The sequence below is a fragment of the Kitasatospora sp. NEAU-69 genome, from assembly GCF_057158765.1.
The window spans coordinates 1-92,364 of the sequence record NZ_JBWXUE010000032.1 but is presented as its reverse complement, the minus strand read 5'-3'; the positions used below and the strand labels follow the sequence as shown (position 1 = coordinate 92,364).

General features: G+C 74.5%; 38 protein-coding genes and 3 pseudogenes. 19 read left to right on the top strand and 22 right to left on the bottom strand.

Features of this window, described 5'->3' with window-relative positions:
- Positions 1-41 precede the first annotated feature (41 nt).
- Positions 42-437, top strand: coding sequence for an aggregation-promoting factor C-terminal-like domain-containing protein (locus AC060L_RS29750; protein ID WP_483798944.1), 396 nt, complete (start codon positions 42-44; stop codon positions 435-437).
- Between the two features lie 80 nt (positions 438-517).
- On the opposite strand, the gene AC060L_RS29745 is transcribed toward AC060L_RS29750, so the two are convergent.
- Positions 518-970 carry a hypothetical protein gene (locus AC060L_RS29745; protein WP_483802047.1) on the bottom strand — a complete coding sequence of 151 codons (453 nt, stop codon included), beginning with the start codon at positions 968-970 and terminating at the stop codon, positions 518-520.
- A 302-nt stretch (positions 971-1,272) separates the two neighbouring features.
- Between AC060L_RS29745 and AC060L_RS29740 the strand changes: the two genes are divergently transcribed.
- Positions 1,273-2,277, top strand: a complete 1,005-nt coding sequence (locus tag AC060L_RS29740; protein ID WP_483802046.1) for a class I SAM-dependent methyltransferase — start codon at positions 1,273-1,275, stop codon at positions 2,275-2,277.
- A 114-nt stretch (positions 2,278-2,391) separates the two neighbouring features.
- Here AC060L_RS29740 and AC060L_RS29735 read toward each other — a convergent pair whose 3' ends face one another.
- The 4 genes from AC060L_RS29735 to AC060L_RS29720 all read right to left on the bottom strand — a co-directional run bounded on the left by AC060L_RS29735 (position 2,392) and on the right by AC060L_RS29720 (position 5,566).
- Positions 2,392-2,610 carry a hypothetical protein gene (locus AC060L_RS29735; protein WP_483802045.1) on the bottom strand — a complete coding sequence of 73 codons (219 nt, stop codon included), beginning with the start codon at positions 2,608-2,610 and terminating at the stop codon, positions 2,392-2,394.
- Between the two features lie 191 nt (positions 2,611-2,801).
- Positions 2,802-4,007, bottom strand: coding sequence for an alpha/beta hydrolase family protein (locus AC060L_RS29730; protein WP_483802044.1), 1,206 nt, complete (start codon positions 4,005-4,007; stop codon positions 2,802-2,804).
- 267 nt (positions 4,008-4,274) lie between these two features.
- Positions 4,275-5,117, bottom strand: a complete 843-nt coding sequence (locus AC060L_RS29725) for an SDR family NAD(P)-dependent oxidoreductase (protein WP_483802043.1) — start codon at positions 5,115-5,117, stop codon at positions 4,275-4,277.
- Positions 5,118-5,182: 65 nt separating this feature from the next.
- A complete protein-coding gene (locus tag AC060L_RS29720) occupies positions 5,183-5,566 on the bottom strand; it encodes a nuclear transport factor 2 family protein (RefSeq protein WP_483802042.1) in 384 nt (127 codons plus the stop codon).
- A 94-nt stretch (positions 5,567-5,660) separates the two neighbouring features.
- Between AC060L_RS29720 and AC060L_RS29715 the strand changes: the two genes are divergently transcribed.
- From AC060L_RS29715 to AC060L_RS29705, 3 genes are all read left to right on the top strand, one after another.
- A complete protein-coding gene (locus tag AC060L_RS29715) occupies positions 5,661-6,248 on the top strand; it encodes a TetR/AcrR family transcriptional regulator (protein WP_483802041.1) in 588 nt (195 codons plus the stop codon).
- Positions 6,249-6,318: 70 nt separating this feature from the next.
- The gene (locus tag AC060L_RS29710) at positions 6,319-6,975 is read left to right on the top strand and encodes a TetR/AcrR family transcriptional regulator (RefSeq protein WP_483802040.1); all 657 of its coding nucleotides are present in this window, start codon (positions 6,319-6,321) and stop codon (positions 6,973-6,975) included.
- A gap of 115 nt (positions 6,976-7,090) precedes the next feature.
- Positions 7,091-8,116: an alcohol dehydrogenase catalytic domain-containing protein gene (locus tag AC060L_RS29705; RefSeq protein ID WP_483802039.1), complete on the top strand. Its 1,026-nt coding sequence runs from the start codon at positions 7,091-7,093 to the stop codon at positions 8,114-8,116.
- Positions 8,117-8,151: 35 nt separating this feature from the next.
- On the opposite strand, the gene AC060L_RS29700 is transcribed toward AC060L_RS29705, so the two are convergent.
- Positions 8,152-9,327 (bottom strand): GDSL-type esterase/lipase family protein, encoded by a 1,176-nt coding sequence (locus AC060L_RS29700; protein ID WP_483802038.1) that lies wholly within the window; start codon positions 9,325-9,327, stop codon positions 8,152-8,154.
- A gap of 119 nt (positions 9,328-9,446) precedes the next feature.
- Between AC060L_RS29700 and AC060L_RS29695 the strand changes: the two genes are divergently transcribed.
- Positions 9,447-10,214, top strand: coding sequence for a class I SAM-dependent methyltransferase (locus AC060L_RS29695; RefSeq protein ID WP_483802037.1), 768 nt, complete (start codon positions 9,447-9,449; stop codon positions 10,212-10,214).
- A gap of 70 nt (positions 10,215-10,284) precedes the next feature.
- Here AC060L_RS29695 and AC060L_RS29690 read toward each other — a convergent pair whose 3' ends face one another.
- Positions 10,285-11,643, bottom strand: a complete 1,359-nt coding sequence (locus AC060L_RS29690; protein WP_483802036.1) for a hypothetical protein — start codon at positions 11,641-11,643, stop codon at positions 10,285-10,287.
- Between the two features lie 781 nt (positions 11,644-12,424).
- Between AC060L_RS29690 and AC060L_RS29685 the strand changes: the two genes are divergently transcribed.
- The 9 genes and pseudogenes from AC060L_RS29685 (at position 12,425) to AC060L_RS29645 (ending at position 18,907) form a co-directional block, all read left to right on the top strand.
- On the top strand, positions 12,425-13,258 hold the full coding sequence (locus tag AC060L_RS29685; protein ID WP_483802035.1) for a hypothetical protein: 834 nt from the start codon (positions 12,425-12,427) through the stop codon (positions 13,256-13,258).
- Positions 13,259-13,310: 52 nt separating this feature from the next.
- Positions 13,311-14,051 (top strand): hypothetical protein, encoded by a 741-nt coding sequence (locus AC060L_RS29680; RefSeq protein ID WP_483802034.1) that lies wholly within the window; start codon positions 13,311-13,313, stop codon positions 14,049-14,051.
- Between the two features lie 177 nt (positions 14,052-14,228).
- The gene (locus AC060L_RS29675; protein WP_483802033.1) at positions 14,229-15,125 is read left to right on the top strand and encodes an SDR family oxidoreductase; all 897 of its coding nucleotides are present in this window, start codon (positions 14,229-14,231) and stop codon (positions 15,123-15,125) included.
- Positions 15,126-15,267: 142 nt separating this feature from the next.
- Positions 15,268-15,714 carry a nuclear transport factor 2 family protein gene (locus tag AC060L_RS29670; protein ID WP_483802032.1) on the top strand — a complete coding sequence of 149 codons (447 nt, stop codon included), beginning with the start codon at positions 15,268-15,270 and terminating at the stop codon, positions 15,712-15,714.
- 65 nt (positions 15,715-15,779) lie between these two features.
- Complete coding sequence (locus tag AC060L_RS29665; protein ID WP_483802031.1) at positions 15,780-17,195, top strand: NAD(P)/FAD-dependent oxidoreductase; 1,416 nt, start codon at positions 15,780-15,782, stop codon at positions 17,193-17,195.
- A gap of 67 nt (positions 17,196-17,262) precedes the next feature.
- Positions 17,263-17,709, top strand: coding sequence for a MarR family winged helix-turn-helix transcriptional regulator (locus tag AC060L_RS29660; protein ID WP_483802030.1), 447 nt, complete (start codon positions 17,263-17,265; stop codon positions 17,707-17,709).
- A gap of 52 nt (positions 17,710-17,761) precedes the next feature.
- The gene (locus tag AC060L_RS29655; protein WP_483802029.1) at positions 17,762-18,337 is read left to right on the top strand and encodes a cysteine hydrolase family protein; all 576 of its coding nucleotides are present in this window, start codon (positions 17,762-17,764) and stop codon (positions 18,335-18,337) included.
- Positions 18,334-18,543: pseudogene (locus tag AC060L_RS29650) on the top strand (YbhB/YbcL family Raf kinase inhibitor-like protein); the annotation flags it as partial. The gene AC060L_RS29655 and the pseudogene AC060L_RS29650, both read left to right, overlap by 4 nt.
- 58 nt (positions 18,544-18,601) lie before the next feature.
- Entirely contained in the window at positions 18,602-18,907 is a 306-nt protein-coding gene (locus AC060L_RS29645; RefSeq protein ID WP_483802028.1) for a hypothetical protein, read from the top strand.
- Between the two features lie 39 nt (positions 18,908-18,946).
- Here the strand turns inward: AC060L_RS29645 and AC060L_RS29640 are convergent, their stop codons facing one another.
- Positions 18,947-19,240, bottom strand: coding sequence for a DUF1330 domain-containing protein (locus AC060L_RS29640; protein ID WP_483802027.1), 294 nt, complete (start codon positions 19,238-19,240; stop codon positions 18,947-18,949).
- A 96-nt stretch (positions 19,241-19,336) separates the two neighbouring features.
- Here AC060L_RS29640 and AC060L_RS29635 point away from each other — a divergent pair, with 96 nt between their 5' ends.
- On the top strand, positions 19,337-20,314 hold the full coding sequence (locus tag AC060L_RS29635; protein ID WP_483802026.1) for a LysR family transcriptional regulator: 978 nt from the start codon (positions 19,337-19,339) through the stop codon (positions 20,312-20,314).
- A gap of 11 nt (positions 20,315-20,325) precedes the next feature.
- Here the strand turns inward: AC060L_RS29635 and AC060L_RS29630 are convergent, their stop codons facing one another.
- The 4 genes from AC060L_RS29630 to AC060L_RS29615 form a co-directional block, all read right to left on the bottom strand.
- Positions 20,326-21,054, bottom strand: coding sequence for a phosphatase PAP2 family protein (locus AC060L_RS29630; RefSeq protein ID WP_483802025.1), 729 nt, complete (start codon positions 21,052-21,054; stop codon positions 20,326-20,328).
- A 280-nt stretch (positions 21,055-21,334) separates the two neighbouring features.
- Positions 21,335-21,517 (bottom strand): hypothetical protein, encoded by a 183-nt coding sequence (locus tag AC060L_RS29625; protein WP_483802024.1) that lies wholly within the window; start codon positions 21,515-21,517, stop codon positions 21,335-21,337.
- Entirely contained in the window at positions 21,518-21,841 is a 324-nt protein-coding gene (locus AC060L_RS29620; RefSeq protein WP_483802023.1) for a hypothetical protein, read from the bottom strand. It lies immediately after the preceding gene.
- Positions 21,822-22,037, bottom strand: coding sequence for a hypothetical protein (locus AC060L_RS29615; protein WP_483802022.1), 216 nt, complete (start codon positions 22,035-22,037; stop codon positions 21,822-21,824). Before AC060L_RS29615 ends, AC060L_RS29620 begins: the two co-directional genes overlap by 20 nt.
- Before the next feature lie 191 nt (positions 22,038-22,228).
- Here AC060L_RS29615 and AC060L_RS29610 point away from each other — a divergent pair, with 191 nt between their 5' ends.
- Positions 22,229-23,056 (top strand): helix-turn-helix domain-containing protein, encoded by an 828-nt coding sequence (locus tag AC060L_RS29610; protein ID WP_483802021.1) that lies wholly within the window; start codon positions 22,229-22,231, stop codon positions 23,054-23,056.
- Complete coding sequence (locus tag AC060L_RS29605; protein WP_483802020.1) at positions 23,053-23,259, top strand: DUF397 domain-containing protein; 207 nt, start codon at positions 23,053-23,055, stop codon at positions 23,257-23,259. The genes AC060L_RS29610 and AC060L_RS29605 overlap by 4 nt, the downstream gene beginning before the upstream one ends.
- A gap of 100 nt (positions 23,260-23,359) precedes the next feature.
- Here AC060L_RS29605 and AC060L_RS29600 read toward each other — a convergent pair whose 3' ends face one another.
- Genes AC060L_RS29600 through AC060L_RS29590 form a run of 3 tightly spaced genes read right to left on the bottom strand, consistent with a single transcriptional unit; the run spans position 23,360 to position 25,583 of the window.
- Complete coding sequence (locus AC060L_RS29600) at positions 23,360-25,045, bottom strand: hypothetical protein (RefSeq protein WP_483802019.1); 1,686 nt, start codon at positions 25,043-25,045, stop codon at positions 23,360-23,362.
- 52 nt (positions 25,046-25,097) lie between these two features.
- On the bottom strand, positions 25,098-25,421 hold the full coding sequence (locus AC060L_RS29595) for a hypothetical protein (protein WP_483802018.1): 324 nt from the start codon (positions 25,419-25,421) through the stop codon (positions 25,098-25,100).
- A gap of 3 nt (positions 25,422-25,424) precedes the next feature.
- Entirely contained in the window at positions 25,425-25,583 is a 159-nt protein-coding gene (locus AC060L_RS29590) for a hypothetical protein (RefSeq protein ID WP_483802017.1), read from the bottom strand.
- Positions 25,584-25,865: 282 nt separating this feature from the next.
- Between AC060L_RS29590 and AC060L_RS29585 the strand changes: the two genes are divergently transcribed.
- Positions 25,866-26,846, top strand: a complete 981-nt coding sequence (locus tag AC060L_RS29585) for a helix-turn-helix transcriptional regulator (RefSeq protein WP_483802016.1) — start codon at positions 25,866-25,868, stop codon at positions 26,844-26,846.
- Positions 26,847-26,950: 104 nt separating this feature from the next.
- Here the strand turns inward: AC060L_RS29585 and AC060L_RS29580 are convergent.
- The 7 genes and pseudogenes from AC060L_RS29580 to AC060L_RS29550 all read right to left on the bottom strand — a co-directional run.
- Positions 26,951-31,594 (bottom strand): annotated as a pseudogene (locus tag AC060L_RS29580) (beta-ketoacyl synthase N-terminal-like domain-containing protein); the annotation flags it as partial.
- Between the two features lie 83 nt (positions 31,595-31,677).
- Positions 31,678-43,149, bottom strand: coding sequence for a type I polyketide synthase (locus AC060L_RS29575; protein ID WP_483802015.1), 11,472 nt, complete (start codon positions 43,147-43,149; stop codon positions 31,678-31,680).
- Entirely contained in the window at positions 43,146-53,405 is a 10,260-nt protein-coding gene (locus tag AC060L_RS29570) for an SDR family NAD(P)-dependent oxidoreductase (protein ID WP_483802014.1), read from the bottom strand. The genes AC060L_RS29575 and AC060L_RS29570 overlap by 4 nt, the downstream gene beginning before the upstream one ends.
- A 147-nt stretch (positions 53,406-53,552) precedes the next feature.
- Positions 53,553-60,287, bottom strand: a pseudogene (locus AC060L_RS29565) (type I polyketide synthase); the annotation flags it as partial.
- A gap of 96 nt (positions 60,288-60,383) precedes the next feature.
- Positions 60,384-76,163 (bottom strand): type I polyketide synthase, encoded by a 15,780-nt coding sequence (locus AC060L_RS29560; protein WP_483802013.1) that lies wholly within the window; start codon positions 76,161-76,163, stop codon positions 60,384-60,386.
- Positions 76,164-76,271: 108 nt separating this feature from the next.
- The gene (locus tag AC060L_RS29555) at positions 76,272-85,931 is read right to left on the bottom strand and encodes a type I polyketide synthase (protein WP_483802012.1); all 9,660 of its coding nucleotides are present in this window, start codon (positions 85,929-85,931) and stop codon (positions 76,272-76,274) included.
- A 98-nt stretch (positions 85,932-86,029) separates the two neighbouring features.
- On the bottom strand, positions 86,030-92,364 hold a 6,335-nt coding region (locus AC060L_RS29550), incomplete at its 5' end, for a type I polyketide synthase (RefSeq protein WP_483802011.1).

Below are 92,364 nucleotides of genomic sequence, written 5' to 3'. Positions count from 1 at the left end.
GGGGGGCCAGGTGCCCCACCTGATTGAGGTCGAACTCCCACATGCCCGTGATCTCCACCCGCATGCGCAAGTCCGCCGCCCTGCTCGCCTCCGGCATCGGCATCGTCGCGATCGGCGCCGCCGTCGTCCCCACCGCCGCCTCCGCCGCCCCGGCCACCCCCCAGGCCATCGCCGCGAGCATCGTGCCCGCCGACCAGCTCGCCTCCTTCGACCAGATCATCAGCCACGAAAGCGGCTGGAACGTCACCGCCACCAACCCCAGCTCCGGCGCCTACGGCCTGGGCCAGGCCCTGCCCGGCAACAAGATGGCCTCCGCCGGCGCCGACTGGCAGACCAACGCCACCACCCAGATCAAGTGGACCTACGACTACATGAACAGCCGCTACGGCAGCCCCAACCAGGCCTGGGCCTACTGGCAGATCCACCACAACTACTGACCCACCCCCTCAGTAGTCGTGCCCGAAGGGGCCCGGCACGCGCCAACCACGCGAGCCTGGCCCCTTCGACGTCGACACCGTCAGCAGCCGGGCCCGAAGGTGGTCGCCACCGCCGACTCGCGCCGGTGACAGCGTGGACACAGCACCCGCGAGTACACGACGTGCGGGCCCTGCACCAGGTCCTCGTGCCCGCCCTCGACGGACAGCGTCCCGGACGGCGTTTCGCAGCGCGCGCAGCGGCGGTGCTTGAGCTGGTCGTTCGCGCACGGGCGGCACCACCAGGCCGTCGGACGTTCGGCCAGGACGACGATCGGCTGCGGACCGCCCACCAGGTGCGGGCAGGACATGAGCGTGCCGTCGTCCAGCGCCGCCTGCATGGCACCGACGACGGCCTGGTGCCAGGCCACGGCCTTCGCCGGGACGGTCACGCCGGGGCCCCGGCCGGCGGCTTCCAGTCCGGCGGCGGCGTCGGCGGCGGCAGCGCGCATCTGGTCCCGCAGCGCGATCCCGGCAGGGGTATCGATTGGCTCCACGCGAGGAGCGTATCCAGGCGGACCGCCTGCCAGGGTGCAGTCCGCCGAAGCCGTCCGAGGAAGCAGTGCGACGGCAGTGGTTCGGCGGCGTACGAATACCCGTTCGAAGGCGGACGGCCCGGTGGCTGCGGGCGCCGCCGGTACGAACGCGACGATCCGGCCGAGAAGGCGCTAAATGGTAGGGACGATCTCCTTCTCAGATTGTCGGAAAGGTGACTAGGATCACGCCCACTTCGGGTCGGCACCGTTCCCCCCGGTCGGCACTCGCCGGCGGTGCCACCCGGCCGGCCGTAGGAGGCCCCGTGGTCACCACCATCGACCCCCGCATCGCAGCACCGCCCGCTCCGCGCGAGCTGGACGACGTTCCCGGCTGGTTCTGGCCGCTCGACCAGCAGCTGTTCGGCTGGCTGCTGGCACGCCAGACGACCACCGGAACCGACGGCGACCTGCTGGAGCTCGGCAGCTACCTGGGACGCAGCGCCATCGTGATGGGACGCCATCTCCAGGCAGAGGAGACGTTCACGATCTGTGACCTCTTCGACTCCGACGCGCCCGACGGCGAGAACGACGCCGAGATGGCCATGTCCTACCGCGAGACGCTCACCCGGACCGCGTTCGAACGCAACTACCTGGCGTTCCACCGCGCGCTGCCCACCATCGTCCAGGCCCCGACCTCGGTGCTCGCCGACGGCCGGATACCCGCCGGCAGCTGCCGGTTCATCCACATCGACGCCTCGCACCTGTACGAACACGTGGCCGGCGACATCGACACCGCCCGCAAGGCGCTGATCGAGCACGGCATCGTGGTCCTGGACGACTACCGCTCTCCCCACACCCCGGGCGTGGCCGCGGCCACCTGGGAGGCGGTCTTCCGGCACGCCCTGCACCCGATCTGCCTCACTCCGGAGAAGTTCTACGGCACCTGGGGCGATCCACAGCCGATCCAGGAGGCGCTGCTCCAGCTGCACGGCGACGCGACAGACTGCCACATGGACGTGGACGTCATCGCCGGCCAGCGCGTGATCCGCCTCTCCGGACGCGGCGTCGCCAAGCTCCTGCCCGCCGACCGACCCGCACCGCGCACCCCGGAGCACGAACACCAGGAGGAGCACCGGGAAGAGCAGCCTCGGGAGGAGCGCTCGGAGGAACCCCGGGAGCAGGAGCGGCAGGACGCCGCCCCGACCCCCCGCCCCAGACCGCGCTCGGCGGCCCGGCGGATCGCGCTCGACCTGCTGCCGCCGGTGGCCACCCGCGCGGTGCGCCGCCGCCTACAGGCGGCCAGGGACCGCCAGGGCGGGCAGGCCTAGCCTCTCTCCCGGTCCGTGTCCGATCCGCGATGCACTGCTCCCCCAGTGCGTCGCGGATCCGTCCCGCCCGGCGCCGGGCCCCTGGCGGGCCTTCGAGCGGCGGGCAGGGGTGGATCAGATCTGGCGGTCCGGGTCGGAGAAGGTCAGTTGGCCACCGACGCCGAGCGGGCGAGGCACCGGCGCGGGTTCGGTGGCCTCCTCCCCCGGCGGCTGGCGGAAGTCCGCGCCCTGTTGCAGCGGCAGCGGGCGGCGTCCGTCGTTCGGGACGGGGGTGGCCGCGTCGGTGGCGGGCTCGGAGAAGGCAGGCGGTCCCAGCGGACGATGATCAGTCATTCGGCCAGTGTCGCAGCCCGATCGGCCTCCGGCTGCCACAACCTCAGGGGATGGCCCCGGGAGAAGCGACAAATCGGTCGTGCCGGGGCCGCCCGGTTCAGGTCTTCGTAGCTCAACGGCAGCGTCCCGTGCCGGTGTGGAGTCACCTCCACACCGGCACGGGATCAGCGCGTGAGCGGCGGCGGTAACTCTCAGGAGTGGAAGGTGACCTCGGGGTCGGCCGCGGTGGGACCGTTCAGGATCGGCTGCGGGATGCCGCGCAGGTTCAGGTCGAAGAAGGCCGCGACGTAGGTGCGGGTGAGCTCGACCGAGCGCTGCGCGGAGAGCGTGGTGCCGGGAGGCTCGGGGATCCCCAACTTGTCCGCCAGCACCGGGACGTCGGTGAAGCTGGCGTGGTTGGAGCCGGAGAAGGTGATCCAGCGCTTCCAGCCGTCCAGGTTCGCCCAGCCGCTCGTCCAGGTGGGGTCGTCCTGGCCGCCCATGTCGTGGCTGACCAGCAGGAACGGGCGGCCGCCCAGGCCGGTGGCCGGGACCGGCGCGAACATGGTGCCGTCCAGGTTGACCCCGGCCAGCACCCGCTTGTCGGTGGCCATGGTGGTGACGGCGGCGTCGCCGCCCAGCGAGTGCCCGGCGATGCCGATCCGTCCGGCGTCGATCATGTGGGAGTACTGCCAGGCCGGGTGACGGTTCGTCAGTTCGTCGATCACGAACGACATGTCGGTGGCCCGGCTCTGCGCCACGGCGGCCGGACCGCCGGCGGGCAGCGTGTCACAGATGGTGCAGGTGAGCGTCTGCCCGTCGGGGAAGGTGGTGCCGGAGTTCTCGTAGGTGTGGTCGACGAGCGCGACGACGTAGCCGCGGCTGGCCAGATCCTCGGCGAGGCTGGTGAGTTCGGTGCGCGGCATGGTGAATCCCGGTGACAGCAACACCAACGGGAACCTGCCGTGCTCCGGAGCGGCGTCGGTGCGCGACCAGGTGCGGGTGTCGGCGACCTCGTCGGCCGGGATCGTGGTGCCGGGGACCTTCATCTGCAGCATCAGGCCGGCGGCTGCGTCGGTCATGTACGGAGCCGGGCCGCCGGTGCCGGGGCGGGCCGGGTAGTACATCGAGACCATCAGCTGCCGCGCCCCGGCCGACGGCACCCAGGGGTCGGTGCGGTCCTGGTCCGTGAGGTGCAGGACCTGCCGGCCGACCGCGTGCGGGCCGGTGGGGCGCGGCAGTTGGGGGTACTGGCCGTCCGGGTCGGCGGCACCGGCTGCTGCGGACGCGGCGGGCGCGGCCGGCGCGGAGGCGGACGCGGCGGGCGTCGCGGCGAATGCCGGGACCGCGGCGAGGACGGGCAGCGGCAGGACGAGCGCGAGGACCGTCGCGGCGGCGACGTGGCGGAGTCTGGTCATGTCGACGACGGTAGGGCGCCGACCGCCGGGCTGACGTCCACTCAGAGTCGGACTTCCGACTGCCCGTTGACTCCTCTCGGAGGATGATCGGACCCCCGGGAAGCACGGCCGCCGCGAGCGGCGGAGCGGGAGTGGTGAGGGTCTGCCAGGGGGCCGGCCAGCGACTCTGCGGTCGGGGGCGGATCAGGGACGCGATCAGGGTCGGCCCGGATCCCCGGATCCCCGGGCCGCATCGGGTCGGACATCGGGCCGGACATCAGGAAACTGTCACCGGGCGCCGGGGCCGACTCCCGTGAACGCGCCGAGCAGCCGGTCGGTCAGCTCGGCCAGGTCCCGCTGGAGGCCGGCGTCGTAGGTGTGGCCGGCGGCCCGGGAGGTCGCGGTGCCGTCGAAGAAGGCGCCGGTCGTGGTGCGGCCGGCATCGATCGCGTGCAGCACGGCCTCGGTGCCCTGCGCCACGGTGGTCCAGGGCCGGATACCGGCCTCGCGGACCATGCCGGTGTCCATGTAGGTGGCCGGGTGGGCGCAGTTGACCCGGATCCCCTCGCCCGCGTACTCCTTCGCAGCCGCGAAGGTGAAGGCGGCGAGGGCGAACTTGCTGCGCGTGTAGGCGCTCGTGCCGTCGTAGCCGCGGGTGTACTGCGGGTCGCGCAGGTTGATCGGGCTCTGTCCCACGGATCCGATGTTGAGGATCTGGGCGGGGGCACCCGCCGCCAGGCAGGGCCGTAGCAGCCGGGCCAGCAGCACCGGCGCCAGATAGTTGACGGCCAGGTGCAGCTCGTAGCCGTCCTGACTGGTCTCGCGGCCGCCGCCGGGCACGCCGGCCCCGATGCCGGCGTTGTTGACCAACAGGCCCAGGGCCGGGGCGTCCTGGCGGATCCGCTCGGCGAGGGCGGCGGTCTCGCGCAGTGAGGAGAGGTCCGCCAGGTAGGGGTGGACGGTGGCGCCGGCATCCCGGAGCTCGGCGACGGTGTCGTCGAGGCGGCGCTGGTCGCGGCCGTGCACCAGCAGGGTCCAGCCGCGCTGGGCGAGGGCGCGGACCACGTCGCGGCCCAGGCCCGAGGTGGCACCGGTGACCAGGGCGGTGGTGGGTGTCGTGATGGCGTTCATGCGAGGGGGCGTCCTTCGGAGTGGGGCGGAGTGCGCAGCGGCGCGGATCGGAAGGGCTGGGCCGGTCAGACGATCTCGCGGCCGCTGACGGTGGTCTGCGGGACGGGCTCGTTCACGTCCCAGTGTTCGACGATCACGCCGTCGGCGAGCCGGAACACGTCGATCACCGAGAGACCCGGCTGGCCGGGCGCGGGCACGAAGTGGCTGTGCGCGAAGACCAGGTCGCCCTCGGCAGCCGTGCGCCGCACGTCGAAGCGCAGTTCCGGCAGCTGGTGGCGGAGGCCGTCGATGAACTCGGTCAGCGCGGAGCGGCCGTCCGCCAGGTTCGCGTTGTGCTGGATCAGGTCCGCTGCGACGAAGCGCTCGGCCTGCTCGGTGCGGCCCTGGTTCCAGACGATCTCCAGGTAGTCACGGACGGTCTGGGTAGTGGTGGCGGCGGTGAGCGTCATGGCGCGGTCTCCTACTTTCAATACGGTGCGGTGCGGTTCGTATCTTCATTACAATACGAGACGGATCGGATGTCAATGACGTACGGTGGACCCCATGACCGGACGACCACGAGACCCCGCCGTTGACGACGCCATCCTGCGTGCCGCCTTCGAACTCGCCGCCGAGGAGGGCCCCCGCGCGGTGAGCATGGAGGGGATCGCCGCCCGCAGCGGCGTCTCCAAACAGACCGTCTACCGCCGCTACTCCAGCAAGGGCGAAGTCGTCCTGGACGCACTGGTCGCCTTCGTCGCCGAGAAACTGCCCACCCCCGACACCGGCACACTCGGCGGCGATCTGCTCGCACTGCTGACCGCGAGCTTCGCCGCCCAGCAGGGCGCCAGCGGCACCCTCAACCGCATCCTGGCCGCCGAGGCGCTGCAGGACCCGGCGTTCGCCGCGCTCCTCTGGCAGCGCCTGACCTCACTGCGGCGCGCGGAGGTCGGGCGAATCCTGCAACGCGCCCGCGAGCGCGGGGAGGTGGCCCGGCCGGATGACGACTTCCTGATCGACCTGGTCTTCGGCCAGATGTGGTACCGGCTGCTGTTCGGCCACACCGTCCTGGACGACGCGTACGCGCGAGCCGTGACCGAGACCGTTGTGGCGGCCGCCCGGATCGAGCCGGGCTCCGGCCCGACGAGCTGACGAGCCGACGAGTCGACGGCCGCACCGGAAGGGGTGAGCATTCACTCACCCCTTCCGCTATGGTGAGTGAATGCTCACCGCCGAGTCGGGCGCCCGGCCCAGGCCGAAGCCGCGCCCGAAGGCCGCGCCCACCCGGCAGCGGCTGCTGGACGCCGCCGAGAGGCTGCTGCGCACCATCGGACCGGACGCCGCCACCACCGCCGCAACCACCACTGCGAAGGCGATCGCGCGCGAGGCGGGCTGCTCGGAGGGCGCGCTCTACCAGCACTTCGCCAACAAGGAGGAGCTCTTCGTCACCGTGCTGATGGAGCGCTCGGCCAACGCCGCACCGCTGCTCGCCGAACTGGCCGCCGACCCCGGCGGGCGCAGCGTCGAGCAGCACCTGACGGCGATCGCGCGGCACGCGGCGCTGTTCTACGCCGAGGCGATGCCGGTGGCCGCCTCGCTCTTCGCCGATCCCCCGTTGCTGAACCGCCACCGCGACGGGCTGCACGAGATCGGGCGCGGGCCACACCTGGTGCTCGCCGCGCTCGCCGGCCACCTGGAACGAGAACTGGCCGACGGCCGGATCAGAGCCGACGCCGACCCCTACGCCGCAGCCGCACTGCTGCTCGGCGCCTGCTTCCAGCGCGCGTTCTTCCTGCACTTCTCCGGCGAACACGCCGTACGCCCCGTCGAGGAGTTCGCCCACGCCGTGGCCGGCACGACCTGGGTCGCCCTGCGCTGAACCGGTAGGGAGTAGGCGGCGACGCGTGGACGGTCGCACGCGGGCGGTGGCAGGTGGGCGGTGGGCGGCTCAGAGTGGAGAGGAGTGAGCCCCTCGCCACGGAAGGACGGACACCATGCCCCTCACCAGCACCCGGGCCATGCAGGTCGCCGAGTCCGGCGCCGACTTCGCCCTCGTCCAGGTCAGCACCCCCGAGCCCGGCCCCGGGCAGGTCCGGATCGTGGTGGAGGCCTGCGGCATCTGCCACTCCGACGCGATGATCACCGGCGGCTTCATCCCCGGCACCACGTTCCCGGTGACCACCGGCCACGAGATCGCGGGCCGGATCGAGTCGGTGGGCGCCCAGGTGGCGGGCTGGGAGGTCGGCGCGCGGGTCGCCGTCGGCTGGTACGGCGGCAGCTGCGGCTACTGCGACGCCTGCCGCGAGGGCGACGGGGTCAACTGCCCGCGCCTGCAGATCCCCGGCGTCGCCTACCCCGGCGGCTACGCCGACACGGTGCTCGTCCCCGCCGTCGCGCTCGCCCGCATCCCCGACGAGCTGACCGCCGTCGAAGCCGCCCCGCTGGCCTGCGCGGGCGTCACCACGTTCAACGCGCTGCGGCGCAGCGCGGCGCGCTCCGGCGACCTGGTGGCCGTGCTGGGCGTGGGTGGGCTCGGACACCTGGGCGTGCAGTTCGCGGCGGCGATGGGCCTGGACACCGTCGCGATCGCGCGCGGCGCGGACAAGGCGGAGCTGGCCCTGAAGCTGGGCGCGCGGCACTACATCGACAGCACCGGCCAGAACGTCGCGCAGGAGCTGCAGAAGCTCGGCGGCGCGAAGGTCGTGCTCGCCACCGTCACCAACGGCGCCGCGATGGCCGCGACCGTGGACGGTCTGGGCCGGCGCGGCGAGCTGATCGTGGTGGGCGCCACCGCCGACCCGCTGCCGATCAGCGGCTTGCAGCTGCTCGGCGGCACCCGCAGGATCTACGGCCACGCCTCGGGCATCGCCACCGACACCGAGCAGACGCTGCGCTTCGCCGCGCAGAGCGGGGTGCGCCCGTGGGTCGAGCAGGCGCCGCTGGAGCAGGCGGGGGCGGCGTTCGCCCGGATGCTGGAGGGAGCGGCCCGCTTCCGGATGGTCCTCACCACCGGTAACTGACCGCGCCCGAGTGAGCGACGCGCCGGCTCCTACTCCTACGCGGCGAACGGGCCGGTGCGGCCGAAGGCGAGGGCGGCGAAGCGCTCGCCGATGCGGCGGTGGCCGGCCGGGTCGGGGTGGAGGCGGTCGGGCAGCGGCAGCTCGGCGTGGTCCGCCTCGCCGTAGAGCTCGCGGCCGTCGAGGTAGTGCAGGTTCGGGTCCTCGGCGGCCCGCTGCGCGGTGAGACGCGCGAGCTGCTCCCTGATCACGTTGAGCGTCAGTCGCCCGGTGGCACGGTCCGCCGGGTCGCCGGTGGCGCGGAAACGCAGGGTCGGGCCGTCGAAGTCCGGCGCGCCGGGCCCGGGGGTGTCCTCGTGAATGGGGCACAGGACCGGCGAGACGACCAGCAGCGGTGTGTCCGGGTGGCCCTCGCGGATCGTGTCGAGGAAGCCGTGCACCGCCGGGACGAACCCGCGCACCCGCATCAGATCGGTGTTGACCAGGTTGATGCCGATCTTGACGCTGATCAGGTCGGCGGGCGTGTCGCGCATCGCGCGCGCGGTGAACGGGTCGAGCAGCGCGTTGCCGCCGAAGCCCAGGTTGACCAGCTCCACGCCACCCAGGGCGGCCGCCAGGGCCGGCCAGGTGCGGGTGGGGCTCTCGGCGGTGGAGCCGTGGCTGATCGAACTGCCGTGGTGCAGCCACACCTTGCGCCCGTGCGGCGCGGCGGGTTCGACGGGCGCGTCGGTGCGCAGCGCGACCAGCTCGGTGGTCTCCGCCTGCGGCAGCCAGATCTCGACGTCCTTGAGCCGGTCGGACGGTCCGGGCAGGTCGGCGAACCGGACGGTGCCGGCCGGGCCGGAGGTGAGGACCGTGCTGCCGGTGGTCCAGTCGACGGTGCGGACGTTGCCGCCGCTGACGCCGGCGCCGGCGGTCAGGCGTCCGTCCACGAGCAGGTCGTACACCCCGTCGGCCGGGCTCGTCAGGCCCGGGACGCCCTGGTAGAGCGTCTTCGTCGCCAGCACATCCAGTTCGATGACGGTCGCGCGGGTGCGGAAGGCCAGCCGCACGCCGGAGGGCTGCGCCTCGACCATGGCCAGGTACGCGTCCGGGAACTGCCGGCGGGCCCGGGCGGGCAGCCGGTGCGGCAGCAGGCCGTGCTCGGTGCGTTCCAGATCGAGGGCGCCGCGCAACAGACCGGGGGTGATGGGGGTGGTGATCCAGTCGGTCATGTGTGGTGCTCCTCGTGCTTCGTTCCCGTGCTGATCGTGATCATCATGCCGTCGCGGCAAGAACGCTGACGACCGGTTAATCGGTTGTCGAAGGGCGGGTGGCGGCCGACACTGTCGCGGTGTATTCCGATGCTGACGCTGCGGCGTTGTACGACTCGCTGAATCCGTGGGACCCCGAGCGGTTCCCCTCCGACCGCTTCTACTACCCCCTGGTGATGGGCGCCGACTCGGTGCTGGACCTCGGCTGCGGCACCGGCGCGATGCTGCGCCTGGCCCGCGCACACGGGCACCGCGGACGGCTCGTCGGCCTGGATCCGGACCGCGCCGCGTTGGACCGGGCCGGGCGACAGGAAGGCAACGCATCGCCGGAAGTCGGCCAGGCCGACGTCGAGTGGATAGAGGGGACCGCCGCGCAGGCGCCGGCGGGGGCCGGGTTCGCGCTGGCGACGATGACCGGCCACGCGTTCCAGTTCCTCGCCACCGACGAGGACGTGCGCGCCTCGCTGGCGGCGATCCACGCGGCGCTGCGCCCCGGCGGCCGCTTCGTCTTCGAGACCAGGCATCCGCAGGCGCGAGCCTGGGAGGGCTGGGCCCGCGCGAACGAGGACGACGTCACCGACCTCGTGGACGAGGCCGGGCGTGCGCTGCAGGTCTGGCACGACGTCGACTCCGTCGTCGGCGACCTGGTCACCTTCCACGGCACGACCGCCGCCCCCGACGGCACGGTCCTGCGCGTCGACCACGCGAGCCTGCGCTTCCTCGACGTCGCACCGCTGGGCGCGTTCCTGGCCGGGGCGGGCTTCGAGATCGAGGCGCAGTACGGCGACTGGGAGCGGGGTCCGATCACCGGGGAGAGCCGGGAGATCGTCACGATCGCGCGCCGCTGATCAGCAGCGCGCGCCGACGGCGGGGCACGTCGTGATGGACGTGCCCCGCCGTCAGCACAGGCCGGTCGGGTTACCAGTGCTCGTGGCGCTCGCAGCGCTCGTCGTGCCCGTGGCGGTTGATCTTGGTGAGGTCGGCGGCGGTGTAGCCGATGCCGTCGCCGCCCCCGATGGCGGTGGCCCGGTTCGTCACCTCGTCGCGGGCCTCGCAGGAGACGTCGACCTTCAGGGTGATGGGCGGGTAGCTGCTCCCGGCGGGCAGGACGTCGCTACGGCTGCAGGTGAGGATGTCCAGGGTGCAGGTCCATCCCGTGCCGCTGATGCTGTCGGCGACGAGCCCGGCGGGCAGGGTGTCGTACACGGTGACCGTGCTGCCGTTGGTCGGGGCGGCCCCGGCGGCGTTGCCCACGGCGATGGTGTAGCTGCCGTCCCGCCCCTGGGTGAAGTGCCCGGTGTGGGTCTTGGTGACGGTCAGGGACGGGAGCACATAGGAGATGGTCACCTGGCCGTTGTGGTTCGCCGTCCCGACCGTCGACAGCGCGTAGGACGTGCCGGTACCCGTGGGAGTGGCGAAGCTGCTGCCCCCGCCACCACCGCCGCCGCCCGCCGAGGCGCCGTGGACGTTGACGTTGCCGCTGCCGCCGCCCCCGCCGGCGAAGTACCCGCCACCACCACCGCCACCAGTACCGATGAGGCTGGCGGCGCAGCCGCCCTCGAAGGTGCCTCCGGTGCCACCGGTCCCGACCGTGGCACCGGAGAACCCGCTCCCCGGCCCGCCGTTCGTGACCGAGCAGAGTGAAACGGTGCCGCCGGCCCCGCCGGCACCTCCGGTGCTGGTGCTGGTTTTGCCGCCGCCCCCGCCCTGCCCCGGCGAAGCCCCGGGGCCGGTGGCACTTCCCGCGGTGCCGTCGGTGGCATCCGGCGTCATCCCGCCGTTGCCTCCGTTCCCCCCGGTGGAGCCCGCTCCGGTGCCGCCGGAGGCACCGCCGCCGCCGGCGACCACCAGCAGGGCGCCGCCCGCGCTGACGCTGGAGGCACCGCCCCCACCCGGACCTTCGAAATGCAAACCCGTCAGCGGGTAACTCCCCCCTGGGGCACCGCCGTTGAACCCACCGGCACCCGCCGTCCCGGTGCCGTTGCAGCCCTTGCCGCCGGTGCCGCCGACGTTGACGGTGAAGGTCGTCGGGGCGGTGGTCGGCGGCAGGGTGGTCACCACCCGCACCCCCGTCCCACCGGCCCCGGTGACGGAACAGCTGGTGCCGGTGTTGTCAGCGCCGCCGGCGCCGTCCGCGGTGATCGTCACCACCGCCGACGCCGGAACCGTCAGGCTCTGCGCGGCGCCGGTGAAGGTGAAGGTCTGCGACGGATCGGCCCGCTGCTCCCGCACCGGCGCGGCAGCCGCCGGCGGAGCCGTGGCCGCCAGCAACGCCATACCGGACAGCAGCGCGCACCCCAGCGACTGTCGGCCGACCCGATACCGCGACAGATCACCCTGTCCACGCGTACCAGCACTCATCCGCGGGTTCACCTCTCCTCACAACAAGGCGCCCCGCCCCCGAGCGAGAACGCACATGTAGGGCAGGGCACCTGACGGTAAATCATGACAAATCACCATTAGATACCCCGCTCCGATCACTTCGAGGTAGCGAGGCAAGGAGGGGCTCGCGTGTCGCAGCGCCCCGGGAAGGTCGAGACGGCGGACCGTTTCACCGGGCGAGGGCCAAGGTCTTCGGCCGCATCCGGGGCGCGTGGCGCGGGCTCGTGAGTACGCGGCGCCGGAGGATCCCGGTTCCTCGGGTGAGCGGCGGGGGCGGCAGGGCGCGGCGCGGGGATCCTCGCGGGCGGGGTCGAGGGCGGCGCGGGGGCCACCCGAGGGGGTGGCGCCGGGGTGCTCCTGGGCTCGACCGGCCCAAGTTACCGCCTCGCGGCCGGATTTCAGACGTGGTTCTGAACACACCACCGTGGCCCTCCGTGAGATTGACAGTACTCGAACGATCCGGCAAGAATCCCGGCACCGAACGGATTCCTTATCTCGGGGCAACGGCGGCACCGACCGCCGGAGCCGTCCCGGGCCCGTCGGGAGGCGCGCCGCCCCACCGGCCGCCGATGACCTGTGACATCCCCTGCCCGGCACCACCGTGCCTCGATCGCCCCTGCCTCGATCCCCCCGTGTCCGCTTGTCGCGGGCATGGCGAAAACACCAGGACGACCCGATGCCCGCTTCCGCCCTTCCGCCACGCCGTGCCCGACGCATCCGGCGACGCACCCGCCGCCGCCTCGTCTGCGGTGTCGTCGGCACAGCCGGCGCCCTCGCCGTACTGCTCACCGCCTGCGGCGGCGGCAGCGGCAGTGGCTCCAGCAGTGCGGGTGTGAGCAAGAGCACGGTCGCGGTCGGCACGGCGGCGCCAACCGCCACGCCACCGACACCGTCACCGCAGGCCGTCGCGCTGCCGTCGGTGGTCCTGACGGCGGCCGAGCTGCCCGCGAACGCCGTCGAGCAGTGGAAGCCGCTCGCCGCCCCGCGCACGCTGCCGGTCACCGGGGCCGTCCAGGTCAACGAGTGTGCCTCGGTCACCGGTGCGCTCTCCTGGCAGCAGCTGGGCTACGTCAGCGTCTACCAGACGCCGGCCGAGCAGGACGTGTTCGGCTTCCATGACGAGGCGGCCGCGCAGGCCGCCTACCAGGGCCTGCTGACCCGGATGGCCGGCTGCCAGGACCAGTCCCGCGCCCTGCAGACCAAGACCCTGGGCACCGCCGACGCCCAGGTCACCAAGACCGCCGCGACCGACCACGGCACCGCCTGGTCGCGGCAGTGGACCGGCGTGGAGGGTCTGTCGGCGGCCGGCCCGCAGACCGACCACCTCTACGCCGTCCAGCAGGGCAGCACCCTGGCCGTCGTCCACTTCGACGAGTGGGCCGCCGGCACCGGCGCCCCGGCCTCCCCCAGCTCCGCGGCCCCCGCCGCGGCTCCCGCGGCCCCCGCCGCTCCCTACAGCACCCGATCGGATGTGGACCTGCTCACATCGTTGGCCCGCCGACTCGGCTGACCCTCCCCCGCTCCACCCCTTCTCCCCTTCTCCCCCTTCCCTGGAGACACCCATGCCCTCGCACCGCTCGCCCCGCTCGCGCCGCCCGCACCTGCGCCGCTGGACCGCCGGCCTCCTCGGCGCCGGCGCCGCCTCCCTGCTCGTCGCCGTCCCCGCGAACGCCGCGACCACCTCGACCGTGGACGGGACCATCTCGCCCACCGAGGTCATCCAGCGGGCCCAGAGCTGGGTCAGTGAAGGCGTGCCGTACAACCAGGGCGCCAACTACACCGACAGCAACGGCAGCTACCGCGAGGACTGCTCCGGCTACGTCTCGATGGCCTGGCACCTCTCCGACAGCCTGGTCACCCAGACCCTGCCGAGCGTCTCCACCCAGATCGCCAGCAGCCAGCTCCAGCCGGGCGACGCGCTCGACTACACCGACGAGCACGTGATCCTCTTCGGCAACTGGATCGACCAGTCCGCCGGGACGTTCACCTACTACTCCGAGCAGAACTCGCGTGTGCTGACCAGCTCGTACCAGGGCGACCTGAACGCCAGCTCGCTGGCCGGCTGGCCCACCAGCTCCTACACGCCGCTGCGTTACGACAAGATCGAGGGCTCCGCCGCCGGCGCGCCGACCACCACCCCGGCGCCCGCCCCGGCCCCCGCGCCTGCGTCCGGCACGGGCAGCACCGGCACGGGTTCGACCACCGGCACCAGCGCCGGCACTGGCACCGGCACGGGTGGCACCGGTACGCAGCACCCCGCGCACCACAGCTGGAGCTGGTACTCCGCGCGCCACTGGTGGTAACACCCCTCGCCACGCGGTCGAGGACGGCCCCGCAGGCCCCGCAGGCTCCCCAGTCCGGCTCCGAGCCGGCAGGGGGCCGGGCCGCGGGGCCGTCCTCGCGAGCAACACCCGGACATGGCGCCATAGGGTCATAGGGTCGTACCGGATCCAGTCGCCGACCAGGAAGAGGCCCCCGCCATGGCCCGTCCGCCCGCCGCGCAGCTCCCCGACGTCACGATCGCGGTCACCGGCGCGACCGGCCGCCTCGGCGGGCGCGTCGCCCGCCGGCTCGCCGCCGCCGGTGCGCGGCAGCGGCTGCTGGTCCGCGACCCGGCCCGCGCCCCGCACCTGCCGGGCGCCACCGTCGCCCAGGCCGACTACGGCGACCGCGAGGCCCTGCTGCGCGCACTGAGCGGTGTCGAGCGCGTCCTGATGGTCTCCGCCGCCGAGCACCCCGACCGCCTGGCGCAGCACCGCACGTTCATCGACGCCGCCGCCGAGGCGGGCGTCGGTCACCTGGTCTACATCTCCTTCTACGGCGCCGCCCCGGACGCCGTCTTCACCCTCGCCCGCGACCACTGGCACACCGAGCAGTACATCCGCGCCGCCGGCCTGCCGCACACCTTCCTGCGCGACAACCTCTATGCCGACTTCATGCCCGCGCTCGTCGGCGAGGACGGCGTGATCCGGGGACCGGGTGGTCACGGACGGGTCGCCGTCGTCGCCCAGGACGACATCGCCGACGCCACCGCCGCCGTCCTGACCCACGCACCCGACCACGCCGGGGCCGGCTACGACCTGACCGGGCCGCAGTCCCTCACGCTGGAGGAGATCGCCGCCGAGCTGAGCCGCGCGAGCGGGCGCACCGTCAGCTACCAGGAGGAGACGACCGCGCAGGCCTACCGCTCCCGCGAGCGGTACGGCGCGCCTGCCTGGCAGCTCGACGCCTGGGTCTCCACCTACACCGCCATCGCCGCCGGCGAACTCGCCACCGTCACCGACGCCATCCCCCACCTCACCGGCCACCCGGCCACCCCCCTGGCCGACGTCCTGCGCAGCGCACCGGCGACGGGGACGGGGACGGGGACGGCCTGACGAGGGTGGGCCCCTATTCTCGGCGGCCATACCCCTGAACCGCCGTGCTGGGGGCCGACGGTGGCGGCGGGGCGTGCCAGAGTCCGGGGTATGCCTGATTCCGTAACGTCCCCGGCCGGGCCGCGGGTTGTGGGAGGCCTCCGTGCCCGATGAGAAGCTGCTCAAGCACCTGGTGGTGGAGCACTGCCGGCGGGTGAACGCCGCCGACCTGGAGGGGCTGCTGGCCCTGTACTCGCCGCAGGTGCGGTTCGAGGATCCGGTGGGCACCGGCTGGCAGAGCGGGCACGCCGCGCTGCGCGCACACGCCGGGGCCGCCATCGAGTGCCGCACGTTCGAGGACGCCGGGGCGCCGGTGGCCGCGCAGGACGGCGCGAGCGCGGCGGTGCCCGTCGTCACGACCATGGACTACCTGCCGTGGGGGCCGAACCTGGTCAAGTACGGGCTGATCCCCGCACCGGAGCGGGAGCAGCCCGGGCTGCGCATCCGGTTCCACTACGTGATGACGATCAAGGTCGGGGCCGACGGGCTGATCTACGAGATGCAGGGGTACTGGGGTCGGTCCGACGTGGTGTTCCTCGATCCCGCGTGACGTACGGCAGTTCCTGAAGACGACCAAGGACGACCGATGACGACCGGAAGGTGTGTGGCGTACCGATGACCGACCCGAAGCGCGCCGTGGTGCTGGGCGCCGGACTGGCGGGGATGCTGACGGCCCGCGTCCTGGCGGGGTACGTGGACTCCGTCACCGTGGTGGACCGTGACACGCTGCCCGACGGGCCCTACCTGCGCAAGGGCCTGCCGCAGGCTCGCCACGCGCACCTGCTGATGTCGGGCGGCGCGCGGGCGATCGACCAGCTGCTGCCGGGCACCGTGCAGCGACTGCTGGACGCGGGGGCGCACCGGATCGGACTGCCCTCGGACCTGGTCTCACTGACCTCGTACGGCTGGCAGCAGCGGTTCCCGGAGACCCAGTTCATGATCACCTGCAGCCGGGAGCTGCTGGACTTCACCGTGCGCGAGCAGGTGCTGCGGGACCCGCGGATCACGCTGCTCGACGGGATGGACGTGCTCGGCCCGCTCGGCGGCGCCGCGCGGATCACCGGCATCGACCTCCAGCGGCGCGACGGTTCGGCGCCCACCTCGCTGCCGGCCGACCTCGTCGTGGACACCACCGGCCGCGGCTCGCAGACCAAGCAGTGGCTGGCCGACCTGGGGCTGCCGCCGGTGCGGGAGGAGACGGTCGACTCCGGGCTGCGCTACTCCAGCCGGATCTTCCGCGCTCCCGCCGGGGCGGAGAAGGACTTCCCCGTGGTCAGCATCTACCCCGACCACCGCTCCGGGCGGCCCGGCCAGAGCGCGGTGCTGGTGCCGATCGAGGGCGGGCGGTGGATCGTCACCATCTCCGGCACCCGGGGCGCGGAGCCGCCCGGCAGCGAGGAGGGCTTCGCCGCGTTCGCCGCGGCCGTGCGGCACCCGCTCGTGGGTGAGCTCATCGCGGCCGCCGAGCCGATCACCGAGGTCCAGGGCTCGCGCAGCACGATGAACCGGCGGCTGCACTACGAGCAGGTCACCCCCTGGCCCGAGGGCTTCGCGGTGCTCGGCGACGCACTCACGGCCTTCAACCCGGTCTACGGCCACGGGATGAGCTGCGCGGCGCACAGCGCGCTGGCCCTGGACGGCGAGCTGCGCCGCCTCGGCGGGCTGGGCCCGGGGCTGGGCCGGCGCGTCCAGCGGGCGGTGAGCGCGGCGATCGACGACGCGTGGATCCTGGCGACCTCCCAGGACCTCGGCTACCCGGACTGCCGGGCGCAGGTCACCGACCCGCGCCTGGCCAACCCGTCCGAGGCCGGACGGCAGTTCGCCGACCTGGTCTCGACCGCGGCGCTGTCCGAGCCGGCCGTGGCGGCCGCGACGATGGAGGTCACGACGCTCAGCGCGCCGCTGACCCGCTTGCAGGCCCCCGAGGTGGTGGCCGCGGTCCGCCGCTTGGCGGCCGGCCCGCGCACCCCGGGCGCGGCAGTGGCCGAGCCGCCGCTGAAGGCGGACGAGCGCGCGCTGCTGGCGGAGTAGGGCTACGGGTACGGGCAGACCGAATGGCAGGCGATACTAAGGCAGATTGATAAGGTAGCCTTAGTATATGAACGATGGCCGTGGCCCAGAGCCCGATGACGTCGCACCAGCGCTGCTGACCAGTCTCACCGCGCTGGTGCGACGCGTACTCCAGGTGCCCGTCGACGGCGGGCTCACGATGCCCGAGCGCACCGCCCTGTCGCTGCTGGAGAGTTCGGGGCCGAGCACCTCCGCCGCGCTGGCCCGGGAGGCGCAGATCACCGCGCAGTCGATGGGCGCCACGCTCGGCGCACTGCGGGGCCGGGGTCTGGTCGACCGCAACCCGGATCCGGACGACGGCCGGCGCATGGTGCTCACCGCGACCGATGCCGGCCTGCAGGCGCTGAAGGACAAGCGCAACGCACGGACCGAACTCATCGCCCAAGCGCTGGCCGGCGGCATGTTCACCCCGGCGGAGCTGGAGCAACTCGCAGCGGTCACACCGCTGTTGGACCGGCTGGCCAGGAACATATGACGGCCGCGGCGCACCGACGACCCAACCAGCCGGCACCCACGGAGAAGCAGCCATGGCACTGACAACGATCGACCCCGCGCCCGCGCTGGTCGTGATCGACCTGCAGCAGGGCATCGTCTCGGCCCACACCGACCCTCCGATCACCACCGCCGTCGGGCAGGCGATCCGGCTGACCGCCGAGTTCCGGCGGCACGGACTGCCGGTGGTGCTGGTCAACGTCACCGGAAGCGCACCCGGGCGCACCGACCGCACCGGGAGGCGGCGCTCCGCAGGCTGCAGCGCGCTGCCGTCCGGCTGGACCGACCTGATCGAGGAACTCGACGTCCAGCCGACCGACCACCTGATCACCAAGCGGCGGCGCAGCGCGTTCCACGACACCGGACTCGACACCCTGCTGCGGGACCTGGGGGTCACCCAGATCGTGCTCGCCGGGATCTCGACCAGCTCGGGCGTCGAGTCGACCGCCCGCGCGGGCGCCGACCACGGCTACCACGTGGTGCTGGCCACCGACGCCGTGGGCGACCCCGACGCCGAGGCGCACCGCCACAGCGTCGAGCGGATCTTCCCCAAACTCGGCGAGACCGCCACCACCGCCGAGGTCATCGACCTGGTCGGGGCGACGCGATGACGCTCCTGGGCCGACTCCTGACCAACCGCCGCGCCGGCGAGACCCACACCGCGTGGAACCTGCCCAACCTGCACGGCGCCGAGCTGCTGACCCTCACCAGCGCGCAGTTCGGCGACGGTGACACCATGCCCCTGGCGCAGTGCGCGAAGCACATCGGCGGCGAGGACGTCTCCCCCCAGCTCTCCTGGAGCCCGCCGCCGTCCGGCACCGCACAACTCCTCCTGGTGGTCGAGGACATCGACATCCCCCTGGCCAAGCCCGTTCGTGCACTGCACCGCCCTGATCGACCCGGCCTGCGGCCCGCTCGACACCGGCGCCCTCGACGCACGGCGGCCGGCCCCCGGCGTGCAGCTGCTGCGGTCCACCATCGGGCGCGGGTACCACGGCCCCGGGCCGATCAAGGGCCACGGACCGCACCGCTACGTCTTCCAGCTCTTCGCCCTCGCCACCCCCGTGGGCAGCACCCCCGACGCCGCTCCCCCGGACCGGGCACGCCCCCGCGCCCTGCTGCCCGCCATCACCGCCCCCGTCCTCGCCCGGGGCCGCCTGACCGGCGTCTTCGAACGCTGACCCCGAGCCGCCGGGGGTGGACGGCAAGGCCGAGGCCGGTCAGTCGATGCCCTCGATGATGCGGAGGTCGCGCTCGAAGCCGTCGGGGAGGGCCACCAGCGCCTTCCGGTATGCCTCGCTCTCGTAGGCCGCGACGGCCTGTTCAAAGCTGTCGAACTCGATCAGAACGACGCGTTGCGTGATTCCGGCCTCGTGGGCGACGACTCGACCGCCACGGGACAGGACGCGCCCGCCCCCGGCCCGGACGGCCGGACCGGCCAGCTTCTCGTAGGCAGTCAGCCTCTCAGCGTCGGAGTCGGCGGGGTAGACACTGGCCCAGTAGCCCTTGGCCATGGAAACCTCCTGTGTTCGGCCGGACACGTCCGACTTCGAATTGACACTTCGAATTGACACGTCGATCGATCGATCCCGACCTCCGCAGGTTAGGGCTTGACGTGGGGTCAGGGGAAAGATCAATACGCGATAGAGTCAGAACGGATCGTTATCAATCGGCAGGGAGGGCACGTGGCGCCGGATACCGTGAGCCTGCGCTACTTCCTGGTACTGGCACAGGAGTTGAACTTCACCCGCGCGGCCGCACGGATCGGTATCGCACAGCCCGCACTCAGCGCCCGGATGCGCCGACTGGAGGCGGAACTCGGTACGGCCCTGCTGGTCCGCACCACGCGTAGCGTCGTATTGACCGCAGCCGGTGCGGCTTTGGCGGAGTCCGCGCCGCCCGCGCTGGCGGCGCTGGACCGGGCGTGGGACACCGCCCGGAGCGCGGCGGCCGGTGAACTGGGCACGCTGCGCATCGGATACAGCCTCAGCGCCGGGGCCGAGACGGCACCGGCCCTGGTGGAGAGGCTGATTCGCGACAACAGCGGACTCGAGGTCGGCGCGGTCCCGATGGCGACACCGGAGATCTCCGCCGCGGTCGCCGACGGCCGCATCGATGCCGGGATCACCCGCGGTGAACAGCCGGGCCGTGGCGTGCGCCGGTTCCCGCTGCGGCGTGGGCGCATCGGGGTCCAGCTGGCGCAGCACCATCCGCTGGCCGACCGCCCGGAGATCGAGATCGCCGAGGCGGCCGCGTATCCGCTGCGACTCCCGGACCGAGCGGCCAACCCCGTGATCCACGATCAGCTGTCCGCACTGTTCCGAGACACCCGACCACACCCCCGGTTCCACACGCCCGCAGTCTCCTTCGACATGTCGCAGAGCGACCTGCGCGACGGGGTCACCCTCGCCCCGGCCGGAGAGACCGCGCTCACCGTACAACCGGCCGGTCTCACCTGGCGACCGCTGCGAGGCGCGCACAGCCTGACGTTCCACCTGGTCCTGCCACGCGAGCTGTCGCCGCTGCACCGCCGCATCCGCGCCGTCGCCAAAGCCCTGGCGCACGAGCTGCACTGGCTGCCGGACTGACGCGCCAGGGGTCAGACGTCGACGGGCGGAGCCCCGGTGATCGCGGCGTAGACGGGCCGGCCTTGCAGGATGCGCTGGACCAGGAAGCCGCCGCCCAGGGCGACCAGGCCGCCGAACACGTCCATGACGTAGTGGTTGGCCGTCGCGATGATGACCGTGAAGGTCGCCACCGGGTACAGGATGCCCATGACCTTGACCCACGGGCGCCTGCCGAGGTGGGCGATCGCCAGGCCGCACCAGACCGCCCAGCCGATGTGCAGGGACGGCATCGCGGCGAAGGCGTTCGTCACCGAGCCGGAGAGGCCCGCCACTCCGGTACAGGTCTGCTCGCCCCAGGTGTGGTGAACGCAGAAGGTGTCGATGAACCGGGTCGGGTCGAGCAGGCGCGGCGGGGCGACGGCATAGAGGTAGAAGCCGATCAGGGCCACGCCGTTCATCGCGAACATCACGGTGCGGACCGCGCGGTAGCGGTCGGGGAACTTGAGATAGACCCAGACGAAGACCGCTATCGTGACGATGAAGTGGAGCGTCGCGTAGTAGTAGTTCATCCCCACGATCAGCCAGTCGATCCCGGCGATCGTGTGGTTGAGCCACTGCTCGATGTCGATGTGGAGCAGGTGCTCCAGCCTCAGGATGTCCCGGCCCCGGTGGTACGGCGCCTGGCCGCCGGTGCTCGCCGCGTTCTGCGTCACGCGGTAGCAGTAGTAGGCGATGGCGATGAGCGCGATCTCGATCCACATGGTGGGGCGGGTTACCGGCCGCAACCGGGCCGGCAGGATCGGGCCGATCCTCGGGAATCCACGTTTCGCGCTGGTCCCTGCGTCGGTCGCCGTGCCGCTCGGCCCGTTCTCGGCGCCAGTGCCTTGCTCTGTCGACCCTGATTGTTGGTCGAGCGGTTGCGTCGTCGTCATGATCTCAGATGCTAGCCCCGGGGATCACCCGAACGGGTGAGGGCGCTGTGGTGATGCCGGACGGCACGCCGGGGACCGGGAACCGCCCCGTGAGCTGCAGGTCAGGCGGTCACCCCGGATCGTCCGCCCGGCAGCGCGAGCACTCGCACGCGGGCCAGCGCTGGCTGAACGGGCGGCCGCTGCGCGCCTCGGGGCCGAACTCGCCCCGGAAGACGTCGATCCGCTCGCCGCCGGGGGTCACCCGGTAGGTGTGGATGGTGAGGCCGCGGTGCGGCTCTGGTTCGTCGCTCATCTATCCGTCTCTCGACTCGTCTCGCAGACCGGGCAGTTCGGCCAGCCCAGTGGGCACGACCGAGCCCCGGACGATCCGGCCCGTGCAGACCGCGTGCTCTTCGATGTGCTGGGCGATCGCTTCGAGCGTGCGGACGCTGCACCCGCCCAGCTCGATGTGGATACCTTCGCGCATGACGGTGATCCGGCCACCTTCGAGCCCGACGAGGCGCGGAAGTTCAGCCAGCGCGAGAGCGTTGACCATCCGGGCGACGACCCGTTCGGCGCGCTCCCGGAGCTCCCGGACCATCCGCTCCTCGGGGCCCTCAACGCTGCTGCTGGGCACGGTACTTCAACCCATCGCGGAGGAGCTGGATCAGGTCCCGCACCGTCCTGATGTTGGCCCGGCCGAGCGTGACGAGGTACGTGCCGGTGACGAGCGGCCAGTCCACCCCGACGGAGGGCAGGACGATGCCGGCCTCGGCGAGCGTCGTGGTCAATTCCGTTGCGACGGAGGAGGCTTCGCGCTCGTGGTCGGGCATCGGCGTCCTCCGCCGGTCGGGCTCCTGCTGCTGCCCCTGCCCCTGTGGCTCATTTGTCGCTGTCACTGGATGGCTCCTCTCCTGGTTTTCCCACTCTGTGTACAAGCATCGGCACACAGCGCTACGCTCGGAAGACCTCTCCACTTGACTGTTGGGGCAGGTGGGACTCGGATCCGAAAGGGCGATCGAACATGCGGCGCACCGACCTTGACCCTTCGTCATCCCCGCTGGCGGCCTTCGGGACGCAGCTGCGCAGGTCACGCGAGGCGAAGAAGCTGTCGCAGGTGGGGTTCGGGAAGCTCATCGGGTACAGCGACAGCCTGATCTCGTGCATCGAAAGAGCTACGAAGAATCCCACCTTCGAGTTCACGACCCGTTCGGACACCGCGCTCGGGACGGGTGGCACGCTGGAGCTGATGTGGTGGGGCCTCAAGCACACGGGCCTACTTGAGGGTTTTCCCGAGTACGCGGCCCTTGAGGCGAAGGCGGCAGCCATCCGGCTTTTCCAAGTCAGCGGGATTCCCGGGCTTCTCCAAACTCGGGAGTACGCCACCGCCCTTGCAGCTGCCGATGTGAAACGCGGAAGCATTACCCAGGAACAGGCGGACGAGCGGGTGTCATTCCTGCTGGTCCGTCAGACCCTGCTCGCCCGCACGCCGACACCACTTGTCCATGCCGTCCTGGACGAGGCTGCCCTGCGGTGTATCGGAAGCCCGCAGGCCATGGGGCGGCAGTTTGACCATCTGGAGAAACTGGCCGCCCGCCCCGGGATCACGCTGCAGGTCGCTCCCGCATCCCTCGGTGCGGCGCGGCCGTTCGACCTGCCGGTGACTCTCCTCACCCTCTCCGACCGGGCGACGGTGGGCTATACGGAGACCTTGAAGCGGGGCTTCCTCGACCGGGACAACGACACGGTCGCGGCATGGCTGAGGGGCTACGATCAGCTTCAGATTGAAGCGCTGCCGCAAGCGGCTTCCCTCGCTCTACTCCGCAAGGCACGAAAGGAAATCCTGGGATGAACACGGACCTTACCGGCGCCGCCTGGTTCAAGTCGTCTTACAGCTCCAACGGTGGCGAGTGCATCGAGGTCGCCCCCGGCTTCGCCGGTGTCATGCCGGTCCGGGACTCCAAGAACCCCGACGGGCCCGCCCTCATCTTCCCGGCCGACGCGTTCTCCGCGTTCGTGGACGGCATCAAGGCCGGCGACTTCGGCTCCGTCTGACCCCAAATCACCGAGCCCCCGGGAAGCCCTCTCAGGGCCTCTCGGGGGCTCGGTGCTCCAGTTTCCGGGCCGGAACCGGTTCAGTACGCGGCCAAAGCGGTCACCGGCTGATCATCTGGGTGCCGTCGGAGCCGACCGCGATCGCCTTGACGACCGGGTCGCTCTCCTGCGTCCAGCCGTAGAGCCCGATGCTGTTCTTGGCGAGGACCGTACCGCTGCCGTCCAGGATCATCTGGACGCCGTCGTTGGTGGCGATGGCCTTGATGCCGGTGTCGCTCTCCTGGATCCAGCTGTAGAGCCCGATGCTGCTCTTGGCGAAGACCGTGCCGTTGTTGTCGAGGATCATCTGGGTGCCGCCGGAGCCGACCGCGATCGCCTGCACCACCGGGTCGCTCTCCTGGGTCCAGCCGTAGAGCCCGATGCTGCTCTTCGCCGATACGACGCTGTTGTTGTCGAGGATCATCTGGGTGCCGTCGGAACCGACCGCGATCGCCTTGACGACGGGGTCGCTCTCCTGGGTCCAGCCGTAAAGCCCGATGCTGTTCTTCGCCGATACGACGCCGTTGCCGTCCAGGATCATCTGGACGCCGCCGTTGGTGGCGATGGTCTTGATGCCGGGGTCGCTCTCCTGGATCCAGTTGTAGATGCCGATGCCGTTCTTGGCGAAGACCGTGCCGTTGTTGTCGAGGATCATCTGGGTGCCGTCGGAACCGACCGCGATCGCCTTGACGACGGGGTCGCTCTCCTGGGTCCAGCCGTAGAGCCCGATGCTGCTCTTGGCCCAGACGACGCCGTTGTTGTCCAGGATCATCTGGACGCCACCGCCGGTCGCCTGGGCGACGACGACGGGGTCGCTCTCCTGGGTCCAGCCGTAGAGCCCGATGCCGCTCTTGGCGAGGACGGTGTTGTAGACGGGGGCGGGGGTTGTGGTGTTGTTGAGGGTGAACGAGCCGCCCCCGTACGTGTGGTTCTGACCGTCGATCTCGTTGGCGACGATGCTGATCGAGTAGTTGCCGTTGGGCATGTTCGCGGTGTTGAGGGCGTACGGGTAGTTCTGCGCGCCGCCTCCGGCCCGCACCTCGCTGTGGTAGCCCCCCGGGCCGTCGATCACGTAGTCCACCCACTCGATGACGCCGCTCTGGGTGGGGTGGGCGGTGAGGTTCACGGTGCCGGAGAGGGTCTGGCCGGAGTTGAAGCCCCACAGCGTCACGTTGAAGCCTGACGGGATGACCGGAGCGACGGTACCCATCCGGTAGTAGCCGATGTTGCTGGTGGGCGGCACCCAGAGGTGGTGCCCGACGACGCCCGGACCGACGAAGTTGGCGTCCACCACGTCGAAGCTGCCGTCGTGGTTGTTGGCGACCACGATCGCGGTGTGCAGCGCATCGCCGTCGTAGGTGCCTTCCTGGATGATGTCGCCCTTGACCGCAGTCGCCGCGGTCACCGCCACGCCCCCGGCGTCGAGGTAGCTCTTCTGGTAGTTGCCGCCGGCGTCGACCGGCCACTGGGAGTCCCCGCTGACCATGTAGACGATGCAGTTGACGAACTGCTTGCACTGGTCGCCGCCGCTCTCGTGGGCCTGGGCGCAGGCCGTGGTGCCCGAACCGCCCACGTAGGTCAGCGCCTTGTCGGCGAGGTCCGCGTTGCTGTACGAGCCGACGGCGTGTGCGGCGGTGGCGCCCAGCAGCGTGGGAGCGAGGCTCGCGATGGTCGCGGTGGCCAGCAGCGAGGCGGACAGCCGACGGCGGGCGGACTTGGTGCGGGCGGAGCGGGTCTTGGCGAACATGCGGGATCCCCCTGTTGGTGATGGCAGGCAGCGGTGGGTGACGAGGTGTGGCTCAGTTGTCCAGTGCCGCCAGCGGCAGCACGTTGAAGTCGTTGGTGCGCCAGTGGCGGAGGGCAGGGCTTCGGGTGGCTCTGCCGAACAGGCCTTCGGCGGTTCGGACGGCGTCGGTGGCGGTCGCGGCCCGCAGGAGCACGACCAGCTCAAGCTCATCGGCGGTCACCAGCGCCTGGACGCGGACGTGGTCGAGCCCATCGGCCGTGGTCGCATGGGCCCACACCAGATCGACCACGGTGGCGGGGTGCGGGTGCGGGTGCGGGTTCCGGTGCCGAGCCGGTGGTCCCGTCAGGTGAGTGGCCACCACGTAGCGCGCGGTCAATGCTCAGCTCCAGCAGCCGCCGCAGACCAGGCCGGGGGCCGGGTCCGCGGTGGTGGCCACCGGAGCGGGGGCCGCGGTCACGGCGACGGCGGGCGCGGCGGAGAGTCCGATGCCGAACAGGGCGATCAGGCCGAACAGGACGAATCGCAGTGTTCCGGGCATGGCGGGGCCTCCGTCGAGTCTCTGTGTGGTGTCGGCATGGCCGGTCGCTCCGGTGCCGGATCCGTCGGGCTGTCGCCGCCTTCCGGTGAACAGAAGTCTTCCGCGCAGCTCAGGCGGGCGGAAGCAGCGGCCGTTGGCCCGAAAGTTCCATGGCACCATCGGGCCAGGCTCGCTGCGGCCGGTGCGGACCTTGCTCCGGCCGAACCGGTCGTGTCACGCTCTGACGGCACACAGATACACAGACACACATCGGCATCGCACGGGGCGACGGGGGCTGGAACGGTGCTGCGCACACTGGGACTGGATGCGGTCTGCGAGCAGGTGTACCAAGAACTGCTGGCCGAACCGACATTGGACGCAACGCTGCTGGCCGAGCGCCTCGGCCTGAGCCAGGATCAGGTCGGGGCGAGCCTGGACACGCTGGCCGACCTCGCACTGTTGCGGATGTCGCGCGAGGCACCGGAACAGCGGCGCCCGGTCAGCCCGGAGCGCGCCCGCGCGCTGCTGCTGCGCCGCCAGGAGGAGGAACTCCTGACCCGCCAGGCCGCCCTGGAGGCCAACCGCATCGCCGTCGCCACCGCGGCCGAACAGGCGACCCGCGAGCGGCAGCGGATCCCCACCGGCACCGAACAGCTCGACGGCCTGGACGAGATCCAGTCCCGCCTGGAGTCCCTGCTCCAGAGCGCCGACACCGAGATCTGCTCGATCGTCCCCGGTCAGATGCCCCCCGAGGCCCTGGAAGCCTCCCGCGCCCTGGACGAGGAACTACTCGGACGCGGGATCGCCCTCAGGACCCTCTGCCACGAGGGCACGCGCACCAACCCGCGCTCCCTCGCCTATGGACGCGCGATGGCCGCCGCCGGTGCGCAACTGCGCACCGCGCCGGCGCTGCCGCACCGCCTGCTGGTGGTCGACCGGGCCACCGCCCTCGTCCCGCTCGACCCGGCCGCAGCGGCCCCCAGCGCCGTGCTGGTCACCATCCCCGGGGTCGTGGCTGCCGTGGCCGAGCTGTTCGACCGGATCTGGGCGGACGCCCTCCCGCTGGACCAGGCCCCCGCTCACGACCCGGACACCGGCATCACCGCCGGCGAACGCGAACTCCTGAGGATCCTCGCCGCAGGTCTGACCGACGAAGCCGCCGCCAAGCGCCTTGGTGTCTCCATCCGCACCGTGAAGCGCCGGATGGAGGAGCTGATGCGCCGCCTGGAGGCCGGCTCCCGCTTCGAAGCCGGCCTCAAGGCCGGCCGACACGGCTGGATCTGACCCGCCAGGCGTCCCGCCACGCTGCGCCCGTGCCGGACGTGACGGGGCTCGGGCCGGTCGGCCCGAGCCTGCGCGACGTACCTCGCGGCTGGGAGCCGGGATCTCTAGATCCAGTAGCGCCTGCGCTGGAAGGCGTAGGTGGGCAGTTCGGCGGGGGCTGCGGTGGCGGGGAGCACGGACAGCCAGTCGACGTCCGAGCCGGCGGCGAATTTCTCGGCCAGTGCGGTCAGTGGCTGGTAGTCCGCCTCGCCGGATGCCTGGTCGGGCAGGACGAGTGCCGTGGTGTCCCCGTCGGCGAGGTGGGCGAGGTGGGCGAGGCCGGCCAGGAGTTCCGTGGCAGTGGTGCCCAAGATGGTGGCGCGGTGGTCGAAGGCGGCGCGGGTGGCCAGGGTGCGGGCGACGGCGGCCGGGTCGGTGGCCGGGTGGCGGGTCAGGTGGTCGAGCAGGCGGCGGGCCTGGGCGCGCAGGGCGGCCGGGGTGCGGCCGGAGACGACCCAGGGCAGCGGGCCGGACGGCGTCGGTGTGTCGAGCGCGGGGGCGGGGGCGAAGTCGGGTTCGGGGTCGGGGGCCTGTTCGAGGATGAAGTGCACCTTCGTGCCGCTGGAGGCGAAGGAGGAGACGCCGGCGCGGCGCGGCCGGCCGGTCTGCGGCCAGGGGACGGACTCGGTGAGCAGCGCGATGGTGCCCGCCGACCAGTCGACGCGCGCCGAGGGGGCGTCCACGTGCAGCGTCCTGGGCAGGGTCGCCTGCCGCAGGGACAGCACCGTCTTGATCACGCCGATGACGCCGGAGGCGGCCTGCGCGTGGCCGATGTTGGACTTGATGGTGCCCAGCCGCAGCGGCTGGTCGGCGGGTCGGCCCTGGCCGTAGGTGGCGATCAGGGCCTCGGCCTCGATCGCGTCGCCGAGCGCGGTGCCCGCGCCGTGCGCCTCGACCGCGTCTACCTGATCAGGCGTCAGGTCAGCTGCGGCCAGGGCCTGTTGGATTACCTTCTGCTGGGAGGCGCCGTTGGGGGCGGTCAGGCCGTTGCTTTCGCCGTTGTGGTTGGCCGCCGAGCCCTTGACCACGGCGAGCACCCGGTGGCCACGCCGGCGGGCCTCGGAGAGCCGTTCGACCATCACCATTCCGGCGCCCTCGCCGTATCCGGTGCCGTCCGCGGCCTGCGCGAACGACTTGCAGCGGCCGTCCGGCGCCGGGGCGCCGACCAGGTCGGGGAAGGCGAGCGGGTAGGCGACCACGGTCACCCCACCGGCGAGGGCGGCCGAGCACTCCCCCGCCCGCACGGCCTGGCAGGCCAGGTGCAGCGCGAGTGCCGAGGAGGAGCAGGCGGCGTCCAGCGCCAGGGCCGGGCCCTCCAGTCCGAAGGTGTAGGCGACCCGGCCGGCCGCGATGGCCGGGGAGGCGCCGCCGCCGAGGTAGCGCATGCTCTGCGGCGGGACCTGCTGGATGTCGGCGGGGTACGCCTGGTAGAAGGTGCCGACGAAGACGCCGATCCGTTCGCCGCGCAGCGCCAGCGGGTCGGCGCCGGAGTGCTCCATCGCCTCCCAGGACATCTCCAGCAGCAGGCGGTGCTGCGGATCGATGACCAGCGCCTCGTCCTCGCCGATGCCGAAGAACTCGGCGTCGAAGTCGCCGGCCCGCTCGATGAACCCGGCCTTGCGCAGCACCTGGACGGCGGGCATCGTCTCTTCGGCGGCCGTCAGCTTCGCTTCGTCCCAGCCACGGTCCTGCGGCATCGGGGCGACCATGTCGGCGCCGTCGGCCAGCACCTGCCACAGTGCCTCCGGGGACTCGATCCCACCCGGGATCCGGCAGCTCATCCCGACGATGACCACCGGGTCGTCCTCGGGGTGGGCGGGGGCCGGGGTGGGGGCGAGGGCCGTGGCGGGAGCGGGGTCGGGCGCGGGGACGGTCTCGCCGGAGGTGGACTGCGGCCGGGCGCCGAACAGTTCGGTGGTCAGGAACGCGGCCAGGCGTGCGGGGGTGGGGTGGTCGAAGACCACGGTGGCCCGCAGAGTCAGGCCGGTCACCTTCTTCAGCCTCTTCTGCAGGTCGACTGCGGCGACCGAGTCGAAGCCGAGGTCCTGGAAGGTGCGTTTGGGGCGCACGGCCTCGGCCGAGGGGTAGTCGAGCAGGATCGCGACCTGGGTGCGGACCAGGTCGAGCAGCGCCGCGTCGCGCTCCTCGAGGGTCGCGGGGAGCAGGGCGCGGGCGAACTCCGGCAGGTCGGTGGGCGCAGGCGCGAGTGCAGGAGAACGGACGGGAGAAGGCGTGGCAGCCGGAGCGGTTACGGCGGCAGCCGCAGGCGCGGGCAGCTCGACGGCGGACAGCGGCTGCCAGTAGCGCGCGTGGTCGAACGCGTAGGTCGGCAGGTCCACCGTGTCGCGCGCCCGGGTGGGGTGGATCCTGGCCCAGTCCACCGGGGCGCCGTGCACGTGGGCGCGGGCGACCAGGGACGCGAGCGGCTCTGCGGCGTCCTGCGGTTCGATCAGCACCGCCTCCGCGCGGATCGCGGCGAGGCGGGCGCGGATCCGCGCCGACAGCGCCGGATCGTGCCCGATCTGCACGAAGAACACGTGGCCCGCCTCGACCGCTGCGCTGATCCGCTCGTCGAGACCGTCGGCGGAGCCGGCGGCGGGCACGTCGCCGTCGTGGGAGAGGACGCGGGCGCGGGCGGCCGCCGTGCGCGCCGCCTCTGCCAAGGGCTGGGCGCCGGAGAGGTGCGCGGCGGCGATCTCGCCTAAGCCCTCGCCCAGCACGGTCGCCGGCTGAACCCCGCAGGCCCGCCAGAGGGCGGCGGTGGCGACCGCCGTCGCGAAGGAGGCGAGCCGGCCGGCCGCCACCTCCGCCGGGGGCTCCGCGGCGGCACCGCCGGCGTGAGCGGGGGACGGGTCGAGAGGGCTGGTCAGGTCGGTCAACGGGTGCTCGGTGTGCGGCTGCAGGGCCTGTGCGCAGGCGTTCAGCTGCTCGGCGAAGACCGGGGAGGCGAGGCGGGCCGCCCGCAGGTCTGCCCGCCAGGTCGGGGCAGGGTCGTTGCCCGCGACGACGAACGCCGTCTTGCCGCGCGGCTCCGCATCGGCCTGGATCAGGCCGGCGGCGCTCTCGCCCGCGGCCAGCGCCCGCAGCGCGGACAGCGCCGTGGCGCGGTCGGGTGCGGAGAAGGCGGCGCGGTGCTCGAAGGCACCCCGGGTCGTGGCGAGCGCGGTGCCCACCACGGCCGGGTCGAGGTCGGGATGTCCGGTCACGAAGTCGAGCAGCCGCTGTGCCTGGCCGCGCAGCGCCCGCGGGGTCTTCGCGGAGAGCAGCCACGGCGCGGCGCCCGCGAGCACGCCCACCCCGGCGTCCGTAGCGTCCACCGGATCCGAGCTGTCCGAGGTGCCGGAGCCGTCCAGGACGTCCGGTGCCTGTTCGAGGATCAGGTGGGCGTTGGTGCCGCTGATGCCGAAGGAGGAGACGCCGATCCGGCGCGGGTGTCCGGCGTCGGGCCAGGGCAGCGCGGTGGTGAGGAGTTCGACGTCGCCCGCCTCCCAGTCCACCTGCGGGGTCGGTGCGTCGATGTGCAGGCTCGCGGGCAGCAGGCCGTGTTCGAGGGCCAGCACCGCCTTGATCACGCCCGCCACGCCGGCGGCGGTCTGGGTGTGCCCGATGTTCGACTTCAGCGAACCGAGCCGCAGCGGGTGTCCGGCGGGCCGGTTCCGGCCGTAGGTGGCGAGCAGCGCCTGGGCCTCGATCGGGTCGCCGAGTGCGGTGCCGGTGCCGTGCGCCTCGACCGCGTCCACCTGATCGGGGGTCAGGCCGGCGTTGGCGAGCGCGTCGAGGATGACGCGCTGCTGGGCGGGGCCGTTGGGGGCGGTCAGGCCGTTGCTGGCGCCGTCCTGGTTGACCGCGCTGCCGCGCACCACCGCGAGCACCCGGTGGCCGTTGCGCCGGGCGTCCGAGAGGCGCTCCAGCAGCACCATGCCGACGCCCTCGGACAGGGCCATCCCGTCGGCCCCGGCGGCGAAGGCCTTGCAGCGGCTGTCGCCGGCCAGGACCTGTTGCCGTCCGAAGCCGACGAAGCTGGCCGGGTTGGGCATCACCGCGACGCCGCCGGCCAGCGCCAGCGAGCACTCCCCCAGGCGCAGCGCCTGCACCGCGAGGTGCAGGGTGACCAGGGAGGAGGAGCAGGCGGTGTCGATCGTGGCGGCGGGGCCCTGCAGGCCGAGCACGTAGGAGAGCCGTCCGGAGATGACGCTGGCGACGCTGGCCGTGACGGCGTAGCGCTGGAGCTCGGGGTCGCGCGGGTCGACGAAGTAGCCGGGCTGTGCGGCGCCGACGTAGACCCCGGTGCGGCTGCCGCGCAGCGTGCCCGGGTCGATCCCGGCACGCTCGATGGTCTCCCACCCGGTCTCCAGCACCAGGCGCTGCTGCGGGTCCATCGCGATGGCCTCGCGCGGGGAGATGCCGAAGAAGCCGGGGTCGAAGTCGGCGACGTCGTGCAGGAAGCCGCCCTGGGGCAGCGGGGTGCCGAGCGCGGCGAGGTCCCAGCCGCGGTCGGTGGGCAGCGGCGTGATGGCGTCGCGGCCCTCGGTGACGAGGCGCCAGAGGTCCTGCGGGGAGGCGACGTCGCCGGGCAGCCGGCAGCCCATGCCGATGATCGCGATCGGTTCCCGGGCTGCTTCGGTCAGGTGCCGGTTCTGCTGGCGCAGCCGGGCGACCTCGGTCATCGAGGCGCGCAGGGCCTCGACGAGCTTGGCCGTCGGCTCCGGCGTCGGTGCTGCTGCCGGATCCGGCGTCGGTTCCGCGTTCGCGGAGGTGTGGGGCATGGTCAGCTCCTGGAAGCGGGTGGGTGTCAGGACTCGCCGGAGCCTTCGAGCGCCAGGCGGATGAGTTCGTCGGCGTCCATCAGGGCGATGGCGGCGGCGGGGTCGTCGCCCGCGCCGGCCGTGCCGCTCATGCCGGTGTGAGCCCCCATCTCGGCTGCGTCGGGGACGGTGATCGCCGTGGGCGGGTCGGCGGGCTGCGGGGCGAGGTCCGCGCGCAGGTGACGGGCCAGCTCGCCCGGGGTGGGGTGGTCGAAGACCAGGGTCGCGGGCAGTCGCCGGCCGGTGGCCGCGCCGAGCCGGTTGCGCAGTTCGACGGCGGTCAGCGAGTCGAAGCCGAGGTCGCGGAAGGCGCGGTCCGGGTCCACCGCGGCGGCCGAGCCGTGGCCCAGCACGGCGGCCACGTTGGCGCGGACCAGGTCCAGCAGCAGTTCCTCCTGGTCGGCGGCGGAGAGCCCCGCGAGCCGCTGCGGGAGCGTGGGGCCGGTGCTCGCGGTGTCGGTGGTGGCGGTGCGCCGGGCCGGGCCGCGGGCCAGGCCGCGCAGGATCGGCGCGACGGCGGCGGCCTGGAGCGCGCCGGTATCGATGCGCACCGGCGCGAGCAGGGCCTCGTCGGTGCCGCGCGCGGCGTCGAACAGGGCGAGGGCCTCCGCGGAGGTCAGCGCGCGGATGCCACCGCGGGCCATCCGGGCCAGGTCCGCGGCGGCCAGGGTGCCGGTCAGGCCGCTGGTCTCCTCCCACAGGCCCCAGGCCAGCGAGGTGGCGGGCAGGCCGTCGGCGCGGCGGCGGGCGGCGAGGGCGTCCAGGAAGGTGTTGGCGGCGGCGTAGTTGCCCTGCCCAGCGCTGCCGAGCACGCCGGCCAGCGAGGAGAACAGGACGAACGCGGACAGGTCGTGCCCGCGGGTGAGTTCGTCGAGCAGCAGCGCGGCGTCGGCCTTCGGCCGCAGGACCTCGGCGAGCCGTTCGGGGGTGAGGGATTCGAGGACGCCGTCGTCGAGCACGCCGGCGGTGTGGACGACGGCGGTCAGCGGAGCGTCGGCGGGGATGCCGGCGAGGAGGCGTTCGAGGGCGGCGCGGTCGGCGGTGTCGCAGGCTGCGACGGTGACCTGCGCGCCGAGGGCGGACAGGTCCTCGGCGAGTGCGGCGGCGCCGGGCGCGTCCGGCCCGCGGCGGCTGGCCAGCAGGAGCCGGCGGGCGCCGTGGGTGGTGACCAGATGGCGGGCGACCAGCGCGCCGAGGGTGCCGGTGCCGCCGGTGATCAACACCGTGCCGTCGGGGTCGAGCGGGGTCGGCATCCGCAGCACGATCTTGCCGGTGTGGCGGGCCTGCGACATGAAGCGGAACGCCTCCGGCGCCCGCCGAACGTCCCACGCACGCACCGGAATCGGCGCCAGCGAACCGGTGGCGAACAGCGGCATCAGCGCGGCGAACAGCCGGGCGATGCCGTCCGCGCCGGCCGCCTCCACCAGATCGAAGGCCTGGTACGAGACCCCCGGGTAGTCCTGGGCGACACGCTGCGGGTCACGCGGGTCGGTCTTGCCCATCTCAACGAACCGCCCACCAGCGGCCAGTAGCCGCAGCGAGGCGTCGATGAACTCGCCCGCAAGGGAGTTGAGGACCACGTCCACACCACGGCCATCGGTGGCCGTACGGATCTTCTGCTCGAAGTCGAGGGTTCGGGAGGAGGCGATGTGCGCCTCGTCCAAGCCGAGCCCGCGCAGCGTCTCCCACTTGCCCTCGCTGGCCGTGGCGAAGACCTCCGCGCCCAGGTGACGGGCCAGTTGGACGGCGGCCATGCCGACGCCACCCGCACCCGCGTGGATCAGCACCCGCTCACCCGGCCGCAACCCGGCGAGCTCCGCCAGGCCGTAGTAGGCGGTCAGGAAGACCACCGGCACCGAGGCGGCCTGCTCGAACGACCAGTGCGCGGGCATCCGGGTCAGCATCCGGTGGTCGGCGAGGGCCTGCGGGCCGAAGCCGCCCTGGAACATGCCCAGCACCCGGTCACCCACCGCGAAGTCGGTGGTGTCGGGGCCGACTTCGGTGACGACACCGGCGCCCTCACCACCCATCGACGCCGCACCCGGGTACATGCCGAGCGCGATCAGCACGTCACGGAAGTTCAGGCCCGCCGCCCGGACCGCGATGCGGACCTGACCGGCGGCCAGGGTCTCGGTCTGCGGGCTGGGCGGGTTGGGGACGAGGGCCAGGTTCTCCAGCGTGCCGGCCCGGACGGTGTCCAGGTGCCACGGGCCGGCCGGCGGGACCAGCGCGCCGGAGGCGCCGACCCTGGCCAACCGGGGGGCGAGCAGAGCGCCGTGGCGCAGGGCGAGTTGCGGCTCGCCGAGCGCCTGGGCGGCGCGGACGGCCTCGGGCAGCAGCGGGCGGGTGGCGTCGCTGCCGTCGGTGCCGCTGGCGTCGTCGGTGTCGTCGGTATCGATCAGCAGGAAGCGGTCGGGGTGCTCGCTCTGTGCCGAGCGGACCAGGCCGACGACGGCGGCGTGGCCCAGGCCGGGGACGGATTCACCGGCACCGGTGGCGAGGGCGCCCCGGGTGGTGACCACCAGGCGCGAGCCGGCCAGGCGCGGGTCCTCGGCCCAGGTCTGGAGTGTGGCCAGCACGTGCGCGGTGGCGGTGTGCACCTGCTGGGCCGGATCCTGTGGCAGCTCCTCGGCCGGGGTGAGCAGCGCGAAGTCCGGTGCGGGGGTGCCGGATTCGATCGCGGCGCCGAGCGCGGCCGGATCCGGGTAGGCGGTCGCGGTGATCGAGGCCGCGGCCAGCTCGGCGAGCAGGCGCACGGTCTGCGGGGCCGCGGGCGCACCGAGCACGGCCCAACCACCCACGGTGGCCGGGTCCGTGGCCGGTGCGGTGAGTGGCTTCCACTCCACGGTGAAGAGGGCGTCACGGGTGGCGTCACGCCCACCGACGATCTGATCGACCGCCACCGGGCGCAGCACCAGCGAGTCGGCGCGGGCGACGGCGGCGCCCTTGCCGTCGGCGACCAGCACGGTCACGGTGTCGGCGCCCTCGGGGATCAGCCGCACCCGCAGCCGCTGGGCACCGGCGGCGTACAGCGAGACGCCGTTCCAGGCGAACGGCAGCAGGATCCGGGCGTCGCGGGCCCCGGAGCCGGCCAGACCGTAGGCCTGGAGCGCGGCGTCGAGCAGGGCCGGGTGCAGGCCGTAGTACCCGGCTTCACCGCGTTCGCTCTCGCCCAGCGCCACCTCCGCGTAGACCTCGGTGTCGGTGCGCCAGACCCGTTCCAGGCCCTGGAAGGCGGGGCCGTACTCGTAGCCGGAGGCGCGGGCCTGCTCGTAGAAGTCGGCGGTGTCCAGGGCGATGGCGCCGGGCGGGGGCCAGGCGGTCAGGTCGAAGCCGGCGGGCGGGGCCGCGGGGGCGAGCTGGGCGCTGGCGTGGCGCTCCCAGCCGCTGCCGTCCAGGCCGCCGCGCTCCGAGCCACCGCCGTCCGGCCCGTTCGCGCCGGGGTGCCGGGTGGCGGGGCCCTGGGCGGCGGGGCGCGAGTGCACGGTCAGGTCGCGGCGCCCGGCCTCGTCGGGCGGGCCGACCACGACCTGGATCCGGACGCCGCCGCGCTGAGGCAGGATCAGCGGGGCTTCGAGGGTCAGTTCCTCCAGCAGCGCGCAGCCCGCCTCGTCGGCGGCGCGGACCGCCAGGTCCACGAACGCGGTCGCGGGCAGCAGCACCGTGCCGGCGACGGCGTGGTCGGCGAGCCAGGGGTGGGTGCGCAGCGAGAGCAGGCCGGTCAGCACGAGCTGGTCGGATTCGCCGAGCGTGGTGCCCGCCGTCAGCAGCGGGTGGTCCAGCGGGGCCAGCCCCAGGCCGGTGGCGTCACCCGCGCCAGCGGTGGCGGTGCCGGACTCCAGCCAGTACCGCTGGTGCTGGAACGCGTAGGTCGGCAGCGGGACCGAACGGCCGAATCCGGTGCCGAACACCGCGGGCCAGGCCACGCTCAGGCCGTGCGCGTGCGCGTGGGCGAGCGAGCGCAGCAGGCGGTCGGTGTCGGGCTTGTTGCGGCGCAGCGAGCCGATGGCGACGGCGTGCCGGTCGCTCTCCTCCAGGACCTCCTCGATGCCCGCCACCAGCACGGGGTGCGCGCTGACCTCGACGAAGGCGGTGTGCGCCTCGGCGATCAGGGCGCGGACGGCCTCCTCGAAGCGCACGGTGCGGCGCAGGTTGGTGTACCAGTACTCGGCGTCCAGGGCGGTGGTGTCCTGCTGGGCGCCGGTGACGGTGGAGTAGAACGGGATCCGGGCCGGGCGCGGTTCGATGCCCGCCAGGTCCTCGGCGAGGCGCTCGCGGAGCTCCTCGACGTGGGCGCTGTGCGAGGCGTAGTCCACGGGGATGCGGCGGGCGAGCACGCCGTCCACGTCGCAGGCGGCCAGCAGCTCCTCCAGTGCGGCGTCGTCGCCGGAGACCACGGTGACGGCCGGGCCGTTGACCGCGGCGATCGACAGCCGCCCGGCCCAGGGCTGCAGGAGGTCGGCGACCCGGGCGGCCGGCTCGGCGAGCGAGGCCATGCCGCCACGCCCGGAGAGCGCGATGATCGCCTTGCTGCGCAGGGCGACGACCCTGGCGGAGTCCTCCAGGCTGAGCGCACCGGCGACGTAGGCCGCGGCGATCTCCCCCTGCGAGTGGCCGACGACCGCGGCGGGCTCCACGCCGCAGGCGCGCCACAGCTCGGCCAGCGCGATCATCACGGCCCACAGGACCGGCTGGACGACGTCCACCCGGGCGAACCAGGCGGCCGCGGTGTCGGCGTCGGCGCGCAGCACCTCCTCCAGCGACCAGTCCACGTACGGGGCGAGGGCCTGCTGGCAGGCCTCGATCTGGGCGGCGAAGACCGGTGCGCTGTCGAGCAGGCCGACCGCCATCCCGGCCCACTGCGAGCCCTGGCCGGGGAAGACGAAGGCGACCCGGTCGCCGGCTCGGGCCGTCGCCTCGACGAGCCCGGCGGCGGGGGTGCCGGCCGCGAGGGCGGTCAGGCCGGCGTGCAGCGCGTCGCGGTCGGCGGCGTGGACGGCGGCCCGGTGCGGCAGCGCGGAGCGGGTGGCGTAGAGGGAGTGGGACAGGTCGGCGAGGGGGGTGTCGGGGTGGTGGTCCAGGTGGGTGAGCAGGCGCCGGGCCTGGGCGTGCAGCGCGGCGGGGCTCTTCGCGGAGAGCAGGAACGGCAGCCCGGCGGTCTCGGGGACGGTCAGCACGCCGGGTGCGGGGGTTTCCAGGCTCTCGGGGGCGTCACGGGTTTCGAGGGCTTCAGGGTCAGGGGTTTCGGGGGCCTGTTCGAGGATCACGTGCGCGTTGGTGCCGCTGATGCCGAAGGAGGAGACCCCGGCGCGGCGCGGGCGCTCGCCGTCGGGCCAGGCCCTGGCCTCGGTGAGCAGTTCGACGGTGCCCGCCGACCAGTCCACGTGCGGGGTCGGCTCGTCCACGTGCAGCGTCTGCGGCAGCACGCCTTCGCGCATCGCCAGCACGGTCTTGATGATCCCGGCGGCCCCGGCGGCCGAGGTGGTGTGGCCGATGTTGGACTTCACCGAGCCGAGGTAGAGCGGGAGTTCGGGATCGCGGCCGCGCCCGTAGGTGGCGATCAGCGCCTGCGCCTCGATCGGGTCGCCGAGCGTGGTGCCGGTGCCGTGCGCCTCGACGGCGTCGATCTGGTCGGGGGTGAGGCCCGCATCGGCCAGCGCCTGGTGGATGACGCGCTGCTGCGAGGGACCGTTCGGCGCCGTCAGGCCGTTGCTCGCGCCGTCCTGGTTCACCGCGCTGCCCCGGATCACGGCGAGCACCGGGTGGCCGTGCCGCTGGGCGTCCGAGAGCCGCTCGACGAGCAGCACGCCCACGCCCTCGGACCAGCCCATGCCGTCGGCGGCGGCCGCGAACGGCTTGCACCGCCCGTCCGAGGCGAGGGCGCGCTGGCGGCTGAACTCGACGAAGCCGCCGGGAGTGGAGGTCACCGACACGCCGCCGGCCAGCGCCAGCGAGCATTCACCGCGGCGCAGCGCCTGGACGGCCAGGTGCAGGGCGACCAGCGAGGAGGAGCAGCCGGTGTCGACGGTCAGCGCGGGGCCCTCCAGGCCGAACAGGTAGGAGAGGCGGCCGGAGATGACGCTGCCGGCGTTGCCGGTCAGCACGTAGCCCTCGATGCCTTCGGGCATCCGCTCCACGCCGGTGCCGTAGCCGGTGGGGGTGCCACCGACGAAGACGCCGGTGGCGCTGCCGGGCAGCGTGTCCGGCGCTATGCCGGCGCGCTCGAAGAGCTCCCAGGAGGTCTCCAGCAGCAGGCGCTGCTGCGGGTCCATCGCGAGCGCCTCACGCGGGGAGATGCCGAAGAAGTCGGCGTCGAAGTCGCCCGCGCCGTCCAGGAACCCGCCCTCGCAGGTGTAGAAGGTGCCGGGGTTGTCCGGGTCGGGGTCGTAGAGGCCCGCGACGTCCCAGCCGCGGTCGGCCGGGAAGCCGGAGACGGCGTCGGTACCGGCCTCGATCAGCGCCCAGAACTCCTCCGGGGTGCTGACTCCGCCGGGGAACCGGCAGGCCATCGAGACGATCGCGATCGGCTCGTCGGCGCGGCCGGGCGGCAGCGCGGCGGGCACCGGACTGGTGCGGTCCTGCTCGCCGTCGAGGGTGGCGATGATGTGCTTGGTGAGGACCTGCGGGGTCGGGTAGTCGAAGACGAGGGTGGTCGGCAGGGCCAGGCCGGTGGCGGTGCCCAGCCGGTTGCGCAGGTCCACCGCGGTCAGCGAGTCGAAGCCGAGCTCGCGGAAAGCGCGGTCGGCGGGGACCGCGGCGGCATCGGAGTGCCCGAGCACCTTGGCGACCTGGGTGCGCACGGTGTCCAGCACGATCGCCTCGCGCTCGACGGCGGTGGCCCGGGCCAGCCGGCGGGCCAGCGCGCTGGTCGCCTCGGTGCCCGGCTTCGGCGCTGCTGCCGCGGCGGCGTTCAGCACCCGTTGCGCGTCGGGCAGTTCGCTGAACAGCGGGCTGGGGCGCAGCGCGGTGAAGCCGGTGATGAACCGCTCCCAGTCGATGTCGGCGGCCAGGATCACGGTGTCGTCGAGTTCCAGGGCGCGGTCCATCGCGGCGATGGCGGTGCGCGGGTCGATCATCCGCACGCCGCGGCTGGCGAGCACCTCGTGCGCCCGCTCGTCGTCGGCCATGCCGGCGCCGGACCACGGGCCCCACACCATCGAGGTGGCGGTGGCGCCGCGCGAGCGCCGGTGCTCCGCCAGGGCGTCCAGGTAGGCGTTGGAGGAGGCGTAGACGGCCTGCATGCCGCTGCCCCACAGGCCGGAGATCGAGGAGAAGAGCACGAACGCGTCCAGCGGCCGGTCGCCGAGCACGCGGTCGAGCACCGCGGCGCCGGCCACCTTGCCGGCGGCGAGGCGGGCGCTCTCGGCCAGGTCGGTGTCGGCGAGCGCGCTGGCCTGGCCCAGACCGGCGGCGTGCACGACGACCCGCAGCGGCGGACCGTCGGCGTCGATCTCGGCGATCAGCCGCTGCACCGCGTCGTGGTCGGCCATGTCGCAGGCCGCGACGGTGACCTGCGGGCCCAAGGCGCCTAGGCGCTCGGCGAGTTCGCGGGCACCGGGCGCGGAGAGCCCGGCCCGGCTGGTCAGCACCAGGCGCTCGGCGCCGCCGAGCGCGGCCCACTGCGCGACCTGCGCGCCCAGGCCGCCGGTGCCGCCGGTCACCAGCACGGTGCCGGCGAGCCGCGCCTGGCGCACCGGCGCGGTGCCGGCGGCCGAGGCGCGGACCAGGCGCCGGACCAGGACGCCGTTGTCGCGCACGGCCAGTTGGTCCTCACCGGTCGTGCCGGCCAGCACCGCGACCACGCGGGCCCAGGCCCGCTCGTCGACGGCGGTGGGGGTGGGGGGCGCGGTGGGGGTGGTGGGGGTGGTGGGGGTGGGGATGTGGGGCGCGGTGGGGGTGGCGGCCGGGAGGTCCAGGAGGCCGCCCCAGAGCTGGGGGAACTCCAGGCCGACGACCCGGCCCAGGCCCCAGATCCGACCCTGGGCGGGGTTGGTCAGCGCGTCCCAGCCGGCGACGGAGACCGCGCCGCGGGTCAGGCACCAGAGCCGCCCGCCCGGCTCGGTGTCGGCGAGGGCCTGCGCGAGGGCGATCGTGGCGGCCATGCCGCGCGAGAGCGCGGGGTGGTCCTCGCGGTCACGCTCCTCCAGGCCCAGCAGCGACACGATGCCTGCGAAGCCGTCCTCCTCCGGCGCCAGCGCGGAGCGCAGTTCGGCGATCCGCGCGGCCAGCGGGGCGCGGTCGGTGTCGGCCGCCGGGACGGCCAGGCGCACCACCTGCGCGCCGTGCGCGGCCAGCGCCCGGAGGCACTGCGCCTCGATGGCCGGGTCCTCGGCGTCCTGCGCGCAGACCACCAGCCAACTGCCCGCGAGTGCGCTGGTCGTGGCCGTGGCCGAGGCCGTGGTCAGTGGACGCCAGCGGACGCGGTAGCGCCAGGAGTCGACCGTGGTGTCCAGCCGGCGCCGCTCGCGCCAGGCGGCCAGCGGGGCCAGGGCCGCCGCCAGCGCCGCGCGGTCGCTCGGGTCGGTGGGAGCTGCGAGTTCACTGGGGTCGGTGGGCTCGGTGGGGGCGCTGTGGCCCGGCGGGTCGAGCAGGGCGGCGAGCGCGTCGAGGTCCTGGGTTTCGACCGCCTGCCAGAACCGTGCCTCGTCCGGGTCGGCGGGCTCTCCGGCCGCCCCCGGCGCGGGGGTCTGCTCCTGGGCCGGCGTGGGCTCCAGCCAGTACCGTTCGCGCTGGAAGGCGTAGGTGGGCAGGTCGATGCGCCGGGCGGCGGGGGTGGCGAGCAGCGGGCTGAAGTCGACCTCGACGCCACCGGCGTGCGCCTCGGCGAGCGCGGTCAGCAGGCGCGCGGTGCTGTCCTCGCCGCGGCGCAGCGTGCCGAGCACGGTGGCCGGGGCGTCGGTGGACTCGACGGTGTCCAGGACGGCGGTGGTCAGCACGGGGTGGGCGCTGGTCTCGATGAACGCGTCGTGGCCGTGGTCGAGGAGGAGGCGGACGGTCTCCTCGAAGCGGACGGTCTGCCGAAGGTTGGTGTACCAGTACTCGGCGTCGAGCGTGGCGGTGTCCAGGAGCGTGGCGGTGACGGCGGAGTAGAACGGGATCTGCGCGGACACCGGCTGGAGATCGGCGAGTTCGGCGAGCAGGCGGTCGCGGATCGGCTCGACCTGCGCGGAGTGCGAGGCGTAGTCGACGGGCACCAGACGCGCCCGGATCCCCTGCTGCTCACAGGCGGCGATCAGCTCGTCGAGCGCGGCCGGTTCGCCCGCCACCGTGACGGAGGCCGGGCCGTTGACGGCCGCGACCGAGAGGCGTTCGCCGAACGGGGCTATCAGGGCGGTGACTTGATCGACCGGCAGCGAGACCGAGGCCATGCCACCGGTACCGGCCAGCGCCAGGATCGCCTGACTGCGCAGCGCCACCACCTTCGCGCCGTCCTCCAGCGTGAGTGCACCGGCCACGCAGGCCGCGGCGATCTCGCCCTGGGAGTGGCCCACCACCGCGGCGGGCTCCACGCCGTGGGAGCGCCAGAGCGCGGCGAGCGAGACCATCACCGCCCAGAGCGCGGGCTGCACGACATCGACCCGGGCCAGCCACTCGTCCGATGCCGACCGCAGCACCGAGGTCAGCGACCAGTCCGTGAACGGCGCCAGCGCCGCCTCACACGCACCGATCCGCTCCGCGAACACCGGGGAGGAGTCGAGAAGTTCGGCCGCCATCCCCAGCCACTGCGAACCCTGACCGGGAAAGACGAACACCACCCGGCCGGCCGAGCGCGCCGAGCCGAGCACCACACCCGGCGCCCCCGACTCCCCCGCCGCCAACGCCTCCAGGCCGGTCAGCAGCTGCGCACGGTCGGCGGCGAGCAGCACAGCGCGCTCGTCCAGCGTGGAGCGGGTGGTGGCGAGCGAGAGCGCAAGGTCGGCCAGCTCGACGTCCGGGTGCTGGGAGAGGAAGTCGGCCAGCCGGACGGCCTGCGCCTGCAGGCCCGCCGCGTCACGGCCGGAGAGCAGGACCGGCAGCGCGCCGGCCGTCCCGGCGACAGCGGTGGTGGCCGTGACGGTGGCCGGGGCCTCTTCGGGGGCCTGCTCGATGATGACGTGGGCGTTGGTGCCGCTGGCGCCGAACGCCGAGACTGCGGCCCGGCGCGGCTCCCCGGGTGCGGCCGGTGGCCAGTCGGTGGCCTCGGTGAGCAGTTCCACCGTGCCGGCCGTCCAGTCGACCTGGGGTGTCGGCTCGTCCACGTGCAGGGTCTTGGGCAGCAGGCCGTGGTGCATCGCCATGACCGTCTTGATCACACCGGCCACCCCGGCGGCGGCCTGGGTGTGCCCGAGGTTGGACTTCACCGCGCCCAGGCGCAGCGGCCGCTGCGGCGCGCGGCCGGGCCCGTAGGCGGCGATCAGCGCCTGGGCCTCGATCGGGTCGCCGAGGCGGGTGCCGGTGCCGTGCGCCTCGACGGCGTCGATGTCGGCCGGGGCCAGGCCCGCGTTGGCCAGTGCCTGCTCGATCACGCGTTGCTGGGAGGGCCCGTTGGGGGCGGTCAGGCCGTTGCTCGCGCCGTCCTGGTTGACGGCGGTGCCACGCACCAGCGCGAGCACCCGGTGGCCGTTGCGCTGCGCGTCCGAGAGGCGTTCGACGAGCAGCATGCCGACGCCCTCGGCCCAGCCGGTGCCGTCGGCGGCGGCCGCGAACGGCTTGCAGCGGCCGTCCGGGGACAGGCCGCGCTGGCGGCTGAACTCGATGAAGGCGGCCGGGGTGGCCATCACGGTGACCCCGCCGGCCAGCGCCAGCGTGCACTCGCCGGCGCGCAGCGCCTGGACGGCCAGGTGCAGCGCGACCAGCGAGGAGGAGCAGGCCGTGTCCACCGTGACCGCCGGGCCTTCCAGTCCGAGCACGTAGGAGACCCGGCCCGACATCACGCTGCCCACGCTGCCGGTCAGCGCGTAGCCCTCGACGCCCTCGGGCATCGTCGTCACGCCCGCGCCGTAGCCGGTGGGGGTGCCGCCGACGAAGACGCCGGTGGCGCTGCCCTTGAGCGAGCGCCGGTCCACCCCGGCGCGCTCCAGCGCCTCCCAGGAGGCCTCCAGCAGCAGCCGCTGCTGCGGGTCCATGGCGAGCGCCTCGCGCGGCGAGATGCCGAAGAAGCCGGCGTCGAACTCGCCCGCGCCGTCCAGGAATCCGCCCTCGCGGGCGTAGCTGGTGCCGAGGTGGTCGGGGTCGGGGTGGTAGAGGTTCTCGGTGTCCCAGCCGCGGTCGAGCGGGAACCCGCCGACCGCGTCCGTGCCGTCGGCGACCAGCCGCCACAGGTCCTCGGGGCTGCGCACCCCGCCCGGGTAGCGGCAGGACATGCCGACGATGGCGATCGGCTCGGGCCGTTCCAGCTGCGCGATCCGGGCACGGGCCTTCTGCAGGTCGACCGTGGCGCGCTTCAGATAGTCCCGGAGCTTGTCCTCGCTGCTGCTCATGAGTGGTCACCTTCTGCTTGGAGCTGGTTGTCGAGCAGGGCGAAGAGCTCGTCGTCGGAGGCGGATTCGACGTCCGCCGCGCGGTCCGCGGTGGCGGGCCCGTCCAGGTCGGTCAGGCGTTCCAGGAAGCGGCGCATCCGCAGGGTGAGGCGGGCGCGCAGTTGCGGGTCCTCGTCCGCGATGCGGGCGAAGGCGCTCTCCAGGTCGTCGAGTTCGGCCAGCACCGGGGCCAGCAGGGAGTGTTCGGCGCCGGCCAGTTGGGTGCGCAGGTACGCGGCGAGGTCGGCGGGGGTCGGGTAGTCGAAGACGAGGGTGCTGGGCAGGTCGATGCCGGCTGCCCGACTGAGCCGGTCCCGCAGGTCCACGGCGGTCAGCGAGTCGAAGCCGAGGTCGCGGAAGGCCTGGTCAGCTGGGACCTGGCCGACGGAGGCGTGGCCGAGTACCGCGGCGACCTCGCCGCGCACCAGGTCCAGCAGGAGCGTGTCGCGTTCGGCGGCCGGGGCGCCGGCCAGGCGGGCCGCCAGGTCGGCGGCGGCCCGGCCGGTCTCGGGGCCCGGGGCGGCCCGCGCGGCCAGGGCTGCCTGGACTTCGGGCAGGGCGCTCAGCAGCGGGCTGGGGCGCAGCGCGGTGAAGCGGGGGGCGAAGGCGGTCCAGTCGACGTCGGCGACGACCACGTCGGTGTCGCGGAGCTGGACCGCGCGGGCCAGCGCGGCCACGGCCGCGGGGCCGGCCATCGCGCGCAGGCCGCGGCGGGCGAGCTGGCCGTCGTCGTCCTGCTCGACCATGCCGGCGCCGGCCCAGGGGCCCCAGGCGATCGAGGTGGCGGGCAGGCCGCGGGCGGCCCGGTCCTGGGCGAGTGCGTCGAGGGCGGCGTTGGCAGCGGCGTAGGCGCCCTGGGCCCCGCTGCCCCAGACGGCGGCGATCGAGGAGAAGAGCACGAAGGCGTCGAGCGGGCGGTCACCGAGCAGGGCGTCCAGGTGGGCGGCGCCGGTCGCCTTCGCGGCGGTGATCTGTGCGCACTGGGCGGGGTCGGTGTCGGTGATCAGGGCGGCCTGGGTGAGGCCGGCGGCGTGCAGGACGGCGCGCAGCGGCGGCCCGTCGGCGTCGATGCTCTCGATGAGCCGGTGCAGGGCCTCGCGGTCGGCGACGTCGCAGGACTCGATCCGGACGATGGCGCCCAGGGCGGTCAGTTCGGCGGCGAGTTCGGCGGCGCCGGGGGCCTGGACACCGCGGCGGCTGGTGAGGACGAGGCGTTCGGCGCCGTTCTCGGCCGTCCAGCGGGCGAGTTGGGCGCCGAGGCCGCCGGTGCCGCCGGTGATCAGGACGGTTCCGGCGGGCTGCCAGGGCGGCAGGTCGCCGGTGGCCGGCGGGGTGGCGCGGGCCAGGCGGCGGACCAGGACGGCGTCTTGGCGGATCGCCGCCTGGTCCTCGGTGCCGTCGGCGATGACGTCCACAGCCCTGGCCCAGGCCTCGACGGCGTCCGGGCCGGTGGTGGCGGGCACGTCGAGCAGGCCGCCCCAGAGGCCGGGCAGTTCGAGTGCGGCGGTGCGGCCCAGGCCCCAGAGCTGGGCCTGGTCGCGCTGGGTGAGCGGGTCGCCGGGGCCGGTGGTGACCGCGCCGCTGGTCACGCACCAGAGGCGGGCGGTGGTGGCGGTGTTGGCGTCGGCAGCGGTGTCGGCGAGGGCCTGGGTGAGTGCGAGGGTGGCCGCCAGGGCGTTGCTGAGGCCGGGCAGGTCGGGGTGCTCCCCCGGCAGGTCGGCGAGCAGCGAGACGACTCCGGTGAGGCCGGGGTGGGCGCGCAACCGGGCGGCGAGGGCGGCACGTTCGCAGTCGCCCGCGCCAAGCCGCAACCGGACGACGGTGGCGCCGCGCTGTTCCAGCTGGTGCGCGCAGGCCTGGGCGGCCGGCTCGCTCTCCGGGGGCGCGATGAGGAGCCAGCTGCCCGTCAGGGCGGCGGTGGGCTGTCCGGCCCACGGGAGCCAACGGGCCTGGTAACGCCAGGTGTCCGGGTCGTCGCCGGGCCTGGTGCCGGCCGTACCGGGCAGCGGGTCCAGCCAGAAGCGGTTGCGCTGGAACGGATAGGTGGGCAGGTCGGTGCAGTGAGGGGCGTGGCGAGGGGCTTGGTCGGCGAAGAAGGCGTCCCAGTCCACAGCTGCGCCGGTGGTGTGCAGCGCGCCCAATGCGGCTACTAGGGTGGCGGGTTCGGGCCGGTCGCGGCGGACGGCCGGGACGACGAGGGTGTCGGCCGCGGTGCCCAGGCCCTCGCGGGCCATCGCGGTCAGGATCGCGTCGGGGCCCAGCTCCAGCAGCGTCGAGGGGCCCTGGCCGGTGAGTGCGGTGATGCCGTCGGCGAAGCGGACGGGTTCTCGGACCTGGCGGATCCAGTAGTCGGGCGTGGTCAGTTCGCCGGGGGCGGCGAGAGTGCCGGTCAGGTTGGAGACGAGCGGGATCATGGGTTCGCTGAATGCCACACCGTCCAGGACGGAGCGGAACTCGGCGAGCATCGGGTCCATCCGCGCCGAGTGGAAGGCGTGGCTGACCCGCAGGCGCCGGGTCTTGCGGCCCAACCCCTCGAAGTGGGCCGCCACTTCGAGCACCGGGCCCTCATCACCGGAGACCACCACGGAGTCCGGGCCGTTGACGGCCGCGATCTCCGCTCCCTCGACCAGTGCGGCGAGGACCTCGGCTTCGGTGGCCTGCAGGGCCACCATCGCGCCGCCGGTCGGTAGTTGCTGCATCAGCCGACCACGCGCCGCGACCACCTTGACCGCGTCCGGCAGCGACCACAGCCCTGCGACGTGCGCCGCGGCCAGCTCGCCGATCGAATGGCCGAGCAGGAAGTCCGGCCGCACACCGAACGATTCGAGCAAGCGGAACAGCGCCACCTCGAAGGCGAACAGCGCGCACTGGGTGAACACCGTCTCGTCCAGCGGGCCATCGGCGCCGGACATCACCTCGCGCAACGGCCGCTCCAGCAGCGGATCGAAGAGCGCGCAGACCTCCTCCAGCACGCCACCGAAGACCGGAAACACCCGCGCCAACTCCTCACCCATCCCGGGGCGTTGGCTACCCTGACCGGTGAACAGGAACGCCAGCCGGGCATCCGGGCGGACCGTGCCGAGGGCCAGCGAGCCGGTGGAGCGCCCCTCGGCCAGCGCGGCGAGGGAGTCGAGCAGTTCGGCACGGTCGCTGGAGGTCAGCGCGGCGCGGTGGTCGAGAGCGGCGCGGGTGGTGGCGAGCGCGTGGGCGACGCAGACGAGGGCGGTGTCGGCGCCGTCGGCTTCGAGATGGGCCTGCAGCCGCCGGGCCTGGGCCCGCAGCGCGTCGGGTGTCTTCGCGGACAGCAGGTACGGCAGCGGGCCCGCGCTCACACCCGGGTCGGCGGTCGCGGGCTCGGCGACCGGCGCGTTTTCGAGGACGGTGTGGGCGTTGGTGCCGCTGATGCCGAAGGCGGAGACGGCGGCGCGGCGCGGGCGACCCGCCTCGGGCCAGGGCCGGGTCTCGGTGAGCAGCTCGACGGCGCCCGCCTCCCAGTCCACGTGCGGGGTCGGCGCGTCCACGTGCAGCGTCTTGGGCAGCACGCCTTCGCGCATCGCCATCACCATCTTGATCACGCCCGCCACCCCGGCGGCCGCGGTGGTGTGCCCGATGTTCGACTTGAGTGCCCCGAGCCAGAGCGGCTGGTCGGCGGGCCGGCCCTGGCCGTAGGTGGCCAGCAGCGCCTGCGCCTCGATCGGGTCGCCGAGCGCGGTGCCGGTGCCGTGCGCCTCGACCGCGTCCACCTGATCGGGAGTCAGGCCCGCGTTCGCCAGCGCCTGGTGGATGACGCGCTGCTGCGAGGGTCCGTTCGGCGCCGTCAGGCCGTTGCTCGCGCCGTCCTGGTTGACCGCGCTGCCACGCACCACCGCCAGCACCTGGTGGCCGTTGCGCTCGGCGTCCGAGAGCCGCTCGACGAGCAGCATGCCGATCCCCTCGGCCCAGCCGGTGCCGTCGGCGGCGGCCGCGAACGGTTTGCAGCGCCCGTCCGGGGCGAGCACCCGCTGGCGGCTGAAGTCGACGAACAGGCCGGGGTTGGCCATCACGGTCACCCCGCCGGCCAGCGCCATCGAGCACTCGCCGGCGCGCAGCGCCTGGACGGCGAGGTGCAGTGAGACCAGCGAGGAGGAGCAGGCGGTGTCCACCGTGACCGCCGGGCCCTCGAAGCCGAAGGTGTAGGACAGCCGGCCGGAGGCGACGCTGGCGGCGTTGCCGGTGCCCAGGTAGCCGCCGAGCTCGTCCGGGATCTCCATCCCGATCAGGTAGCCGATGTTGGCCGCGCCGACGAAGACGCCGGTGGCCGAGCCGCGCAGCGCGGCCGGATCGATCCCGGCGCGTTCGAAGAGCTCCCAGGAGGTCTCCAGCAGCAGCCGCTGCTGCGGGTCCATCGCGAGCGCCTCGCGCGGGGAGATACCGAAGAAGGCGGCGTCGAAGTCGGCGGCGTGCTCGATGAAGCCGCCCTCGCGGACGTAGCTGGTGCCGGGGTGGTCCGGATCCGGGTGGTAGAGCCGCTCGGCGTCCCAGCCGCGGTCGGCGGGGAACCCGGTCAGCCCGTCGCGGCCCTCGGCCAGCAGCCGCCACAGGTCCTCGGGGGAAGCGACGCCACCGGGGAAGCGGCAGGCCATGGCGACGATCGCGATCGGCTCGCCGACCGTGGCGATGGCGGTGGCCGTGGCGGGCACGGCGGTCGCGGACGCCGTGCCGAGCAGTTCGGTGCGCAGGTGCGCGGCCACCGCAGCGGTGGTCGGGTAGTCGAAGACGAGGGTGGCCGGCAGCCGCCGCCCGGTCTGGGCGGCCAGCCGGTTGCGCAGGTCCACGGCGATCAGCGAGTCGAAGCCCAGGCTGCGGAACGGGCTGTCGATGTCCACCGACTGGGCGCTGTCGTGGCCGAGCACCGCCGCGACCTGGGAGCGGACCAGGTCCAGCAGCGCCTTGTCCTGCTCGGGGGCGGCCAGGGCGAGCAGGTCGCGCACGAAACGCTCCCCGGTGCGGGCGGCGCCGGCGGCCTGGGCGGTGCGCCGCACCGGACCACGGACCAGACCGCGCAGCAGGCCGGGCAGCACGCCGGCATCGGCCTGGGCGCGCAGCGCGGCGCGGTCCAGACGGACCGGAACGGCGAGCGGGTCGGCACCGGCCAGCGCGCGGTCGAACAGGTCGAGCGCGATGTCGGCGTCCAGCGCGAGGACGCCGGAGCGGGTCATCCGCTGCAGGTCCGCTTCCGCCAGCGTGCCCGTCATGGCGCTGGCCTGGGCCCAGAAACCCCAGGCCAGCGCGTGGCCGGGCAGGCCCTGGGCGCGGCGGTGCTGGGCGAGGGCGTTGAGGAACGCGTTGGCCGCGACGTAGTTGCCCTGGCCGGCGCTGCCGAAGACGGCGGCGGCGGAGGAGAAGAGGACGAACGCGGAGAGCTCCGCGTCCCGCGTGAGCTCGTGCAGGTTCACCGCGGCGTCGACCTTGGGGCGCAGCACGCGGGCCAGCCGCTCGGGGGTCAGCGACTCGATCACGCCGTCGTCCAGGACGCCGGCGGCGTGCACGACGGCGCTCAGCGGGCGGCCGGCCGGGATCCGCGCCAGGACGGCCGCCAGGGCCTCGCGGTCGGCGGCGTCGCAGGCCGCCAGATGGGCGGTCGCGCCGAGCTCGGCCAGTTCGGCCACCAGCTCGTCGGCACCCTCGGCGCCAGGACCGGTGCGGCTGGTGAGCAGCAGGTGGCGGACGCCGTGTTCGGTGGCGAGGTGGCGGGCGACCAGCCGGCCCAGGGTGCCGGTGCCGCCGGTGATCAGCACGGTGCCCTCGGGGCGGAACGGGCGGTGGGCCGGGTCGGCCGGGTCGGGCGCACCGGAGGGGCCGGGCGCGGTGGCGGGGCCGGGGTGCGCGGTCAGGCGTGGGGCGAGCAGGGTCCGGCCGCGCGCGGCCAGGGCGGGCTCGCCGTAGCCGGGGGCGGCAACGAGCGCCGCGCCCAGCGCCTGCGGGTCGGCGGCGGGGGCTGCGGCCGTGGCCGGGTCGGCCGTGGGGTCGGCGGGCGGCAGGTCGAGCAGGACGAAGCGGTCGGGGTGCTCGGTCTGGGCGGAGCGGACCAGACCCCAGGCGGTCGCGAGGGCCGGCGCGGCCGCGTCCTCACCGGGGCCGGTGGCCACCGCCCCGGTGGTGGCCACCAGCAGCCGGCCGGCCTCGAAGCGCGGGTCGCCCGCCCAGGTCTGGAGGACGGGCAGCAGCGCGGCGGCCACCGTGTGGGCCGCCTCGGTCAGGCCCGCGCCGTCCGGGGCCTGCACCGGGTACAGCACGGTCTGCGGCGCGGTGGCGCCGGCGTCCAGCGCGGCGGCCAGGGCGTCCAGATCGGCGAAGGCGCGAACCGGGGCGCCGGTGCCGCGCAGCGCGTCGGCCAGCGCGCGGGGATCGGCTCCCAGTACCGCCCAGTCGGCGTCGGCCCCAGCCGAGGACCCGGCGGCGGGCGCGGCGGTCGTGGTGTCGGCGAGGGGCTGCCAGTCGAGGCGGAACAGCGCCTCGTGCCGGCCGGTGCCCGGGGCCGGGGCGCCGTCCGGGGCCGGGCCGGCGCTGATGTCGTCGATGGCGGCCACCGGCTGCCCGGTCGGGTCGGCCAGCAGCAGCGCGTGCTCCCCGGTCCCGGTGGTGGTCAGCCGGACCCGCAGTGTGGTGGCGCCCGCGGCGTGCAGGGTGATGCCGCCGAAGGCGTGCGCCGGCTGCGGCACCCGGGTGCCGTCGGGGTCGCCGTCAGGCTCGCCGGCGAGCAGGCGCAGGTGCAGGGCGGCGTCGAGCAGGGCGGGGTGCAGGCCGTAGGCGTCGGCGTCGCGGGCGTGCGCGGCGGGCAGCGCGGCCTCGGCGTACAGCTCCTCGCCCAGGCGCCAGGCGGCTTGCAGCCCGCGGAAGGCGGGGCCGTAGCCGTATCCGGCCTCGGCTAGCCGCTCGTAGTGGCCGGTCAGATCGACGGGCTGGGCGCCGGGCGGCGGCCAGGCCTCGTCCTCGGCCGGCGCGGCGGCGACCCGGCCCGGGCGGAGCAGGCCGGTGGCGTGGCGGGTCCACGGGTCCTCGCCGGCAGTCCCGGCGCGGCGGGAGTAGACGGCGAGCGAGCGGCTGCCGTCGCTCTCGCCGGGGCCGACCGCGACCTGCAGCTGGACGGCCTCGTCGGCGCCCAGCTCCAGCGGCGCGTGCAGGAGGAGGTCGTCCACCCGGTCGCAGCCGGCCTCGTCCCCGGCGCGCACGGCCAGCTCGATCAGCGCGGCGGCGGGCAGTCGCACGGCGCCGGCGACGGTGTGGTCGGCGAGCCAGGGCAGCGAGCGGGCCGAGAGGCGGCCGGTGAGCAGCAGGCCGCCGCCGTCGGCGAGGGCCGCGCTCGCGCCGAGCAGCGGGTGCCCGGCCGCCAGCAGGCCGAGGCCGGTGGCGTCGCGGGCGGTGTCCTGCGGGGCCTGGAGCCAGAACCGGCGCCGCTGGAACGGGTAGGTGGGCAGCTCCACCGGGCGCGGCGGGCGGGTGCGGGCGGCGAACAGGCGCGGCCAGTCGATGGCCAGGCCGTGGATGTGGGCGGTGGCCAGGGCCTGGGCGAAGCGCCGGGGGCCGCCCTCGTCGCGGCGCAGCGTGGCGAGCACGACGGCGGGCACGTCGGCGGCGCCGATGGCGTCCTCGATGGCGACGGTGAGCACCGGGTGCGGGCTGATCTCGACGAAGGCGTCGTGCCGGCCGGCCAGCAGCGCGCTCACCGCTTCGCCGAAGCGCACCTTCTGGCGCAGGTTGCGGTACCAGTACTCGGTGTCCAGAGCGACGGTGCTGTCCAGCAGGGCGCCGGTGACGGAGGAGTAGAACGGCACGGCGCAGGCGCTGGGGGTGATCCCGGCGAGTTCGGTCAGTAGCCGGTCGCGGATCGCCTCGACCTGGGCGGAGTGCGAGGCGTAGTCCACCGGCACCCGGCGGGCCCAGACCCCGCGGGCCTCGCAGGCGGCGAGCAGCTCGTCGAGGGTGGCCTGGTCGGCGGCGACGGTGACCGAGTTGGGGCCGTTGACGGCGGCGATCGTCAGGCGTCCCTCGAAGGGTTCGGCCAGTTCGCGCACCCGGGCGGGCGGCAGTGCGACGGAGGCCATGCCGCCCTTGCCGGACAGGTCCAGGATCGCCCGGCTGCGCAGGGCCACGATCTTGGCGCCGTCCGCCAGGGTGAGCGCGCCCGCGATGACGGCCGCGGCGATCTCGCCCTGCGAATGGCCGACCACGGCGGCCGGCTGCACGCCGTGGTCCTGCCAGAGCCGGGCCAGGCAGACCATCACGGCCCACAGGACCGGTTGCAGCACGTCGACCTGTTCGAGCCAGGTCGCCGCGGGTGAGCGCAGCACCTCGGTCAGCGACCAGTCGACGTAGGGCGCCAGGGCCTCCTCGCAGGCCGCGATGGACGCGGCGAACGCCGGTGAGGCGTCGAGCAGGCCCACCGCCATGCCCGCCCACTGGGCGCCCTGACCGGGGAAGACGAAGACCGGGCGGCGGTCGGGGGCGGCGTGCGCCACGGTGGTGGCGGGGTCGGGCTCGCCGCCGGCCAGGTCGCGCAGGCGCTGCGTGAAGCCGTCGAGGTCGGCGGCGTTCAGGCAGGCGCGGACCTGGAGCGGGGAGCGGGTGGTGGCCAGCGCGTGGGCGATGTCGTCGGGGTGCGGGGCAGCGCCCTCGGCGGGGGTGGTGAGGGTGGTGGCCAGCCGGTCGGCGAGCTCGCGCAGTGCGTCCTCGGTGCGCGCGGACAGGATCCAGGGCAGCGGCGGCTCGGTGCCCGGGGCCGCGCCGTCGGGGGTGTCGGCAGCGGGTGCGAGTACGGGTACGGCGGCGGGCGCGGGCTCGGCCGGGGGCGGTGGTGCCTGTTCCAGGATCACGTGGGCATTGGTGCCGCTGATCCCGAACGAGGACACGCCGGCGCGGCGCGGCTGCTCGCCGTCCTGGGGCCAGGGCCGTGGCTCGGTCAGCAGCCGGACGGCTCCGGCCGTCCAGTCCACGTGCGGGGTCGGCTCGTCCACGTGCAGGGTCGGGGGCAGCAGGCCGGCCCGCAGTGCCATCACCGTCTTGATCACCCCGGCGACGCCGGCGGCCGCCTGGGTGTGGCCGAGGTTGGACTTGACCGCACCCAGCCAGAGCGGCCGCTGCGGGTCGCGGCCGCGGCCGTAGGTGGCCAGCAGTGCCTGCGCCTCGATCGGGTCGCCGAGGACGGTGCCGGTGCCGTGCGCCTCGACCGCGTCGATCTGGTCGGCGGTCAGCTGGGCGTTGGCCAGTGCCTGGCGGATCACCCGGCGCTGCGCGGGGCCGTTGGGGGTGGTCAGGCCGCTGCTGGCACCGTCCTGGTTGACCGCGCTGCCGCGCAGCACGGCGAGCACCCGCTGCCCGTCGCGCTGCGCGTCACTGAGGCGGCGCAGCAGGAGTAGGCCGGCGCCCTCGGACCAGCCGGTGCCGTCGGCGGCGGCCGCGAACGGCTTGCAGCGCCCATCCGGCGCCATCCCGCGCTGGCGGCTGAACTCGCTGAACATGCCGGTGTTGGCCATCACCGTGACGCCGCCGGCCAGCGCCGTGGTGCACTCGCCGGCGCGCAGCGCCTGGGCGGCCAGGTGCAGGGCCACCAGGGAGGAGGAGCAGGCGGTGTCCACGGTGATCGCCGGGCCCTCCAGCCCGTACACGAAGGCCAGGCGGCCGGAGAGGACGCTGATCACGGTGCCGGTGCCCAGGTAGCCGCCGACGCTGTCGGGGGCCTGCTGGAAGCCGCTGCCGTAGCCGGAGGCGCCGGCGCCGACGAAGACGCCGGTGCGGCTGCCGCGCAGCGCGGCCCGGTCCAGGCCGGCGCGTTCGAAGAGCTCCCAGGAGACCTCCAGCAGGACGCGCTGCTGCGGGTCCATGGCGAGGGCCTCGCGCGGGCTGATGCCGAAGAACTCCGGGTCGAAGCCGGCGGCGTGCTCCAGGAACCCGCCCTCGCGCACGTAGCTCTTGCCGGGCGCGTCGGGGTCCGGGTCGTAGAGACCCTCCAGATCCCAGCCGCGGTCGGCGGGCAGTGGGCCGATCGCGTCGCCGCCGCCGGCCACCAGGCGCCACAGGTCCTCCGGGGAGGACACCTGGGCGGGGTAGCGGCAGGCCATGGCGACGATGGCGATCGGCTCGGCCTCCCGCTGCTCGGCCTCGCGCAGCTGGCGGCGGGTGTCGTGCAGCTCGGCGGCCACCCGCTTGAGGTAGTCGATCAGCTTGTCGCTCTCCGCCATGGCGGTGTGGTCCTTTCCTGGGCTCGGCGGGACGTCGGTGGGTACTCGGGCGGGGTGCCCGGGGTGAGGCCCCGGCGGGGCCCCGGGCGGGGCGCCCGCACGGGGGCTGGGGCTGGGCTGGGGTTCAGGCTCAGGCGGCGGCTGGGTTCAGGCGATGCCGAGTTCGCGGTCGATGAAGTCGAGGACCTCATCGGCGCTGGCCTCCCGCAGCTGCTCGGCGGCGGTCTCCAGGGCCGGATCGTCGGGCGCGGCGGAACTGCCGTTCGCGGCGGTGCCGTTGGGAGTGTCGTCCTGGGTGCGCCAGGCGGTCAGCAGTTGGCCCAGGCGGCCGGCGATCGCCGCCCGGTCGTAGGCGTCGGCGTGCACGCCGGCCAGCCGGGCCTCCAGCCGGTCCAGCTCTTCGAGCACTGCGGGCACCGCGGCGGCCGCGGTGTCGGGGACGAGCTCCTCGAACAGGTGGCCGGCCAGGTCGCCGGGGGTCGGGTAGTCGAAGATGAGGGTGGCGGGCAGGCGCAGCTCGGTGGCCGCGTCCAGCCGGTTGCGCAGCTCGACGGCGGTCAGCGAGTCGAAGCCGATCTCGGTGAAGCCGCGCTGCGCGTCCACCGCCTGTGCGCCGGCCAGGCCCAGCACGGCGGCCGCGTGACCGCAGACCAGGTCGGTCAGCAGCCGGCGCTGCTCGGGTTCGGCGAGTGCGGCCAGGCGCCGGACCAGGTCGGCGGCCGGCTCGGGGCCGGCGGCCTGGGCGGTGCGCCGCCCGGCCGTACCGCGGACCAGGGCGCGCAGCACGGCGGGCACGCCCGCGCCGCCCCGGCCCGCGGCCGTGTCGAAGCGCACCGGGAGCAGCAGCGCCTCGGGCGTGTCGGTGGCGGCGTCGAACAGGGCCAGGCCCTGCTCGGCGGTCAGCGCCAGCATGCCGGACCGGGCGATCCGGGCCCGGTCGGCCTGCTCGAGGCCGCCGGTGATCGCGCTGGTCTGCTCCCACAGGCCCCAGGCGAGCGAGGTGGCGGGCCGCCCGTCGGCGCGGCGGTGGGCGGCGAGCGCGTCCAGGAAGCCGTTGGCCGCCGCGTAGTTGCCCTGCCCGGCACCGCCCAGGACGCCGGCCACCGAGGAGTAGAGGGCGAACAGGGCCAGGTCGGCGTCGGCCGTCAGCCGGTGCAGGTTCAGCGCGCCGGAGATCTTGGGGCGCAGCACCCGGCGGAGCTGGTCCGAGGTCAGCGAGGTGGCCAGGCCGTCCTCGATGACACCGGCGGCGTGCACGACGGCGGTCAGCGGGCGGGTCGGCGGGACCTCGGCCAGCAGGGCGCCCAGCCCGGCCCGGTCGGCGGCGTCACAGGCCGCGATCTCGACCGAGGCGGCGCCCAGGCCGGTCAGCTCCTCGCGCAGCTCGGCGGCGCCCGGGGCCTGCTCACCGGCGCGGCTGGTGAGCAGCAGGTGGCGGGCACCGTGACGGGTGACCAGATGCCGGGCCAGCAGGGCGCCGAGCGCGCCGGTGCCGCCGGTGATCAGCACCGTGCCGTGCGGGTCCAGGGCGGCGGGCAGGGTGAGCACGAGCTTGCCGATGTGCTTGGCCTGGCTCATGTACCGGTAGGCCTGCGAGGCCTGGCGGATGTCCCAGCTGCGCAGTGGGAGCGGCTGCAGCGCGCCGTTCTCGATCAGTTCGACGATCTCGGTCAGGATCCGGCCGATCCGCTCGGGTTCGGCGTCGATGAACGGCTGGTAGCTGACGCCGGGGTAGAGGACGGCGGTGCGGGCGGGGTCGCGCAGGTCGGTCTTGCCGATCTCGATCAGGCGCCCGCCGGGTGCCAGCAGGCGCAGCGAGGCGTCCACGTAGTCGCGGGCCAGCGAGTTGAGGACCACGTCCACGCCGCGGCCGCCGGTGGCGGTGCGGAATCCGGTCTCGAAGTCGAGGCTGCGGGAGCTGGCGGTGTGCGCCTCGTCGATGCCGAGGGCGCGCAGGGTGTCCCACTTGCCCTCGCTGGCGGTGCCGTAGACCTCGGCGCCGAAGTGGCGGGCGAGCTGGACGGCGGCCATGCCCACGCCACCGGCCGCGGCGTGGATCAGGACGGATTCGCCCGGTTGCAGGTGGGCCAGGTCGAACAGGGCGCAGTAGGCGGTCAGGAACGCGATCGGGACGGAGGCGGCCTTGGCGAAGGTCCAGCCCGCCGGGATCGGGACCACCGCGCGGTGGTCGGCGACCGCGATCGGGCCGAGCGAGGCGGGCACCACGCCCATCACCCGGTCGCCCGGTCGCCAGGTGCCGGCCTCGGAGCCGACTTCGAGGACCACGCCGGCGCCCTCGGTGCCCATGCCGACCTGACCGGGCACCATGCCCAGGCCCACCAGCACGTCGCGGAAGTTGAGGCCGGAGGCGCGCACCGCGATGCGGATCTCGTGCGGAGCCAGCGGGCGGGCGGCGGCCGGGTAGGGCAGCGGGGCGAGGTTGTCCAGATCGCCGGGGCCGGTGGTGTCGAGCAGCCAGGGCCCCTCGGGCGCCGGTGGCAGCAGGGTCTCGGTGGCGCCGCGGACGATCCGCGGGGTCAGGGCGGTGCCCGCGCGCAGGGCGAGCTGCGGCTCGTCGGCGGCGAGTGCGGCGCGGATCGCGGCGGGCAGCGCGGCCGCCGAGGCGGCGTCCTGGTCGAGGTCGGCGAGCAGGAACCGCCCGGGGTGTTCGGCCTGCGCGGAGCGCAGCAGGCCCAGCACGGGTGCGTGGGCCAGGTCGGTGACGTCCTCGCCGCTGCGCGCGGCGGTGGCGCCGCTGGTGAGCACGACGAGGCGGGTGGCCGCCCAGTCCGGGTTGGCCAGCCAGCCCTGGACGGTGTGCAGCATCCGGTCCACGGCCAGTTCGGCCGTGTTCGGCAGGCCCTGTGCGGCGGTCGGCGCGAGCGGGAGCAGCACCACGGCCGGGGCGGTGGGGGCCTCGGCGAGCTCGGCCACGTCGGGATAAGCGGTGTGCGGGACGGCGGCGGCCTCCAGCACCGGGCCCAGGCCGAACGGGTCGGCGCCGAGGATCGCCCAGTGTTGCTGGGTGGGCTCCGGGGTGGCGGCGCCGTCCGGCTGGGCGGCGTCGAGGGGGGACCACTGCAGGCGCAGCAGCGACCCGGCGGCGCCGTCCGCGCCGGGGGTGGTGGCGTTGGCCGGGGCGGGGCGCATCACGAGCTCGCCGACGGAGAGCACCGGCTGGCCCTGGCCGTCGGTGGCGGTGAGCTCGACCGAGTCCGGGCCGGTGACCGCCAGGCGCACCCGGAGCGCGACGGCGCCGGCGGCGTGCACGCTCACCTCGCCCCAGGAGAAGACCAGCCGGGCCTGCCCGGTGTCCTGACCCAGTCCGGTCAGGCCGGTGGCGTGCAGGGCCGCGTCGAAGAGCGCCGGGTGCAGCAGGAAGTCGGCGGCGGCGACTTGCTGGTCGGCGGGCAGCTCGACCTCGGCGTAGACCGCGCCGTCGGCGCGCCAGGCGGCCCGCAGGCCCTGGAACGCGGGGCCGTAGCCGAAGCCGGTGTCGGCCAAGCCGCCGTAGAAGTCGCCGAGGTCCACCGGCTCCGCGCCGGCCGGCGGCCAGGCGGCGGTCGGCGCGGCGGCCTGGGCGGCGGCGGGCGCAGCGGTGGCGGGCTCGGGGGCGAGCGTGCCGGTGGCGTGCAGGGTCCAGTCGGCGGCACCGTCCGGATCGAAGGCGTCGAGGGTGTCGAGGGTGTCGGTGGCGTCGTCGCGGTGGGAGTGGATCTCCACCCGGCGCAGGCCGTCCGCCTCGCGCTCCCCCACCGTGACCTGGATCCGCACCGCCGTGTCGGCGGGCAGCACGAGCGGTGCCTGGAGCATCAGTTCGGCCAGCCGCGGGCAGCCGGTCCGGTCGCCGGCCTGGATGGCGAGCTCGACGAACGCGGTGCCGGGCAGCAGCACCGTCCCGCCCACCGCGTGGTCGGCCAGCCACGGGTGGGTGGCCGACGACAGGCGCCCGGTCAGCAGCACGGCGCCGCTGGACGCCAGCCGGACGGCGGCGCCGAGCAGCGGGTGGCCGGTGGGGGTCAGCCCGAGTCCGGCCGCGTCGGGGGCGGCCGCGGGCGCGTCCAGCCAGTAGCGGGTGCGCTGGAAGGCGTAGGTGGGCAGATCGGTGCGGCGGGCGTCGGTGGCGGCGAAGAAGCGCTCGCCGTCGATCCCCGCGCCGGACAGGTGGAGCAGGCCCAGCGCCTGGACGGCCGTGACCGCCTCGGGCCGCTCGCGGCGCAGCGCCGGCGCAGCGAGTGGCGCGGCAGCGGCCGTCGCACCGCCGGGGGCGGGCGCACCGGCGGCGGGGGCGGCCAGGCAGTCCTGGGCGAGAGCGGTGAGCACGCCGTCGGGGCCCAGCTCGATCAGGGCGGTGACACCGGAGTCGGCCAGGGTCCGGACGCCGTCGGCGAAGCGGACCGTCTCGCGCACCTGCCGGGTCCAGTACCGGGCACTGCCCAGCTCCTCGGCGGTGGCGGGGCGCCCGGTCAGGTTGGAGATCACCGGGATCCGAGCGGGGTGGGCCTCGGTGGCGCCGGCCAGTTCGCCGAAGCGGTCGAGCATGGCGTCCATGTGCGCGCTGTGGAACGCGTGGCTGGTGCGCAGCCGGCGGGTCCGGCGGCCCTGGGCGGCGAAGTCGTCGGCGAGGTCGAGGACCTGCTGGGCGTCGCCGGAGAGCACGACGGCCTCCGGGCCGTTGACCGCGGCGATGTCCACCGGCACCTGGCCGGCGGCGATCGCCTCGCGGACCTCCTCCTCGGAGGCGGCGACGGCGACCATCGCGCCGCCGGCGGGCAGCGCCTGCATCAGGGTGGCCCGGGCCGCGACGAGCGCTGCCGCGTCCGGCAGCGACCAGACGCCGGCCAGGTGGGCCGCGCTCAGCTCGCCGATCGAGTGGCCCAGCAGCGCGTGCGGTCGCACACCCCAGGACTCGTAGAGGCGGAACAGGGCGACCTGCAGGGCGAACAGACCGGTCTGTGCGTAGACCGTGCGGCCCAGCAGCTCGCGGCTCTGCTCGTCGTCGGCGGCGAAGACGACCTGGGCCAGCGAGTGCGGGACGTGGCCGGCCAGGTGGGTGTCGAGCTCGGCGGCCACGGCGTCGAAGGCGTCGGCGAAGGCGGGCCAGGCGGCGTGCAGTTCGCGGCCCATGCCGGGGCGCTGGCTGCCCTGGCCGGTGAACAGGAAGGCCGCGCGGGCGCCGGCCCGGGCGCGGGCGGTGGCGACGTTCGCCGTGTTCGCCGCGTTCGCCGCGCTCGCTGCGCTCTCGCCGAGGGCGAGCGTGTCGAGTCCGGCGAGCAGTTCGGCGTGGTCGGCGCCGGTGACGACCGCGCGGACGTCCAGCGCGGCGCGGGCGGTGGCCAGCGTGTAGCCGACGTCCTGCGGGCGCAGCTCGGGGCGCTCGCGCAGGTGCGCGGCCAGGCGACCGGCCTGCGCGCGCAGCGCCTCCTCGGTGCGGGCGCCGAGCACCCAGGGCAGCGCGGGCAGGCGCAGCGGCGCGGGCCCGGCCCCAGTGACGGCGGCGTCGGGGGCGGGGGCGGCGTCGGGGGCCGGTGCCTCGGCGGGTGCTTCCTCGACGATCACGTGCGCGTTGGTGCCGCTGACGCCGAAGGAGGAGATCCCGGCCCGGCGCGGGCGCTGCGATCGCGGCCAGGCGGTGGCCTCGGTGAGCAGTTCGACCGCGCCGGCCGTCCAGTCCACGTGCGGCGTCGGCGCGTCCACGTGCAGGGTCCTGGGCAGCAGGTCGTGCCGCATCGCCTGGATCATCTTGATCACACCGGCGACGCCCGCCGCGGCGCCGGTGTGACCGAGGTTGGACTTGACCGCGCCCAGCCGCAGCGGCTGGTCCGCGGGCCGGTTCTGGCCGTAGGTGGCCAGCAGCGCCTGCGCCTCGATCGGGTCGCCCAGCGCGGTGCCGGTGCCGTGCGCCTCCACCGCGTCCACGTCTGCGGCCGACAGCCGCGCGGCGGCCAGCGCCTGGCGGATCACCCGCTCCTGCGCCAGGTCGTTGGGGGCGGTCAGACCGTTGCTGGCGCCGTCCTGGTTGACCGCGCTGCCGCGCACCGTGGCGAGCACGGTGTGACCCAGGCGCTGCGCGTCGGAGAGGCGCTCCAGCAGCAGCACGCCGGCGCCCTCGGCCCAGCCGGTGCCGTCGGCGGCGGCCGCGAAGGCCTTGCAGCGCCCGTCGGGGGCCAGCCCACGCTGGCGGCTGAACTCGACGAAGATTCCCGGGGTGGCCATCACGGTCACCCCGCCCGCCAGCGCCATCGTGCACTCGCCGGCGCGCAGTGCCTGGGCGGCGAGGTGGATGGCGACCAGCGAGGAGGAGCAGGCGGTGTCGATCGTGACGGCCGGGCCCTCCAGGCCCAGTGTGTAGGCGATCCGCCCGGAGGCGACGCTGGTCATGCTGCCGGTTCCCAGGTAGCCCTCGACCTCCTCCGGGATCCGGGTGAGCCGCTCGGCGTAGCCGGAGGAGATGGTTCCGGCGAAGACGCCGACCTGGCTGCCCTTGAGCGAGGTCGGGTCGATGCCGGCGCGTTCGAACGCCTCCCAGGAGGTCTCCAGCAGCAGCCGCTGCTGCGGGTCCATCGCCAGGGCCTCGCGCGGGGAGATGCCGAACAGCTCGGCGTCGAACTCGGCCGCGCCGTCCAGGAAGCCGCCACGGCGGGTGTAGCTGGTGCCCGAGTGGTCGGGGTCGGGGTCGTAGAGGGCGTCCAGGTCCCAGCCCCGGTCGGCGGGGAAGTCGCCGAGCGCGTCGGTGCCCTCGGCGACCAGGTGCCACAGGTCCTCGGGGCTGCGCACCCCGCCGGGGTAGCGGCAGGCCATGGCGACCACGGCGATCGGCTCGAACGCGGCGGCCTCCAGCTCACGCAGCCGCTGCCGGGTCTGACCCAGGTCGGCGGTGGCCCGCTTGAGGTACTCCAGGAGCTTTTCTTCGTTGGTCGACACGCGCGGGGCCCACTTTCACGGGGAGATCGGGGGGACGGGGACGGCCGGGTCGGATCAGGGCGTGCCGAGTTCGCGGTCGAGCAGGTCGAAGAGTTCCTCGGCTCCGGCGGCGGCCAGTGCGGCGCCGTCCAGCGCGGTGGCCGGCGTGCTGCTGCCCGCCGGTTCGCGCCACTTCCACAGCAGGGTTTCCAGTCGCCGGGCGACCGCCGCCCGGGTCTGCGGGTCCGCCGGCAGCCGGGACAGCGCGTTCTCCAGCCGGTTGAACTCGGAGGGAGCCGGGCCGGCGGGACCGGCACCCTCGGTGCCGAGTTCGGTCAGCAGGTGGGCGGCCAGGGCGGCCGGGGTCGGGTGGCTGAACACGACAGTGACCGGCAGCCGCAGGCCCAGTGCCGTACTCAGGCGCCCGCGCAGCTCGACCGCGGCCATCGAGTCCAGGCCCAGTTCGCGCAGCGGCTTGTCGGCGGCCACCTCGCCGGGCACGGCATGACCGAGCACGTCGGCGGTGTGCGCGACCACCAGGTCGCTGAGCGCCCGGTGCCGGTCCTGCTCGGGCAGTGCGGCGAGGCTGCGGCGCAGCGCGGCGGCGGCCGGCGCCTGGCCGGGGCTGTCGGTGGTGGTGGCGCTGGTGGTGGCTGCGGCGGCCAGGGCGGCAGGCCGGGCCGGGGTACGGCGCAGGACCGGGGCGGCGCTGGTGCGCGTCGGGTCGGGGTTGGTGCGCGCCGGGTCGGGGTTGGTCGGGTGGGGGGCGGTCGGGTCGGCGGCGGTGGGCTGCGGGCGGGCGGCGGCGAGTTGCTCTGGTGTGACGACGCGCAGCGCGAGCGAGCGCACCGTGAACGCCGGCTCGCCGGTGCCGGTGGCCGCGACCAGCGAGAGCGTGTCCTGGTCGTCGACCTCCAGGCGCACCCGCAGCGCGGTGGCCCCGGGAGTGTGGACGGTGACGCCGGACCAGGCGAACGGCATCCGCAGCTCGCCGGCGGTGGCGACACCTTGGGCGCCCTGGGCCGGGTCAGAGGTCTGCGGGGCGTCAGGGTATTGGAGGGTGCCAGTGCTCTGGGCCAGGTCAGAGGCCTGCTGGGTGTCAAGGTATTGGAGGCTGCCAGCACCCTGAGCCGGGTCAGAGGCCTGTGGGGTGTCAATGCTTTGACTAATGCCAGTGCCCTCGGCCGAATCAGAGGCCTGTGTGGCGTCAAGGCAGTGGAGGGGTTCAGGGCCCTGGATGTTGTCATGACCCTGGATGGCCTCAGATCCATGGATGGCGTCAGGACCTTGGATGGCGTCAGACCCCTGGAGAGTGTCAAGGCTCTGATAGTCGCCAAGGTACCGATGAGTCTCAGAGTGCTGGGGTGCTGCCACCCCGAGGGCTTGCAGGACGGCGGTGAGCAGCACCGGGTGCAGGGCGTAGCCGGTGGCGCCCTGACGCTGTTCGGCGGTGAGCGACACGTCCGCGTACAGGGTCTGGCCCAGCCGCCATACGCCACGCAGGGCCTGGCGGGCGGGATCCGGGTTCTCCGCAGCACTCGGCGCGGTCGGCGCGCTCGGCACGGTCGCCGGCCAGGAGACGGGTTCGGCGCCGAGCGGGGGCCACAGCAGCAGGTCGTCCTCGGGTTCGGCCTCCTCGGGTTGCTCCGGTGCCGGGGCAAGTAGGCCGACCGCATGGCAGGTCCAGGAGAGCGGGCTCTGCTCGTCCTCGGAGTCGGCGTCGGAGTCGGGGGCGGCGTCCGGGCAGGAGTAGACGGCGACGCGGTGGCCACCGTCCTGCTCCCCCGGTGTGACCGAGACCTGGAGCTGCACACCACCGTGCTCGGGCAGCCACAGCGGTGCCTGGAGGGTGAGCTCCTCGACGGTGCCCAGGCCGGTCAGCTGAGCGGCGTGCAGGGCGAGTTCGAGGAAGGCGGCGCCCGGCAGCAGCGCGGCCCCGGAGGCGAGGCGCTCGGCGAGCCAGGGGTGGGTGTGCAGGCCCACGCGTCCGGTGAGCACCACGGCCTCAGCGTCGGCCAGGCTCACCGCCGCGCCCAGCACCGGGTGTCCGGTGGGGATCAGGCCCAGCCCCTCGGGGTGCGCCGCGCCGCCCGGGGTGCCGGCCAGCCAGTACGTCTCGTGCTGGAAGGCGTAGCCGGGCAGTGCCACCGGACGGGCCCGGTGACCGGCGAAGACGGGCCGCCAGTCGACCGTGACGCCCTGGGTGTGGGCCTGGGCCAGGGCGGTGGTGAACCGGTCCGGGCCGCCCTCGCCGCGGCGCAGCGTGCCGAGCACCACGGCAGGGGTGTCGGTGGACTCCACCGTCTCCAGGACGGCGGTGGTCAGCACCGGGTGCGCGCTGGTCTCGATGAACGCGTCGTGGCCCTGGTCCAGGAGCACGCGGACGGTCTCCTCGAAGCGGACCTGGCGGCGCAGGTTGGTGTACCAGTACTCGGCATCCAGGGTGGTGGTGTCGAGCGCCGTGGCGGTGACGGCGGAGTAGAACGGGATCTGCGCGGCCTGCGGTCGGAGATCGGCCAGCTCGGCGAGCAGGCGGTCGCGGATCGGTTCGACCTGCGCGGAGTGCGAGGCGTAGTCCACCGGCACCCGGCGGGCCCAGATCCCCTGTTGCTCACAGGCGGCGAGGAGTTCGTCCAGGGCGCCGGTCTCGCCGGAGACGGTCACCGAGGTCGGGCCGTTGACCGCCGCGACCGCCAGGCGTTCGGCGAACGGCGCGATCAGGTCGGCGGCCTGGTCGGCCGTCAGCGCGATCGAGGCCATGCCGCCCTGACCGGCGAGCGCCAGCAGCGCCCTGCTGCGCAGCGCGACCACGCGCGCGCCGTCGTCCAGCGAGAGCGCCCCGGCCACACACGCCGCCGCGATCTCGCCCTGGGAGTGGCCCACCACCGCGGCGGGCTCCACTCCATGGGAACGCCACAGTCGCGCCAACGACACCATCACCGCCCACAACACCGGCTGCACCACATCAACACGCTGAAGCCATCCTTCCGACCCGGAGCGCAGCAGTGACGTCAACGACCAGTCCACGAACGGCGCCAGTGCCGCCTCGCACGCCGCGATCTGCTCGGCGAACACAGGTGACGCTGACAGCAGCCCGTCGGCCATCTCGGCCCACTGCGAGCCCTGTCCGGGGAAGACGAACACCGGACGGGCTCCAGCCTGTGCCGAGCCGCGAACGGCGTCGACCCCTGATCCGCCGACGGCCAACCCCTCAAGGGCGGTGAGCAACCCCTCCCGGTCGCCGGCCAGCACGACGGCGCGGTGTTCGAGTCCGGCCCGGGTCAGGGCCAGCGCATGGGCGAGGTCGGTCGGCTCGGTGGGGTCCGTGGCGGGGAGCGCCGCGAGGTGGTCGGCGAGCCGCCGGGCCTGGGCGCGTAGCGCCTTCTCGGAGCGCGCCGAGAGCAGGAAGGGCAGGACGGCACCGGACCCGGGCGTGACGGACTCGGGCGTGACGGACTCGAGGGTGACGGACCCGGGCTCGGCGAGCGCTGGCGCCGACTCGGGCGCGGGCGCGGGCGCGGGCTCGGCGGCGGACTCGGACTCGGCGACAGGGGCCTGTTCGATGATCAGGTGGGCGTTGGTGCCGCTGATCCCGAAGGCCGAGACGGCCGCGCGGCGCGGGCGCTCCAGCGCGGGCCAGGCCCGGGCCTCGGTGAGCAGCGCGACGGTGCCCGCCGACCAGTCCACGTGCGGGGTCGGCTCGTCCACGTGCAATGTGCGCGGCAGCACGCCTTCGCGCATCGCCAGCACCATCTTGATCACGCCCGCCACCCCGGCGGCGGCCGTGGTGTGGCCGATGTTGGACTTCACCGAGCCGAGGTGGAGCGGGAGTTCGGGATCACGGCCGCGCCCGTAGGTGGCGATCAGGGCCTGCGCCTCGATCGGGTCGCCGAGCGTGGTGCCGGTGCCGTGCGCCTCGACCGCGTCGATCTCGTCCGGAGTGAGGCGCGCGTCGGCGAGGGCCTGGCGGATGACGCGTTGCTGCGAGGGACCGTTGGGGGCGGTCAGGCCGTTGCTCGCGCCGTCCTGGTTCACCGCGCTGCCGCGCACCACCGCCAGCACCTGGTGGCCGTTGCGCTCGGCGTCCGAGAGCCGCTCGACGAGCAGCACGCCGACGCCCTCGGCCCAGCCGGTGCCGTCGGCGGCGGCCGCGAACGGCTTGCACCGCCCGTCCGGGGACAGGCCGCGCTGCCGGCTGAACTCGACGAAGCCCGTCGGAGTGGCCATCACCGTCACGCCGCCGGCCAGGGCCATCGAGCACTCACCGCGGCGCAGCGCCTGGGCGGCGAGGTGGATGGCGACCAGCGAGGAGGAGCAGGCCGTGTCCACGGTGAGCGCCGGGCCCTCCAGGCCGAAGGCGTAGGCGATCCGCCCGGAGATCACGCTGCTGATGCTGCCGGTGAGCGCGTAGCCCTCGACGGCGTCCGACTGCTCGTCGGCCCCGGCGCCGTAGCCGCACGCGGCGCCGCCGACGAAGACGCCCACCGGCTGTCCCTTGACCGAGGTCGGGTCGATGCCGGCGTGCTCGAAGGTCTCCCAGGAGGTCTCCAACAGCAGGCGCTGCTGCGGGTCCATGGCGAGCGCCTCGCGCGGCGAGATGCCGAAGAACGCGGCGTCGAACCCGCCCGCGCCGTCCAGGAACCCGCCCTCGCGGGCGTAGCTGGTGCCGGGGTGGTCGGGGTCGGGGTGGTAGAGCGCGTCCAGATCCCAGCCCCGGTCGGTGGGGAACGGCGAGACGGCATCGGTGCCGTCGGCGACCAGGCGCCACAGGTCCTCGGGACCGGTGACGCCGCCGGGGTAGCGGCAGGCCATGCCGACGATCGCGATCGGCTCGTCCGGCCCGGCGGTCGCGGCTGCGCCGCCTGCGGGGACGGCTGCGGCTGCGGCCTCGCCGGCCAGCTCCTCCCCCAGGTGGGCGGCCAGCGCGGCGGGGCTCGGGTAGTCGAAGACCAGCGTGCTGGGCAGCTCAAGACCACTGCGGGCGGTCAGGCGGTCGCGCAGCTCGACGGCGGTCAGCGAGTCGAAGCCGAGATCGCGGAAGGCGCGCTCGGGCGCCGGCAGGTCGCCTGGGCGGCGGCCGAGCACGCCGGCCACCTCCTCGCGGACCAGGTCGAGCATGATCCGCGCCCGTTCCTGCGGCTGCGCCTGGGCCAGGCGCCGGGCCAGTTCGGGCTCGCCCACCGCCGGCTGCCCGGCGCCGGAGCGGCCCTGCGGCTGTGCGGCCGCCAGCGCCCGGGCCTCGGGCAGGTCGGCGAGCAGCGCGCTGGGCCGCAGCGCGGTGAAACGGCGCAGGAACTGCGGCCAGTCCACGTCGGCGAGCACCGCGACCGGCTCGGGGCGGCCGACGGCGCGGGCCATCGCGGCCACCGCCGCGTGCGGGTCCATCGCGCGCAGTCCGCGCCGGGCCAGTTGTTCGCCGCCCTCGCCCTCGGCCATCCCGGCACCCGCCCAGGGGCCCCAGGCGGTGGCGGTGGCGGTCAGACCGCGGGAGCGGCGGTGGCGCGCGAGCGCGTCCAGGTAGGCGTTGCCGGCCGCGTAGGCGCCCTGGGCGCCACTGCCCCAGACGCCGGCGATCGAGGAGAAGAGCACGAAGGCGTCGAGCGGGCGGTCACCGAAGACGGCGTCCAGGTGCGCGGCGCCGAGCACCTTGCCGGTGAGGATCCGCGAGCAGGCGGCCAGGTCGGTTTCGGCGACGGTGGTGGCCTGGCCGATCCCGGCAGTGTGCACGACGGCCGTGATCGGCGGCCCGTCGGCCTCCACCTGCGCCACCAGCTGGGCGAGCGCCGCGCGGTCGGCGACATCGCAAGCGGCCACCGTGGTGCGGGCGCCGAGCGCGGCGAGCTCGGCGACGAGCTCGCCGGCGCCGTCGGCCGCGAGGCCGCGACGGGAGGTCAGCACGAGGTGTTCGGCGCCGTGCTCGGCGGCCCACCGGGCCACCTGGGCACCCAGACCGCCGGTACCGCCGGTGATCAGCACCGTGCCAGTGGGCAGCCAGGCACGGGACAGCCAGGCGCGAGGCGGGCCGGACTGCTCGGGGCCGGACTGCTCGGGCGCGACGTCCTCCGCGAGGACGGCGTGCCGCAGGCGGGGTACCCGGGGGCCGTCGGCGCGGATCGCGATCTGGTCCTCGTGGTTCTCACCCCCCGCAGCGACGGCCTCGGCGAACCGGGCCCAGAGCGCCTCGTCCGCGTCGGCGGGGACGTCCACCAGGCCGCCCCACAGCGTCGGCAGTTCCAGCGCAGCGGCCCGGCCGAAGCCCCAGACCTGCGCGGCACCGGCCGGCGGCACCGGCTCGCCGGCGACGGCCTGGGCGCCTTCGGTCACGCACCACAGACGCGCCTGGCACCCGGCATCGCCGAGCGCCTGCACCAGCGTCACGGTGGCGGCGAAGCCGGCGGTCAGCGCTGGCAGATCCGGGTGCGCGGCGGTGTCGGCGGCGAGCAGCGAGACCAGCCCGGCCACCGGAGCGGCCGCGCGGATCCGCTCGGCCAGTTCTGCGCGCTCGAGGTCGCTCTGTTCGAGGGTCAGGATCTCGACCCTCGCACCGGCTCGGGTCAGCGCATCGGCGCACCGCTGGACCCGCGTGGTGGGTTCGGCGGACTCGGCGGACTCGGCACGGTGAAGTATCAGCCAGGTGCCGGAGAGCCGGCCCGGGTGCTCGGGTGACCAGGGCTGCCAGACGGTCTCGTACTGCCAGCCGTCCAGCAGGGCCCGTTCGCGTTGGGTGCGGCGACGGGTGGCGAAGGCGGGGAGCAGCTCGGTGAGGGAGGCGCGCTGCGCCTGGTCCTCGCCAAGGTCGAGCACGCGGGCCAGTTGCTCGGCGTCGCCGCGCTCGACGGCGCCCCAGAACGCCGGGTCGCCATCGCCGCCGACGCCGAACGTCTGCTCGGCTCCGGCCGGGGCGGATGCTTCGAGCCAGAAGCGGCGGCGCTGGAAGGCGTACGGCGGCAGCTCGGTGAGCCGTGCGCCGGTCGCGGTGAAGAAGACGGGCCAGTGCACCCGGGCGCCGGCGAGCTGGAGCGCGCCGAGTGCGCCGATGACGGTGGCCGGCTCGGAGCGCTCGGGGCGCAGCAGGGCCGCCGTGGTGACGTCGGCCGGAGCCGGCAGACTGTCGCGGGCCATCGCGGTGAGCGTGCCGTCGGGGCCCAGTTCGAGGACGCCGGTGACCTGCTCCGCCATGAGTGCGGCGACGCCGTCGGCGAAGCGGACGGGTTCGCGGACCTGGCGGATCCAGTAGTCGGGAGTGGTGAGTTCGCCGGGGGCGGCGAGGGTGCCGGTGAGATTGGAGACGAGCGGGATCACGGGTTCGGCGAACGCCACACCGTCCAGCACGGAGCGGAACTCGGCGAGCATCGAGTCCATCCGAGCCGAGTGGAAGGCGTGGCTGACCGTGAGACGGCGGGTCTTGCGGCCCAACGCCTTGAAGTGGTCGGCCACTTCGAGCACCGGCGTTTCGTCGCCGGAGAGCACCACGGAGTCCGGGCCGTTGATGGCCGCGATCTCCGCTCCCTCAACCAGTGCGGCGAGGACTTCGGCCTCGGTGGCCTGCAGGGCCACCATCGCGCCACCGGTGGGCAATTGCTGCATGAGCCGACCGCGTGCGGCCACCACCGTGACCGCATCCGGCAGCGACCACAGCCCCGCGACATGCGCGGCAGCCAGCTCGCCGATCGAGTGGCCGAGCAGGAAGTCCGCCCGCACACCGAACGATTCGAGCAGCCGGAACAGCGCCACTTCGAGCGCGAACAGGGCCGCCTGGGTGAACACTGTCTCGCCCAGCAGGCTCTCGGTGGTGTCGTCGAACATCACCTCGCGCAGCGGCCGTTCCAACAGCGGATCGAAGAGCGCGCAGATCTCCTCCAGCGCCTCGGCGAACACCGGGAAGCGCTCGGACAACTCCCGGCCCATACCGACCCGCTGACTGCCCTGACCGGTGAACAGGAACGCGATCCGACCCTCCGGCCGGGCCGTCCCGGCCACCACACCCGGCGCGCCCTCGCCGGCCGCGAGCGCGTCCAGGCCCTCCAGCAGCGTGCTGCGGTCGCCGGCCTGCAGGACGGCGCGCTCGGGCAGCGTGGCTCGGGCGCTCGCCAGGGTATAGGCGGCGTCGGGCAGCGCGAGGCCGGGGGCGGCGCGCAGGAACGCGGCAAGGCCACGGGCCTGGGCCCGCAGCGCCTCGGCGGTGTGGCCGGAGAGCACCCAGGGCAGCGCGCCGTCGATCTCGCCGACCGTGTCGCCGGCCGGGTCACCGGCGGTCTCGTTGCCGGTCTCGCCGGTGCTCGGCAAGGCCTGGTCGGGCTGCGGCGACAGCGGGTCGGGCCAACTCTCCAGCAGGACGTGCGCGTTGGTGCCGCTGATCCCGAACGAGGAGACCGCCGCCCGCCGTGGACGCCCCGCCTCGGGCCAGGGCCTGGCCTCGGTCAGCAGCTCCACCTCGCCGGCCGACCAGTCGACGTGCGGGGTCGGTTCGTCCACGTGCAGCGTGCGGGGCAACACGCCTTCGCGCATCGCCTGCACCATCTTGATCACGCCCGCCACCCCGGCGGCGGCCTGCGCGTGGCCGATGTTGGACTTCACCGAGCCGAGGTAGAGCGGGAGTTCCGGGTCGCGGCCGCGCCCGTAGGTGGCGATCAGCGCCTGCGCCTCGATCGGGTCGCCGAGTGCGGTGCCGGTGCCGTGCGCCTCGACGGCGTCCACGTCCTGCGGGTTCAGGCCCGCGTTCGCGAGTGCCTGGCGGATCACCCGTTGCTGGGAGGGGCCGTTGGGGGCGGTCAGGCCGTTGCTCGCGCCGTCCTGGTTCACCGCGCTGCCGCGCACGGTGGCCAGCACGTGGTGGCCGTTGCGGCGGGCGTCGCTGAGGCGTTCCAGGACCAGCACGCCGATCCCCTCGCCGGGTCCGAACCCGTCGCCGCCCGCCGCGAAGGCCTTGCAGCGCCCGTCCGCCGCCAGGCCGCGCTGGCGGCTGAACTCGATGAAGAGGCCGGGTTCGGACATCACGGTCACGCCGCCGGCCAGCGCCATCGAGCACTCGCCGGCCCGCAGCGCCTGGGCGGCCAGGTGCAGCGCGACCAGGGAGGAGGAGCAGGCGGTGTCCACGGTGACCGCCGGGCCCTCGAAGCCGAAGGTGTAGGCGACCCGGCCGGAGCCGACGCTCGGGGTGTTGCCGGTGCCCAGATAGCCTTCGAGCTCTTCCGGTGCCCGGTCCACCCGGGCGGCGTACCCCTGGGCGACCAGTCCGGTGAAGACACCGATCGCCCGGCCGCCGAGCGAGTCCGGCGCGATCCCGGCGTGCTCGAGGGCCTCCCAGGAGGTCTCCAGCAGCAGGCGCTGCTGCGGGTCCATGGCGAGCGCCTCACGGGGGTTGATCCCGAAGAGCTCGGCGTCGAAGCGGTCGGCGTCGTGCAGGAAGCCGCCGAAGCGGGTGTAGCTGGTGCCCGGGTGGTCGGGGTCGGGGTGGTAGAGCTCCGCCAGGTCCCAGCCGCGGTTGGCCGGCAGCTCCGAGATGGCGTCGGTGCCGTCGGCGACCAGGCGCCACAGGTCGTCGGCGGAGCGGACGCCGCCGGGGAACCGGCAGGCCATGCCGACGATCGCGATCGGCTCCTGCGCGCCCGGCGCGCCAGGCGCGCCGCCCGCGACCGGCTGGGCCGGAGCGGCTGCTCCCGGCTCGGCGCCGAGCAACTCGGCACCCGCTTCGGCGCCCAACTCGGTGCCCAGCCAGCGGGCCAGCACCGCGGGGGTCGGGTAGTCGAAGACCAGGGTCACCGGCAGCCGCAGACCGGTGTCCGCGGCCAGGCGGTTGCGCAGTTCGACGGCGGTGAGCGAGTCGAAGCCGAGGTCCTTGAAGCCGCGCTCGCTCACCACGGCCGTCGCATCGCCGTGGCCGAGCACGGCGGCGACGTGGGTGCGGACCAACTCCAGCAGCGCCCGGTCGCGTTCGGCCGGGCCGAGAGCCGCCAGGCGCCGTTGCCAGGCCGAGCCGTCGAGCTCGCGCCCGTCGGCCGCCGCGCGCCGGGCCGGGCCGCGCACCAGGCCGCTGAGCAGCGCGGGCAGCGTGCCGGTGACGGCCAGGGCGCGCAGCGCGGCGAGGTCCAGGCGCAGCGGGACGAGCAACGGCTGCGCGCTGGAGCGGCCTGCGTCGAACAGTCGCAGGCCCAGGTCGGAGGAGAACGGCAGCAGGCCGCCGCGGGCCATCCGGGCCAGGTCCTCCCGGCCGAGGTGGCCGGTCATCCCGGTCGCCTCCCCCCAGAGCCCCCAGGCGAGGGAGGTGGCGGGCAGGCCCTCGGCGTGGCGGTGCTGCGCCAGGGCGTCCAGGAAGGCGTTCGCGGCCGCGTAGTTGGCCTGCCCCGGTCCGCCGAACAGGCCGGCGACGGAGGAGAAGAGGACGAATGCGGCGAGATCCTGGCCCTGGGTGAGCTCGTGCAGGTTGACTGCACCGTCGATCTTGGCGCGCAGCACCAGGTCGAGCTGGTCCGGGGTCATCGACTCGACCAGACCGTCGGCCAGGACGCCGGTGGCGTGCACGACGGCCGTCAGCGGGGTATCGGCCGGAATGTGGGCGAGGACGGCAGCCAGGGCCTCGCGGTCGGCCGCGTCACACGCCTCGACCAGCACGCTGGCGCCGAGTTCGGACAGTTCGGCCACCAGCTCCTGCGCGCCCGGAGCGTCCGGGCCGCGACGGCTGAGCAGCACCAGACTGCGCACACCGTGCTCGGCCACCAGGTGACGGGCGACCAGGGCGCCGAGCGTGCCGGTGCCGCCGGTGATCAACACCGTGCCGTCGGGGTCGAGCGGGGTCGGCATCCGCAGCACGATCTTGCCGGTGTGCCGGGCCTGCGACATGAAGCGGAACGCCTCCGGCGCCCGCCGAACGTCCCACGCACGCACCGGAATCGGCGACAGCGCACCGGTGGCGAACAGCGGCATCAGGTCGGCGAACAGCCGGGCGATGCCGTCCGCGCCGGCCGCCTCCACCAGATCGAAGGCCTGGTACGAGACCCCCGGGTGATCCTGGGCGACGCGCTGCGGATCGCGCGGGTCGGTCTTGCCCATCTCAACGAACCGCCCACCAGGGGCGAGCAGCCGCAGCGAGGCGTCGATGAACTCGCCCGCAAGGGAGTTGAGGACCACGTCCACGCCACGGCCATCGGTGGCCGTACGGATCTTCTGCTCGAAGTCCAGGGTGCGGGAGGAGGCAATGTGCGCCTCGTCCAAGCCGAGCCCGCGCAAGGTCTCCCACTTGCCCTCGCTCGCGGTCGCGAAGACCTCCGCGCCCAGGTGACGGGCCAGTTGGACGGCGGCCATGCCGACGCCGCCCGCACCCGCGTGGATCAGCACCCGCTCACCCGGCCGCAGCCCGGCGAGCTCCACCAGGCCGAAGGAGGCGGTCAGGAAGACGACTGGCACCGAGGCACCCTGCTCGAAGGACCAGTGTGCAGGCAGCTTCGCAAGGGAACGCACGTCGGCGACGGCTTGCGGGCCGAAGGCCGGGAACATCCCGAACACCGCGTCGCCGACCGCGAAGTCGTCGGTGCTGAGGCCGACTTCGGTGACGACGCCGGCGCCCTCACCACCCATCGACGCCGCACCCGGGTACATGCCGAGCGCGATCAGCACGTCACGGAAGTTCAGGCCCGCCGCACGAACCGCGATGCGGACCTGACCGGCGGCCAGCTCCTGCTCGGCCTCCGGGCTGGGAACCAGCGCCAGGTTCTCCAGCGTGCCGGTCGGCTCGCAGGTCAGCTGCCAGCCGCGCTGCGACGGTGCCACCAGCGGCCCGCCCCGGCCCTGGCGTGCCAGCCGGGGCACCAGCATCTCGCCTCGGCGTAGGGCCAGTTGCGGCTCACCGCCGGCCAGCGCAGAGGCCAGTGCGGCGACCGACTCAGGGGTGTCGTCGGTGTCGATCAGGACGAAGCGGCCGGGGTGCTCGCTCTGTGCCGAGCGCACCAGACCCCAGACGGGCGCATGCGCCAGGTCGGACACCGGATCGCCCGTCGCCGCTGCCACCGCGCCGTGGGTGACCACGGCCAGCCGGGACGTCGCGGTCTCCTGCTGCCCGAGCCACTGCTGGATCCGGGCCAGTACGGCGGCGGTTGCGGCGTTCGCGGCGGAAGCCGTGGTTGCGGTTGCGGCCGGGGGCGGGCAGTCGAGCACGGTGACGGTGTCGGCGCTCAGGTGTCCGGGCAGCGCGGCGGGCAGCCAGTCCACCCGGAGGAGACTGTCGCTCGCCTCGTCGTGCAGCTGGGTGAACTGGTCGGCTGTGACCGGGCGCAGCGTGAGACCGCGCGCGGAGAACACCGGCCGACCGGCGCCGTCGGCGGCCTCGACGGACACGGTGTCGCCCTCGACGAGGGACAGGCGCACCCGCAGCGAGGCGGCGCCGGAGGCGTGCAGCCGCACGCCGTTCCAGGCGAACGGGAGGCGAACGGCGCTACCACCAGTGCCGCCAGCACCCAGCACCGTCAGGGCTGCGGCTTGCAGCGCGGCGTCGAGCAGCGCCGGGTGCAGGCCGAAGCGGCCGGCGTTGTCGCGCTGTTCGGCGGGCAGCGCCACCTCGGCGCAGACGTCCTCGCCGAGGCGCCAGGCCGCGCGCAGGCCCCGGAAGGACGGGCCGTACTGGTAACCGGTCTCGGCCAGGTCCGCGTAGAAGCGATCCAGCTCGACGGGCTGCGCGCCGGCCGGCGGCCAGGGCGCCGCGCCGTCGGAGTCGGCGCCGACCGCCGGGGCGGGAGTGGAGGTGGGCGTGGGCTGTTCCGGGAGGAGCAGGCCGCTGGCGTTGCGGGACCACTCCTGTTCGGCGGTGGCGTCGTCGGTCCGCGAGAAGACGGCGACCGTGCGGCTGCCGTCCGCGCCGGGTGCCTGGACGACCACCTGCACCTGCACGCCGCCGGATTCGGGCAGCACCAGCGGCGCCTCCAGCACCAGTTCCTCGACGCGCCCACAGCCCACGCCGTCGCCGGCGCGGATCGCCAGCTCGACGAACGCCGTCCCCGGCAGCAGCACCGTGCCGGCCACCGCGTGGTCGCGCAGCCAGGGGTGTGAGGAGAGCGAGAGCCGCCCGGTGAGCAGGAACCCCTGGCCGTCGGCCAGGGACACCGAGGCGCCGAGCAGCGGGTGGCCCTCGCCGGTCAGCCCGAGCCCGGTCGCGTCCTCGGCGCCCCCGGCGGACACGTCGCGCAACCAGTAGCGGCGGCGCTGGAACGCGTAGGTCGGCAGGTCGATGCGCCGCCCGTCCGGCAGGCCGAAGTCGACGGCCAGGCCGTTGACGTACGCGTCGGCGAGCGCTGTCAGCAGGCGCTCCGGACCGCCTTCACCACGGCGCAGCGTGCCTAGCACGATGGCCTGAGGAGCGGTGGACTCGATCGCGGTGGTCAGGACGGGGTGGGCGCTGGTCTCGATGAACGCGTCATGGCCGTCGTCGAGGAGCAGGCGGACGGTCTCCTCGAAGCGCACGGTCTGCCGCAGGTTGGTGTACCAGTACTCGGCGTCGAGCGTGGCGGTGTCGAGCAGCGTGGCGGTGACGGCGGAGTAGAACGGGATCTGCGCGGACACCGGCTGGAGATCGGCGAGTTCGGCGAGCAGCCGGTCGCGGATCGGCTCGACCTGTGCGGAGTGCGAGGCGTAGTCCACCGGCACCCGACGCGCCCAGATGTCGCGCTGCTCGCAGAGTGCCAACAACTCGTCGAGCGCCGTCGGCTCGCCCGCCACCGTGACGGAGGCCGGGCCGTTCACCGCCGCCACCGACAGGCGCTCGCCGAACGGGGCTATCAGGGCAGTGACTTGATCGAACGGCAGCGACACCGAGGCCATGCCTCCGGTGCCGGCCAGCGCCAGGATCGCCCGGCTGCGCAGCGCCACCACCTTCGCGCCGTCCTCCAGCGAGAGCGCACCGGCCACGCAGGCGGCGGCGATCTCACCCTGGGAGTGGCCCACCACCGCGGCGGGCTCCACGCCGTGGGAGCGCCAGAGCGCGGCGAGCGAAACCATCACCGCCCAGAGCGCGGGCTGCACCACATCGACCCGGGCCAGCCACTCCTCCGACTCCGAACGCAGCACCGAGGTCAGCGACCAGTCCACGAACGGCGCCAGGGCCGCCTCACACGCAGCGATCTGCTCCGCGAACACCGGGGAGGAGTCAAGAAGCTCAGCCGCCATCCCCAGCCACTGCGAACCCTGCCCCGGGAAGACGAACACCACCCGGCCGGCCGACGAGGCCACACCCTGCACGAACTCCCCCGCCGCCAGCGCGGCCACCAGCTCCGCACGATCCGAAGCCAGCACCACCCCCCGCTGCTCCATCGCCGCACGCGAGGACGCCAACGAGAACGCAAGGTCGGCCAGAGCGACGTCCGGGTGCTCGCTCAGGAAGTCGGCCAGGCGGACGGCCTGTGCGTGCAAGGCGGCGGGCGACTTCGCCGACAGCGCGAACGGCAGCACCGCACCGGAGACGGGGGCGGCGGGAGTCTGCTCCTCGTCCGGGGCCTCTTCGATGATGACGTGCGCGTTGGTGCCGCTGATGCCGAACGAGGAGACCGCCGCCCGGCGCGGGCGGTCCGCCTGCGGCCAGGCCATGGCCTCGGTCAGCAGCTCCACCGCGCCCGCCGACCAGTCGATCTTGGTGGAGCGCTGTTCGGCGTGCAGGGTCCTGGGCAGCACCCCGGCGCGCAGGGCCAGCACCGTCTTGATCACACCCGCCACCCCGGCCGCGGCGCCGGTGTGGCCGATGTTCGACTTCACCGAGCCCAGGCGCAGCGGCCGGTCGGTGGGCCGGCCCTGGCCGTAGGTGGCGAGCAGGGCCTGCGCCTCGATCGGGTCGCCGAGCGCGGTGCCGGTGCCGTGCGCCTCCACCGCGTCCACGTCCTGCGGCGCCAGGCCGGCGTTCGCCAGGGCCATCCGGATGACGCGCTGTTGCGAGGGGCCGTTGGGGGCGGTCAGGCCGTTGCTCGCGCCGTCCTGGTTCACCGCGCTGCCGCGCACCACCGCGAGCACCCGGTGCCCGTTGCGCCGCGCGTCCGAGAGGCGCTCGACGAGCAGCACGCCGGCGCCCTCGGAGAGGCCCATGCCGTCGGCGGACTCGGCGAAGGCCTTGCAGCGCCCGTCCACGGCCAGGCCGTGCTGGGCGCTGAAGCCGAGGAACTGTCCCGGGGAGGAGAGGATCGTCACGCCGCCGACCAGGGCCAGCGAGCACTCGCCGCTGCGCAGTGCCTGGGTGGCCAGGTCCAGGGCGACCAGCGAGGAGGAGCAGGCGGTGTCGACGGTGACCGCGGGGCCTTCGAGGCCGTAGAGGTAGGACAGGCGGCCGGAGAGCACGGCCGCGGCCGTTCCGGTGGTCAGGTGCCCCAGGTACTCGTCGGGCACCCGGCCGGCCGACCAGGCGTAGTCCAGGTTGTTCATGCCGATGAAGACGCCGGCCTGGGCACCGCGCAGGGCCGCCGGATCGATGCCGGCGCTCTCGAATGCCTCCCAGGAGGTCTCCAGCAGCAGGCGCTGCTGCGGGTCCATGGCGAGGGCCTCGCGCGGCGAGAGGCCGAAGAAGTCCGCGTCGAAGTCGGCGGCGTCGCGCACGAAGCCGCCTGCGGTGGTGTAGACGGTGCCCGGGTGATCGGGGTCGGGGTGGTGGAGGCGCTCCAGGTCCCAGCCGCGGTCCTGCGGCAGCGGGCCGATCGCGTCCTCGCCGCGTTCGAGCAGGCGCCACAGGTCCTGCGGGGAGGCGACGTCGCCGGGGTAGCGGCAGGCCATGGCGACGATCGCGATCGGCTCGGCGGCGGCGGCCTCGAAGGCGTCGATCCGCTGCTGTGCCTCGTGCAGTTCGGCCGTGGCCCACTTCAGATACTCGCGAAGGGTCTCTTCATTGGCCACAGCAGTCCTCCGGGGCTGGGGTCGCGACGTTCGCCGTGCGGGTGGTGGTCATGGGGGCGGTGGTCATACGGGCGCTGGTCATGCGGGCGCTGGTCATCTGGACGGTGCTCATGAGCTCGGGGTGCCGCGGCGCAGCCGGGTGTTGATGAACGCCAACATCTCGTCGTCGGAGGCGTCCTGGAGCTCCTCGGCGACGCTCTTCGGGTCGGATCCCTCGGCGTCGGCGGCCTGCGGGTCGGTGGCGGTCCAGCGGGCGAGCAGGGTCTGCAGCCGCTTGGCGATGCTGGCGCGGTCCGTCTCGCCGACCTCGGCGGTGGCCAGGCCGGCGGCGAGGCGGTCGAGTTCGGCGTGCACGAAGGCCGGGCCGGCCACACCGTCCTCCAGGAGTTCGGCGAGCAGCTGATCGGCGAGTGCCTGCGGGTTCGGGTGGTCGAAGAGCAGGGTGGCGGGCAGTTTCAGGCCGGTGAGCCGGTTCAGGCGGTTGCGCAGCTCGACGGCGGTGATGGATTCGAAGCCCATGTCGCCGAAGGAGTGATCGGGCCGGATCTCGGCGGCGCTGTCGTGGCCGAGCACGGCGGCTGTGTGGGTGCGGACCAGGTCGAGCAGGCGGCGCGAGCGCTCCGCGGTGGGCAGCGCGGCCAGTTCGTGGCGCAGCTGTTCGGCCAGGTCCTCGTCGGCGCGGGCCTGTTCGGCCAGGGCGGCGAGGGCCGCGCGGGCCTCGGGGACGGTGTCCAGCAGGGGGCTGGGGCGCTGGGCGGTGAAGGCGGCAGTGAAGGCAGGCCAGTCGATGTCGGCGATGGTCACGCTGGTGTCGTCGTGGTCGAGGGCCTGTTGCAGGGCGGTCAGCGCGCGGGTGGCGTCGAGCAGGCGCAGGCCGCCCATGTCGATGCGGCGCACGGCCCGGGCCGTCTCGGCGGTATCGGCCTCGGGGGCCTCGTGCAGCAGGTCCCAGACCGGCCAGGCGATGGCGAGGGCGTGGCGGCCCTGGGCGCGGTGGCGTCGGGCGAGCGCTTCGAGCGGGGCGCCCGCGGCGGCGAGGGCGGCGTGTTCGCCGCTGCCCCAGAACCCGGCGACGGAGCTGAAGTAGACGACGGTCTGCGGGGGTTGCCGCTCCAGCAGCTCGTCGAGCAGCAGCGCGCTGTGGGTGCGGTCGGCCAGGGCCCGGCTCAGGGCGGCGGGGTCGGTGGCGGGCAGGGAGGAGAGTGCGGGGTCGCCGGCGGTGTGGATCAGGGTGCTGATCGGGCGGTCGTCGGCCGTCAGCCGGGCCAGCAGCGCGGCCAGTTGCCGGCGGTCGGTCAGGTCACAGGCGGCGGCGGTGAGGCCGGTGCCGGTGGCGGCGAGCTCGGCTTCGAGCACGGTGGCGGCCTCGGGGTCGATCCGGCCGGCCAGCGCGATGTGGTCGGCGCCGCGCCCGGCCAGCCAGCGGGCGAGGTGGGTGGTCAGCGGGCCGGTGTCGCCGGTGATCAGGACGGTGCCGTGCGGGCGCCAGTCGCGGACCGGCTCGCCGGCGGGCAGCGGGGCGTGGAGCATCCGCCGGACCCAGCTGCCGGTGGCGCGGACGGCGAGCTGGTCCTCGTGGGTGCTGTTGGTCAGGGCGGTGCGCAGCCCGGGTGCGCAGGTGGGGTCGAGGTCTTCCGGCAGGTCGATCAACCCGCCCCACCGGTCGGGCAGTTCGAGGGCGGCGACCCGGCCCAGGGCCCAGAGCGGCGCCTGGTCGAGATCGCGGTGGGGTGTCGCTGCGCCCTCGGGGGCGGTGGCGCCGCGGGTGAGGCACCACAGGCGGGTGTCGGGCGGCAGCTCGGTGAGGGCCTGGGTCAGCAGCAGGGTCGCGGCCAACGCGGTGGGAACGGCCGGGGTGGCGGGGTCCGTGGAGTCCGGCGCGGTGGTGGGGTCCAGCGCCAGCAGCGAGAGGAGGCCGAGCGGCCCCGGGGTCTCGGCGCGGGCGGCGCCGACGCGGCGGGCCAGCTCGGCCCGGTCGAGGCCGGCGGTGTCCAGGGTGGCGGTGTCCAGGCTCAGGGTGTCGAGCGTGAGGCCGGTGTCGGTCAGTGCGGCGAGCAGCTTGGCGAGGGCCTCGTCGCCGGCCAGGGCGGCGGGCACCAGGGCCAGCCAGCGGGCGGGCGCGGCCGGGTCCACGGTGAGGTCGGCGGCCGGCTGCCAGTGGTCGCGGTAGCGCCAGCCGTCGAGCACCCGGTGTTCGCGGGTGCGGCGGTGCCAGGAGCGCAGCGGGGGCAGCAGCGCCTCCCAGGCCGGTGCGGCGGGGGTGTCCAGCAACCCGGCCAGGGCCTGCTGGTCCTGGGCTTCGACCAGTTGCCAGAACCGCGCCTCGGCGGGGTCGCCGGCCGTGCCGGTGCCCGGTCGGGCGGCTTCCAGCCAGTAGCGCCGGCGGTGGAAGGGGTAGGTCGGCAGGTCCACGACGGCGGGTGTACGGCCGGTGAAGACGGCGCGCCAGTCGGGGGTCAGGCCCAGCGCCTCGGCCTGGGCGAGCGAGAGCAGGAAGCGCTGCGGGCCGCCCTGGTCGCGGCGCAGGCTGGCGACGGTGACCACGTCCGCACCCGCGTCCGCACCCGCGCCCAGCGACGCGGCGATCTCCTCGATCGGGTTGACCAGGGTGGGGTGCGGGCCGACGTCGACGAAGGCGTCGTGGCCCGTCTCGATCAGGGCGCGCACGGTCTCCTCGAAGCGGACGGTCCGGCGCAGGTTGGTGTACCAGTACTCGGCGTCGAGCGTGGCGGTGTCCAGCGGTGCGCCGGTGACCGTGGAGTGGAACGGCAGTCGACTGCTGACCGGTCGGATGTCGGCCAGGTCGGCGAGCAGCCGTTCGCGGATCTGCTCGACCTGGGCGGAGTGCGAGGCGTAGTCCACCGGCAGGACCCGGGCGCGCACGCCGTCCGCCTCGCAGGCGGCGACCAGCGCGCGCACCGCGCCCGGTTCGCCGGAAACCACGGTGGCGGCCGGGCCGTTGGCCGCGGCCACCGAGAGTGCGCCGCCCGCCTCCGCGATCCGGGCCAGGGCCTCGGCCTGCGGCAGCGCGAGCGAGGCCATCAGGCCGGCGCCGGACAGGTCGAGCAGTGCCCGGCTGCGCAGCGCGACGATCTTCGCGCCGTCCTGCAGGGTGAGCGCGCCGGCCACGCAGGCCGCCGCGATCTCGCCCTGGGAGTGGCCCAGCACGGCCGCGGGCCGCACACCGTGCGCGCGCCAGAGATCGGCCAGCGCGACCATGACGGCCCACAGCGCGGGCTGGACCACGTCCACGCGCTCCAGCCACTCCTGGGACCCGGAGCGCAGCACCGAGCTCAGCGACCAGTCGGTGTACGGCGCCAGCGCCTGTTCGCAGGCGGCGATGCTGTCGGCGAACACCGGTGCGCGGTCGAGCAGTTCGGCGGCCATCCCGGGCCACTGGGAGCCCTGGCCGGGGAAGACGAAGACGATCCGCTCGCGGGTGCGGCCCGCGCCCTGGGCCACGCCCGCCGGTGCCTGGCCGCCGGCCAGGCCGTCGAGGGCGCGCAGCAGGCCCGCGCGGTCCGCCGCGACGGCGACGGCGCGGTGGGTGAGCGCGGTGCGGGTGGCGGCCAGGGAGAAGGAGAGGTCGGTGAGGTCGAGGCCGGGGTGCTGTTCCAGGTGGGTGTGCAGCCGTTCGGCGACGGCCCGCAGCTCGCGCTCGCCGGCGGCGTGGAGCAGGTAGGGCAACGAGCCGGCCGGCTCGTCGGCGCTGTCCTGCCCGTCGGCGCTGTCGTAATCGTCAGCGGGGGCAGCGGCGGAGGCTTCGGGTGCCTGTTCGAGGATCACGTGGGCGTTGGTGCCGCTGATCCCGAAGGACGACACGCCGGCGCGGCGCGGACGCTCCAGCTCCGGCCAGGCGATGGCCTCGGTGAGCAGTTCGACGGCGCCGGCCGTCCAGTCCACGTGCGGGGTCGGCGCGTCCACGTGCAGCGTCTTCGGCAGCACGCCTTCGCGCAGCGCCATCACCGTCTTGATCATCCCGGCCACGCCCGCGGCGGCCGCCGCGTGGCCGAGGTTGGACTTGACCGAGCCCAGGCGCAGCGGCCGGTCGGCGGGCCGGTTCTGGCCGTAGGTGGCGAGCAGTGCCTGCGCCTCGATCGGGTCGCCGAGCGTGGTCCCGGTGCCGTGCGCCTCCACGGCGTCCACCTGGTCGGGGGTCAGACCGGCATCGGCCAGGGCCTGGCGGATGACGCGCTGCTGGGAGGGGCCGTTGGGGGCACTCAGACCGTTGCTCGCGCCGTCCTGGTTGACCGCACTCCCGCGCACCAGCGCGAGAACGCGGTGGCCGTGGCGGCGGGCCTCGGAGAGCCGTTCCAGCAGCAGCACGCCGGCGCCCTCGGCCCAGCCGGTGCCGTCGGCGGCGGCGGCGAACGGCTTGCAGCGGCCGTCCGCGGCCAGGCCGCGCTGCCGGCTGAACTGGACGAAGCCGTCCGGCACGGCCATCACGGCCACGCCGGCGGCCAGCGCCGTCGTGCACTCGCCGCGGCGCAGCGCCTGGACGGCCAAGTGCACGGCGACCAGGGAGGAGGAGCAGGCGGTGTCGATGGTGACCGCCGGGCCCTCCAGGCCGTAGACGTAGGCCAGCCGGCCGGAGAGGACGCTGCCCGCGCTGCCGGTCAGCGCGTAGCCCTCGGCGCTCTCGGCGCCCTCGGTGCCGAGCCCGCCCGCGGCATAGCCGGAGGGCGAGCCACCGACGAAGACGCCGGTGGGCGTGCCCTTGAGCGTGGCCGGGTCGATGCCGGCGCGTTCGAACGCCTCCCAGGAGGTCTCCAGCAGCAGCCGCTGCTGCGGGTCCATCGCGAGTGCCTCGCGCGGGGAGATGCCGAAGAACGCCGGGTCGAACTCGGCGGCGCCGTGCAGGAATCCGCCGTGGCGGGTGTAGCTGGTGCCGGGGTGGTCGGGGTCGGGGTGGTAGAGCGCGTCCAGATCCCAGCCGCGGTCGGTGGGGAAGTCGGTGATCGCGTCGGCGCCGGCGGCGAGCAGGCGCCAGAGGTCCTCGGGAGAGGCGATGTCGCCGGGGTAGCGGCAGGCCATGCCGACGATCGCGATCGGCTCGTCCGTGGCGGCTCCGGCGTGGACGGGGATGGCGGCCGCAGGGGCGGCGTCCCCGGTCAGTTCCTCGCACAGGTGGGCGGCCAGCGCGGCGGGTGTCGGGTGGTCGAAGACCGCCGTGACGGCGAGCGGGAATCCGGCCAGGGCACTGAGCCGGTCGCGCAGTTCGACGGCCGTCAGCGAGTCGAAGCCGAGGTCACGGAAGGCGCGCTCGGCCGGGACGGCCTGCGGCGTGGCATGGCCGAGCACCTGCGCGATCTGGGTGCGCACCGCCTCCAGGGCCAGGCCGGGGCGGTCCGCCGGGGGTGCGGCGGCCAGCCGGTGGGCGAGCTCGGAGTCGGCGCCGGGGACGGCGGGGTTGGCGGGCGAGCCGGGAGCGGTGGGCGTCGTCGGCGTTGTCGGCGCCGCCGCGAGCTCGGCGAGCAGCGGGCTGGGGCGCAGTGCGGTGAAGGCCGCGGTGAACCGTGGCCAGTCCACGTCCGCGACCGCCACCGCCGGTTCGCCACCCGTGACGGCGTGGGCGAGCGCCGCCAGACCGTCCTGCGGGGCGAGCGGGCGCAGGCCCCGGCGGGCCAGCCGCTCGACGTCCTGCGGCGCGCTGACCATGCCGCCGTCGGCCCAGGGGCCCCAGGCGATCGCGGTGGCGGCCAGGCCGCGGGCGGCCCGGTCCTGGGCGAGTGCGTCCAGGTGTGCGTTGGCGGCGGCGTAGGCACCCTGGACGCCACCGCCCCAGAGGCCGGCGACCGAGGAGAAGAGCACGAAGGCGTCGAGCGGGCGGTCACCGAAGACGGCGTCCAGGTGGGTGGCGCCCAGGGCCTTGCCGGCCAGCACGTCCAGGCAGTCGCGCGGGTCGGTATCGAGCAGGGCGCTGTCCTGGGCGAGGCCGGCGGCGTGTACGACGGCCGTGATCGGCTCCCCGTCGGCCTCCAGCTGCTCCACTAGCTCGGCGAGCGCGGCGTGGTCGGCGACGTCGCAGGCGGCCAGCGTGGTGCGGGCGCCGAGGCGGGCCAGTTCGGCTTCGAGCTCGTCCGCGCCCGGGGCCTGCGCGCCGCGCCGAGAGACCAGGACGAGCTCCTGGGCGCCGTGTTCGGCCACCCAGCGCGCGGCCTGGGCGCCCAGGCCACCGGCACCGCCGGTGATCAGCACCCGGCCGCGGGGCTGCCAGGGAGCCGGCGCGGGGCCCTGCGAGCGGGCGGCGGCCAGGCGGCGGACCTGCACTCCGGCGGCGCGGATCGCGACCTGGTCCTCGGTGCCGTCGGCGATCATCGCGGCCATGCGGGAGCAGAGCAGCTCCTGCTCGGCGTCGTCCTGCTGCCGGTCGGGAGCCGGTGGGAGGTCGATCAGCCCGCCCCAGAGCGTGGGGTGCTCCAGGGCGGCGGTGCGGCCCAGACCCCAGAGCTGGGCCTGCTCGGGGCGGCTCGGCGAGTCGCCGGGGCCGGTGCTGACCGCGCCGCGGGTCAGGCTCCAGAGACGGCCGGTCAGGTGCAGCTCGCCGGCCTCGCGGAGGTCGCTGACCGCCTGGACGAGGGCGAGCGTGCCGGACAGCCCGGCGTTCAGCGTGGGCAGCTCGGCGTCCGGCGCCGGGTCGCAGCCCAGCAGCGAGAGGACGCCGGCGAGTTCGGTGCGCTCGGTGCCCTGGGTGTCGTCGGTGTCCTGGACGTGCGCGCGCAGTTGGGCGGCCAGGGCCTGGCGGCGGGGCGCGGCGGTGTCCAGGGTGAGGTGCTGCACCTGGGCGCCGCGTGCTTCCAGCGCCTGCGCGCACCGGTCGGCGAGTGCCTGGTCCCCCGCGTGCGGATGGACCAGCAGCCAGGTGCCGGACAGCCTGCTGTGCGGCAGTTCCCCGACCTGACGCCACTGGATCCGGTAGCGCTGCAAGTCGGCGAGGGCTGCGGCCGTGGCATCGGGGACGGCGTCGGGGACGGCCGGCTGGGTGAGGCGCTCGGTGGGGTGTTCGGTGGCGAGCCAGTAGTGCCGGCGCTGGAAGGCGAAGGTGGGCAGGTCCACCCGCCGGGCGCCGCGCGCGGCGAGCGCACCGGGCCAGTCCACCGGCACGCCGGTGGTGTGCAGGGTGGCCAGCGCGGCCGTCGCGCTCTGCGGTTCGGGGCGGTCGCGGCGCAACAGCGGCACGACCGTCGCGCCGCTCTGCGGGCCGAGGATCTCGCGGGTGACGGCGCTGAGCGCCGCGTCGGGGCCCAGCTCCGCGAAGACGCCGGCGCCCTGGGCGGCGAGGTGGCCGAGTCCGTCGGCGAAGCGGACGGGTTCTCGGACCTGGCGGATCCAGTAGTCGGGCGTGGTCAGTTCACCGGGAGCGGCGAGAGTGCCGGTGAGGTTGGAGACGAGCGGGATCACGGGTTCGGCGAACGCCACACCGTCCAGCACAGAGCGGAACTCGTCAAGCATCGGGTCCATCCGCGCCGAGTGGAAGGCGTGGCTGACCCGCAGGCGACGGGTCTTGCGGCCCAACCCCTCGAAGTGGGCCGCCACTTCGAGGACCGGACCTTCGTCGCCGGAGATCACCACGGAGTCCGGGCCGTTGACGGCCGCGATCTCCGCTCCCCCGACCAGTGCGGCGAGGACCTCGGCCTCGGTGGCCTGGAGCGACACCATCGCGCCGCCAGTGGGGAGTTGCTGCATCAGCCGACCGCGCGCCGCGACCACCGTGACCGCGTCCGCCAGCGACCACAGCCCCGCCACATGCGCGGCCGCCAACTCGCCGATCGAATGGCCGAGCAGGAAGTCCGGCCGCACACCGAACGATTCGAGCAAGCGGAACAGCGCCACCTCGAACGCGAACAGCGCGCACTGGGTGAACACCGTCTCGTCCAGCAGGCCATCGGCGCCGGACATCACCTCGCGCAACGGCCGCTCCAGCAGCGGATCGAAGAGCGCGCAGACCTCCTCCAGCGCGCCACCGAAGACCGGAAACACCCGCGCCAACTCCTCACCCATCCCGGGGCGTTGGCTGCCCTGACCGGTGAACAGGAACGCCAGCCGGGCATCCGGGCGCACGGTGGTCGGCGCGGCGCCGGGGGCGGGCCGGCCCTCGGCCAGTGCGGCGAGTCCGGCGAGCAGCTCGGCGCGGTCGGTGCCGAGGACGGCGGCGCGCACGTCCAGCGCCGAGCGGGTCGCGGTCAGCGCGTAGGCGAGGTCGAGCGGCCTGAGCTCCGGATGCGCCTGCACGTGGTCCAGCAGGCGGCGGGCCTGGGCGCGCAGTCCGGGCTCGGAGCGGGCGGAGACGAACCAGGGCAGCAGCCCCGCGTCGGCCGTGGGCGCGGGCACGGGGTCGGGCACGGGGTCGGCTTGCGCGACCTCGGTGTCGGTGTCGGTGTCGGTGGCGTACTCGATGACGACGTGCGCGTTGGTGCCGCTGATCCCGAACGAGGAGACCGCCGCCCGGCGCGGGCGATCCGCCTCGGGCCACGGCCTGGCTTCGGTCAGCAGCTCGACCGCGCCCGCCTCCCAGTCCACGTGCGGGGTCGGCGCGTCCACGTGCAGCGTCTTGGGCAGCACGCCTTCGCGCAGCGCCATCACCATCTTGATCACGCCGGCCAGGCCGGAAGCCGCGGCCGAGTGGCCCAGGTTCGACTTGACCGCCCCCAGCCACAGCGGCCGGTCGGCGGGCCGGCCCTGGCCGTAGGTGGCCAGCAGCGCCTGCGCCTCGATCGGGTCACCGAGCGTGGTCCCGGTGCCGTGCGCCTCCACGGCGTCCACCTGATCCGGGGTCAGCCGGGCGTTCTCCAGCGCCTGGCGGATCACCCGCTGCTGCGAGGGGCCGCTCGGCGCCGTCAGCCCGCTGCTGGCGCCGTCCTGGTTGACCGCGCTGCCGCGCACCACCGCCAGCACGCGGTGGCCGTTGCGCTGCGCGTCCGAGAGACGCTCGACCAGCAGCACGCCCGCACCCTCGGACCAGCCGGTGCCGTCGGCGGCGGCCGCGAACGGCTTGCACCGCCCGTCCGGCGCCAGGCCGCGCTGGCGGCTGAACTCGACGAACAGCGCCGGGTCCGACAGCACCGTCACCCCGCCGACCAGTGCGAGCGTGCACTCGCCCGAGCGCAGCGCCTGGGCGGCCAGGTGCAGTGCGACCAGCGAGGAGGAGCACGCGGTGTCCACCGTGACCGCCGGGCCCTCGAAGCCGTAGGTGTAGGACAGCCGCCCGGAGAGCACGCTGGCGACGTTGCCGGTCATCGAGTAGCCCTCGACGACCGGCGGCAGCTCGCGCAGGTTCTCGATGTAGCGGGTCGAGCCCGCCCCGACGAAGACGCCGGTCCGGCTGCCCTTCAGCCCGGCCGGGTCGATCCCGGCCCGCTCGAACACCTCCCAGGAGGTCTCCATCAGCAACCGCTGTTGCGGGTCCATCGCGAGCGCCTCGCGCGGGGAGATGCCGAAGAACTCCGCGTCGAAGTCGCCCGCGTCGTGGACGAAGCCGCCCTGGCGCACGTAGCTGGTGCCGGGCGTGGCCGGGTCCGGGTCGTAGAGGCGCTCGTTGTCCCAGCCGCGGTCGGCGGGGAAGTCGGAGATGACGTCGGCCCCGGCCGCCACCAGCTGCCAGAGGTCCTCGGGGCTGCGCACCCCGCCGGGGAACCGGCAGGCCATGCCGACGATCGCGATCGGCTCCCGGCTGCGGGCCTCGGTCGCGCTCAGGCGCCGCCGGGTCTGTTGGAGCTCCTCGGTGACGCGCTTGAGGTAGTCGCGCAGTTTCTGCTCGGTGTCGGTCATCGTCGGCGCCTTCCAAGCTTTCAAGGGTGCGAAGGGGTCTGGTCGGTGGGCGGCCGCTCCCGGTGGACGGCTGGCGTCGCCGGTCGCGGCTCAGCGGCTCAGTCGAGCCCCAACTCCTTGTCGATCAGGGTGAACATCTCGTCGTCGGTGACCGCCTCGAGGCCGCCCGGGGCGGCTGCGGCTGCCGGGTCGTCGTCGGGCGCGCCCGTCGCGGCCGGCTGCGGCGCCTCCTCGAAGCGCCACAGCAGCGCCTGGAGGCGGCGCAGCACCTGGGACCGGTCGGCGCCGTCGGCCGGCAGCGCGCCGGTGAGCGCCGCCTCCAGCCGATCGATCTCGTCGAGCAGCGGCGATGCCGCGTCCGGCTGCGCGATCGCGCCGAGCTGGTCCTTGAGGAAGAGCGCCAGGGCCAGCGGAGTCGGGCAGTCGAAGACCACGGTGGCCGGCAGGCGCAGCCCGGTGGCCGCACCGAGCCGGTTGCGCAGTTCGACGGCGGTGAGCGAGTCGAAGCCGGACTCCAGGAAGCCCCGCTCGGAGGGCACCGCGTCCATCGAGGCGTGGCCCAGCACCGCGGCGCAGTGGCCGCGCACCAGGTCCACCAGGATGCGTTCCTGCTCGGCCCCGGAGCGGCCGGCCAGGCGCTGGGCCAGCGGCGCCTCGCCTTGGGCGGTGCCGGCCTCGGCGGCCCGGCGCAGTGGGCCGCGCACCAGGGCGCGCAGCGCGGCGGGCAGCGCACCGGAGACTGCGGCGGCGCGCAGCGCGGTGAGGTTCAGGCGGACGGCCGCCGGGTTGGGCTCGCCGGTGGCCAGCGCCGCGTCCAGCAGGGCCAGGCCCTGCTCGGCGGTGAGGGCGGCGATGCCGGTGCGGCGCATCCGGGCCAGGTCCTGGCGGCCCAGTCCGCCGGTCATCGCACTCGCCTCGGCCCACAGGCCCCAGGCCACCGAGATGGCGGGCAGGCCGTCGGCCTGGCGGTGCTGCGCGAGCGCGTCCAGGAAGGTGTTCGCGGCCGCGTAGTTGGCCTGGCCCGGTCCGCCGATCATCCCGGCGAGGGAGGAGAAGAGGACGAATGCGGACAGATTCTGACTGATCGTCAGTTCGTGCAGGTTGACCGCACCGTCGATCTTGGCGCGCAGCACGCGGTCGAGCTGGTCCGGGGTCATCGAATCGACCAGGCCGTCGGCGAGGACGCCGGCCGCGTGCACGACGGCCGTCAGCGGGGCTTCGGCCGGGATCCGGGCGAGGACGGCGGCCAGGGCCTCGCGGTCGGCGGCGTCACACGCCTCGATCATCACCCGGGCGCCGAGTTCGGCCAGTTCGGCGGCCAGTTCCTGGGCGCCGGGGGCGTCCGGGCCGCGACGGCTGAGCAGCACCAGACTGCGCAGGCCGTGCTCGGTGACCAGGTGACGGGCGACCAGCGCACCGAGCGTGCCGGTGCCGCCGGTGATCAGTGCGGTGCCGTCGGGGTCGATTGGGGTCGGCATCCGGAGGACGAGCTTGCCGGTGTGCCGGGCCTGCGACATGAACCGGAACGCCTCCGGTGCCCGCCGAACGTCCCACGCACGCACCGGAATCGGGGAGAGCGTGCCGGTGGCGAACAGGCCGAGCAGCTCGGCCAGCATCGCGCCGATCTGCTGCGGGTGGACGGTCATCAGGTCGTAGGGCAGGTAGCTCGTGCCGGGGTGGGCGGCATGGACCACGGCCGGATCCCGAAGGTCGGTCTTGCCCATCTCCAGCAGCCGGCCGCCGGGAGCGAGCAGCCGCAGCGAGGCGTCGATGAACTCGCCCGCAAGGGAGTTGAGGACCACGTCCACGCCACGGCCACCGGTGGCCGCACGCACCTTCTCCTCGAAGTCGAGAGTGCGGGAGGAGGCAATGTGCGCCTCGTCCAGACCCAGCCCGCGCAGCGTCTCCCACTTGCCCTCGCTGGCGGTCGCGAAGACCTCCGCGCCGAAGTGACGGGCCAGTTGGACGGCGGCCATGCCGACGCCGCCCGCACCCGCGTGGATCAGCACCCGCTCGCCCGGCTGCAGGGCAGCGAGTTCGACGAGGCCGTAGTAGGCGGTGAGGAAGACGATCGGCACCGAGGCGCCCTGCTCGAAGGCCCAGCTCGCGGGCATCCGGGTCAGGGTCCGGTGGTCGGCGCGGGCCTGCGGCGCGAACGCTCCGGCGAACATCCCGAACACCCGGTCGCCCACCGCGAGTTCGGTGACCTCCGGGCCGACCTCGGTGACGATGCCGGCGCCCTCGCCGCCCATCGAGGCCGCACCCGGGTACATGCCGAGCGCGATCAGCACATCGCGGAAGTTCAGGCCGGCCGCGCGGACCGCGATGCGCACCTCCTGTGCGCCGAGCGGGGACCGGGTGACGGCGTCGTCGTCCGGGAGCAGCGCCAGGCCCTCCAGGGTGCCGGCGCCGGTGGCTTGCAGCGACCAGCCGTCCCGCGGTGGCACCAGGGCGCTGCCGTCGCCGCCCGTGCCGGTGCCGGTTCGGGTGAGCCGGGGGGCTAGCATCTCGCCGCGGCGCAGGGCCAGTTGTGGCTCGTCGCCGACCGGCGCCGAGGCCGCTACCGAGGCCAGTGCGGCGACCGATTCGGGGGTGTCGTCGGTGTCGATCAGGACGAAGCGGCCGGGGTGCTCGCTCTGCGCCGAGCGCACCAGGCCCCAGACGGCCGCGTGCGCGAGGTCGGGCACCGAGTCGTCCGGGTGGGCGGCCACCGCGCCGTGGGTGAGGACGACGAGCGGCGGCCCGGCCGGGTCCTCCTGCGCGAGGTGGGCGCGGATGCGCTCCAGCACCGCGAGCGAGGCGGCCGACGCGGCGTCGGCGAGCGGGTCTGCGGACGGGCCGGCGGTGGCCGGGACACAGTCGAAGACGGTCTGCTCCTGGCGGCCGTCCTGCCCGCCGTCCTGCCCGCCGTCCTGCGGGGCGGCGACGGCGACGGCGACGGGCGGGGCGTCGGGCAGGGTCACCGGGACCCAGCCCATCCGGTACAGGGCTCCGGCCGAGTCGTCGCGCACGGTGGTCAGCTGCTCGGCCGGGAAGGCGCGCAGCGCCAGCTCGCGCACCGAGAGCACCGGGCGACCGGCGCCGTCGGCGGCCTGGAGCGTCAGTCGGTCCGGGCCCGGGCGGGACAGCCGCAGCCGCAGGGTCACGGCGCCGGCGGCGTGCAGCGCGATGTCGCTCCAGGCGAACGGGAGGCGCACCAGGCCGTCGTCACCGCCGGCGTCGGCGCCTTGGGCGTCGTCGGTGCCCTGGGTGCCGTCGGTGCCTTGGGCGTCGTCGCCGGCGAGCTTGGCCGCGTGCAGGGCCGCGTCGAGCAGTGCCGGGTGCAGGCCGAAGCGGCTCGCCGGGCCGGTCTGATCCTCGGGCAGCGCCACCTCGGCGTACACCTCCTCACCGAGGCGCCAGGCGGCGCGCAGCCCGCGGAAGGCGGGCCCGTACTCGTATCCGGCCGCGGCCAGGTCCGGGTAGAACCCGTCCAGCGGCAGCGGCCGGGCGCCGGGCGGCGGCCACGCGGCCAGGTCGAAGGCGGGCGCCTCGCTCGCGCTGTCCGTGGCCAGGGTGCCGGTGGCGTGCCGCGTCCAGGGGGCGTCGTCGCCGTCGCCGGGCCCGGCGTCCGGACCGGCCTGCGGCCGGGAGTAGACCTCGACGGTGCGCCGGCCCTCCCCCGCGTCCGCGCCGACGACGACCTGCACCTGCACCGCGCCGCGTTCGGGCAGCACCAGCGGTGCCTCCAGCGTCAAGTCCGCGACGCTGGTGCAGCCGACGGTGTCGGCCGCGTGGACGGCCAGCTCGGCGAGCGCCGCGCCGGGCAGCAGCACCGTGCCGGCGACCGCGTGGTCCGCGAGCCAGGGGTGGGTGCGCAAGGAGAGCCGCCCGGTGAGCACCACACTGTCGGTGCCCGCGAGCCGGACCGCCGCACCCACCAGCGGGTGCCGGTCCGCGGTGAGGCCGAGTCCTGCGGCGTCGGCGGGTGTGGAGCCGGTGCGGGTGAGCCAGTAGCGCTGGTGCTGGAAGGCGTAGGTGGGCAGGTCGAGGTGCCGGGATACGGCCTGCGGGAACGCCGGCGCCCAGTCGACCCGGTGGCCGCGCACGTGTGCGGATGCGAGCGTCGAGAGGAGCGTGTCGCTCTCGGGCCGGTCGCGGCGCAGCACGGAGACGGCCGCCGCCTCGCTCTGCGGCGGGAGGCAGTCGTGGGCCATCGCGGTGAGCACACCGTCGGGGCCCAACTCGATCAGGGTGTTGGCGCCTTGGGCGTCGAGGGCGGTGACGCCGTCGGCAAACCGGACCGGCTCGCGGACCTGCCGCACCCAGTAGTCGGCGGTGGCGAGTTCACCGGGAGCCGCGAGGGCGCCGGTGAGGTTGGAGACGATCGGCAGCTGTACGTCGCCGAACTCCGCCGTCTCCAGGAGCGAGCGGAACTCCGCCAGCATCGGCTCCATCCGGGCCGAGTGGAAGGCATGGCTGACGGTCAGACGCCGGGTCTTGCGGCCCAATGCCTCGAAGTGGGCGGCTGCTTCGAGGACCGGGCTTTCGTCGCCGGAGATCACCACGGAGTCCGGGCCGTTGACGGCCGCGATCTCCGCTCCCTCGACCAGTGCGGCGAGGACTTCGGCCTCAGTGGCCTGCACGGCCACCATCGCGCCACCAGTGGGCAGTTGCTGCATCAGCCGGCCGCGCGCGGCCACCACCATCGCCGCATCCGGCAGCGACCAGAGCCCCGCCACATGCGCCGCGGCCAGCTCACCGATCGAGTGGCCGAGCAGGACATCCGGGCGTACCCCGAAGGACTCCACCAGCCGGAACAGCGCCACCTGGAGGGCGAACAGGCCCGCCTGCGTGAACACGGTCTCGTTCAGCAGCTCTTCGGCGCCGAACACCACCTCGCGCACCGACTGCCCGACGTGACCCGCCAGTTGCCGATCCAGCTCGAACACGGCGGCATCGAATGCCTCGGCGAAGACCGGGAACCGCTCGTACAACTCCCGGCCCATGCCGACTCGCTGACTGCCCTGACCGGTGAACAGGAACGCGATCCGACCGTCCGGTCGGGCCATCCCGGTCAGCACGCCAGGCGCGCCCTCACCGGCCGCGAGCGCGTCCAGGCCGGCCAGCAGCTCCTCGCGGTCGCGGCCCAGGACCACCGCCCGCTCCTCGAACACCGCGCGGGAGGTCTCCAGCGCCCGGCCCACCGCGCCCACGGCAAGCGCCGGTTCGGTGGTGCGCACCAGCTCGGCGAGCCGTCGGGCCTGACCCGCCAGCGCCTCACCCGTCCGCGCGGACAGCAGCCACGGCACGACACCGTCCACCGAGTCGGGCTCGGGCTCCTGCGTGAACTCCTGTTCCGGTGCGGGCATGTGCTCGATGACGACGTGCGCGTTGGTACCGCTGACGCCGAACGAGGAGACGGCGGCGCGGCGCGGCCGGCCCGTCTCCGGCCACGGCCGGGCCTCGGTCAGCAGCTCGACCGCACCCGCCGACCAGTCCACGTGCGGGGTCGGCTCGTCCACGTGCAGTGTTTGCGGCAGCATGCCTTCGCGCATCGCCATCACCATCTTGATCACGCCACCGACGCCGGCGGCGGCCTGCGCGTGACCGATGTTCGACTTCAACGAGCCGATCCACAGCGGGGATTGAGGGTCACGCTGCTGACCGTAGGTGGCGATCAGCGCCTGTGCCTCGATCGGGTCACCGAGCGTGGTGCCGGTGCCGTGCGCCTCCACCGTGTCGATCTGGTCGGGGGTGAGACCCGCGTTCGCCAGCGCCTGGTGGATGACGCGTTGCTGAGAGGGCCCGTTCGGCGCCGTCAGACCGTTGCTCGCGCCGTCCTGGTTGACCGCGCTGCCGCGCACCACCGCGAGCACCTGGTGGCCGTTGCGCTGGGCGTCCGAGAGACGCTCGACGAGCAGCACGCCGACGCCCTCCGACCAGCCGGTGCCGTCGGCGGCGGCCGCGAACGGCTTGCACCGCCCGTCCGGCGCCATTCCGCGCTGACGGCTGAACTCGATGAAGAGGCCGGGTTCGGACATCACGGTCACCCCGCCGACCAGCGCCATCGAGCACTCGCCGGCGCGCAGTGCCTGGGTCGCCAGGTGCAGCGCGACCAGCGAGGAGGAGCACGCGGTGTCCACCGTGACCGCCGGGCCCTCGAAGCCGAAGGTGTAAGCGACCCGGCCCGACACCACACTCGCCGACGAACCGGTGCCCAGGTAGCCCTCGATCTCCTCGGGGACCTCGGTCAGGCGGGCCGCGTAGTCGTGGTACATGACGCCGGCGAAGACGCCGGTCGCGCTGCCGCGCAGCGTGGCCGGGTCGATGCCCGCCCGCTCGAACGCCTCCCACGAGGACTCCAGCAACAGGCGCTGCTGCGGGTCCATCGCAAGCGCCTCACGCGGCGAGATCCCGAAGAACCCGGCATCGAACTCGCCCGCGTCGTACA

Bases quoted from the DNA above. Each gene is read 5' to 3' on its own strand.
- AC060L_RS29750 (WP_483798944.1), top strand. From the start codon at position 42: ATGCCCGTGATCTCCACCCGCATGCGCAAGTCCGCCGCCCTGCTCGCC.
- AC060L_RS29735 (WP_483802045.1), bottom strand. From the start codon at position 2,610: ATGACTGATCATCGTCCGCTGGGACCGCCTGCCTTCTCCGAGCCCGCC.
- AC060L_RS29730 (WP_483802044.1), bottom strand. From the start codon at position 4,007: ATGACCAGACTCCGCCACGTCGCCGCCGCGACGGTCCTCGCGCTCGTC.
- AC060L_RS29725 (WP_483802043.1), bottom strand. From the start codon at position 5,117: ATGAACGCCATCACGACACCCACCACCGCCCTGGTCACCGGTGCCACC.
- AC060L_RS29720 (WP_483802042.1), bottom strand. From the start codon at position 5,566: ATGACGCTCACCGCCGCCACCACTACCCAGACCGTCCGTGACTACCTG.
- AC060L_RS29715 (WP_483802041.1), top strand. From the start codon at position 5,661: ATGACCGGACGACCACGAGACCCCGCCGTTGACGACGCCATCCTGCGT.
- AC060L_RS29710 (WP_483802040.1), top strand. From the start codon at position 6,319: ATGCTCACCGCCGAGTCGGGCGCCCGGCCCAGGCCGAAGCCGCGCCCG.
- AC060L_RS29705 (WP_483802039.1), top strand. From the start codon at position 7,091: ATGCCCCTCACCAGCACCCGGGCCATGCAGGTCGCCGAGTCCGGCGCC.
- AC060L_RS29700 (WP_483802038.1), bottom strand. From the start codon at position 9,327: ATGACCGACTGGATCACCACCCCCATCACCCCCGGTCTGTTGCGCGGC.
- AC060L_RS29690 (WP_483802036.1), bottom strand. From the start codon at position 11,643: ATGGCGTTGCTGGCGGCCACGGCTCCGCCGGCGGCTGCCGCGCCGGTG.
- AC060L_RS29685 (WP_483802035.1), top strand. From the start codon at position 12,425: ATGCCCGCTTCCGCCCTTCCGCCACGCCGTGCCCGACGCATCCGGCGA.
- AC060L_RS29680 (WP_483802034.1), top strand. From the start codon at position 13,311: ATGCCCTCGCACCGCTCGCCCCGCTCGCGCCGCCCGCACCTGCGCCGC.
- AC060L_RS29675 (WP_483802033.1), top strand. From the start codon at position 14,229: ATGGCCCGTCCGCCCGCCGCGCAGCTCCCCGACGTCACGATCGCGGTC.
- AC060L_RS29665 (WP_483802031.1), top strand. From the start codon at position 15,780: ATGACCGACCCGAAGCGCGCCGTGGTGCTGGGCGCCGGACTGGCGGGG.
- AC060L_RS29660 (WP_483802030.1), top strand. From the start codon at position 17,263: ATGAACGATGGCCGTGGCCCAGAGCCCGATGACGTCGCACCAGCGCTG.
- AC060L_RS29655 (WP_483802029.1), top strand. From the start codon at position 17,762: ATGGCACTGACAACGATCGACCCCGCGCCCGCGCTGGTCGTGATCGAC.
- AC060L_RS29640 (WP_483802027.1), bottom strand. From the start codon at position 19,240: ATGGCCAAGGGCTACTGGGCCAGTGTCTACCCCGCCGACTCCGACGCT.
- AC060L_RS29630 (WP_483802025.1), bottom strand. From the start codon at position 21,054: ATGTGGATCGAGATCGCGCTCATCGCCATCGCCTACTACTGCTACCGC.
- AC060L_RS29625 (WP_483802024.1), bottom strand. From the start codon at position 21,517: ATGAGCGACGAACCAGAGCCGCACCGCGGCCTCACCATCCACACCTAC.
- AC060L_RS29615 (WP_483802022.1), bottom strand. From the start codon at position 22,037: ATGCCCGACCACGAGCGCGAAGCCTCCTCCGTCGCAACGGAATTGACC.
- AC060L_RS29610 (WP_483802021.1), top strand. From the start codon at position 22,229: ATGCGGCGCACCGACCTTGACCCTTCGTCATCCCCGCTGGCGGCCTTC.
- AC060L_RS29605 (WP_483802020.1), top strand. From the start codon at position 23,053: ATGAACACGGACCTTACCGGCGCCGCCTGGTTCAAGTCGTCTTACAGC.
- AC060L_RS29600 (WP_483802019.1), bottom strand. From the start codon at position 25,045: ATGTTCGCCAAGACCCGCTCCGCCCGCACCAAGTCCGCCCGCCGTCGG.
- AC060L_RS29590 (WP_483802017.1), bottom strand. From the start codon at position 25,583: ATGCCCGGAACACTGCGATTCGTCCTGTTCGGCCTGATCGCCCTGTTC.
- AC060L_RS29575 (WP_483802015.1), bottom strand. From the start codon at position 43,149: ATGAGCAGCAGCGAGGACAAGCTCCGGGACTATCTGAAGCGCGCCACG.
- AC060L_RS29570 (WP_483802014.1), bottom strand. From the start codon at position 53,405: ATGGCGGAGAGCGACAAGCTGATCGACTACCTCAAGCGGGTGGCCGCC.
- AC060L_RS29555 (WP_483802012.1), bottom strand. From the start codon at position 85,931: ATGACCGACACCGAGCAGAAACTGCGCGACTACCTCAAGCGCGTCACC.